Annotated in this window: 81 protein-coding genes and 1 tRNA gene; 33 read left to right on the plus strand and 49 right to left on the minus strand. The window is 60.0% G+C overall.

Going from position 1 to position 84,245, the window contains the following annotated elements; translation table 11 throughout:
- Positions 1-288: 288 nt before the first annotated feature.
- Entirely contained in the window at positions 289-663 is a 375-nt protein-coding gene (locus tag KSP9073_RS16735; RefSeq protein WP_207771512.1) for a hypothetical protein, read from the plus strand.
- Positions 664-749: 86 nt separating this feature from the next.
- Here KSP9073_RS16735 and KSP9073_RS16740 read toward each other — a convergent pair whose 3' ends face one another.
- From KSP9073_RS16740 to KSP9073_RS16750, 3 genes are all read right to left on the minus strand, one after another.
- Positions 750-962: a YMGG-like glycine zipper-containing protein gene (locus KSP9073_RS16740; RefSeq protein ID WP_108844125.1), complete on the minus strand. Its 213-nt coding sequence runs from the start codon at positions 960-962 to the stop codon at positions 750-752.
- Positions 963-1,162: 200 nt separating this feature from the next.
- On the minus strand, positions 1,163-2,269 hold the full coding sequence (locus KSP9073_RS16745; protein WP_108844126.1) for a ribonucleotide-diphosphate reductase subunit beta: 1,107 nt from the start codon (positions 2,267-2,269) through the stop codon (positions 1,163-1,165).
- A 99-nt stretch (positions 2,270-2,368) separates the two neighbouring features.
- On the minus strand, positions 2,369-5,269 hold the full coding sequence (locus KSP9073_RS16750) for a ribonucleoside-diphosphate reductase subunit alpha (RefSeq protein WP_108844127.1): 2,901 nt from the start codon (positions 5,267-5,269) through the stop codon (positions 2,369-2,371).
- A 583-nt stretch (positions 5,270-5,852) separates the two neighbouring features.
- Between KSP9073_RS16750 and KSP9073_RS16755 the strand changes: the two genes are divergently transcribed.
- Together KSP9073_RS16755 and KSP9073_RS16760 are read left to right on the plus strand one after the other, a co-directional pair.
- Positions 5,853-6,566 (plus strand): winged helix-turn-helix domain-containing protein, encoded by a 714-nt coding sequence (locus KSP9073_RS16755; protein WP_108844128.1) that lies wholly within the window; start codon positions 5,853-5,855, stop codon positions 6,564-6,566.
- Positions 6,567-6,640: 74 nt separating this feature from the next.
- Complete coding sequence (locus KSP9073_RS16760; protein WP_108844129.1) at positions 6,641-8,347, plus strand: ATP-binding protein; 1,707 nt, start codon at positions 6,641-6,643, stop codon at positions 8,345-8,347.
- A gap of 6 nt (positions 8,348-8,353) precedes the next feature.
- On the opposite strand, the gene KSP9073_RS16765 is transcribed toward KSP9073_RS16760, so the two are convergent.
- Together KSP9073_RS16765 and KSP9073_RS16770 are read right to left on the minus strand one after the other, a co-directional pair.
- A complete protein-coding gene (locus tag KSP9073_RS16765) occupies positions 8,354-9,271 on the minus strand; it encodes a LysR family transcriptional regulator (RefSeq protein ID WP_108844130.1) in 918 nt (305 codons plus the stop codon).
- Between the two features lie 68 nt (positions 9,272-9,339).
- A complete protein-coding gene (locus tag KSP9073_RS16770; protein ID WP_108844131.1) occupies positions 9,340-10,398 on the minus strand; it encodes a metal-dependent hydrolase in 1,059 nt (352 codons plus the stop codon).
- Between the two features lie 133 nt (positions 10,399-10,531).
- Between KSP9073_RS16770 and KSP9073_RS16775 the strand changes: the two genes are divergently transcribed.
- Positions 10,532-11,224 (plus strand): uracil-DNA glycosylase family protein, encoded by a 693-nt coding sequence (locus KSP9073_RS16775; protein WP_108844132.1) that lies wholly within the window; start codon positions 10,532-10,534, stop codon positions 11,222-11,224.
- An 18-nt stretch (positions 11,225-11,242) separates the two neighbouring features.
- On the opposite strand, the gene KSP9073_RS16780 is transcribed toward KSP9073_RS16775, so the two are convergent.
- Positions 11,243-11,644 carry a DoxX family protein gene (locus KSP9073_RS16780; protein WP_108844133.1) on the minus strand — a complete coding sequence of 134 codons (402 nt, stop codon included), beginning with the start codon at positions 11,642-11,644 and terminating at the stop codon, positions 11,243-11,245.
- A 164-nt stretch (positions 11,645-11,808) separates the two neighbouring features.
- Between KSP9073_RS16780 and gloA the strand changes: the two genes are divergently transcribed.
- Positions 11,809-12,252 (plus strand): lactoylglutathione lyase, encoded by a 444-nt coding sequence (gene gloA, locus KSP9073_RS16785; RefSeq protein WP_108844134.1) that lies wholly within the window; start codon positions 11,809-11,811, stop codon positions 12,250-12,252.
- A 79-nt stretch (positions 12,253-12,331) separates the two neighbouring features.
- Here the strand turns inward: gloA and KSP9073_RS16790 are convergent, their stop codons facing one another.
- The 3 genes from KSP9073_RS16790 to KSP9073_RS16800 all read right to left on the minus strand — a co-directional run bounded on the left by KSP9073_RS16790 (position 12,332) and on the right by KSP9073_RS16800 (position 16,871).
- Positions 12,332-13,039 (minus strand): phosphatase PAP2 family protein, encoded by a 708-nt coding sequence (locus KSP9073_RS16790; RefSeq protein ID WP_108844135.1) that lies wholly within the window; start codon positions 13,037-13,039, stop codon positions 12,332-12,334.
- Between the two features lie 34 nt (positions 13,040-13,073).
- On the minus strand, positions 13,074-13,802 hold the full coding sequence (locus KSP9073_RS16795; protein WP_108844136.1) for a phosphatase PAP2 family protein: 729 nt from the start codon (positions 13,800-13,802) through the stop codon (positions 13,074-13,076).
- Positions 13,803-14,027: 225 nt separating this feature from the next.
- Complete coding sequence (locus KSP9073_RS16800; protein WP_108844137.1) at positions 14,028-16,871, minus strand: valine--tRNA ligase; 2,844 nt, start codon at positions 16,869-16,871, stop codon at positions 14,028-14,030.
- A 248-nt stretch (positions 16,872-17,119) separates the two neighbouring features.
- Between KSP9073_RS16800 and KSP9073_RS16805 the strand changes: the two genes are divergently transcribed.
- Entirely contained in the window at positions 17,120-18,772 is a 1,653-nt protein-coding gene (locus KSP9073_RS16805; protein WP_243409277.1) for a methyl-accepting chemotaxis protein, read from the plus strand.
- 197 nt (positions 18,773-18,969) lie between these two features.
- On the opposite strand, the gene KSP9073_RS16810 is transcribed toward KSP9073_RS16805, so the two are convergent.
- The 4 genes from KSP9073_RS16810 to KSP9073_RS16825 all read right to left on the minus strand — a co-directional run bounded on the left by KSP9073_RS16810 (position 18,970) and on the right by KSP9073_RS16825 (position 23,021).
- On the minus strand, positions 18,970-19,401 hold the full coding sequence (locus tag KSP9073_RS16810) for a DNA polymerase III subunit chi (RefSeq protein WP_108844138.1): 432 nt from the start codon (positions 19,399-19,401) through the stop codon (positions 18,970-18,972).
- Positions 19,402-19,403: 2 nt separating this feature from the next.
- Complete coding sequence (locus KSP9073_RS16815; RefSeq protein ID WP_108844139.1) at positions 19,404-20,150, minus strand: glucose 1-dehydrogenase; 747 nt, start codon at positions 20,148-20,150, stop codon at positions 19,404-19,406.
- 71 nt (positions 20,151-20,221) lie between these two features.
- On the minus strand, positions 20,222-21,325 hold the full coding sequence (locus tag KSP9073_RS16820; protein ID WP_243409278.1) for a branched-chain amino acid aminotransferase: 1,104 nt from the start codon (positions 21,323-21,325) through the stop codon (positions 20,222-20,224).
- 211 nt (positions 21,326-21,536) lie between these two features.
- Entirely contained in the window at positions 21,537-23,021 is a 1,485-nt protein-coding gene (locus KSP9073_RS16825) for a leucyl aminopeptidase (RefSeq protein ID WP_108844140.1), read from the minus strand.
- 220 nt (positions 23,022-23,241) lie between these two features.
- Between KSP9073_RS16825 and lptF the strand changes: the two genes are divergently transcribed.
- From lptF to bfr, 5 genes are all read left to right on the plus strand, one after another.
- Positions 23,242-24,321: an LPS export ABC transporter permease LptF gene (lptF, locus tag KSP9073_RS16830; protein WP_108844141.1), complete on the plus strand. Its 1,080-nt coding sequence runs from the start codon at positions 23,242-23,244 to the stop codon at positions 24,319-24,321.
- A complete protein-coding gene (lptG, locus tag KSP9073_RS16835) occupies positions 24,318-25,376 on the plus strand; it encodes an LPS export ABC transporter permease LptG (RefSeq protein WP_439330970.1) in 1,059 nt (352 codons plus the stop codon). The genes lptF and lptG overlap by 4 nt, the downstream gene beginning before the upstream one ends.
- Before the next feature lie 209 nt (positions 25,377-25,585).
- Entirely contained in the window at positions 25,586-27,106 is a 1,521-nt protein-coding gene (gene exaC / locus KSP9073_RS16840; RefSeq protein ID WP_108844143.1) for an acetaldehyde dehydrogenase ExaC, read from the plus strand.
- 152 nt (positions 27,107-27,258) lie between these two features.
- Complete coding sequence (locus tag KSP9073_RS16845; protein WP_108844144.1) at positions 27,259-27,486, plus strand: (2Fe-2S)-binding protein; 228 nt, start codon at positions 27,259-27,261, stop codon at positions 27,484-27,486.
- Between the two features lie 188 nt (positions 27,487-27,674).
- Positions 27,675-28,178, plus strand: coding sequence for a bacterioferritin (gene bfr, locus KSP9073_RS16850; protein WP_108844194.1), 504 nt, complete (start codon positions 27,675-27,677; stop codon positions 28,176-28,178).
- A gap of 83 nt (positions 28,179-28,261) precedes the next feature.
- Here bfr and KSP9073_RS16855 read toward each other — a convergent pair whose 3' ends face one another.
- Genes KSP9073_RS16855 through KSP9073_RS16865 form a run of 3 tightly spaced genes read right to left on the minus strand, consistent with a single transcriptional unit; the run spans position 28,262 to position 30,164 of the window.
- Positions 28,262-28,495, minus strand: coding sequence for a DUF1653 domain-containing protein (locus KSP9073_RS16855; RefSeq protein WP_086899717.1), 234 nt, complete (start codon positions 28,493-28,495; stop codon positions 28,262-28,264).
- Complete coding sequence (tcdA, locus tag KSP9073_RS16860; protein WP_108844145.1) at positions 28,492-29,370, minus strand: tRNA cyclic N6-threonylcarbamoyladenosine(37) synthase TcdA; 879 nt, start codon at positions 29,368-29,370, stop codon at positions 28,492-28,494. Before tcdA ends, KSP9073_RS16855 begins: the two co-directional genes overlap by 4 nt.
- Complete coding sequence (locus tag KSP9073_RS16865; protein WP_108844146.1) at positions 29,367-30,164, minus strand: pseudouridine synthase; 798 nt, start codon at positions 30,162-30,164, stop codon at positions 29,367-29,369. The genes tcdA and KSP9073_RS16865 overlap by 4 nt, the downstream gene beginning before the upstream one ends.
- Positions 30,165-30,338: 174 nt before the next feature.
- On the opposite strand from KSP9073_RS16865, the gene KSP9073_RS16870 reads away from it, so the two are divergent.
- The 4 genes from KSP9073_RS16870 (at position 30,339) to KSP9073_RS16885 (ending at position 33,141) form a co-directional block, all read left to right on the plus strand.
- Positions 30,339-31,067 carry an SIR2 family NAD-dependent protein deacylase gene (locus KSP9073_RS16870; protein WP_108844147.1) on the plus strand — a complete coding sequence of 243 codons (729 nt, stop codon included), beginning with the start codon at positions 30,339-30,341 and terminating at the stop codon, positions 31,065-31,067.
- 95 nt (positions 31,068-31,162) lie between these two features.
- The gene (locus KSP9073_RS16875; protein WP_108844148.1) at positions 31,163-32,101 is read left to right on the plus strand and encodes a bile acid:sodium symporter family protein; all 939 of its coding nucleotides are present in this window, start codon (positions 31,163-31,165) and stop codon (positions 32,099-32,101) included.
- Positions 32,098-32,811, plus strand: a complete 714-nt coding sequence (locus tag KSP9073_RS16880; RefSeq protein WP_108844149.1) for a tRNA-uridine aminocarboxypropyltransferase — start codon at positions 32,098-32,100, stop codon at positions 32,809-32,811. Before KSP9073_RS16875 ends, KSP9073_RS16880 begins: the two co-directional genes overlap by 4 nt.
- A 42-nt stretch (positions 32,812-32,853) precedes the next feature.
- Positions 32,854-33,141 carry a putative quinol monooxygenase gene (locus KSP9073_RS16885; RefSeq protein WP_108844150.1) on the plus strand — a complete coding sequence of 96 codons (288 nt, stop codon included), beginning with the start codon at positions 32,854-32,856 and terminating at the stop codon, positions 33,139-33,141.
- Positions 33,142-33,214: 73 nt separating this feature from the next.
- On the opposite strand, the gene KSP9073_RS16890 is transcribed toward KSP9073_RS16885, so the two are convergent.
- The gene (locus tag KSP9073_RS16890; RefSeq protein WP_108844151.1) at positions 33,215-34,429 is read right to left on the minus strand and encodes a TraB/GumN family protein; all 1,215 of its coding nucleotides are present in this window, start codon (positions 34,427-34,429) and stop codon (positions 33,215-33,217) included.
- A 163-nt stretch (positions 34,430-34,592) separates the two neighbouring features.
- On the opposite strand from KSP9073_RS16890, the gene KSP9073_RS16895 reads away from it, so the two are divergent.
- Complete coding sequence (locus KSP9073_RS16895) at positions 34,593-34,964, plus strand: DUF2784 domain-containing protein (protein WP_108844152.1); 372 nt, start codon at positions 34,593-34,595, stop codon at positions 34,962-34,964.
- Between the two features lie 14 nt (positions 34,965-34,978).
- Here KSP9073_RS16895 and trkA read toward each other — a convergent pair whose 3' ends face one another.
- The 6 genes from trkA to def all read right to left on the minus strand — a co-directional run bounded on the left by trkA (position 34,979) and on the right by def (position 40,430).
- Entirely contained in the window at positions 34,979-36,352 is a 1,374-nt protein-coding gene (gene trkA, locus KSP9073_RS16900) for a Trk system potassium transporter TrkA (protein WP_108844153.1), read from the minus strand.
- Between the two features lie 143 nt (positions 36,353-36,495).
- Entirely contained in the window at positions 36,496-36,702 is a 207-nt protein-coding gene (locus KSP9073_RS16905; RefSeq protein WP_108844154.1) for a dodecin, read from the minus strand.
- A gap of 33 nt (positions 36,703-36,735) precedes the next feature.
- The gene (locus KSP9073_RS16910; RefSeq protein ID WP_243409279.1) at positions 36,736-37,428 is read right to left on the minus strand and encodes a nicotinamidase; all 693 of its coding nucleotides are present in this window, start codon (positions 37,426-37,428) and stop codon (positions 36,736-36,738) included.
- A 111-nt stretch (positions 37,429-37,539) separates the two neighbouring features.
- Positions 37,540-38,877, minus strand: a complete 1,338-nt coding sequence (rsmB, locus tag KSP9073_RS16915) for a 16S rRNA (cytosine(967)-C(5))-methyltransferase RsmB (RefSeq protein ID WP_108844155.1) — start codon at positions 38,875-38,877, stop codon at positions 37,540-37,542.
- Positions 38,874-39,839 (minus strand): methionyl-tRNA formyltransferase, encoded by a 966-nt coding sequence (gene fmt, locus KSP9073_RS16920; protein ID WP_108844156.1) that lies wholly within the window; start codon positions 39,837-39,839, stop codon positions 38,874-38,876. The genes rsmB and fmt overlap by 4 nt, the downstream gene beginning before the upstream one ends.
- Before the next feature lie 84 nt (positions 39,840-39,923).
- Complete coding sequence (gene def / locus KSP9073_RS16925; protein WP_108844157.1) at positions 39,924-40,430, minus strand: peptide deformylase; 507 nt, start codon at positions 40,428-40,430, stop codon at positions 39,924-39,926.
- A gap of 159 nt (positions 40,431-40,589) precedes the next feature.
- On the opposite strand from def, the gene KSP9073_RS16930 reads away from it, so the two are divergent.
- The 5 genes from KSP9073_RS16930 (at position 40,590) to aroE (ending at position 45,042) form a co-directional block, all read left to right on the plus strand.
- Complete coding sequence (locus KSP9073_RS16930; protein WP_133241046.1) at positions 40,590-41,471, plus strand: hypothetical protein; 882 nt, start codon at positions 40,590-40,592, stop codon at positions 41,469-41,471.
- Entirely contained in the window at positions 41,464-42,615 is a 1,152-nt protein-coding gene (gene dprA, locus KSP9073_RS16935) for a DNA-processing protein DprA (RefSeq protein WP_243409280.1), read from the plus strand. Before KSP9073_RS16930 ends, dprA begins: the two co-directional genes overlap by 8 nt.
- Positions 42,616-42,656: 41 nt before the next feature.
- Entirely contained in the window at positions 42,657-43,232 is a 576-nt protein-coding gene (gene tsaC, locus KSP9073_RS16940; protein ID WP_108844159.1) for an L-threonylcarbamoyladenylate synthase type 1 TsaC, read from the plus strand.
- A gap of 65 nt (positions 43,233-43,297) precedes the next feature.
- Positions 43,298-44,224 carry an oxygen-dependent coproporphyrinogen oxidase gene (hemF, locus tag KSP9073_RS16945; RefSeq protein ID WP_108844160.1) on the plus strand — a complete coding sequence of 309 codons (927 nt, stop codon included), beginning with the start codon at positions 43,298-43,300 and terminating at the stop codon, positions 44,222-44,224.
- On the plus strand, positions 44,221-45,042 hold the full coding sequence (gene aroE, locus KSP9073_RS16950) for a shikimate dehydrogenase (RefSeq protein WP_108844161.1): 822 nt from the start codon (positions 44,221-44,223) through the stop codon (positions 45,040-45,042). Before hemF ends, aroE begins: the two co-directional genes overlap by 4 nt.
- Before the next feature lie 15 nt (positions 45,043-45,057).
- Here the strand turns inward: aroE and KSP9073_RS16955 are convergent, their stop codons facing one another.
- Complete coding sequence (locus KSP9073_RS16955) at positions 45,058-45,852, minus strand: M48 family metallopeptidase (protein WP_341476577.1); 795 nt, start codon at positions 45,850-45,852, stop codon at positions 45,058-45,060.
- 115 nt (positions 45,853-45,967) lie between these two features.
- Between KSP9073_RS16955 and KSP9073_RS16960 the strand changes: the two genes are divergently transcribed.
- Both KSP9073_RS16960 and KSP9073_RS16965 read left to right on the plus strand, forming a co-directional pair.
- A complete protein-coding gene (locus KSP9073_RS16960) occupies positions 45,968-46,840 on the plus strand; it encodes an ATP-binding protein (RefSeq protein WP_108844162.1) in 873 nt (290 codons plus the stop codon).
- An 86-nt stretch (positions 46,841-46,926) separates the two neighbouring features.
- A complete protein-coding gene (locus tag KSP9073_RS16965; protein WP_133241047.1) occupies positions 46,927-47,346 on the plus strand; it encodes a hypothetical protein in 420 nt (139 codons plus the stop codon).
- Positions 47,347-47,395: 49 nt separating this feature from the next.
- Here the strand turns inward: KSP9073_RS16965 and KSP9073_RS16970 are convergent, their stop codons facing one another.
- The 14 genes from KSP9073_RS16970 to KSP9073_RS17035 all read right to left on the minus strand — a co-directional run bounded on the left by KSP9073_RS16970 (position 47,396) and on the right by KSP9073_RS17035 (position 60,857).
- Positions 47,396-48,103, minus strand: a complete 708-nt coding sequence (locus tag KSP9073_RS16970) for a hypothetical protein (protein WP_108844164.1) — start codon at positions 48,101-48,103, stop codon at positions 47,396-47,398.
- Positions 48,104-48,210: 107 nt separating this feature from the next.
- Positions 48,211-49,614 carry a ribosome biogenesis GTPase Der gene (der, locus tag KSP9073_RS16975; protein WP_108844165.1) on the minus strand — a complete coding sequence of 468 codons (1,404 nt, stop codon included), beginning with the start codon at positions 49,612-49,614 and terminating at the stop codon, positions 48,211-48,213.
- A 203-nt stretch (positions 49,615-49,817) separates the two neighbouring features.
- On the minus strand, positions 49,818-51,038 hold the full coding sequence (bamB, locus tag KSP9073_RS16980; RefSeq protein ID WP_243409281.1) for an outer membrane protein assembly factor BamB: 1,221 nt from the start codon (positions 51,036-51,038) through the stop codon (positions 49,818-49,820).
- A complete protein-coding gene (locus KSP9073_RS16985; protein ID WP_165814289.1) occupies positions 51,035-51,703 on the minus strand; it encodes a YfgM family protein in 669 nt (222 codons plus the stop codon). Before KSP9073_RS16985 ends, bamB begins: the two co-directional genes overlap by 4 nt.
- Positions 51,704-51,763: 60 nt before the next feature.
- Positions 51,764-53,080, minus strand: coding sequence for a histidine--tRNA ligase (hisS, locus tag KSP9073_RS16990; RefSeq protein ID WP_108844167.1), 1,317 nt, complete (start codon positions 53,078-53,080; stop codon positions 51,764-51,766).
- Between the two features lie 39 nt (positions 53,081-53,119).
- Positions 53,120-54,232 carry a flavodoxin-dependent (E)-4-hydroxy-3-methylbut-2-enyl-diphosphate synthase gene (ispG, locus tag KSP9073_RS16995; protein ID WP_108844168.1) on the minus strand — a complete coding sequence of 371 codons (1,113 nt, stop codon included), beginning with the start codon at positions 54,230-54,232 and terminating at the stop codon, positions 53,120-53,122.
- Between the two features lie 6 nt (positions 54,233-54,238).
- Positions 54,239-55,210: a RodZ domain-containing protein gene (locus KSP9073_RS17000; protein ID WP_108844169.1), complete on the minus strand. Its 972-nt coding sequence runs from the start codon at positions 55,208-55,210 to the stop codon at positions 54,239-54,241.
- Between the two features lie 66 nt (positions 55,211-55,276).
- Positions 55,277-55,975 carry a type IV pilus biogenesis/stability protein PilW gene (gene pilW, locus KSP9073_RS17005; protein WP_108844170.1) on the minus strand — a complete coding sequence of 233 codons (699 nt, stop codon included), beginning with the start codon at positions 55,973-55,975 and terminating at the stop codon, positions 55,277-55,279.
- A gap of 118 nt (positions 55,976-56,093) precedes the next feature.
- Positions 56,094-57,227 (minus strand): dual-specificity RNA methyltransferase RlmN, encoded by a 1,134-nt coding sequence (gene rlmN, locus KSP9073_RS17010; RefSeq protein WP_108844171.1) that lies wholly within the window; start codon positions 57,225-57,227, stop codon positions 56,094-56,096.
- An 84-nt stretch (positions 57,228-57,311) separates the two neighbouring features.
- Entirely contained in the window at positions 57,312-57,740 is a 429-nt protein-coding gene (ndk, locus tag KSP9073_RS17015) for a nucleoside-diphosphate kinase (protein WP_108844199.1), read from the minus strand.
- A 156-nt stretch (positions 57,741-57,896) separates the two neighbouring features.
- Positions 57,897-58,223, minus strand: a complete 327-nt coding sequence (locus tag KSP9073_RS17020) for a HesB/IscA family protein (RefSeq protein WP_108844172.1) — start codon at positions 58,221-58,223, stop codon at positions 57,897-57,899.
- A gap of 52 nt (positions 58,224-58,275) precedes the next feature.
- Positions 58,276-59,433, minus strand: a complete 1,158-nt coding sequence (locus KSP9073_RS17025) for an aminotransferase class V-fold PLP-dependent enzyme (protein ID WP_108844173.1) — start codon at positions 59,431-59,433, stop codon at positions 58,276-58,278.
- Positions 59,434-59,484: 51 nt separating this feature from the next.
- Positions 59,485-59,961, minus strand: a complete 477-nt coding sequence (iscR, locus tag KSP9073_RS17030; RefSeq protein ID WP_108844174.1) for a Fe-S cluster assembly transcriptional regulator IscR — start codon at positions 59,959-59,961, stop codon at positions 59,485-59,487.
- Positions 59,962-60,056: 95 nt separating this feature from the next.
- Positions 60,057-60,857, minus strand: a complete 801-nt coding sequence (locus KSP9073_RS17035; protein WP_108844175.1) for an RNA methyltransferase — start codon at positions 60,855-60,857, stop codon at positions 60,057-60,059.
- A gap of 280 nt (positions 60,858-61,137) precedes the next feature.
- Here KSP9073_RS17035 and KSP9073_RS17040 point away from each other — a divergent pair, with 280 nt between their 5' ends.
- Positions 61,138-61,944, plus strand: a complete 807-nt coding sequence (locus KSP9073_RS17040) for an inositol monophosphatase family protein (protein ID WP_108844176.1) — start codon at positions 61,138-61,140, stop codon at positions 61,942-61,944.
- Between the two features lie 123 nt (positions 61,945-62,067).
- On the opposite strand, the gene secF is transcribed toward KSP9073_RS17040, so the two are convergent.
- The 5 genes from secF to queA form a co-directional block, all read right to left on the minus strand.
- Positions 62,068-62,976: a protein translocase subunit SecF gene (secF, locus tag KSP9073_RS17045; protein ID WP_108844177.1), complete on the minus strand. Its 909-nt coding sequence runs from the start codon at positions 62,974-62,976 to the stop codon at positions 62,068-62,070.
- 12 nt (positions 62,977-62,988) lie between these two features.
- Positions 62,989-64,833, minus strand: a complete 1,845-nt coding sequence (secD, locus tag KSP9073_RS17050; protein ID WP_108844178.1) for a protein translocase subunit SecD — start codon at positions 64,831-64,833, stop codon at positions 62,989-62,991.
- 193 nt (positions 64,834-65,026) lie between these two features.
- The gene (yajC, locus tag KSP9073_RS17055; protein ID WP_108844179.1) at positions 65,027-65,365 is read right to left on the minus strand and encodes a preprotein translocase subunit YajC; all 339 of its coding nucleotides are present in this window, start codon (positions 65,363-65,365) and stop codon (positions 65,027-65,029) included.
- Positions 65,366-65,416: 51 nt separating this feature from the next.
- Positions 65,417-66,535 carry a tRNA guanosine(34) transglycosylase Tgt gene (gene tgt / locus KSP9073_RS17060; protein WP_207771513.1) on the minus strand — a complete coding sequence of 373 codons (1,119 nt, stop codon included), beginning with the start codon at positions 66,533-66,535 and terminating at the stop codon, positions 65,417-65,419.
- 75 nt (positions 66,536-66,610) lie between these two features.
- Positions 66,611-67,651, minus strand: coding sequence for a tRNA preQ1(34) S-adenosylmethionine ribosyltransferase-isomerase QueA (gene queA / locus KSP9073_RS17065; protein WP_108844181.1), 1,041 nt, complete (start codon positions 67,649-67,651; stop codon positions 66,611-66,613).
- A 109-nt stretch (positions 67,652-67,760) separates the two neighbouring features.
- Here queA and KSP9073_RS17070 point away from each other — a divergent pair.
- The 4 genes from KSP9073_RS17070 to KSP9073_RS17905 all read left to right on the plus strand — a co-directional run bounded on the left by KSP9073_RS17070 (position 67,761) and on the right by KSP9073_RS17905 (position 70,405).
- A tRNA-Leu gene (locus KSP9073_RS17070) sits at positions 67,761-67,848 on the plus strand.
- A 134-nt stretch (positions 67,849-67,982) separates the two neighbouring features.
- Positions 67,983-68,714 carry a Crp/Fnr family transcriptional regulator gene (locus KSP9073_RS17075; RefSeq protein WP_243409282.1) on the plus strand — a complete coding sequence of 244 codons (732 nt, stop codon included), beginning with the start codon at positions 67,983-67,985 and terminating at the stop codon, positions 68,712-68,714.
- Between the two features lie 365 nt (positions 68,715-69,079).
- Positions 69,080-70,087 carry an acyltransferase family protein gene (locus KSP9073_RS17080; RefSeq protein WP_165814290.1) on the plus strand — a complete coding sequence of 336 codons (1,008 nt, stop codon included), beginning with the start codon at positions 69,080-69,082 and terminating at the stop codon, positions 70,085-70,087.
- 183 nt (positions 70,088-70,270) lie between these two features.
- Positions 70,271-70,405 carry a hypothetical protein gene (locus KSP9073_RS17905; protein WP_257789417.1) on the plus strand — a complete coding sequence of 45 codons (135 nt, stop codon included), beginning with the start codon at positions 70,271-70,273 and terminating at the stop codon, positions 70,403-70,405.
- Positions 70,406-70,466: 61 nt separating this feature from the next.
- On the opposite strand, the gene KSP9073_RS17085 is transcribed toward KSP9073_RS17905, so the two are convergent.
- Both KSP9073_RS17085 and KSP9073_RS17090 read right to left on the minus strand, forming a co-directional pair.
- Positions 70,467-70,877, minus strand: a complete 411-nt coding sequence (locus KSP9073_RS17085; protein ID WP_165814291.1) for a universal stress protein — start codon at positions 70,875-70,877, stop codon at positions 70,467-70,469.
- A 189-nt stretch (positions 70,878-71,066) separates the two neighbouring features.
- Positions 71,067-71,411, minus strand: coding sequence for an ElaB/YgaM/YqjD family protein (locus KSP9073_RS17090; RefSeq protein WP_108844185.1), 345 nt, complete (start codon positions 71,409-71,411; stop codon positions 71,067-71,069).
- Between the two features lie 680 nt (positions 71,412-72,091).
- Here KSP9073_RS17090 and KSP9073_RS17100 point away from each other — a divergent pair.
- On the plus strand, positions 72,092-72,589 hold the full coding sequence (locus tag KSP9073_RS17100) for an NUDIX hydrolase (RefSeq protein WP_108844200.1): 498 nt from the start codon (positions 72,092-72,094) through the stop codon (positions 72,587-72,589).
- Between the two features lie 31 nt (positions 72,590-72,620).
- Here the strand turns inward: KSP9073_RS17100 and dgcA are convergent, their stop codons facing one another.
- The 3 genes from dgcA to KSP9073_RS17115 all read right to left on the minus strand — a co-directional run bounded on the left by dgcA (position 72,621) and on the right by KSP9073_RS17115 (position 75,632).
- Positions 72,621-73,598: an N-acetyl-D-Glu racemase DgcA gene (dgcA, locus tag KSP9073_RS17105; RefSeq protein ID WP_108844187.1), complete on the minus strand. Its 978-nt coding sequence runs from the start codon at positions 73,596-73,598 to the stop codon at positions 72,621-72,623.
- Positions 73,598-74,632, minus strand: coding sequence for an N-acetyltransferase DgcN (gene dgcN, locus KSP9073_RS17110; protein WP_108844188.1), 1,035 nt, complete (start codon positions 74,630-74,632; stop codon positions 73,598-73,600). Before dgcN ends, dgcA begins: the two co-directional genes overlap by 1 nt.
- Positions 74,633-74,735: 103 nt before the next feature.
- Positions 74,736-75,632, minus strand: coding sequence for a LysR family transcriptional regulator (locus tag KSP9073_RS17115; RefSeq protein WP_108844189.1), 897 nt, complete (start codon positions 75,630-75,632; stop codon positions 74,736-74,738).
- Between the two features lie 361 nt (positions 75,633-75,993).
- On the opposite strand from KSP9073_RS17115, the gene KSP9073_RS17120 reads away from it, so the two are divergent.
- Positions 75,994-78,384 (plus strand): mechanosensitive ion channel domain-containing protein, encoded by a 2,391-nt coding sequence (locus KSP9073_RS17120; protein WP_243409283.1) that lies wholly within the window; start codon positions 75,994-75,996, stop codon positions 78,382-78,384.
- Between the two features lie 73 nt (positions 78,385-78,457).
- Here KSP9073_RS17120 and KSP9073_RS17125 read toward each other — a convergent pair whose 3' ends face one another.
- Positions 78,458-78,871, minus strand: coding sequence for a DUF7079 family protein (locus tag KSP9073_RS17125; RefSeq protein WP_108844190.1), 414 nt, complete (start codon positions 78,869-78,871; stop codon positions 78,458-78,460).
- Positions 78,872-79,110: 239 nt separating this feature from the next.
- Here KSP9073_RS17125 and fabV point away from each other — a divergent pair, with 239 nt between their 5' ends.
- The 3 genes from fabV to KSP9073_RS17140 form a co-directional block, all read left to right on the plus strand.
- Positions 79,111-80,310, plus strand: coding sequence for an enoyl-ACP reductase FabV (fabV, locus tag KSP9073_RS17130; protein ID WP_108844202.1), 1,200 nt, complete (start codon positions 79,111-79,113; stop codon positions 80,308-80,310).
- A gap of 56 nt (positions 80,311-80,366) precedes the next feature.
- On the plus strand, positions 80,367-80,993 hold the full coding sequence (locus KSP9073_RS17135) for a DUF2959 domain-containing protein (RefSeq protein WP_243409284.1): 627 nt from the start codon (positions 80,367-80,369) through the stop codon (positions 80,991-80,993).
- Positions 80,994-81,270: 277 nt separating this feature from the next.
- Positions 81,271-84,245: retention module-containing protein (locus tag KSP9073_RS17140; RefSeq protein WP_133241048.1), on the plus strand; the 2,975-nt coding region annotated here is incomplete at its 3' end.

An 84,245-nucleotide genomic window follows, 5' to 3' on the forward strand; every position in this document is an offset into this window, starting at 1 on the left:
ACGGCTCCGCGCCGATGGTAGTGTGGGGTCTCCCCATGTGAGAGTAGGTCATCGTCAGGCACCCCTTCCGAACCCCGGTCCTTAACAGGACCGGGGTTCTTTTATGCGCGCCATCCGGCCGCCACGGTCCGTGGTGCGGCCCCGCCCGCGGTCACTGACGTGACCGGCGGGCGAGGGCACCCCGCCTCAGGGCGTCTGGTTCATGGCGGCCAGTGCCGCGGTCAGGGCCGCCATTTCTACCTCAATGCCAATCGGTAAACCCAAAAAAGGTTTATATGGGAAAATCAAATGCTTCCCATGCAAAGAGACTTGGTATTACATCGATTTTTGCACCACAATGAACAGGCAAGTGCCCGGGGTTTCGGGTATATCGTTGATGTAATGAATACAGTAGGCAAGGGAGAGCTGACGATGAAAAAGACACTGGGTATTTTGCTGGCCGCAATGCTGGTATTTGCTGTAGCCGGTTGCGATAACGATGACGGTCCTGCTGAAGAGACCGGTGCAAAGATCGATAACGCCGCCGATAATGCCGGAGATGCGACCAGCGACGCGGCTGATTCTGTTGGTGATGCTGCCAGCGATGCAGCTGACTCCACTGGCCAGGCCATGGAAGATGCTGGTGACTCCATCAGCGACAGCGCTGAAGAGCACAGCAACTGATCTATCCCGATAGGGTAGAGAAGTGAAAAAGCCTCCTGGCCATCGTCAGGAGGCTTTTTTAATCTAGCATGACTGCCTCTGGGCAATTACTGGGCGCTGGCCGCGCCCACCGCTGCACCTGCTGCGCCGCCGATCAGGGCGCCCGTACCCGCGCTGCCTCCCGTGATGGCGCCGGCAGCAGCACCTGTGAGGCCGCCAATGCCTGCTCCCTGAGCCGCACTGCGCCCGGTAGGGCTGCTACAGGCTGTCAGAAGCGCCAGCGCTGCCACGGTTGTCATTACCACAATGCTTTTATGCATGATGTTTCTCCTCGCAAGCGTTCAATAAAGGATAGCTGTATCCCATGATTATCGGCTATTCAGCTAAATACTGGATCCGAAATCCTGAGCAATCGGAAAAACGCCCATAAAAACGCCCATAAAAAAGCCCTGCAATAAGCAGGGCCATATATTTCTGAGCCGAGGACTGTCGCAGGACAGCCCTGCGAATCCTGTACTGCTCAGTCCCAGGTCAGCGCGCCGCCGGTCTGATACTCGGTCACCCGCGTCTCAAAGAAGTTCTTCTCCTTGGGCAGATCGATCAGTTCCGACATCCACGGGAACGGGTTTTCTACATCATCAAAGAGCAGACCCAGACCGATCTGTTCGCTGCGGCGGTTGGCAATGAACTGCATGTACTGCTCTGTAAGCTCGGCATTCAGGCCCAGGATGCCGCGCGGCATGGTTTCACGGCCATAGGCCGCTTCCAGCTCGTAGGCTTCCAGAAGCATGCCGCGCACTTCTTGCTGGAAGGCGTCGTCCCACAGGTGCGGGTTTTCGATCTTGATCTGGTTGATGCAGTCGATGCCAAAGTTCAGGTGGATGGACTCATCGCGCAGAATGTACTGATACTGCTCGGCAATCCCTACCATCTTGTTACGGCGACCCAGCGCCAGAATCTGGGCAAAACCGGTGTAGAACCACATGCCTTCAAACACGACATAGAAGGCCACCAGCGCGCGCAAAAACGCCTTGTCACGCTCGATGGTACCGGTTGTGAAGCTGGGGTCTTCCAGTGCCTGTGTGTATTTGAGCGCCCAGGCATCCTTGTCGGTGATCGAGGGAATCTCTCGATACATGTTGAAAAGCTCACCCTCGTCCAGACCCAGCGACGTGCAGATGTACTGGAAGGTATGGGTGTGGATGGCTTCTTCAAAGGCCTGGCGCAGCAGGTACTGGCGACATTCCGGATTGGTGATGTTGCGATAGACGGCCAGCACGATGTTGTTGGCCACCAGCGACTCGGCCGTCGCGAAAAAGCCGAGGTTGCGCTTGAGCATCAGCACTTCGTCTTCGGTCAGCCCCTGCGGGCTATTGACCGGCGCACGCCATGTGGCGATATCACCCTGCATGGAGACTTCTGTCGGCATCCAGTGGTTGTTACAGCCGGCCAGATACTTTTCCCATGCCCAGCTGTACTTCAGCGGCAACAACTGGTTGACGTCGCTCTGGGCATTGATCATGGCCTTCTGGCTGGCATCAATACGCTGAGCGCCGGCCTGAATTTCACCCAGCCCGGTGTTGTCGACCTGGTCATTGTCATCAGCAAACAGGTTTGTCTCTTGCATGATTCTCTCCCTTGCCATCACCCGAGCATGTTCAACGGCGAGTGTGGTCTTGAATGCAGTAGACGGTGGCCCTGCAGGGCCACCGTCGTATTAATCAAATTACTGGCAGGCTTCGCAGTCCGGATCATCGAGTGAGCAGGCCAGCGGCGGTGCCGAACCCAGCGGCTGCTGAGCGTCCTGCGGTGCTTCCGATGACGGCGCAGGTGCTGTCTGCGGCGTCGGTGCGTTGGGCTTGACACCGGTCAGCTTGCCATCGGTCCCCTTGAGCGTTGACTTCTCAAGGCGAGTAGAGGCCTGTGCACGGAGGTAATAGGTGGTCTTCAGACCCAGCTGCCACGCCATGCGGTAAGTGGTATCCAGCTTGCGACCGGAAACACCGCTGATGTAGAGGTTCAAAGACTGTGCCTGGTCGATCCACTTCTGACGGCGCGAGGCGGCCTCAACGATCCAGCGCGGCTCGATTTCAAACGCCGTGGCATAGCGCTGCTTCAGATCGTCCGGAATGCGGTCGATCGGCTGAAGCGAGCCATCGTAGTACTTGAGATCATTGATCATCACCTCATCCCACAGGCCACGCTCCTTGAGCGCATGCACCATGTGCGAGTTGACCACCGTGAACTCGCCCGACAGGTTCGACTTCACGTACAGGTTCTGATAGGTCGGCTCGATCGACTGCGTGACGCCACAGATATTGGAAATGGTGGCCGTCGGCGCGATCGCCATGACGTTGGAGTTACGCATGCCCTGACGACGTACCTTGTTGCGGATATGGTCCCAGTCCTGTGTGGTGGACGTGTCCATCTGCAGGTACTGTTCGCCACGTTCGCGTTGCAGGTCATTAATGGAGTCGATGGGCAGAATGCCCTGGCTCCAGAGTGAACCTTCATAAGACTCATAGCGGCCACGCTCGGCTGCCAGATCGCTGGAAGCTTCGATGGCGTGATAGCTGATCAGCTCCATGGAACGATCGGCAAAGGTCACGGCGTCATCGGAGGCATAGGCGATACCGTGCTTGTACAGCGCATCCTGAAAGCCCATCAGACCCAGACCGACCGGGCGGTGACGGAAGTTGGAGCGCCTGGCCTGCGGTACGGCGTAATAGTTGATGTCGATGACGTTATCGAGCATGCGCACGGCTGTCTTGACCGACCGCTTGAGCTTCTCGCCGTCCAGCTGACCATTGACCACGTGAGCGGCCAGGTTGATTGAGCCCAGGTTACAGACGGCAATTTCGTCAACGCTGGTGTTGAGCGTAATCTCGGTGCACAGGTTGGAGGAGTGCACGACGCCGGCATGACGCTGCGGGCTGCGCAGGTTGCACGGATCCTTGAAGGTGATCCAAGGGTGGCCTGTTTCAAACAGCATCGACAGCATCTTGCGCCACAGATCCTTGGCCTGCACACGCTTGAACAGCGTGATCTCACCGGTCTGCGTCATGGCTTCGTATTCTTCATAACGCTTTTCAAACGCCGCGCCATAAAGGTCATGCAGATCCGGGCAGGTGGCTGGCGAGAAGAGCGTCCACTCCTTTTCTTCACTGACGCGCTTCATGAACAGATCCGGCACCCAGTTGGCCGTGTTCATGTCATGCGTGCGGCGACGGTCATCACCGGTGTTCTTGCGAAGCTCGAGGAACTCCTCGACGTCCATGTGCCAGGTTTCCAGGTACGAACAGACCGCGCCCTTGCGCTTGCCACCCTGGTTGACCGCCACGGCCGTGTCGTTGACGACCTTGAGGAAGGGCACAACACCCTGGGACTTGCCATTGGTGCCCTTGATGTAGGAGCCCAGTGCACGTACCGGTGTCCAGTCATTGCCCAGACCGCCGGCCCACTTGGAGAGCATGGCATTGTCGCGAATGGCGCCGTAGATGCCTTCAAGGTTATCCGGCACGGTGGTCAGATAGCACGAGGACAGCTGGCTGCGAATGGTGCCGGCATTGAACAGCGTGGGCGTCGAGGTCATGTAATCGAAGCTCGACAGCAGCTCGTAGAACTCGATGGCACGCGCTTCACGATCCTGCTCGTTCAGCGACAGACCCATGGCCACACGCATGAACATGACCTGCGGCAGTTCGTAGCGAACGCCATCACGGTGCAGGAAATAACGGTCGTAAAGTGTCTGCAGGCCCAGATAGGTGAACTGGTTGTCACGCTCGTGGCTCAGGGCATCGCCCAGACGCTCAAGGTCAAACTCGGCCAGAACCGGGTCAAGCTGCTCGAATTCGATGCCGCGCTTGATGTAGTTCTGAAAAGCTGGCTTGTAGAGTGTCGCCATGTCGCCAAAGGTGGCTTCCTCGGCAACCTCGAGAAAGGACAGCGCTTCACGACGCAGGTTGTCCTGCAAAAGACGCGCGGTCACGAAGGTGTAGTTGGGCTCCTTCTCGACCAGCATGCGTGCGGTCATCATCAATGCCGTGGCAACACCATCGGGCGTCACACCGTCATAGAGGTTGCGCAGCGACTCATCCATGATGCGACGCACTTCAACGTTATCAAGACCTGCACAGGCCTCAGTGATCAGCGTCTCGATACGCGCTAGATCCAGCGGGCGACGGCTACCATCGGGCTGGGTCACGTTGATGGTGGGGTGAGGCTTTTCAATGCCCTGATGCTGTGCTGCACGAGCACGAGCGTGCTCTTCGCGGTACAGCACATAGGCGCGGGCCACCTTGTGTTCACCCGAGCGCATCAGGGCCAGTTCCACCTGATCCTGAATATCTTCGATATGCAGGGTGCCGCCTTCCGGCATGCGACGCGCGAACGTTTCCATGATGGATTGCGTCAGCTGCTCGACCTGCTCGCGAATGCGAGAGGAACCGGCGGCGTTGTCACCTTCCACGGCGAGAAAGGCCTTGCTCATCGCCACGGAGACCTTGCTCGCATCAAAGGTGGCGGTGTCACCGGTACGCTTGATGACGCGCAGCTGCTGATCGGTCTGGCGCGTATGAGCATCATCAAGGATTGATGAGGTATCACGCTCTGTATGCGAGGTTTCCATAACGTTACCTTTCTGTCTTAAGGTCAAAACCGTACCCTGCCTGCCGTTTTAAAACGCACGGCAGATCATCACGGAATCGAAAAAAGTTGGGTCACAAGATATTGACAGCTGTCGGAAGAATCTGCTGCAAAAACACTACATGGTGTGTCTGTCGACCAAGTGGACACAATATAGTGTGTCTGGCGAATACCCTCAATAGGGAAAAATGACTCGAATCCGGCGCACAATCTGTGGATAAAGTGTGCTTACCTCGCCACAGGCCTTGCCACCACTGGTATGCCGCCGGTTACATGAAAATTCTGGTGGGGATGCGTTTTTTTGTCGCGAATATTTCAGCTCGATCGTTGGCGCACAGAATGAAATTCATGCCGATCAGAGCCTGGTGATGAGAATCGTATGCAAATACGGTTCTTCTGTATGGGCACTTTCGTGTAACAGTGGCACAATGTTGCCAAAGTTGAACGACCGTTGGGTTTGAAGGTCACATTTATCGCTGTCTGCCTGCCGTATGTTCGGGCGCTGCCCGCGCAGCATGCCGGTGACGGCACGGAAGCTTCTTTATCAATGATCGGACGGACGAGCCTTGGATAACATTACAACCGCCAACGAACACATTCTTATCATCGAAGATGATGAACGACTGGCCGCGTTGACGCGTGAGTATCTTGAAGGCAACGGTTTCAGGGTCAGCGTCGAACACGACGGCGCCAATGGCGTCGAACGTATTCTGTCCCTGCGACCGGACCTGGTCATTCTTGACCTGATGCTGCCAGGTGAAGATGGTCTGTCCATCTGCCGCCGCGTGCGCCACCAGTACCCCGGCCCCATTTTGATGCTGACGGCTCGTACCGATGACATGGATCAGGTGCTGGGCCTTGAAATGGGCGCTGATGATTACGTCCCCAAGCCGGTGCCGCCGCGTGTCCTGCTGGCCCGCATGCGCGCGCTGCTGCGTCGTGCCGACGGGTCGGACACTACCGAGCACGAAGAGACCCGTCTCGAGTTTCGCGATCTGGTCGTGGATTCCTCGACCAGGGAGGCATGGCTCAACGGCGAGCGTATCGATCTGACCAGTGCCGAATTTGATCTGCTGTGGCTACTGGCCTCTCATGCCGGCCGAGTGCTGACGCGTGAAGAGATCTTCTCGGCACTGCGCGGCATTCGTTATGATGGTCAGGATCGTTCGATAGACGTGCGTGTCTCTCGCATTCGACCCAAGATTGGTGATGACCCGCATCAGCCGCAGCGTATCAAGACCGTGCGCAGCAAGGGATACCTGTTCGTTCGAGAGATCTGAGTCCGCAACGGCCCGATCTCATATCGTGAAGGGCGGCTTCGTCTACTTTAAAACACCTGTGTAAAGGATAGACGATGCCGTCAAAGTTCTCTTCTCTCGCTTCATGGCACTCCCGCTCGGGCGGGGCGGATGGTCTGGCACCGCCGCCTCATCGGCCGCTGTCGGCGCACGGTGGTTTTCGTCGGCTTTATTTGACCCTGTTCATCTCGCTTATGGCCATCTTCTGGGTGGGCGTGGTGGCGTCATGGTTGATCGACGACTGGCGGGAAGATCACTATCGCCAGCGTCTGGCCAGTGGGCCGATGGCGCTTTTGACCTCCCTGGTGGCCAGTCAGCCGGAAAGCTCGCGTGATGCCTGGCTGAGTGCCTACGAGGATGAGCTGGGCATTCGCCTGGCGCTATCGGATTCCGAAACCCTGATGCTCGGATTCATGGACCGACGTCGTCTGGCAGCAGGCGATGTGCTGGCGCGCCAGGCCCAGGGCGAAATTGGCTGGCAGCTTTATCAGCGCCTGCCCGGCGATTCTGATTCCATTTTAGTGGCGCACTTTACCGGTCTTTCCGAGCAGCAGCCCCTGCAGCTGGTTTCTCTGCTGCGCCAGTGGCTGGAGCTTTCGCCGGATGAAGAGCGCGAGGCCCGCTTTCAGGAGCTCCGCAGCCGTATCTCCCTGCCCATGGGTATGGGCAGCGGCACGCCGCCGGGCCTTTCCAACAGTCAGCTGGCACAGCTCAATGCCGGGCATGTTGTCATCAACGTCGTGGCCGAGCGCTCAAGCCTTGGCTTTTACGCCCAGTTCTCCGGCGGCCGCTGGATCATGGTCGGGCCGCTGTCGCCCTTTGAGTCACTGCCTGTTTTGACCATCGCCATGGTCATGGCCCTGATGCTGACCCTGCTGGGAACAGCCATCTATTTGATCATGCGCAGCGTGGAAAAACGTCTGACCCGACTTGAGCAGACCACGGCAAACTTCACGGCCGGGGACTACAACGCGCGTGTGACCATTCAGGAAGGGGAGTACCTGACCCAGCTGGGTCTGGCGTTCAATACCATGGCTGATCAGGTACAGGCCGTGCTTTCTTCCCAGCAAGATCTGATGCGGGCGGTATCGCACGAGTTTCGAACGCCTGTGGCCCGGGTACGCTTTGCGCTGCAAATGGTCGATGACATGAGCGAATCGCCTGGCATCAGGCGTTTGCTGAAAGGCGTGGATGACGACATCGAATCCATCGATCGGCTCATCGACGAAATCCTGACCTATGCACGTCTGGACAGCGCCACCGATGGGCTTCTGCCGCTGGAGCCGGTCAGTCTTGAAGTGCGTGACATTGCCGACCGCGTTGTTGAAACGCTCACGCCCCTGCACCCGCAGCTGACGCTTGAGGTCACCGGCGGTCAGGAACTCAACGTGCATGCCGATTCACGCTATTTGCAGCGCGCACTGCAGAATCTTGTGTCCAATGCCTGTACCCATGCCCGCAGCCGAGTGCATGTGCGCCTGCTGGGCGATGAGCGCATGGTGTATCTCAGCGTCGAGGATGATGGCGCGGGAGTACCGGCTGAGGATCAGGAGCGTATCTTCAAGCCCTTTGCGCGTCTTGATGACAGCCGCACCAGGCATCAGCCAGGCGTGGGTGGCTACGGTCTGGGGCTGGCGATCGTCGCCCGTATCGTGCAATGGCACCACGGGCGCATTACGGTCGATACGGCCCCCGAGCTGGGCGGTGCCCAGTTCATTCTTTCCCTGCCGCGTCACTACGAAGCGATCGAAGAATACGCCTGAGGCCTGTCAGCCGGCCGGGCGTATGCCATTGAGCACGGAAAAGGACGTCTCGCGCGCCGTGCGCAAGAAGTCACTCATCCAGACCTGACTCATCTGATCGACCCGGACGGCGGCGTACAGTGTTCCCCACACGCCGTCCCGACCCAGTGAGCATGCCCTCACATAATCCTTTTCAAGATATTCGGTCAGCGCCCAGTTTGGCAGGGCGCACACCCCACGCTCACTCGCCACCAGCTGCATCATCATCATGGTCAGTTCGGCCGTGCGGGTTTCGCGTGGATGAATGCCGGCAGGTTCCAGAAAGCGCGTAAAGACATCGAGCTTTGAATGCTCTACCGGATAGGTGATCAGGATCTGGTCGATCAGATCTTCCGGCACGACATGCCGCTTGTCGGCCAGAGGGTGTTGTCGGGCCACGGCCAAGAGGCTTTCGTAGCGAAAAAGCGGCTCGTAGTGAATGCGCGGCAGCGGCTGCGGGTCGGCCGTAATGACCAGATCAAGCTGCTCGCGTGCCAGTGCCGGCAGCGGGTCAAAATGCTGACCGGCTGGAATGTCCACCTCGACCTCGGGCCAGTGGTCGCGAAAATGGTCGATGGTCGGCATGAGCCATTGAAAGCAGCTGTGGCATTCGATGGCCATATGCAGCCGACCCTGTTCGCCGCCGGCCATGCGCGCAATATCGCGCTCGGCGTTACGAATCTGGGGCAGTACCTGCTCGGCCAGTCCCAGCAGTCTTTGACCGGCGCGGGTGAACTGCACCGGTCGCGTCTTGCGCAAAAACAGCGGACAGTCCAGCCGCTCTTCCAGATCCTTGAGCTGATGAGATAGTGCCGACTGGGTCAAATGCACGCGCTCGGCGGCTTCGACCAGTGACCCGGTATCGCGCAGTGCCAGCAGGGTACGCAGGTGCCGGAACTCGATCATTAAAGCGTCTCTCTCATGGCTGGTCTGAAGGACAAATCATCTGAATATGGGTCCTGTGCCGACAACGTCTACCCCGGATGCCGACATTCAGCGTCAGGCAGGAGCAGATCACGGTCGCCAAAGTCTGACGGACACAGGGCCTCGGGATGCGTAATACGCTGAAACAGTGCCGACAGCAGGCGGGTATCGGGCCTTGTCGTTTCGGCCGAGCGCGATGTTACGGGATGCCACTGGCCGCTATCATCGCGCTCGCCCAGAACAAAGGCAAAGGAATAGGTGCCCGGCTGGCCCATGCGCAAATCGGTCACGACCAGAGTGCCATCGTGCTCCTCGCTGCGCCAGAAGGGAGCTGCAAACCAGCCCAGACGCTGGCCTGACGCGCTGTCGACAAGCATGTCATGGGCCACCATCGGTCGGCGAAAACTGTCAAAGGCCAGAGTGTGGCGGTCATCGAACAGGCTGACCAGCGCTTCCAGTTGCCGGTCGTCATCGATCACGGTGACGCGCCATACCAGCGTGTTCAGCGGCGTGGGCTGCACCATGACCGGCCGATCCTCCAGCCCGCGCTGGACCAGCGCCGGCGATACCTGCGCCAGTACCATGGATTTGGCCGCGATGGAAAAACCCAGATACACCGTCGAGAGGGCCAGGCCAATGAGGATGGCGCGTCCCTGGGTGCCCCTGATCAGCGCCACGAGGATGGCCACCAGCATGGGCAGGGTATACAGCGGGTCGATGATGAAAATGGTTTTCCAGGCCACCGGGGGCGAGGCGATGGGCCAGAGCAGCTGGGTACCATAGGTGGTAAAGGCATCCAGAATTGGGTGAGTGACCAGACACAGCCACCAGAACCAGAACCATGACCGGGTGGGCACCTTTCGGGTTGCCGGCAGGCGCGCGCAGACAAGGGTGAAGACCCCGGCCAGCAGCGACAGGACAAACACCGAGTGCGTGACACTTCGATGGTAGGTGTAGTCGGCCACGGCGTTGCCGTAACCGATGAAACTGTCCAGATCCGGCAGGGTTGCCGCCACGGCGCCCAGCAAAATCGACTTGCGGCCGAGTCGTCGTCCCAGTACGGCGCCGCCCAGCGCGCCGCCGAGGCAGGCCTGTGTCAGGGAATCCATCGCTTTTGTGTTACTCCCGTATTATTGATGGACATCTCATCAGGTCATGGCAGCTATGCTTGTTCTGCCAGAGCCGGTATTGGTGCGGCCAGAAGTGAGCCGGGTGATCAAAGAGTAACAAGGAGTTGCGAATATGTCCCTGACCCCGAGTCAGCAGGAAGCCTTTAGAGCACTGGCGGCTGACACCGACGGCATCGATCTTGAGGTCTACCAGCGCTTCGAGCGTGATCCGCTTGATCCCATTATCGGGCTGGGCCGGCGCAATCTGCGCATTGGATTTTTTGGGCGCGATCCAGGGCGCGATGAGGTGCGCTACGGTGAGCCTTTCATCGGGGCCGGCGGGCAGCTGGTCAGAAAGGCGCTTTATGAGCATCTCTACGGCGAGAAAATGCCGGATTTCGAGGCCTCACGTGCCGTGGGCGAGCATTTTTTCTGGATCAACACCGTGCCCTACAAGCCAGTGGGGAACAAGGCGTGGTCGATGAAGGTCAAGCGTCACTTTCATGGCTTGATGAACGAGCTTTTGATCTCGCGCTGGGAAGGGCGCACGCTCATCACGCTGGGGCGCGAGGCCTTTTTGTGGTTCGGCATTAATCGACCCAGGGCCGAGCGTGATCGCCTCGAGGCGTTCTGGAAGCGTGAGGATCGCTTTGAAAGCAGTATCGAGGTCACGCTGGAAGATGACCGGGGTCAGGCGCAGACATTCACGCTTTATCCGTTGCCTCATCCCTCGCCGCTGAACCAGACCTGGTATGGTCGTTTCCCGGGATTGCTGGCGCAGCGCCTTGATCAGCTGGAGGTCAGGCCTGATCACCTGTTGCTGTGATCATCAGGTGAGCGTCGATTAATCCGGTCGGATGGCCATGCGGCCGCTGCCACAAAACATCAGTGCCAGGGCTGCGCCCAGCATCAGAACTTCGGTTTCGATGTTCCAGCCACCGGTATCACTCAATGACCAGACGGCGCCCAGGCGCATCAACACAATGGCAAACAGCATGTTGATGGCCGCCAGACCACCCCCGATGCGACAGCGCCAGCCGGCCAGAATCATCAGCGGCGCCATCAGCTCGCCGATAAACACGCCAAAGGCCAGCGGTGTGGGCAGGCTCCAGTGCTCGAGATGATGGCCAATCACCTCGAGGACGTTTGGAGCGCCAATCTTGGCAATGCCGTGCAGCAGCAGCGTCACGCCCAGCGCGAGCCGAAGAATCAGCTTGCCCAGATGTTCATTGTTAAAAAACGACATGATCTTCCCCGTGTGCCAGTCCTGACTTGAAAAACGACCTGTTCGCCAGCATTACAGTGCCATCGTTTCAAGGCATTCACCAGATTGCACACGTTGGCCGAACGTGGCAGCCAATGTGTCATGCGCGTTCAAAACGCGTGTCATACGACCCTGAGGAGTACATCGTGCAATATCTACATACCATGGTACGTATCACTGATATTGATCAGTCCCTGCAGTTTTACTGTGATCTGCTGGGCATGAAGGAAGTGCGCCGCAAGGAGAGTGAGAAAGGGCGTTTTACCCTGATCTTTCTGGCCGCCAATGATGATGAGGCGACCTCCAGCGAGCAGCAGGCCCCCGAGCTTGAGCTGACCTGGAACTGGGACCCGGAAGAATTGACCACGGGGGCGCGTAACTTCGGTCACCTGGCCTATCGTGTCGATGATATCTACGCCACCTGTCAGCATCTGATGGACAACGGCGTGACCATCAACCGCCCGCCGCGTGACGGTCATATGGCGTTTGTGAAATCGCCCGATGGCATCTCCATCGAGCTGTTGCAAAAGGGCGACCCGAAGCCTTCGCAGGAGCCCTGGTCATCGATGGAAAACACTGGCAGCTGGTAAAGGTTTACTTTCGTGTCAATGTGAAAGGGGCACCCGACAGGGTGCCCCTTTTTATATATCCGGCATCGCCATGAGCCGCTCAGATCATGCTGCGCGTACCGGGCAGATGAAAGCGTTCGGCCATGCGCTCGATGGCATCCACGCAGCGCGGGGCAATGGGCGTGCACAGCACCCAGGGCAGCACCAGCAACGCTATGGAAAGCGAGCCCATGTAGACATCCTGCAGCCAGTGGGCGCCGGCCATGACCCGCGGTGCGCTGAGCACAGCGATCATGAGCGCACTCAGGATGGCCTGACGACGATCGCCAAAGCGCAACATGAAGCCCGTGAACACCATCAGCATCAGGCCGTGATCCCCGGGGAAGCTGTTTTTGTCAGCGTCCTTGGTGTCAAACGAGACCACGTCGGTCAAAAAATTGACGTGATTGAAGCTGAGCGTCGGGCTTGGATGGCCATAGGGCAGCTTGTTGGTCGCCACGGCCAAAAGTCCTGCCACCAACAGCATGGTTAACCCCACACCCAGCCAGCGCCAGAAACGCCCCGGGCGAGTGTCCAGCGAGATCGCCCAGCCAAAAATGGCCAGCAGCATGCCAAGGGAGGCAGCATCGAAATAGCGGGTATTGACCGCGGCCAGAAAGTTGACCCAGATCGGGTGCTCACTGGTGATGAACTGATTGAAAAAAAAGAAGATATTGTCGTCAAGCACCAGCCACACAGAGAACAATAACCAGCTTGCAAACAGGGCAAGCCCTGCCAGATTGCAGTAGATGATACGTTTTAAATTCATGACATCCCCTCCAGAGGCAGTCCGAAATACCGGCTCAATCGCAGTGCGCGTTCCGGTGACGACGACTCGCACGGTTGGCAAGCCCTTTTGAAAAACGTACGACAACGTTAACGGCGCCGGAGACCAGTGGTGTACACAGGATCCAGGGCAGAGTGATCAGGGCAATCGAGAGTGCCCCCACGGACACGTCGCTGACCCAGTGTGCCCCCACCATGATGCGCGGGGCGCAAACGAGCACGACCAGTGCCGTGGCATTCCAGGCCACCAGGCGGTCGGCAAAGCGCCACATGAAAGCGGCAAAGATCATGGCCATGAGCCCGTGGTCACTGGGGAAACTGCTCGACGCTGTATCCTTGGCCGGCAGGCTGGTCAGCTCGGACAAAAGATTGACGTGATCGAGCATCGCGGTCGGGCTGGCGTGCCTGTAGGTCATGACATTGTGAATGACGTCCTGAAGGATCAGTGCGGTGGCCGTCATGACCAGGCCAATGGCGCCCCACTTGAGCCAGCTGCCCTGAGCATCGCGCTTCATGGCGATGTAAAGCATCACCACCAGCAACACGAACATCGCCCTGTCAAAGGCGCGGGTATTGAGCGCAGCAAGAAGGCTGGTCCAGGTCGGGTAATCTGGCGTAATGAACTGATTGAAAAAACAGAAGATAGCGTCATCAACGGAGGACCAGACCAGAAATTGCGGCAGCCACCAGGTCGTGACCAGTGCCACGCCCAGCAGGTTATAGAAAAGGATTCGGCGAAAATTCATGGCAAACACAGCGCAGTTATAAAACAGTGTTCATCATAATTTAATATTGCTTTAATAAAAAGTGGCAAGCCGTAATGGCACCGCAAGACAGAGGCTATCGAAGTCATTCAGAGGCGGTCGGCGTCATTCAGAGGCGGGTAGAGAAAAAAGCAGCAGGCCCGAGGGCCTGCTGTAGAGAACGGTCACTGTCAAAAGTAACCTGCCGGGAGAGAGGTCAGTAAAGGACTACAGGGTTTCGATGGTCCGACGCTGTGCCAGCAGCGTATCGCGATTGGCGCATGCCTCCTCAAGCTTGGCGCGTTCCTTGTCGACCACGGCGGCCGGTGCCTTGCTCATGAAGCTTTCGTTGCCGAGCTTTTTCTCGACACCATCCATCAGCTTCTGTTGCTTTTCGATGTCGCGATCGATGCGCGCAAGTTCAGCGTCACGATCAATATGCCCGGCCATCGGGACATGGACTTCCATGGCGCCGACACGCTGAACGCTGGAAGCAGGCACATCCTCAAAAGCAACAAAGTGCACGCTTTCCAGTCGTGCCAGCTTGCTCAAAAACAGTGCATTGTCCTTGAGGCGCTGGCGGTCGCTATCGTCGCCATGGGTCAAAAGGACTTCCAGCGGTTTGCCCGGCGCGATATTGAGTTCGGCGCGAATATTGCGGATGGCGACGATGACGGCCTTGACCCATTCAATATCGGCAATGGCGGCTTCATCGATACGGGATTCATCAGCTAACGGCCAGGGCTGAACCATGATCGAGCTGCCCAGACGGTTGATATCCACGCCGGCCAGCAGCGATACCTTCTGCCAGATTTCTTCGGTGATAAACGGCATCATCGGATGGGCCAGGCGCAAAATGGTTTCAAGTACGCGTACCAGCGTGCGACGCGTACCGCGCTGCGCCTCGGGTGTGGCTTCGGTGTCCCACAGCACCGGCTTGGAAAGTTCCAGATACCAGTCGCAGTACTCGTTCCAGACAAAGTCGTAAAGGGCCTGGGAGGCGTGGTCGAACCGGTATTCATCCAGTGCTTTCGTGACCTGGGTCTCGACCTGCTGAAGACGGGAAACGATCCAGCGGTCTGCCAGCGACAGCGCGACCTCGCCGTCAGGGCCGCAATCCTGACCCTCGGTATTCATCAGCACATAGCGTGCGGCGTTCCATAGCTTGTTGCAGAAGTTGCGATACCCTTCCAGACGACCACCATCGAACTTGACGTCACGCCCGGTGCTGGCCAGAGACAAGAAGGTGTAGCGCAGGGCGTCGGTGCCGTTGGACTCAATACCCTCGGGAAACTCGGCTTTTGTGGCTTTAGCGATCGCCTTCGCCTTTTGCGGCTGCATCATGGCGCCGGTTCGCTTTTCCAGCAGCGTGTCCAGGTCGATGCCGTCGATCAGGTCGATCGGGTCGAGCACGTTGCCCTTGGACTTGGACATTTTCTGGCCCTGACTGTCACGTACCAGTCCGTGCACATAGACCGTCTTGAACGGGACTTGACCTGTGAACTTGAGCGTCATCATGATCATCCGGGCGACCCAGAAGAAGATGATGTCAAAACCGGTCACCAGCGTGCTGGTCGGGTGGAAGGTCTCGAGTTCCGGAGTTTTTTCGGGCCAGCCCAGCGTGCCGAAGGTCCAGAGACCGGAGCTGAACCAGGTGTCCAGTACGTCATTGTCCTGAATCAGGATCGTCTCGGGGGAGAGGGCATATTTTTCACGCGCCTCTTCTTCACTGCGGGCGACATAGAACTTCCCGGTCTCGTCATACCAGGCTGGAATGCGATGGCCCCACCAGAGCTGGCGGGAAATACACCAGTCCTGCAGATCGCGCATCCACGAGAAGTACATGTTTTCGTAGCTTTTGGGCACGAAACGGATATCGCCGTTTTCCACTGCCTCGATGGCAGGCTTTGCCAGCGTTTCAACCGCCACGAACCACTGGTCGGTCAGCAGCGGCTCGATGACATCACCTGAGCGGTCGCCATAGGGCAGGGTGTTGGTGATGGTCTCGACCTTCTCCAGCAGTCCTTGCGCGTCCATGTCGGCAACGATTTTCTCGCGCGCCTCAAAGCGGCTCAGGCCCTGATAGGCCTTGGGCAGGGTCGTGTCGATGTCATCACGCGCGCTGCCGTCCATATTGAAGACTTCGGCGGCGTCACGAATGCAGGCCTCCTGAGTGAAGACGTTGATCAGCGCGCTGTCATGACGCCGGCCCACGCCGTAGTCATTGAAGTCATGGGCGGGCGTGATCTTCACACAGCCCGAGCCCTTGTCCATGTCGGCGTGTTCATCGGCAATCACCGGAATCCGCCGGCCCACCAGTGGCAGGGTAATGAACTTGCCGATCAGCGAGGCGTAGCGCTCGTCATCAGGGTTGACCGCCACGCAGGTATCACCCAGAAGCGTCTCGGGACGGGTGGTGGCGACCACCAGATGGTCCAGTCCGGCTTCGGTGGTGACACCATCGGCCAGCGGATAGCGGAAATGCCAGAACTGGCCCTGCTGGTCGCGGTTTTCCACTTCCAGATCCGAGATGGCCGTACCCAGCGTCGGGTCCCAGTTGACCAGCCGCTTGCCACGATAGATCAGGCCTTCGTCATGCAAGCGCACAAAGGCTTCGCGCACCGCGTTGGAAAAGCCCTCATCCATGGTGAAACGCTCGCGGCTCCAGTCAACGCTGGTGCCCATGCGTCTGAGCTGGCGGGTGATGTGGCCGCCGGATTCGTTTTTCCACTCCCACACCTTGTCGATGAACGCCTCACGACCCAGATCGTGGCGCGACTGACCGGTCTCGTGCTGCAGCTTGCGTTCGACCAGCATCTGGGTCGCGATGCCGGCGTGGTCGGTGCCGATCTGCCACAGGGTATTGTGACCCTTCATGCGCTGATAGCGGATCAGGGTGTCCATCAGCGTGTCCTGGAAGGCATGCCCCATGTGCAGACTGCCGGTCACATTGGGCGGCGGAATCATGATGGTATAGGGCGAGCCCTGACCTGTGGGAGCAAAATAGCCCTTGGATTCCCAGTGCTGATACCAGGCGCGTTCGATCGATTCAGGCTGATAGGTTTTTTCCATGGACCGGCTCGGTTTGAAGCTGTGAAGTACTCGCAAAATGCACGTGTGTGCTCGAGTCTGCGAAAAATGGCGCCAATTATAGCGCTGTCGAGGGGGACACGTCATGGCATGACGTGGTTAAAGAATTGTTGAACAAGGCCGATAGAGCGCCGACGGTTAATACCAAAGTCTAAGTTCATGTGAAGCGTTGGAAGCGCCCGGTGAGATAGCCCTCCTTTTTTGGCAGATATTCAAGCGAGTATGTAGACATGCAGGTAACAGGGACATCAGGTTCAGGTCTTTTCTCGGGGCTTCGAAAGCCCGCGGGCGTCTCGCGCGCCGATCACGGCCTTGAAGGACAGGCAGCGGGCAGCGAGGGCATGACCCTGCGTCGTCAGATGATGGCAGGCATCGCCATCATGTGGCTGATTCTGGTGGGCATGCTCATGGTCAATGCCTGGCAAAGCCGGGGCGTCATGTACGCTGAACGTGAGGCACGACTGACCAGTGCCGTGGACATGGCGGAGAACCTCGTAAAGCACTATCAGGGCCGGGTCGAACGCGGCGAGCTGTCAGAAAGTGCCGCACGTCAGCAGGCGTTCAGTGAACTCCGCGACCTGCGCTTTGATGGGGGCGACAACTATGTCTACGTGGTCAACGGCAACCTGCAGATCATGGCCCATCCCAAAAGGCCTTATGGGCAGGATGTCTCGGCGGTAACCGACCCGACCGGTCGTCTGCTGTTTCAGGACCTGGTCAGTGAAGGTCGTGCTCATGGTCAGGGCTTTACCGAATACCGCTCCAACTTTGCGCGTGGCTCTGAGTCCAAACCCCGCGTCAAAGCCTTTGTTTCAAGATATGAGCCCTGGGATATCTATCTGGCCAGCGGCGTGTTCATGGGCGACGTCAACGCCACCGTGCTGGATAACCTCATGGCGTCGGGGCTGGTCGTGCTGGCGGCCGGCGCCCTGCTGACTGCCATGTTCTGGTGGGGCATGCAGCGTGTGCTGCGCCGGCTGGGCGGAGAGCCTGCCTATGCGGCCGGTGTGGTCAGACAGATTGCCGACGGCGATCTGACCGCGCCCGTGACGCTGCGCCAGGGTGACCGGACCAGTCTGCTGGCCAACATCAAGAGCATGCGTGATGCGCTGGCGGACTCGGTTCGCGTCATTCAGACCACCAGTCTGTCGGTGGATCAGGGGGCCGGCGAGATCGCCTCGGGCAATCAGGAGCTTTCCTCGCGCACCGAGCAGCAGGCCGCTGCGCTTGAAGAGACCTCCTCAAGCATGGAGCAGATGACCGCCAGCGTGCGACAGAGTGCCGACAGTGCCGATCAGGCCCGACATCTCGCCCAGCAGGCACGTGATACCTCGCGGGAAGGCCAGCAGGCCATTGATGAGGCCGTAAAGTCCATGGCCGCCATTACCGAGGGCTCCACGAAAATTGCCGATATTGTCTCGCTGATCGACAGTATCGCCTTCCAGACCAACCTGCTGGCGCTGAATGCCTCGGTCGAGGCCGCCCGTGCCGGAGAAGAAGGGCGCGGCTTTGCAGTGGTCGCCGGTGAAGTGCGCCAGCTGGCCAATCGCTCGGCCTCGGCGGCTCAGGACATCAAGACCCTGATCGATTCGTCCGGGCGGCAGGTGGGTGATGGGGCTCAGCGCGTGCAGGCGGCGAGCGAGCGCATGGGCGATGTTGATGCGCGCATTCAACGCATGAATGATCTGCTGGGTGAAATTGCCGCCGGTGCCCGTGAACAGAGCAGCGGTATCGAACAGATCAGCCAGGCGGTCAGCCAGATGGATCAATCCACTCAGCACAACGCTGCTTTGGTGGAGCAGACCGCGGCGGCGGCCGGGGAGCTTGAAGGGCGCGCACAGGAGCTTCGCGAGGTGACGCGTCGTTTCAGGGTGGCGCCGTAGCACTGAGCCTGCGTGATCGACGCATCCGGCATCCGGCATCCCGCACACGAGCCCGCGCTTTCAAAAAAGAAATTGAAAGAAAGCGGTCATTAAAAGGCCGTCATTGAAAGGAGGGTTTTTTAAAAACAGCGCTTAACAAAAAGGGGGGCCGGCAGTTGCCGGTCCCCCTTTTTAATTCAGACGTTACCCGCCGTGCCTCAGCTGTTGATGTGGTGCGCCTTCACTTCATAACCGCGGCTTTTGTAGGTCTGCCAGCATTCGCGCTTGGCGCTGAGCACTTCCTGATGCTGGTTGATGATTTCGGCCACGCGCTCAAAGCGGGAAAACCACGACGGAATCGCAGCGTTCAGGTTCAATAGCGCCTCGATGCCAGGCTCCGGAGGGGCTTCCCAGCCCAGCGTCACCGGGGCCGGCGGCAGGCTCTGCTCGCCCATGAGCACGTGCGGGACAAAGGCGTCCTGGCGAAAGACCCACAGCCGCTCATCAAATTCACGTGCCATGGCGTCATCTTCCAGGTGCACGTGCAGCCGATAGCCCTTGCGATAGATGGTCTCGGCCAGCCGACAGGCGAAGTCGAATCTGGCCTCCAGCGTCGTGGCCGAGAGCACATAGAAATCGATGCGGGTCATGCTCAGACGCCGCCGTCGATGTCCAGGCGTGCACCGGTGGTAAATGACGCCTCGTCACTGGCCAGCCACAGGATGCCGCTGGCGATCTCAATGGCATTGCCGGCACGGCCCATGGGGATGCTCTTGCTCGACTGTTCCGGCTTGTCGGGTCTGCCGCCGCTGGCATGGATCTCGGTATTGATCACGCCCGGACGCACGCCGTTGACCCGGATACCCTCACCGGCCAGCTCCTTGGCAAGGCCTTCGGTAAAGGTGTCGATGGCGCCCTTGGAGGCGGCGTAGTCGACATATTCACTTGAGCCACCGCGATGGGCTGCTGCCGAGGAAATATTGACGATGGCGCCGCCCTTGCCGCCATGGCGGGTCGACATGCGCTTGATGGCCTCGCGTGCGCACATGAACGGACCGGTCACGTTGACCCGCATCATGCGGTCCACGCGCTCAAAACTCATCTCGTCCACACGCGCAACCTGATCGACGATGCCGGCATTGTTGACCAGCACGTCCACCGGGCCGAGTTCACGGTCGACGGTTTCAAAAAGCGCCACGATATCGGCTTCCACGGCCATGTCGGCCTGTACGGCCAGCGCTCGACCACCGGCTGCCGTAATCTCGTTGACGACCTGGTCGGCGGCCTCACGATTGCTGACGTAGTTGACAGCGACCTGATAGCCGCGAGTGGCGGCCAGGCGGGCGGTGGCGGCACCGATGCCGCGGCTGCCGCCGGTCACGATCATGACTTTGCTCATTGAATTTCTCCTGTAGGCGTAGGGCAGGCATTCACGTAATAACGCCGCCCTCAGGCGGCGTTATTTCAGGCTCAGGCCAGACGTGTCAGCCAGCCATGACGGTCCTCGACGCGACCGTACTGAATATCTAGTAGCTGCTTGCGGATCGATTTGCCGACCTCGCCACCGCTGCCATCGCTGCAGCTCAGACGGTCATTGTCGCTGACCAGCTCGCCGATGGGCGTGATGACCGCGGCGGTGCCGCAGGCGAACACTTCGGTGATCTCACCGGAGTGCACGCCCTCGCGCCATTCCTCGATACTGATGCCACGCTCTTCGGGCTTGAGCCCGGCATCGGCGGCCAGCTGCAGGACCGAGTCACGCGTGACACCTTCAAGGATCGTGCCGGTCAGGGCCGGGGTTACGATGCGCCCGTCCTTGAACACGAAAAACAGGTTCATGCCGCCCAGCTCTTCGACCCACTTGCTCTCGACAGCGTCCAGAAACGCCACCTGGTCACAGCCGTGGGTTTCTGCTTCCTTTTGCGCCGCCAGCGAGGCGGCGTAGTTACCGCCGCACTTGGCAAAACCGGTACCGCCGGGCGCGGCGCGGTTGTAATTGGAAGACAGCCAGATCGAGACCGGCTTGACGCCACCCTTGAAGTAGGCCGCCGCCGGTGAGGCGATAACGTAGTAGTCGACCTCTTTTGAGGGACGCACGCCAAGAAACTTCTCGCTGGCGATCATGAACGGGCGCAGGTAAAGACTGGATTCCTCGGCCTCGCTGGCAGGCGTGGGCACCCAGTCAACGTCCTGGCTGACGAGCGCCTTCAGCGAGCCGATAAAGGTCTCGGCGTCCAGCTCCGGCAGGGCCAGTCGGCGCGCCGAGGCCTGAAAGCGTGCCGCGTTTTTCTCCGGCCGGAAGGTCCAGACGGACCCATCAGCGTGGCGGTAGGCCTTGACCCCTTCAAAGATTTCCTGGGCGTAGTGCAGCACCGAGGCGGCGGGGTCCAGCGACAGCGGCCCGTAAGGGCGCACTTCACCGGCATTCCAGCCTTCGGCATGGGTCCAGCGCACATGGGCCATGTGATCGGTAAAGTAGCGACCAAACCCCGGGTTGCTCAGGATCTCGTCACGCTGACCGGCGTCGGTGGGCGTGGTGGTGGGGCGAAGCTCAAAGCCTTGAGAGGAAGACACGATTCGGATTCTCCGTGAGTACGGTAGCCAGGCGAGAAGTACACATCGCTGTCGATCATCGGCAACGGCGTATCCGATAACGCTGGTCCGACAGATGATTAAAGGGCACGTCAGAAACAGATTGCCAAGAATGACACAGGCGCCCTGCGCCAATAAAGCCCGCCGCATGGCGACGGGCGCAGGGCACCTGGGTCAGGCGCTGCGATCACGATCAGTGAGGCGCGCGCGACAGCAGGTATTCACTTAAAAGGCCGACCGGTCGGCCGGTGCCGCCTTTCTTGCCATCCCAGGCCGTACCGGCCACGTCCAGATGTGCCCAGGGATAGCTTTTGGCAAAGCGGGACAAAAAGCAGGCCGCCGTGATGGTGCCGGCCGGCCGACCACCGATATTGGCCATGTCGGCGTATTCGGAGTCGAGCTGGCTCTGGTACTCCTCCCACAGCGGTAGCTGCCAGGCGCGGTCCCATGCGATGTTGCCCGCCTCCAGAAGCTGCTGCGCCAGAGCGTCGTTATTGGACAGCAGTGCCGAGGTCTGGTGACCCAGCGCGACAATGCAGGCGCCGGTCAGGGTGGCGATATCCACTACCGAGGCAGGCTGATAGCGTTCGGCATAGGTCAGCGCGTCGCACAGTACCAGTCGGCCTTCGGCGTCGGTGTTGAGCACCTCGACGGTCAGACCCTTGAGGGTGGTAATGATGTCGCCGGGTTTCAACGCGCTGGCGTCCGGCATGTTCTCGGCCGAGGCAATGATGGCAACCACGTTGATGTTCGGCTTTAAAGCGGTGATGGCCTTCATGGTACCCATGACGCTGGCGGCGCCACCCATGTCGAACTTCATCTCGTCCATGTTGGCCCCGCCCTTGAGCGAGATACCGCCGCTGTCAAAGGTGATGCCCTTGCCGACCAGTACGTGGGGGGCTTCCTCGGGGTCGTCGGCGCCCTTGTATTCCATGACGATCAAACGCGAGGGCTCGGTGCTGCCCTGGCCCACGGCCAGAATGGCGCCGGCGCCCATGGCTTCCAGTGCCTTCTCGTCATGAATGGTGACCTTGAGACCTCCCTCCGCACCAAGCTTTTCGGCCTCGTCGGCCAGATAGCGCGGGGTGCAGACATTGCCCGGCAGGTTGCCCAGTTCCCGGGCCAGATTGATCCCGGCGCCAATGCCGGCACCGATCCGGGCGCCGGCCTCGGCACCAGCGGCCTCGTTGGCATCACTGACCATCAGCGACAGGCGAGTCAGGGCGATCGGCGGGCGCTTTTTCGATTTAAAGCGGTCAAAGCGATAAGTGGCACGCAGGGTGGCCTCGGCAATCATGCGCGCTTTCCAGACCACATCATGCGGCCCGTTTTCCCGATCCAGCATGGCAATGGCGGCATTTTCGACCGGCAGGGCCAGCAGCACGCCGAAGGCGGCATCGAGTACCTTTCGAAAGGCGCCTTCGTTGAATTCACCGGTTTCCCCGCAGCCCACCAGCAGCAGACGGGCAGTGTTCAGGCCGGGCGCGAAGGGCACCAGCTGGGTGTTGGCAGTGGCAGGGTCAAAATCGCCCCGTTCCATCAGCTGTGTGATCAGGCGCTCGCTGGCGTCATCCAGACGCTCGCTGGCCGGGGGCAAATCACCGTCCTTGAACACCGGCACAATAATGCAGTCGGTTTCGGAGCGGGCCGGGTTGGCGGTGAGCACGGGAAATTCCATGGTGTCTCCCCAAGACAATGCGGTGGGTATTGGTGATAATGACTGTTTTGAACAGACACGTTGTCGAGTACGGTAAACGTATGGTCGACGCGTTGAACAGGTGGGTCCGAACAGGCCTTCAGTGTACGCAAACCCCTGCACCATTGCATGGTCGGGAGTTACCTTGCGATAGGTGCATCGGAAACGATCGCTCGATATTGATGTATGAGGGAGTCTGCGCTTGATCGTTTTTCGCTACTTGATTCGTGAAATATTGACCACGATGAGTGCCGTGACCGGCATTTTGCTGCTGGTCATCATGGGCAATCGCTTTATTCGCTACTTCAGTGATGTTGCGGAGGGCGACTTTCCGGCCAGCCTTCTGGGCAGCCTGATGCTGTTTCATCTGCCCAGTTTCCTTCAGCTGATTCTGCCGCTGGCCTTCTTTCTGGGCATCCTGCTCGCCTACGGGCAGCTCTATCTCAACAGTGAAATGACGGTTCTGGCAGCCTGTGGCGTCAGCCCCGCACGCATTCTGGGCGCGTCATGCTGGCCGGCACTGTTGATGGCCTGTGTGGTGGGCGCCTGTAGTCTGTGGCTGACGCCGGCCGGACTGACCCAGAATGAAAAAACGCTGACCGAGCAGCGGGAGAAGGCCGATTTCAGTGCGCTGACGCCCGGGCGCTTTCAAAAGCTCGGGGATCGCACCATTTATGCCGAGCGTGTCGAGCAGGGCAGCAGCCGGATGGAAAACGTCTTTATTGCCGAGCAGACCCGCAACGAGCAGGGCCAGCGGGTGGATGTGCTGACCCAGGGCAAGAGTGGTTATCAGACCACCGACCCGGACAACGACAGCCGTTTTCTGGTGCTTTCCGACGGTACCCGAGAGAGTGTCAGGCCGGGCAGCCGGGTGGCCGAGCAGCTGGTGTTCGACACCTATGCTGCCCGGCTTGAAAACGGCACCGCCCAGATGGACGTGGATGATGTCGAGCTTCAGCCCACCTGGCGCCTTCTCGGGGATGACAGCAACAAGGCGCGCGCCGCCCTTCAATGGCGGATTTCGCTGGCTCTGATGGTGCCGATTCTGACCATGATTGCCCTGCCACTGTCGCGTGCCAATCCACGCCAGGGGCGCTTTGCCAAGATGATGCCGGCCATCATCCTGTATGTGGCCTACATGAGTCTGCTGCTGGCGGCGCAGGACGCCGTGGGCAGCGGCAGTCTCCCGACCAGCATTGGGCTCTGGCCCATTCACGCCGTCTTTGCCCTGATCGGGGCCTGGCTTTTGTATCGAAGCAGCCAGTATGGAGGGGCGCGCTGATGTTCAACCGGCTTGATCGCTACATCGCGCGCAATGTCCTCATGGGCATGCTGATCGTGCACCTCATTATTCTCGGTCTCGACTTCACCATCAGCTTTATCAACGACCTGGGGGATACCGAAGGCAACTACGGCACCCTGCAGGTATTGATGTATGGCGTGATTCGTCTGCCCTGGCGCTTTTACCAGTATGCGCCCGTAAGCGTTCTGATCGGCTCGCTGGTGGGGCTTGGCGCCATGGCCTCCAGCAATGAGCTGACCGTCATGCGTTCGGCCGGCTTTTCCCTTTGGCGTATTCTGATCGGGGTCATGAAGCCTCTGCTGATCGTGGTGCTGCTGGTCATGGCGGTGGGCGAATTTGCCGCCCCGCGTACCGAGATGTTTGGTCAGGCATGGCGTACCGAACTTCAGGAAGGCAGTGCGGTGTCACGCAGTGGCGGGTGGCAGCGCGAGGGGGACAGCTTTTACCGCTTTGGCTCCATTCGTGCAGACAATACGCTGCTGGATGTCAATCGCTTCCGCTATGACGATGGTCGGCTGGTGGAGGCCACTCATGCCTCGCGAGCCGTGCTTGATGGAGAGGACTGGACGCTGGAAGATGTGGACCGGACCCTGATCCAACAGGACAGCACAAGCTCGGAGCATCTTGACCGGCTGGCATGGGATACCTCGCTTGACCCCGAGCTGCTGCGACTGATCATCACCGACCGCGACAGCCAGTCGATCGGGGATCTCTGGCGTTACGGAAGCTATCTCAACGAGCAGGGCATCAGTGCCAATGATACGTGGCTCTATTTCTGGCAGAAGGTGCTGCTGCCGCTGACGCTGGCCTCGCTGGTCATCATTGCAGCCTCGTTCATCTTTGGCCCGCTGAGAAGCGTCGCGGCAGGGTCGCGGGTGTTCTACGGCACGGTGGTCGGGCTGGTGTTCAAGTATGTGCAGGACCTGCTTGGCCCGGCTGCAACCATCTTCGGGTTCTCGCCGATCTGGGCCATTGTGGTACCCATGGGCGCATGTTTCGCTCTCGGGTTCTGGCTGTTGCGCCGCGCCGGCTGACCCACCTGATGCATTCCCGCCTTTGACCTGCGCCCTGAAGTGATGACTTCGGGGCGTTTTTACAGGTCACTTTCGTTGGCGCTGAAGACGCTTTCGGCCCCTGCCTGTTGGACCAATATCCGTTTGTTGTGCTGTCCCGGCAGTGCCAGAGTAGAAGGTGCCGAGAGGTTCTTTCATCGACCGCTACCCTGATTCTCTGGAGGTGGACAATGCAGTACGCCAGACCCGGCAGTTCGGATGCCCTCGTACGTTTTCGCGAGCAGTACGACAACTTCATTGGCGGTGAGTGGTGCGCGCCGGCCGATGGCCGCTATATGGATAACGTGACGCCGGTCACCGGTGACGTGTTCTGCCGGGTGCCGCGCTCCGGCCCGGAAGACATCGATCGCGCCGTGAAGGCCGCTCAGAAGGCCGCGCCCGGCTGGGCGGCCACGGCGCCTGCAGAGCGCGCCGGCATCCTGCTCAAAATCGCCGACCGCATCGAGGACAACCTCGAGATGCTGGCCGTGGCGGAAACCTGGGACAACGGCAAGCCAATCCGGGAGTGTCTGGCGGCCGATATTCCGCTGCTGGCGGATCACTTTCGCTACTTTGCCGGCTGTATCCGGGCGCAGGAGGGCGGCATCAGTGAGATCGACAGCCAGACGGTGGCCTATCACTATCACGAACCCTATGGCGTCGTCGGTCAGATCATTCCCTGGAACTTTCCCCTGCTGATGGCCGGCTGGAAACTGGCGCCGGCGCTGGTGGCCGGCAACTGCTGCGTACTCAAGCCTGCCGAGCAGACCCCGGCCTCCATCTGCGTACTGCTGGAGCTGATCCAGGATCTGCTGCCGCCGGGCATTTTGAACGTGGTGCAGGGTATCGGGGAAGAGGCCGGCGAGGCGCTGGCCACCCATCCGGGGATCCAGAAGATTGCCTTTACCGGCTCCACGCCCGTGGGCAGCCACATCATGTCGCGGGCTGCCGAGCGCATTATTCCGGCCACGCTGGAACTCGGTGGCAAGTCGCCCAACATCTACTTCGAGGATGTGCTCGATCACGGCGACGCCTATATCGACAAGTGCGTCGAAGGTCTGATGATGACCTTTCTCAACCAAGGCGAGGTCTGCACCTGTCCGTCCCGCGCGCTGATTCATGAGTCGGTGTACGACACGCTGATGGCGCGAGCCGTAGAGCGGGCCAAACGATTGAAGTCGGGCAATCCGCTGGATACCGAGACCGAAATGGGGGCTCAGGTCTCCAAAGAGCAGTTTGACAAGATTCTCTCCTATATGCAGATCGGCCGTGATGAAGGCGCCGAGCTGTTGCTGGGCGGTGAGCGGGCCTCGGTCGATCAGGACTATGCCAACGGTTTCTATGTGCAGCCCACGATCTTCAAGGGCCGCAATGACATGCGCATCTTTCAGGAGGAAATTTTTGGACCGACGCTGTCCGTGACCACCTTCAGGACCGAGGAAGAGGCGCTGGCCATCGCCAATGACACCGAGTTCGGGCTGGGTGCAGGGCTCTGGACGCGAGACATGAACCGTGCCTATCGCATGGGCCGTGCCATTCAGGCCGGCCGGGTGTGGACCAACTGCTATCACCAGTATCCGGCACATGCCGCGTTCGGGGGCTACAAGAAATCCGGTATCGGCCGTGAAACCCATCTGGCCATGCTGGGGAGCTATCAGCAGCTCAAGTGTCAGCTGATCTCCTACAGCGATGGCCCGGTCGGATTCTACTGAAGTCGACCTTCGGGTATCAGAGAGCGACTTCGGTCGCTCTTTTTTTATGCCGCCATCACCTTTGAGGTTGACGCGAATGAAAATGTTTCGCATATTGCGCCAATGCAATCTCTTATGAGAATCATTTGTATTCTCTTGTGGCGGGGGTCTCCATGTTTGTATGCATGTGCAAGAAGGTCACGGACGGACAGTTGAAGCAGGCAGTGGCGCTGGGTGCCTCGAGCTGGGAAGACGTTTCCCGCATGACCCGGTGTTCCACCCAGTGCGGCAAATGCACCTGTCTGGCACAGGAAATCGTCGATGAAGCCCTTCTCGAGCGACATGTCTCACAGCACATCCCGGCTCGCTACTTTGAAGAGCTTGCCTACGCTGCACGCTAAGGGCAGTGCCTGCCTGAAAGGGATTGGTTTTTAACTGCTAACCGTTTGAATTGTCTTATGATAATGGCTCGCATTGAGCCTTTTTTTACGTCTTTGTGGTCGAAATTCACGTGCGTTTGGAGGATACTGCCACCACAGGCGGACGCAGGATTCGGCGACCGCCATGACCACTGATGGCGGAGAAGCACATGAAAGGCGATCCTCAGGTTATCGAGCACCTCAATAAAATCCTTGGCAACGAGCTCATTGCCATCAACCAGTACTTCCTGCATGCCCGCATGTATCGCAACTGGGGCCTGCACGGTCTGGGCGATTGGGAATACAAGGAATCCATTGAAGAGATGCAGCACGCCGATATTCTGATCGAGCGCATTCTGTTTCTCGACGGCCTGCCCAATCTGCAGGATCTGGGCAAGCTGCACATTGGCGAGCACGTTCAGGAAATGCTGGAATGCGATCTGCGCATCGAGCACGACGGTCGTGATGACCTGATCAAGGCCATTCGCCACTGCGAATCCGTCGCCGATTATCCGAGCAGCGAAATGCTCAAGAAGATCCTGGCCGAAGAAGAAGAGCACATCGATATTATCGAAACCGAGCTTCACCTGCTTGAGCAGGTCGGTCTGGAAAATTACAAGCAGCGCCAGATGCGTCCGGCCAACGAGCGTGAAGAGGGCGAAACGGCGACCTGATCCGGTCGCTGCCTCGCATGCTCATGACAGCGGGCCGCCCTTTGGGGCGGCCCGCGGTCATTTGGGGCTTGAGCTGACAGCCGTTAGAAGTGTCGGATCAGCGAAAAGCGGGCCACCGGTTCCCCGTCGATCTCGACGTTTTCACGAAACATCGCCAGCGGTCTAACCCAGAGGCCGAACTCGCCGTAAAGCGCGCGATAGACCACCAGCGGCTCTTCGGTCTCGCTGTGATGCGCCACACCCAGCACCTCATAATCGCTGCCCTTGTAGTGTCGATAGACGCCGGGGGGCACGGCGTGTTCGTTTTCTCGTTTCATGCAGGCTCCTGAGCGGTAGATTCAGCATCATCATCGGCGCTGTCGGACTCGAGACCGGTCCGGATCAGACGCTCAATGGCGTGGCTTACGGCGGCAAAGCCAAAGGCGCCAGTCACGAAGGTGGCAGAGCCATAGCCGGCGCTGCACCCGAGTTTCAGGGTCTCCCCATCGTTTGGTCGGGTATTGCACACCTCACCGGCGCCATCCGGATAGCGGCGCTGTTCGGGAGAGTAGACGCAGGCCACCGAAAATCGGCGTTTGGGATTGCGGCTGAAACCGTATTCCCGTCGCAGCCGACTGCGTACCTTCGAGAGCAGCGGGTCGTGCTCGGTACGAGTGAGATCGGCGGTCGTGATGCGGGTCGGGTCGGTCAGGCCGCCGGCGCCACCGGTGACGGTCAGGCCAATTTTGCGGCGTTTGCAGTGGTTGATCAGGGCACACTTGGCACCCACGTGATCAATGGCATCGATCACGTGATCGGTATCTTCCGGCAGCATGCGCTCGATGTTGTCCGGCGTGATAAAGCCCGAGATGGCCTCGACCTGCACCCACGGGTTGATCAAACGACAGCGTTCGGCCATCACCTCGACCTTCGGGCGGCCAATCGTGCCATCAAGGGCATGCAGCTGGCGGTTAATATTGGTCGTGCAGACATCGTCCAGGTCGATCAGGCTGATGCGCTCAAACCCTGAGCGCGCCAGCGCCTCGACGCTCCAGCTGCCCACACCGCCGATGCCGATGACCACCACATGGGCACGGCGCAGACGCTCGATGCCCGTGTGACCATACAAACGGCGCATGCCGTCAAAGCGTGCGGCGAAATCTGCCTCGTGACGGGCAGCGTCCAGTCGCTCGGCGCTGGCTGAATCGCTCATGATGCGGCGTCTCTCCTGTCGGACGTGTCGGGCGCGTTGCTCTGAGTATTGTCCTGCCACTGAACCTGATTGACCGGACAGTGACCGGCCCAGCCGAATCGATGCATCAGCGCGGCCATGTCTTCTTCAACGGCGGCGCTCACACTGAGCGTCTGCTCATGGGCGGGATGATAAAACTTGAGCATGACGGCGGCCAGCAGCAGCCGGCCGGCGTCGAAGTTGTCGCGAAAAAAGCGGTTATGAATGCCCTTGCCGTGTCGGGCGTCACCAATGATGGGATAGCCGCCGCGACTCAGGTGGCGACGAATCTGGTGGCGCCGCCCGGTGGTTGGCGTGACCGACATCAGTGAATAGCGACTGGTCGGGTAGCGGTCGATGGCGACCGGCAGCTCGACGCTATCAAGGCGTCGGACATGAGTTTCAGCGGCCATGGCCGGCATTTCGGCCTTGGGGCGCTTGCCGTCTTCCTCGCGCAGGGCCCAGTCATAGGTCGCCTGTTCGGGGCCGATGCCACGCACGATGGCCAGATAGCGTTTTTGTACCTTTTGATCCTGAAACTGATGGCCCAGCGCCGTGGCCATCTCGGGCGTCAGGGCAAAGATCATCGCGCCCGAGGTCGGGCGGTCCAGTCGATGCGCCGGATAGACATGCTGGCCCAGCTGGTTGCGCAGTGCCTGCAGCATGATGATCGGTGCGTGCCGGTCCAGCGCGCTGCGGTGTACCAGCGCGCCGGAAGGCTTGTGGACGATCACCAGGTGATCATCACGATAAATAACGGGGATGGGCGTGGTCATGGAAACGTCGTGGTCGGGCATCAGGCGCTATTGTCGGCAATTGGGTGTCCCGATGTACAGGGGCAGGATGGCGCAGGGAAAGGACTCTGCTAAAATCCCTGCGCCATCGACGTTGCCCCGTCGGCGCTCTTTGGGATGACATTGCCCGGGCGGCATCTTCATGAGGAAAGACACATGGCTCACCTGGTCGTTCTCACTGGCGCCGGCATCAGCGCTGAAAGCGGTATCAAAACCTTCCGCGATGGCGACGGCCTCTGGGAGAATCATCACGTCGAGGATGTGGCCACGCCCGAGGGCTGGGCGCGCGACCCTCACACCGTGCTGCGCTTTTACAACGAGCGCCGCGCTCAGGTGCGGGCGGCATCTCCCAATGCCGCTCATCTGGCGCTGGCCGAGCTCGAAAAACACTTTCGGGTCAGCATCATCACCCAGAACATTGATGATCTGCACGAGCGTGCTGGCTCGCGCGATGTGCTGCACCTGCACGGCGAGCTTTTAAAGGCGCGCTCCAGCCGCGATTCAAGGCTGGTCTATCGACTCGATGGCGACGAGACGATCGAAATGGGGGACTGTTGCGACAACGGCGATCAGCTGCGCCCGCATGTGGTCTGGTTTGGTGAAAACGTGCCGCTATATGCCACCGCCTGCGATCTCGTGGCGGATGCCGATCTTTTGCTGGTTGTGGGCACTTCGCTTGCCGTGACGCCGGCCTCGATGCTGATGGACGAAGCGCCTCTGGCGGCTCCGCGTGTACTGGTCGATCCCGGTGCCCGTGAGCTGGCAGGCCAGGGTGTTGTGGCGCTGGCCACCAGTGCTACCGATGGGGTCTGTCGTCTGCGCGACTTCTGGTCACAACATGGCCGTCTGCTCAAGCCCGACCCTGACATGCTGCTGACTTCTTAAGGCTCTGATCGAGCCATGGGAGACAGCGGTTTATCACGAGCGCTTTCCATGATTGGACAAGTGCATCCTGTCATCGCTACCAGATAGATACCTTCATGTTTGAGCAGATCAATCGATTTTTCCCTTTATGGGCTCTGGGCGCGGCCCTGCTGGCCGCGCTTTTCCCCGATACGCTGGTCTCCTTCAAGGCCTGGGTGCCGCCGCTTCTGGCCCTGATCATGTTCACGATGGGGCTGACACTGTCGCGTCACGATTTTGCTCGCGTGGCGCGCTCGCCGCGTGCGGTCATGATCGGGATTGGCCTTCAATACGCCCTGATGCCTGCCGCCGCCTTTGCCATCTCGCATCTGCTGGGGCTGGCCCCCGAACTGGCTGTCGGCATGATGCTGGTCGGGGCCACCTCGGGCGGTACGGCTTCCAACGTCATGACCTGGCTTGCCGGCGGCAATGTGGCGCTCTCCATCAGCATGACGCTGATCTCGACGCTGTTATCAATTGTCATGACGCCTCTGCTGGTCTGGCTCTGGATGGGCGCCAGCATTGATGTGCCCGTGGGTGGCATGCTCTGGAGCATCGCCAAACTCGTGATCGTGCCGATTGTGCTTGGGACGGTGGTGAATCACTTCATGGCCACGACCATCCGGCGCATTGAGCCGGCACTGGCGACCATTGCCATGGCCGCGATCGTGACGATCATTGCCATTGTGGTGGCACTTAACGCCGGACGTCTGGCTACTCTTGGCCCCGTCATTGCGCTGGCGGTGGTGCTGCATAACGGCTGTGGATTGATCGGTGGTTTCTGGCTGTCGCGGCTGGCAGGGCTCAACGAGCGCGACTGTCGCGCCGTGGCGATCGAGGTCGGCATGCAGAACTCGGGGCTGGCCGTATCGCTGGCCACCAAGTTCTTCCCGGCCGCGGCGGCCCTTCCCGGGGCGCTCTTTTCGGTCTGGCACAACATCTCCGGCTCGATTCTGGCCGCCTACTGGAAAAAACGCCCCGCAGCGCCGGTCAATGATGAGTCCGTCACCTCATGAGCCACGGTCATGATCCTCAGGCGCCGCGCAAGCCGTTCAACGCGCGCGGCAGCCTGGTCAAGCGCTGCGAAAGTTGCCGCATGCCAGGACTGCACTGCATCTGTGACTATCGTCTGCAGGTGACCACCCGGGCGCAGTTCTGGCTGATCACGCATCGAATCGAGCATTACAAGCCGACCAATACCGGGCGTTTGATCGGTGACTGCATCGCCAACACCCGGGTATTTGAGTGGTCGAGAACCGAACCGGACCCGACGCTGCTGGCCGCACTTGCGGACCCGCGCTTTGCGCCCTGTCTGGTCTTTCCCGACGATCAGGAAGACTATCGCCACCGGGTGGTGGACATGACACACGCCTGTGACACGTCGCGCATTCCGGTCTTTATCCTGCTCGATGGGACCTGGCGACAGGCGCGGCGGATGTTTCGCAAGAGCGACTATCTTGACGAGCTGCCCATCGTGGCCCTGCATACCGATCGTCTGACCCGCTATCGGCTGAGAAAGCCGGCCAGTCCCGAGCATCTGTGTACGGCCGAGGTGGCGGCCGAACTGCTGCGCCATTCGGGCGACGAGCGGGGCGCGCAGGTGCTCGATGACTACTTTACGGTGTTCAACGAACAGTACGCCGCGGCCCGCCGCGATGCCGGCACGCCTCATCAGTCCGAGGCTGCGCGGCGGCTTCTGGACAAGCGGCGCGCGCAGTCGGCCTGAGCCGTCTATTCTTGGAGCGCACGTTCACGACAGGAGAGGGATATGACGCTTGGAATTCTGGCCACCATTGAGGCCAAATCGGGTGAGGAAGCACGCGTCGAGGCCGAACTGACCAAAATCGTGGCACCTTCCAGAAAAGATGACGGCTGTCTGCTGTATACCCTGACGCGCGACGCTCAGCAGCCGTCTCGCTTTATCATGGTCGAGCAGTGGCGTGACCGCGAAGCCCTTGATGCCCATATTGCCACCGAGCACTACAAGCAGATGGCGCAGACGCTTGAAAACGCCATCGAGCAGATGGAAGTACGCGAGTACGACGTCCTGACCTGATGTTCCAGGATTGATCGGACCCTTGAGCGCCGTGACCCTGTCACGGCGCTTTTTTATCAGTACACTTTCCTGATCAGCCAAACAGCTGCCCGGCAATGCGCAGCCCGGCAATCCATGTCGCCGCCGCGGAACCCACGGTGGACAGTAAAAAGACCAGCAGCGTACGGGCCACTCGATTGCGCCACCAGCCACGCCAGTGACTGACGTCGGCTCTGAGGGTGGAGAAATCGCCCACCGTGGGTTTTTTCATATAGAGCTCAACGCCTGCGGTCACAAAGCCCACGCCGATGGTCGGGTTCAGCGAGGTCAGGGGCGCTGCCACAAAGCCGGCCAGTATGGTCAGTGGATGACCCAGCGCAATGAGTGCGCCCAGCGCGGACAGCGTTGAGTTGATCAGCACCCACTCGCCGACCAGTGACCAGCCAAGCCCCGTGTCGCGGCTAAAGCCCACGGCAAAGCCTGCTACCACCAGCGCCACGATCAGCCAGGGCAGGAGCTTCAATAAACGTCCCGACGGCGCGACGGTATCGAGTGTCTGCCGCTCGTCGGTGACGGCCGCCGGAGCGGGGGGCTCGGCATCGAGCGCGCGTAGATGAGTGCCCATGCCCTTGAGATGGCCGGCACCGATCACCACCAGCACGCGACTGGGCCGGTCAGCAGGCAGGGACTCGACCAGCTTCAGTGCCATATAGCGGTCGCGTTCCTCGACCAGCGGGGTATAGAGCTGCCGGGATTGCTGTGCGAACTCGGCGAAGGTGGCTTCCAGCACGTCGCCTTCCTTGAGCCGCTCGATCTCCTTGCTGGACACTTTCTGGCGTGACAGCACGCTGCCGACTAGCCCCGACACCAGCGTCATGCGCTTGTACCACGGCACGTTGCGGTAAACGCGCTTGAGCGTCACCCCGATATCGCGGTCTACCAGATAAAGCGGCAGGCCCCGGTGTTGTGCCTCTTCGACGGCGGCCTTCATGTCGGCACCCGGTTCGATGCCGGACTGCTCGGCCACGCGCTGCTGAAAGGCGCCCAGCGCCAGGCTTGCAGCGACCATGCCGGCCTTGCCCTGGCGCAGCACCTCAAAGAGATTCAGTCGGGCAATGGCGTTGGGGTCGATCAGGCTTTGATGGCGTGACGCGCAAAGCTCGATGGCCACGGCGTCAAAATCGCCTGACTGAATCAGGTCGCGGACTTCTTCGGCGCTTTCAGGGGAGACGTGGGCGGTGCCCACAAGGGTCAAATGATGATCACCGACATCGAGGGTATCGCGCGGACCCTGTCCTTGGTTGGGCATGGTGGCTCACAGGCTGGTGTCAATGAATGGCGGTACCAGATGCCGCCAATGGGAGATGGCGTATTATCGCTGAAGCCCGGGCGATGAACAAAAAGCGGCCCTGAATGGCCGGAACGATCAGGACTCACTAGAGTGACAAAAAGGTCTCGACGGGAGCCGGGGCATGGCATATCGACTGGCGGCCGATGGGGTGTTAATCCTGCATCTGGCCTTTATCGCCTGGGTAGTGTTCGGGGCGCTGGCGGTATTGCGGTGCCCACGCCTGGCCGCGCTGCATGTGCCGGCGCTGGCCTGGGCCGTGGCGCTGGAGCTCAACGGCTGGCGCTGCCCGCTGACGCCGCTGGAAAACCTGCTGCGATCGCGGGCCGGCCAGGCGGGGTTCGAGGGCGGCTTCATCGAGCACTATCTGCTCGGTATGATCTACCCGGCCGGCCTGACACCGACAATACAGCTATGGCTGGGCCTTGGCGTGCTTTTGATCAATCTGCCGGCGTATATGTGGCTGATACGCCGGCGGCGGCGCCAATGTCGGTAACGGCCGATCATCTGCTAGAAAAAGCTCAGCCCCACCTGGAAGAGGCGCTCAACTTCCTTGAGTCGGCGCTTGTCGACCACAAAGAGGATGACGTGGTCATCGGTCTGAATGGTGATGTCGCGATGGGCGATCATGACGTCGCGTCCGCGCACGATGGCGCCGATGCTGACGCCCTCTGGCAGCTTGACCTCGCCGATGGTGCGCCCGACCACGCGAGAGGAGCGCGAATCCCCATGGGCAATCGCCTCGATCGCCTCGGCAGCGCCGCGGCGCAGGGAGTGCACGTTGACGATGTCGCCGCGACGGACGTGAGTCAAAAGCCCGCCGATGGTGGCCTGCTGCGGTGAAATGGCGATATCGATTTCGCCGCCCTGAACCAGATCCACATAGGCCGGATTATTGATCAGGGTCAGCACTTTCTTGGCACCGAGACGCTTGGCCAGCATTGATGACATCACGTTGACCTCGTCATCGTTGGTTAGCGCACAGAAAATGTCGCACTCCTCGATGTTCTCCTCGAGCAGCAGTCGCTTGCTGGTGGCGCTGCCGTGCAGCACCACGGTGCGCTTCAAGTGCTCCGAGAGCTGGGTGCAGCGCTCCAGACTCTGCTCGATAATCTTGACCTGATAGTCCTGCTCCAGGGTCTCGGCCAGTCGTTCGCCGATGTTGCCGCCGCCGCCGATCATGACCCGTCGAAAGCCCCGATCCACGCGCCTGAGCTCGCCCATGACGGTGCGAATGTCCTTGCGCGCGGCGATGAAAAACACCTCGTCATCGGCTTCGATGACGGTATTGCCGCGCGGCATGATCGGCCGATTGCGGCGATAGATCGCGGCCACCCGGGTGTCGACATTGGGCATGTGGCGGCGCAGAAACGCCAGCTCCTGGCCCACCAGCGGGCCGCCATAGTAGGCCTTGACTGCCACCAGCTGCGCCAGCCCATTGGCGAAGTCCAGCACCTGCAGGGCACCGGGATATTCGATCAGGCGACGGATGTGGTTGGTCACCACCTGCTCGGGGCTGATCAGGACATCGATCGGAATGGCGTCCTGGGAAAACAGCCCCTTGCTGGTCAGATACTGGGTCGCGCGCACCCGGGCAATCTTGGTGGGCGTGCTGAACAGTGTGTGCGCCACCTGACAGGCCATCATGTTGACCTCGTCGGAATTGGTCACGGCAATCAGCATGTCGGCGTCTTCGGCCCCGGCCTCCTTCAGGGTGACGGGGTAGGAACACACGCCCTGCACGGTTCTCAGGTCAAGACGTGTGCTCAGGTCGCGCAGGCGAACGCCGTCGACATCCACCACGGTAATGTCGTTGTCTTCATGCGCCAGATGCTCGGCCAGCGTTCCGCCTACCTGGCCGGCGCCCAGAATGATGATTTTCATGACTGTGATCCGAAGGATGGAGAAGCAAGATCAATGGCGGGGATGTTGGCACCAATCGGTGACAAGGGAAAGGGCGGGGAGGGATTGCAATAAATGGCGAAAGAAATAAAAACGGCAGCCAGGGGCTGGCTGCCGTGAGGGCATCACTCGAGGGTGAAGCCGACCTTGATGCTGACCTGCCAGTGGCCCACACGATCGTTTTCGATGTGACCGCGGGTTTCGGTAACCTGGAACCACTGCATGTTCTTGACGGACTCGCTGGCCTTGGTCAGGGCATTTTGTACGGCTTCCTCGATGCTGGTCTCGGAAGAGCCGGTCAGCTCGATGGACTTGTAGACATGATCGCTCATGGTGTCTTTCCTTTAACGTGGCCCCTGCTGTCTTCAGGCTTCAGGGGGGTCCATTGAAGCGGTATCGACGATCGCAATACCGCAGTGTTCCAGCCGTCGATACGTGGCGGTGTCAGAATCAAACGACACCGGACGCGTCAGCGGCCAGAGAAATCGGGTGGTAAAACCGGCCCGGAGCGCATCCTCGGCCGTCCAGAGCACACAGACCTCGCGGGCTAGGCCGCATACGGAAACCTCGGTGACACCGCGCTCCCTGAGCCAGCCGGCAAGCCCGGTGGAGGGACGCATGCCTTTCGGCCCCAGGTTGTCACGAAAGGCGCTGTAGCTGTCCACGCGTGGGTCGCTGCCCTTGCGAATAATGATGTCTGCCAGTGACCAGTCCAGCCGCGTATCCAGCACGGCGCCGCTGGTGGCGCGCACGCAGTGCTCCGGCCAGAGCGTTTGAGATTCGCCGTAAAGCTCGATCGTATCGAAGGGTTGATGGCCCGCATGGCTGCTGGCAAAGGAGATATGGCCGGCCGGATGCCAGTCCTGAGTGGCCACGACATGGCCGTACTCATCGCTGGACATGGCCGTCTGAATGCCATCGATGATTTCATTGCCCCGGGTGCAGGCAAGCGCACCGCCCGGCATGAAATCGCCCTGCAGGTCGACCACGATCAGCGCGCACTGCTCAGGCGCTGGTCTTGTCCCGGGCATGTCGGTGTCACGATGTGAGTAGGCCATGGGATGTGATGTATCCGGCAATCAGAATGGCTTTCAGTATCGAAGGCGCTTGCCCATCTGACAAGCACCGGCATGTGAAAGGTTGTTGCCGGCACTTGTCCGAAGGGTTCGTCAGTCGGCGTGCTTTTCCAGCAGCGCGTAGAAAAAGCCGTCATGGCCATCCGGCGTTGGCATCATCTGGCGGCCTTCGCCCTCTGGCTGGCCCCAGTCGGCCGTGATGGCAACCGCTCGGGCATCCGCGGTGCGTGCCAGAAAGGCCGTGATCTGCCCGGCATTTTCTTCCGGCAGCACCGAGCAGGTGGCATAGAGCAGGCTACCGCCGGGAGCCAGACGCTGCCACTGGGCATCCAGAAGATCGCTTTGCAGCGCGACCAGCTCGTCGATGTCTTCTTCTCGACGCAGCGCCTTGATGTCGGGATGGCGACGAATGACGCCGGTGCCCGAACAGGGCGCATCCAGCAAGATGCCATCAAAGGGTGTCCCGTCCCACCAGTCAGCCGTGGTGGCATCAGCGGCCACAAGCGTGCCCGAGAGCTTCAGGCGCGCCAGCGTCTCGCGCACACGCTCAAGGCGGGTGGCATCACTGTCCAGCGCGGTCAGCAGGCTGGCGGGTGCGCACTCCAGCAGATGGGCGCTCTTGCCGCCTGGCGCGCTGCAGGCATCGAGCAGGCGCAGCGGCGCTGGCCGCGTGTCAAGGCCATCCAGCAGCAGGTGAGCGGCCAGCTGTGCAGCCTCATCCTGAACGCTGACGTCGCCGTCCTGAAAGCCCGGCAGCTGTTCGACATCGCAGGGTGTCTCCAGCGTCAGGCCATCGTCACTGAACGGGCACGGTCTGGCCGCAAGGCCGGCACCTTCGAGACGCTCGAGCCAGTCTGCCCGGGAGTGATGACGCTGATTGACGCGCAGCGTCATGGGACCGGGCACGTTGTTGGCGGCCGTGATGTCATGCCACTGGTCGGGCCAGGCCTGTTCAAGCCGGGTCAGAAGCCACTGAGGATGCCAGTGCGCCGCCGACGGTGTTTCTTCAACGGCTGCCAGCAGCGCATCACGCTCGCGGTCGGCGCGACGCAGGCAGCCGTTGATGACTCGGGTGGCCCATTCCTTGTTCAACTCGCGCGCACCGCCAGCGGTTTCCCCCACGGCGGCGTGGGTCGGAATGCGCATGTGATAGAGCTGATACAGCCCGATCAGCAACAGGGCGTGAACGTCCTGATCGCGCTGCTTGAAGGCCGATTTCAGAAGTTTTTCGGCGATGGCTTCAAGCTGCGGCAGGGCGCGACAGACACCAAAGCACAGCGCCCGGTAAAGCCCCTGGTCTCGCGGTGCGACGCCTTCAGGGACATCGCTTGTGAGCGCGCCGCGCTGGTTCAGCACCGGTGCCAGCGCCAGGGCGGCATGCGCACGCACACTCATGGTGCGTTTGGGCTTTTGAGCGCGTTGACGGGTCATTGATCTGCTCCCAGCAGCGTGCCGGCAACGAAGTGATCGCGCCGACTATTGAGAAGTTCATGGGCCGACAGCATTTTGCCGCCCGGCAATTGGGCGTGGGTAATGCGCAGTACGCCATCGCCACAGGCCACGCACAGGGCATCCGAGGGACCGTCGAGCAGCTGTCCCGGCGCGGCGTCGAGTTCACTGCCCTGAGCCACACGCGCTTCGGCCTGCCAGAGTCGCAACGTATCGCCTCCCAGCGTGGTCCAGGCCACCGGGAAGGGATTAAACGCTCGAACACGCTGTGCCAGCACCGTAGCGCTCTGGTGGAAGTCGAGCCGGGCTTCGGCCTTGCTCAGCTTGGCGGCGTAGGTGACGCCTTCGGCAGGCTGAGGCGTTGCCGTCAGCTGATGATCACTCAGGCGATCAAGCGCCTCGATCAGCGCGCTGGCACCCATCTCGGCCAGTTGATCATGCAGCATGGCAGCGGTGGTCGTGCTCTCGATGGACGTGCGGGCCGTGAGCAGCATATCGCCGGTATCAAGGCCTTCATCCATGGCCATGATGGTCACACCGCTTTCGCGATCGCCGGCCTCGATGGCGCGCTGAATCGGCGCCGCGCCGCGCCAGCGCGGCAGCAGGGAAGCATGAACGTTGATGGCGCCCAGACGCGGAATGTCGAGCACGGCGCGCGGCAGAATCAATCCGTAGGCCACCACCACGAGCAGATCGATATCGGCATCGATCAGCGGGGCATGGGTGTCAGGGGTTTTCAGCTTCTCGGGCTGATGCACGGCAAGGCCGTGTTCCAGCGCCAGCGCCTTGACCGGTGACGGGGTCAGGCGCCGCCCGCGGCCGGCAGGCCGATCCGGCTGGGTATAGACACAGATGACCTCATGGCGGCTGGCCAGCAGGGCACGAAGATGTTCGGCGGCAAAGTCCGGAGTGCCTGCAAAGGCGATGCGAAGAGGGCTGGGCATGGCGTGGTCCTGAAAGACGTCAGCGCCCCTGGCCGGGGCGCTGATAAAAAGGAAGGGCGGTCAGTGCTGATTCGGGGGGCGGCGTCAGGACGCCGCCTTCTGGCGCTTGATCATCTTCTTTTTCACGCGATCCCGCTTGAGCGGCGAGAGGTAATCCACGAACAGCACCCCTTCCAGATGATCCACTTCGTGCTGGATGCAGTGGGCAAGCAGTCCATCGGCTTCAAGCTCATAGGATTTGCCGTTGCGATCCTGGGCCTTGAGATGCACCCGCAGGGCGCGAGGCACTTCGGCGTAGTACTCCGGGATCGACAGGCAGCCTTCCTGTAGCGGCTCACGTTCCTCGCCAAGCAGGGTCACTTCCGGGTTGACCAGCGCCAGCGGCTGATTTTTCTCTTCGCTGACATCCATCACGATCACGCGGCGATGCACGTCCACCTGCGTGGCGGCAAGGCCGATCCCTGGGGCGTCGTACATGGTTTCAAACATGTCATCGATCAGGTGGCGTACCTCATCGTCGACCTGGTCCACGGGCTGGGCAACGGTGCGCAGGCGTTCATCGGGGTATTCGAGAATCGTCAGTAGAGCCATGTTCGTATCTGTTCTGGGGTCGCCAGCCGCCGGCTTCGATCATGTCAGGTCAAGAAAGCCGGGGTGACGGCCGTAAATGCATGAATGGATTCACTCCGTATGGTGCCTATTGTAGTGCGCAGGCGTTGGCAACGGAACCGACAGCAGAGCGAAGATGACATGAAACGCCAGGAGATGAACGCCGGACGACGCCGCACCGGACCGGGATGGCGGCCCATGATGATGATGGCAGCCACGGTGGGCGCCCTGATGAGCCTGCCGTGTGGTGCAGGTGCCGCTTCGATGAGTGATCAGGACAGCACCGTGACCCTGTCGCCGCGGCTGCGCTTTTTGCCGCTGGACGAGCAGCGTAAGCCCGTGGACATTTCGGCCCGGGCGCAGGCGCTGATGAACTATCGCATTGTCGAAAGCGGCATGACGGCGTCGCGGGCCTATGTCGTCAGCGGCAGTGAAGGGCGCTTGATCAGCGGCGCCGGTGATCAGATTCTGGCGCGCCATGCTCAGGGTCAGCCGGGTCAGCGTTTTGGGCTCTACACGCCGGGAATCGTGCTGCACGATGAGCAGGGCAACACGCTGGGTCAGGTCATGATCCGTCAGGGCGTGGCACGTCTTGAGCGTTCAGGCACACCGCTATCGACGCTGACCATCGAGCAGAGCCCGCGTGAAGTGAGTGCCGGAGCAATGCTCATGGCACTTGATGGCTGGACACCGCCGAGGCAGCTGATACCGCAGGTCGCGCCGGACGGCATTCAGGGGCGGATCGTCGACCGCCCCGGCGCCGGACGCATCGTGGGGCTTCGCGACATTGTGGTGATCGACCTGGGGCGTCATCAGGTCACGCCCGGCATGCGCCTTCGTGTACAGGGCGAATCCGAGGGCGTTACCGATCCGGTGACCGGGGAGACGTTGACGCTTGAAGGCGGCGTGCTGGGAGAGCTGATGGTCGTGCGCACGTTCGAACAGACCAGTCTTGCACTGGTAACCCGGGCCGGACTGCCCATGGCCACGGGAGATCGGCTGGGAGCGCCTCTTGATGACTGAGCTTATGAAGCCCTCGATGCCTCGTCATTGGCTGGCGCTGTCGATGCTGCCTCGCGTGGGCGCCAAACGCCTCATGGCACTCAGACAGATAGCGCCTGGCTGGCCCGAGGGCTGGTTGGCTCGCCTGCCCGCCGAGGCGGCGCAGATGATGCGTCACTATCTTCAAATGCCCGGCCAGGGTCCCCTTCATGCGCGGGTAGAAGCCGCCATGGCGTGGCTGGAACAAAGCCCACAGCATCACCTGCTGACGCCGGACCATCCCGCTTGGCCGGCCATGCTCGATGAGTTGCCGGACCCGCCGCCGGTGCTGTGGGCATGGGGCGCGCTTGAAGCGCTGTCGCTGCCGGCGCTGGCTGTGGTGGGCACGCGGCGGCCCACGCGTGAGGGACAGGACAATGCCTGGCGATTTGCCCGTGACATGGCAGGTGCCGGCTACGGTGTTGTCAGCGGGCTGGCGCTCGGTGTAGACGGCTGCGCCCATCACGGTGCACTGGAAGCCCGTGGCGCCACTGTTGCGGTGCTGGGCTGCGGAGTCGATGTGCTTTATCCGCGGACTCATGCCCGCCTGCGCCAGCAGCTGCTGGACCAGGGCGGCCTGCTGCTGTCCGAACATCCGCCCGGCACGCGGGCGCATCCGCAGCACTTCCCAAGGCGTAACCGCATCATTACCGGGCTGTCGCTGGGGGTACTGGTGGTCGAGGCGGCCATGGCCAGTGGTTCCCTGGTCAGTGCCCGGCTTGCCATGGAGCAGAACCGGGAGGTGTTTGCGCTGCCGGGCTCTTTGCATAACCCGCAGGCGCGCGGCTGCCTGTGGCTGATTCGTGAAGGCGCCCGGCTGGTGACGAGTCTTGAAGAGATCCTGCAGGAGCTGCCCGAACGGCAGTGGGGAATTGCCCCACTGGCGTCCGCAGTGGCGACATGTCAAGGCGGCCAGCAGGCTCCTCGTACGCCTGACACTGCAGTGCAGGATAAACGACCCGAGGATCCGCTCTGGCAATCGCTTTACGACACGCCCGTGCCGGTCGATGCCCTGGTGGAACGTACCGGTGAGTCGATTGCTGCGCTGCAGTCTCGCCTTCTCATGCTGGAGCTCGACGGCTGGGCGGCGCAGGTCGCCGGTGGCTGGGTCCGCAGGCTGGCATGAGATACACTGCCCCCTGATTGGGGCAATGGTATTCACGCAGCATGTCTTCATATTTTGACTCTTCTCTCGCCCAGCAGGCGCTAAAGGACGCCGCCGTCTCTCTGATGGATGGTGGCGTTGTGGCGTACCCGACGGAAGCCGTCTGGGGGCTGGGCTGTGATCCCGATAACACGGAAGCGCTCGAGCGTCTTCTGACCCTCAAGATGCGCGACCCGGCCAAGGGGTTGATTCTGATTGCCGCCAGCATCGAGCAGTTCGAGCCCTGGCTTGCCGGGCTTGATGCCACGCAGCGTGCGCGGCTTCAGGCCAGCTGGCCCGGACCCGTGAGCTGGCTGGTGCCGGACAACGGCCGCGCGCATCCGCTGGTGCGCGGCGAGCACGCAAGCGTGGCCCTGCGGGTCAGTCATCATCCGCTGGTGCAGGCGCTGTGTCAGGCTTTCGGCGGCCCGCTGGTGTCGAGTTCGGCCAATCGGGCAAGCGAAGCGCCCTGTCTGGCTGCTGAGGAGATCCGGCAGGTGTTCAGGGACCAGGTGCTGATTGTCGACGGGCCGCTGGGCGGGCGAACGCGCCCCAGCGAGGTTCGTGATCTGCTCACCAATGACGTGCTGCGCGACTAGCGCTGCCCCGCACTACAATGCCCGTCATGGCCAGGGCGTGGCCATGACCCTGCTGGAGAGCAACCGTGTCACATGCCTATCTCGAAAGGGTAAAACACTATCTGCTGGACTTTCAGGATCGGCTCTGTCAGGCGCTGGCCCGTACCGATGGCCATGCTGATTTCGTAGAAGATGCCTGGACGCGTGAGGATGGCGGGGGCGGTCGCTCCCGCGTCATCACCGAGGGCGCCGTGTTTGAAAAGGGCGGCGTCAACTTTTCGCATGTCTTCGGCAAGAACCTGCCGCCTTCTGCTTCTGCTGCCCGTCCGGAGCTGGCCGGGCGCAGCTTTCATGCCGTCGGTGTCTCCTGGGTCATGCACCCGCGAAACCCGCATTTGCCGACGACGCATGGCAACGTTCGCTTTTTTATTGCCGAAAAGGAAGGGGAAGCACCGGTCTGGTGGTTTGGCGGCGGTATCGATCTGACGCCGTATTATCCGGTGCTTGAGGACGTCATCCACTGGCACCGCACCGCCCATGATGCCTGTGCGCCCTTCGGTGACGATGTCTATGCCCGCTACAAGCGCTGGTGCGATGAGTATTTTTATCTCAAGCACCGCGATGAGACCCGCGGCGTCGGCGGACTTTTCTTCGATGACGTCAACGAGGAAGGGTTCGAGCAGAGCTTTGCCTTTCAGCAGGCGGTGGCCGAAGCCTTCGTGCCGGCCTATGTGCCGATTGTCGAAAAGCGCCGTGATACGCCCTATGGCGAGCGGGAGCGTGATTTCCAGAACTATCGGCGCGGGCGCTATGTCGAGTTCAACCTGGTCTATGACCGCGGCACGCTGTTCGGACTGCAAAGCGGCGGACGCACCGAATCGATTCTGATGTCGATGCCGCCGGTGGCGCACTGGGCCTATCAGTATCAGCCCGAAGCAGGCTCTCCCGAGGCCGAACTGTACACGGACTATCTGCATCCGCGTGACTGGCTTGAGGAGGCCGCCACGGCATGAATGACACGCCGCTTTACGCCGTGTTCGGCAATCCCGTCGCGCATTCGAAATCACCGCAGATTCATGCCGGTTTCGCCGAGCAGTTGAGAGACCCGGTACGTTATGACGCGCGCCTGGTACCGGTGGATGATTTTCACGGTCACTGGCGCGCCTTTCTAAACGAGGGCGGACGGGGGGCCAACGTCACCGTTCCCTTCAAGCAGCAGGCCGCAACGCTGGCGGATCAATTGAGTGAGCGGGCGCGACAGGCCGGCGCCGTCAATACGCTGGTGGTGACCGAGAATGGCGAGGTCATCGGTGACAACACCGATGGCGCCGGACTGCTGCTGGATCTCAAGCGTCTTGAGGCGCCTCTGACAGGGGCGCGCATTCTGGTGCTGGGGGCCGGTGGTGCTGTACGCGGCGTGCTTGAGCCCCTGCTTGAGACCGGACCGTCAGAGATTGTCGTCGCCAATCGAACGGTGGAAAAGGCCACGGCGCTGGCAGCGCTCTTTGACGCGCAGGGTCGTCTACGGGGCTGTAGCCTTGACGCGATCAAAGGCACCTTTGACCTGGTCATTAATGCCACCAGCGCAAGCCTTGCCGGGGCGCTGCCGCCGCTGCCCGAGATGCTTTTCAATGAGGGGGCACTGGCCTACGACATGATGTATGGCGCCGTGCCCACCGTCTTTTTGCAGTGGGCACAACGCCATGACGTGCGCTGTGTGGATGGGCTGGGCATGCTGGTCGGCCAGGCGGCCGAATCCTGGTATCAGTGGCGCGGCACGCGTCCCGAGACCACACCGATTCTGGAGGCGCTGCGGGCCGATCTTTGTTGATCGGCCCGACTGTCGTCAGGAGTTGATACTGCCGCAGCTCGGGGTATGACCCGCGGCATGCGCCTGCTCCGAGAGCTTGACCGCACTTTGCATGCGGCCTTCAAGGGCCTTGCTGCGCTCGCCATCGTTGGGGTGGGTCGAGGCCCACTCCGGAGGCTTGCCACCGCCGGCAGCACTGGCCATGTTCTGCCACAGGGCGATACTGGCTTTGGGGTCAAAGCCGGCGCGTGCCATCAGATCCAGCCCCAACAGGTCGGCTTCGCTTTCCTGACGGCGTGAGTAGGGCAGCAGAACCCCATACTGGGCGCCGGCGCCCAACAGCTGTGCCAGCATGTTGTTACCTGTCACGGACTGCACGACCCCCAGACCGGTACTGGTCAGTGACTGGGTCGAGGTGCGCTCGTTGGCGTGGTTGGCCAGCACGTGGGCCATCTCGTGGCCGACGACCGTGGCAATCTGGTCCTGATTTTTCGCCACGCTCATCAGCCCTGTATTGATCACGACGTAGCCGCCGGGCAGGGCAAAGGCATTGGGTTCGTCATCCTGATAGACCCCGACGGTCCATTTCGACGGGCCCTGTCCTTCAGGCAGCGTGTCGATAATGGCGTTGGCAATACAGCTGACGTACTGCCCGTCACGGCCGGTGGCCTGTTTGTGGCTCTGACGATACTCCTCGAAGGCCTTCTGGCCCTGCTGGTCGATCTCGCTGCTGTCAAACAGCGACAGCTGGGAACGCCCGAGCGGCGAGGTGGTGCAGGCACTCAGGCCAAGGCTTAACGTCAGTGCACTCAGCACGGTCTTGCGCATCATGAACGGCAAAACTCCTGTAGGGATTCGATGGGTCCGACTGGACGCGTGCCAAAGGGGCACGCCAGGATAGCGGGGTCATGCTCACATGACAGCATAACCTGATGCGGAGCAATACATGAATGAGCAGTTGAGCACACGTCTTTTGAACCTGCTGGACCGGCTGGCGCCATTATTGCCCCCCGAGCAGGCCCCCATCGACTGGTCACGCGACGTGGCCGCGCTCTGGCAGCGCCATGCGCTGGGCGGACGACTGACCCCGGTTCAGCCGCGTGACAGCGTCAGCGTGTCGGAGTTGATTGGTATCGAGGCCCAGAAAAGGGCGCTGGTGGACAATACACGTACCTTTCTAAGCGGGCGCCCGGCCAATCATGCACTGCTCTGGGGGGCGCGTGGCACTGGCAAGTCGTCACTGATCCGTGCGCTGATCAACGATCTGGCCGGCGAAGGGCTGCGCCTGATTCAGGTCGACCGTCATGATCTGGTGGGTCTGCCGACGCTGGTGCAAACGCTCAAGGGCAGCGATTATCGCTTTGTCGTCTACTGTGACGATCTCTCCTTTGAAGGCAGCGATGATGCCTACAAGGCGCTCAAGAGTGTGCTGGATGGCACCCTGACCGGCCCGCCGGACAATGTGTTGCTCTATGCCACCTCCAATCGGCGCCACCTGTTGCCGGAAAGCATGGCCGACAACAACGACACGCAGGTCGTGGGGGGCGAGATCCATCATGGCGACGCCGTCGAAGAGAAGATTTCGCTGTCGGACCGATTTGGACTGTGGCTATCGTTCTATCCGTTCGATCAGGACACGTATCTGCAAACCTGCGCGCACTGGGTGGCTCATCTGGGCGGGCAGTTTGATGACGCCGCCGAGGCCGAGGCACGCCGCTTTGCGCTGGCACGTGGCGTGCGCAGCGGCCGCGCGGCCTGGCAGTTCGCCATCGCCTGGACCGGGCGACCTGGTACGGCCGACAACACCGCCGTCGACTAAAGTAGGGCTGAAAGCGCCTTGCCCCGAGCCAGCATGTCCGGGAATTGATGCCACACTGAATGCTTTGGTCGACGGAGAGTGAAGCGATGACAACAATGATAAAAATGGTCATGGGTGGGCTGCTGCTGACCGGCATGGTCACGACGCCGGTGATGGCCGACTCTGGTGATGATCACGGCAGCCAGGCATCCCAAACCAGCGATCAGAGCGCTTCGAAACACGGCGAGCGCCTCTCGGGCAGCGCCATTCGTGACAATGTGCTGGGCCATCGGGTAACCGGTGCCATGGCCGATGGCAGCCAATACAGTGAAGTCTACCGCGTCGATGGCACCATCGAGGGGGAAGACTATACCGGCCAGTCCACGATCAAGGACGATCGCATGTGCCTTGATTATGGCAGCGGTGATACCACCTGCTATCAGGTTCGCATGATCGGCGACAACCATATCGAGTGGCTGCTTGATGGTGAGGTGGTGGGCGAAGGGACGCTCAGCGCGATGGAATAAAGCGGGTCGAGAACATCCACACCAGAACCGGCGCCTGCGCGCCGGTTTTTTACATCTCGGAAGGTTGGGGTCTGTTGGTTGGCGGGGCAGGCGGTGAGGTCGTGTCTTCGATCGGCGCTACTGCCTTGTTCGGCAATGTCGGCAGTCCGGGGGCGCTGGTCTGCTCGGCAGGGCCTGAAATGTCCAGCGTAATGGTTGGTGCCGGTATCAGGCGGGCCATGTCGCTGTCCAGGCGCGGCGTCAGTGACAGGGTGCTCCCCGCCGGCAGCTGCTGCTGATTGGCCAGCCGCTGTGCCAGTGCCAGCAGCTTCTGGTTATAGGGCGCCCCTTCTCGAATGGACGTTTCCGGGAAAAGGTCCACCGGCAGGCGCAGGGTCGCCGGCTCGCCACCACGAAGGGCGATCGGTTCATCCACGTCGCCACTGACCGGCTCGGCGCCGGGCACTACGAGCTGCCAGGCATAGCCGGTCAGATTGATATCGGGCGCGGCATCCGGGGGTGTCAGGGACAGCGGCAGCTCCAGGCTGACCGGCATGCCGGCCATATCAAGTCCCGCTCTGGCCAGTGCCGTGGGCTCAAGCGTCAGGGCATCGATGGGCACCGCCCAGCGGCCGATACGAACGTTTTCCACCCCCATCGACTGCAGCGCCAGTCGCCCCAGCATGAAGCTGGCCTGTGGCAATGCCAGACAGCCGGCCAGTGATAGCGTTGCAGCCATCAGCAGGGCCGGGCGATATCGAAACTTCCCCTGTGTCATGACAGACTCCTGTCAGAGAGGCGTTGGATCAACGCTTTCTGATGCAAGTCTGACCTGGATCGACCGGAATGTCATACCAGGTCACCAGGAAAGGAGTCTGACAGCCTTTAGCGTCGGCTTTTGCGCGCTTCCTTGGTACGCGCCAGTTCACGGGACTTGGCCTTTTCCCGATCGCTGTCGCCACTGTTCTTGTCGTAGGGGTTATCGCCGGAGCGAAACTCGAAGCGGATGGGCGTGCCCTTGACCTTGAGCACCTTGCGAAAGGTGTTGATCAAAAAGCGCTTGTAGGCTTCAGGCAGGGCATTGGTCTGATTGCCGTGCACCACGATCAGTGGCGGATTGGCGCCGCCCTGATGCGCCATGCGCAGTTTGATACGACGACCGTGGACAAGCGGCGGCTGGTGCTCGCTGACGGCGTCCTGCAACAGCGTGGTCAGACGATTGGTCGACCAGCGCGCCGTCGCCGAGGCGAAGGCGCGCTCGATGGACGGGTAAAGGTCGCCCACGGCCGTGCCGTGAAGCGCCGAAATGAAATGCAGGTCGGCGTAATCGGCAAACCCCAGACGCCTTTTGATGTCGGCGCGCATCTTCTCGCGGGCTTCCTGCTCAAGGCCATCCCACTTGTTGACGGCCAGCACCAGCGCTCGCCCGGTAGTCAGCACGTAATCCAGCAGGTGCAGATCCTGCTCGACCAGACCGGTGCGGGCATCGAGCACCACGATGGCGACGTTGCACTCCTTGATGGCGTCCAGCGTCTTGATGATCGAGAACTTTTCGGCCGCCAGACTGATGTTCTTGCGGCGACGCACGCCGGCCGTGTCGATCAGCACATAGGGCTGGCCGCGGCGCTCGAAGGGGATTTCAATGGCATCGCGCGTGGTGCCGGCTTCATCAAAGACCACCACACGCTCTTCGCCCAGCAGCCGGTTGACCAGGGTGGACTTGCCCACGTTGGGGCGCCCGACCACACCGATGCGAATACCGTTGGCAATCAGGTCCGGGTGGGTCTCTTCATTGACCTCGGGGAAGGGCTCCAGAACATGCTCGATCAGAGTGGTGACATTGCGCCCGTGTGCAGCAGCAATGGCGTGGGGGTCGCCCAGCCCCAGCGCCCAGAAATCGGCGGTGGCAATCTCTTCCTGCAGACCGTCACTCTTGTTGACCACAAGCCAGGTCTTTTTCTGATTGATGCGCAGATGGTTGGCGATGGCCTCATCGGCCGGCATGACGCCGGCGCGTGCATCCACCATGAAAAAGACAATGTCGGCTTCATCGATGGCCAGCAGCGACTGCTCGGCCATGGCCGCATCGATGCCCATCTCGTCGCCGCTGATACCGCCGGTGTCGATGACGGTATAGGGCTTGTCGCCCAGCTGACCGTTGCCGTAGTGGCGATCACGGGTCAGCCCCGGAAAGTCTGCAACGATGGCATCACGCGTGCGCGTCAGCCGGTTGAATAGCGTGGATTTGCCGACATTGGGTCGGCCGACAAGTGCGATAACGGGATTCATGAGGGTCCTGCACGATAGAGGGAGCGGGCTGTCGGCTTAATGGGGGACAGCGCTGATACCGTCCGTCCTGATCGGGGCATTCTAACCCGAAAGGCGTCGGTATTCGAAATGTGTGAAACGCCCGATCAGGCGTGGATGATAAACGAACGGGTCTTCCGGTCGAATACCGGAAGACCCGTCATGACCTTATGGTCGAGAACGGCTTACTGAGGGCTGCCCATGTCCTTGAGAGAATAGGCGATCAACTCACCGTCGTTGGTCAGCGCAAAGACATGCTCGCCATCGGTCAGCGGGGTGATGCTGATGCCGTCACCGCCCGGATGCGTGCGGCCTTCCTGCTCACCGGTTTTGGCATCGATGACGTGCAGATAGCCCTGATAGTCTCCAACCACCAGCTTGTTGTCGACAAATACCGGAGCACTCAGAGAGCGGCCTTCCAGCGCGTCCTGATTCCAGATGACACGACCATTGTTGGCATCAAGCGCCATGATGTGGCTGTCGGCGGTGACGGTGAAGAGATAGTCACCGACCAGCACCGGCGTGTGATAGCTGGACTGTTCCCGCTCCCAGAGCGGCTGGCCGTTGCGGGCATCGAGTGCCATGACGCGGCCGTTGTAGCTGGTCACGAACAGACGGCCGTCCTGGGTCAGCACCGGCTGACCATCAAGGTCCACCAGCTGCTCGACTTCGGTGCGCCCCTGGGGTACCGCAACGCGCAGGTCCCACAGTTGCTGACCGCTGCGGTTGTCAAAGGCCGCCAGACGACCGTTGGCAAAGCCTGCAAAGGAAACCGGGTCGATGGTGCGCGGTGCGCCGGTGCCACGCAGGGTCAGTGCCGGCTGGGAGGAGGCGTACAGCCACTGCTCGTCACCGGTAAAGCGATCCAGTGCCGTCAGCGTACCATCCACGCTTTGCACAACCACCTGTCCACTGTTGAGCTGCGGCGGGGCGATGACCTCACTGGAAACGCTGGTGCGCCAGACGATATCACCGTTGTCTTCACTAAAGACAATGACTTCACCGTTGCGCGTGCCGGCAAAGAGCTGTCCGCTGTCCGCCGTCAGACCGCTGGAGATCGGTGTTTCCAGACGCTTTTCCCACTTGACCTGACCATTGTTGCGGTTGATGGCCTTGATGTTGCCTTCGGCATCGCTGGCATAGATCGTGTCGCCTGAAATGGCCGGTGTGATCGGATAGCGTGCCCGGGTCAGCGAACCGATACCATCCGACCACATGCCCTCGACCTTGACGGTCTGATCGATACTGGTCAGCTCGCGTGGCTGCGTGCCGGTCTGAACATTGCCGGAGCAGCCGGCGAGCACCACCAGTGAGGTGGCACACAGCAGGGCACCCAGCGGTTTTGCCATCAGCGCGACGCGCTTGAGGCCCGAATGTGAAGGAGAGCCGTTTTCAAGCGTGCTCATGAAGCCTCCTGAGGCGCCAGATCATCGAGTTTGAGTTGTATCCCGGAGAGCTGCTGATTGTGCTCACGAGCCAGATTGACGGCATTTTGCCAGGCACTGCGTGCCTCATCGACATTGCCCATCGCCAGCTGGATGTCGCCGCGGATATCTGCCCCGCGAGCGCTCATGGCCTCGGGCAGCTGCAGGCTCTCAAGCGTGCCGAGGGCTTCTTCGGCCTTGTCCTGACCCAGCTGCACACGGGCCAGTTCCAGACCGGCCAGCGCGCGGATCTCGTCGCGATCACTGCGTTTGCGTACCTCTCCCAGCGCTCGCTCGGCAGCCGGCAGGTCGTTGCCGTCCACGGCCAGGCGCGCCTGAATCATGCCGGCCAGGTCGGCATACAGGGTGTCACCGTGCTGGTCACGAATGGCGTCAATGATGCTCTGGGCCGCCTGACGGCCACTGTCATCAAGACTGTCCTGTGAGGTCAGCTGAATCAGCTGCTGGTACTGAAGTGAGGCAGCTTCGGACTGTGACTGCTGATGATCCTGCCACCAGTGCCAGGCAAAAAGACCGACGGCGGCAATGATGATGCCGCCCAGAATCGGCTTGGCGTAGTTGTGCCAGATTCGTTTGGCAGCCGCCAGCTGATCGTCTTCTTCGTGAATGTTCAACTGATCCGCCACGTGCGGCACTCCTGTAGGTTTGGTCTCATGACAGTCTCTGCCCGGGTGGTTGAAAGGCCGCTAGGCCTGGGTCACATGGCCACTGTCTGCCGGACGCTCATCCATCCAGCGCGAGAGCCGCTCGACCAGCGCATCCATATCCAGCTGCTGCTGGGGCTCTTCACCGCGCAGGTCCTTGAGCGCGACCGTACCGGCAGCAAGCTCATCTTCGCCCAGTATGACCACAAAACGGGCGCGACTCTTGTCGGCCTTTTTCATTTGGCTTTTGAAACTGCCGCCGCCGCAGTGTACCTGCACACGAAGGGAGGGCAAGCGGCTGCGAAGCGTCTCACCCAGTACCAGCAGCTGCGTATCCACGCCTTCGCCCTGACCCATGAGGTAGACATCCAGGATATCCTCGGCAGCCGTGGGGACCAGCTCCAGTGTCTCCAGCAGCAAAATCAGACGTTCAACGCCCATGGCAAAACCGACTGCCGGGGTGGCCTTGCCGCCCAGCTGCTCGACCAGGCCATCATAGCGCCCGCCGGCACAAACGGTGCCCTGACTGCCCAGTGCCGTGGTGGTCCATTCAAAGACCGTCCGGCTGTAGTAGTCCATCCCTCGCACCAGACGCGTATTGATGACGTACTTGATGCCCAGAGCGTCGAGCTTGTGCTTGAGCGCGTCAAAGTGAGCGATGGAAGCATCATCAAGATGGTCGATGAGCTTCGGCGCAGCCTCGATCAGAGCCTGCATGTCGGGATTTTTGCTGTCGAGAATGCGCAGCGGGTTGCTGCCCAGACGACGATGAGAATCTTCGTCAAGCTGATCGAGATGCGCATTGAAGTAATCGACCAGCATGGCGCGATAGACATGACGCGCCTCGAGCGAGCCCAGCGAGTTGATCTCGAGCTGCACATGATCGATCAGGCCCAGTGCCTGCCAGAGGCGGGCGGACAGGGCGATCACCTCAACATCAATGTCCGGGCCTTCCAGGCCAAAGACTTCCACGCCTACCTGGTGGAACTGACGGTAACGACCCTTCTGGGGGCGTTCATGGCGAAACATGGGGCCGGCATACCAGAGCCTTTGGATCTGATTGTGCAACAGCCCGTTTTCGATGGCGGCACGCACCACGGGGGCCGTGCCTTCCGGACGCAGGGAGAGGCTGTCACCGTTGCGATCGTCAAAGGTATACATCTCCTTTTCGACGATATCGGTCACCTCGCCGATGGAGCGTTTGAACAGGGCGGTCTGTTCAAGCACCGGCGTGCGCATTTCCAGGTAGCCGTACTGTGCCATGAGCTGGCGTACGTGCTGCTCGAAATACTGCCAGAGCGGGGAGCGCTCGGGCAGCAGGTCATTCATGCCTCGGATGGCCTGTACTTTACTGGACATTGATTGTTTATCGCCGCATTTCAAAAAGGGGCCCGGGCCTCAGGCGCGGGTGATGACATCTTTCTCTTCGGCTTCCTTGCGCGCCACGCGATCCCGAATCAGTTTTTCAAGATCATCCACGAGATGGTCGTTGCGCAGCTTCTGTGCAGGCTTGCCGTCGATATAAATCAGGTTGGCCGGACTGCCTCCGGTCAGACCGATATCGGTTTCTTTTGCCTCGCCGGGGCCGTTGACCACACAGCCGATGACCGACACGTTCAGCGGGGTCATGATGTCTTCAAGGCGCTCTTCGAGCTGATTCATGGTACCGATGACATCGAAGTTCTGGCGTGAGCAGCTCGGACAGGCAATAAAGTTGATCCCGCGTGAGCGCAGTTTCAGGCTCTTGAGGATGTCATAACCGACCTTGATTTCCTCGACCGGGTCAGCGGCCAGCGAGATACGCAGGGTGTCACCGATGCCATCCATCAAAAGCGCCCCCAGGCCGATCGAGGACTTGACCGTACCACCGCGCAGGCCGCCGGCCTCGGTAATGCCCAGGTGCAGGGGCTGATCGATCTGGCCGGCAATCTGGCGATAGGCATCAACGGCCATGAAGATATCGCTGGCCTTGAGCGAAATCTTGTACTCCTGAAAGTCCAGACGGTCGAGATAGTCAATGTGGCGCATGGCGGATTCGACCAGCGCGGCCGGCGTCGGTTCGCCATATTTTTTCTGCAGGTCCTTTTCAAGCGAGCCTGCATTGACGCCGATGCGAATCGGGATGCCGTTGTCACGCGCGGCCTGAACCACGGCGCGAACGCGATCTTCGCGACCAATGTTGCCGGGGTTGATGCGCAGGCAGTCAGCGCCCAGTTCAGCCACGCGCAGGGCGATGCGGTAGTCGAAATGGATGTCGGTCACCAGCGGCACCGAGGTGCGCTGCTTGATCTTGCCGAAGGCTTCGGCACAGTCCATATCCGGCACGGAGACGCGCACGATATCGCCACCGGCTGCGGCAATACGCTCGATCTGATCGACGGTGGCGTCGACGTCCAGCGTATTGGTGTTGGTCATGCTCTGTACTGAAATGGGCGCATCGCCACCCACGGGCACATTGCCGACGTGAATCTGGCGCGACTTGCGCCGCACAATCGGGGACTGGCTAATCATGATAAATCATTCCCCCAGGGTAAAGCGGGCAACGTTGCTGCTGCCGGCGTGTTGGGACATGTCAACGCGTTCGCCCTTATAGTCAATGGTGACCTGATTGGCATTGCCTACCGTCAGGCGGAAGGGCGGCACGCCCTCGATCGTGGCGGTTGTGCCACTTTGCTGCAGGCCGCGCAGGACGGTGGTGCCATTGGCATCACGAACATCCACCCACGACTCACTGCCAAAATTCATTTTCATGCTTCGACCGCTGGTGATCGGATCGGCCGCTGCCTTTTCGTCGCCGGCGGTGTCTACCAGCCCGCCGGTTGCACCGTTGCGACCTTCGGGCGTATCGACCTGAAGGCTGCCGGGTTCCGGAATGGCACCATCACTGCCGCCGGCAACCCGGGTGGCAATGGCGGTATCGACCGGTGCACTGTCGGTCATGTTACCCGAGCCATCGCTCGATGTGTTATCCACAGCGGGTTGTGCTTCAGGCGTTGGCGGCAAAGCGGGATTGTCTGCGCTGTTTTGCTGCGTGACATTCTGCTCCGGCATGGCGCTGTCGTCGCCATAGCCCGGTGCGCTTTCGCGCCCTTCCCACCACAGCAGGGTCATGACTGCCAGAATGACCACGACGGCCACCGTGACGACTCGAAAGGCGATGGCGCCCATGCGTGACGGGGGCTTGATGCTGCTGATGGGCGCCACGCGACGCTCATCCAGATCGTTTCGGCCATGAACACGATCATAGGCCGCCACGATCATCCGGTCATCGATGCCTAAAAGACGTGCGTAGGCACGCAGGTAACCGCGACGATAGGTCGGTATCGGAATCTGTTCATAGTTATCGCGCTCCATGTCAGCGACCAGGGACGGGCGCAGATTCAGCTGCTCGGCGGCATCTTCCAGATGCAGACGCTGACGCTCGCGTTCGTCGCGCAGCATTTCACCGGCGCCCGGTTCTCCGGCGGGAGAGGCATGCTGTTCGCTCATGAAGAAGCTTCCTTGTTCGGTCGTGGCACGAAATGATCCTTTTTCGGCGTTTGACGCCGCCCGGTCTTACCCATCACGCGACGCCCCGCCGCGAAGCTTTTGAGAAAGCTGCAGGCTCTCGTTACTTTGACCGGCAAGTCGAACGTAGTGTTCAAGGGATGCGCGGGCGGCATCAAGGTGTTGCTGTTGGTATTGTACTTCGGCAAGTCCCAGCCATGCGCGCGGCAGGCGCTCCTCCAGCTGCAGGGCTCGCTGATAGGCGGCCAGCGCAGCGGCGCTGTCGCCCTGGCGCTGACGACACTGTCCCAGGTTGTCGAACAGCTGGGCGCGGCGTTCATAACGCAGGTCCGTGGTGGCCTGTTCAAGCTGCTCGCAGGCCTGGGGAATCCGGTCTTGACTGAACAGGAACGCTGCGTAGTTATTGCGCGCCTGGGTAAACGGCGAGCGGGCGCTTAAAGCGCGCTGGAAATACTGATCGGCACTGGCGGTTTCGCCCTGGCGCTGATAAATCAGGGCAAGTCCCTGAAGGGCGTCGGGATCATTGGCAGAAAGGTCAATGGCGCGAATAAAGGCCTGCTGGGCGCGCTCCAGGTCATCGCGTTGCAGATAGGCCATGCCAAGCTGGGTATAGGCCGTGGTGGGTGACTCTTCGGAGGGCCCCTGAGGACTGCTGCCATGGCTGACACAGCCTGAAAGCGTCATGGCGGCCAGCAACAGGGCCGTCATGAACAGCAGTGTCTTGAAGGTGCAACGCAAGTGAATCATCGACTTCCTGACGTGATGAACATGCCCGAATCTGTCAAATATTAGCAATGGCGTTGACCATCAAAGCGCCGGCACCCCGTCAAGTCAAGTCGATGACGGACAGGGCAGGGCAGACAGATCATGACGCGTCGAGCTGAACCGCCTTGATATAGCGCTCGGCGCGTTTGGTGCGGTCCTTGACGCGACCGACCAGCTGTCCGCAGGCCGCATCGATGTCATCGCCGCGCGTCGCGCGAACCGGTGCGTTATGCCCGAGTTCATACAGCCATGTCTGAAACCGCATCACCTGATTGCGTGACGGCTTTTCGTAGCCGGCGTTCGGGAAGGGATTGAACGGAATCAGGTTGATCTTGCAGGGCAGATCTCCCAGTACCTCGACCAGCTGCTCGGCATGTTCACGCTGATCGTTGATGTCCTTGATCAGGGTGTACTCGATGGTGATATGCCGCGTGCCCTCGCTTTTGGACAGATAGCGCCGGCAGGTGTCCAGAAGCGTTGCAATGTTGTATTTGCGATTGAGCGGTACCAGCGTGTTGCGAAGCTCATCGTTGGCGGCGTGCAGGGAAATGGCCAGCGCGACATCGATCTCATCGCCGAGCTTTTCGATCATGGGCACCACGCCTGACGTCGACAGGGTCACGCGGCGCTTGGAAAGCCCGTAGCCGTTGTCATCGAGCATCAGGTGCATGGCGGGCACGACATTGTCGTAGTTCAAAAGCGGCTCGCCCATGCCCATCATGACCACGTTGGTGACGGCGCGGCGGCCGTCATCATGGCCCATGCGTCCACCGGCGCTGGCCTGGGCCACCCACAGCTGGCCGATGACTTCGGCGGCGGTCAGGTTGCGCTGAAAGCCCTGCTTGCCGGTCGAGCAGAAGCTGCAGTCCAGCGAGCAGCCGACCTGAGAGGAGACGCACAGCGTGCGTCGACTGCCGTTTTCGGACGGGATCAGAACGGTTTCAACAAAACTGCCATCTTCCACTTCCAGCACCCATTTCTGCGTGCCATCGCTGGACTGGCCTTCGTAGACCACTTTGGGGCCACGAATTTCGGCCACACGTGCAAGCTTGTCACGCAGGGCCCTTGAAATATTGGTCATCTGCGAGAAATCATCGACACCCTCATGATGGATCCATTTCATGACCTGTGCGGCGCGAAATTTTTTCTCGCCCTGGTCGATGAAAAATTGCTCCATCTGGCTGCGTGAAAGACCCAGAAGATTGACAGGCGTTGTCGAGGCAGTCTGTGTCATGGCAGTGAGCTCGCTGGTGTCATGGTAGAAAGAAGGCCGTCATCTGCCCTCGGGGGCAGATGACGGCCGGGCACGGCAGGATAATCAGCCGCGCGGGCAGATTTCTTCATCAGAGAAGAAATAGGCCACTTCGCGCTGGGCGGATTCCGGCGCGTCGGAGCCGTGAACGGCGTTGGCATCGATGGAGGTGGCGAAATCGGCGCGAATGGTGCCGGCTTCGGCCTTCTTCGGGTCGGTAGCACCCATCAGCTCGCGGTTTTTGGCGATGGCGTTGTCACCTTCCAGTACCTGAACAACGACCGGGCCGGACGTCATGAAGGAAACCAGATCCTTGAAGAAAGGACGCTCGCTGTGCTCGGCGTAAAAGCCCTCGGCCTTTTCCTGTGACAGGCTGACCATCTTGCAGGCGACAACCTGCAGGCCGGCCTTCTCAAAACGAGAAATGATGTCGCCTACGGCATTTTTGGCAACGGCGTCCGGCTTGATGATGGAGAGAGTACGTTCCTGGGCCATGTTAAAGGGCTCCTGACAGGGTGATGAATTCAAGATGAGTCGTGATTCAGGATAGCGCAGAGCCGGCAGCTGCATTGACAGCTGCCGGCTCCGGCAAAAATCGCGCCATTATAGCCATAGCCAGCGCAACATGCATCCGCAGTGGCATGGGTCGGGTCAGACGCTGAAACTTTCTCCGCAGCCGCATTCATCGCGGACATTGGGATTGTTGAAGCGAAAGAAGCGGTTAAGACCTTCGCTGACGTAATCCACCTCGGTACCGTCCAGGACGGACAGGGCGTCGTTATCAACGATGACTCTGACCCCGTGATCTTCAAACACCTGATCATCGGCATCAACGCTGTCGGCAAAGTCGAGCACGTAGCTATAGCCCGAGCAGCCGCTTGGCTTGACCGCAACACGCAATCCTTCGCCGCTGCCGCGCTCTTCAAGCACGTGGCGAATCTGGTGGGCGGCGGCTTCGGAAATCGAGATCCGGGCCATGATGTTGTCCTCCCCGGTGATGCGCGCCTGGCGCGCGAAAGATAAAGGATGCTCAGGCGCTCTGACGCGTACGCAGGCTTTCAAGAGCGTTCGAAAGTGATTCAAGTGCCTGATCGATCTCTTCGATTCGGCTAAAACGACCAAAACTGAAGCGAATCGAGGCCAGTGCCCGTTCGCGTGGCATGCCAATACCGGTCAATACGTAGGAAGGGTCCACGCTGGCGGAATTACAGGCCGAGCCGGTCGATACCGCAAGACCCCGCAGCGCCATGATCAGGCCCTCGCCATCCACGCCTTCAAAACCGGCATTGATGATATTGGGCACATGTGCACCGCCTTCGGCATTGATCCAGGTGCCTTCAAGCCGGGAAAGGCCGTCGCGAAAACGCTGACCGAGCATCTCGAGATGCGCGTTGTCGCTTGCCTGTTCTTCATGGGCCAGCGAAAAGGCCTGTCCCATACCGGCAATCTGGTGGGTGGGCAGGGTACCTGAACGCATGCCGCGCTCATGACCGCCACCGTGAATCAGCGCCTCGATTCTGGTGCCACGACGGACATACAGGGCGCCGATGCCCTTGGGGCCGTAGGCCTTGTGGGCCGACAGTGACAGCATGTCGATCGGCATTCGGCTCATGTCCAGCTCGATTCGGCCGGCGGCCTGAGCAGCATCCACGTGAAAGGCCGCACCATGTTCGGCTGCGATGGTGCCCAGTGCCTGCAGGTCATTGATGCTGCCCAGCTCGTTATTGACCGCCATCAGAGACACTAGAATCGTCTCGGGGCGCATCGCTTCCCGAAGCGTCTCGGGCGATACGGTGCCGTTGGCACAGGGGGCGAGGTAGGTCACCTCAAAGCCTTCCTGCTCGAGCGCCGCGGCGCTGTCGAGCACAGCCTTGTGCTCGATGCTCGAGGTGATCAGGTGTCGACCGCGAGCGCGATGGGCGCGCATATAACCGATGAGCGCCAGGTTGTCGGCCTCGGTGGCCCCCGAGGTCCAGACAATTTCGCGCGGGTCGGCGCCGATCAGGTCGCTGACCTGACGTCGGCCGGTCTCGACGACCTGTTCGGCCAGCCAGCCCGACATGTGGCTGCGTGAGGCCGGATTGGCAAAGGTGCCTTCCAGCGTCAGATGACGGGCCATGACCTCGGCTACACGCGGGTCGACCGGGGTCGTGGCCGCGTAATCAAGATAAAGAGGCATGGTGCTCATGATGTTTTCCTTTCTCCAACGTCATGACCCGCTGCACGACGCACAATGACATTATGGCGTATGGACAATCGGCAGCACGGCAATCTGGTCGGCGCTGTCCTGTTGCCGACACGCGATGCGCTGAACATCTTGACGATGAATCAGCTCTTCAAGCGTAATACGGTCGAGAAAATCGTGTATGACATTGGATAGATCACTCCATAGATGATGCGTCAGACAGGTGGTTCCCTGCTGACAATCCCCCGTGCCCTGACAGCGCGTGGCATCAATGGATTCGTTGACCGCGTCGATGACGCTGGCCACGGAAATCTCGCCGGGTGCCCGGGCCAGCAGGTAGCCGCCGCCCGGTCCGCGAACACTGGTGACAAGCCCTTCACGACGCAGCCTGGCAAAAAGCTGCTCGAGATAGGAAAGCGAAATATCCTGACGCGTCGAGATATCGGCCAGGCTAATGGGCGAACCGCTACCGTGCAGGGCCAGATCCAGAATGGCGGTAACGGCGTAGCGGCCCTTGGTCGTCAGACGCATGATCCAGATTCCGCTGCATGACAGTAGTGACTGATTATGATAATCCCGAGGGATTTGGTCAACAATTGCAGGCAGCGTCAGAGAGTATCAAGGCCTCAGCGAGAGGCATCATCCTGATCCGCGGGCTTGCCGTTGCCGTCCTGGAGGCGCTCCACCCGCGTCAGAATCCCACGCAGCATGTTGAGCTCCATCACATCCATACGGCTTCTCATGTAGAGACGTCGAAGGCGCGCCATCAGCTGGCGGGGATTGGCCGGGTCGTGAAAGCCGATATCGATCAGAGTGCGCTCGAGATGCTCGAAAAAGCGCTCGGTATCGGCGTGATTGGCCAGCGGGTTGTCCCATTCAACGCCAAAGGGATAGGCCGAGCCGGGCAGGGCATCCGCCGTGCTGGCCTGAGTGGTGAGCCATGCCTGACGGCATTCGTAGGCCAGTACCTGAACGGCAGCCGCCAGATTCAGCGAGCTGTAATCGGCAGACGTCGGGATATGCACATGGGTATGGCAGCGCTGGAGCTCTTCGTTGGTCAGCCCCTTGTCCTCTCGACCGAAGACCAGTGCCACCGTACTGTCCTGACCCTGCATCTCGCCGGGCAGGCGGGCGGAGAACTCACGCGGTGAACACAGCGGCCAGGGCAAATGGCGTGAACGGGCGCTTGCTCCGACCACCCACTGACAGTCGGTCAGCGCCGGTTCCAGCGTGTCATGCAGCGTGGCCCGCTCAAGGATGTCATCGGCACCCGAGGCGCGGGCAATGGCTTCCGGGTTGATCCCTTCGCCGCGCGGCGCGACCAGCGCGAGCTGCTCAAGCCCCATGGTTTTCATGGCGCGCGCGGCGGCGCCGATATTACCAGGGTGGCTGGTGCCAATCAGAACAATACGAATACGCTCTAGCATGAAAATCGCCGTAATACAGAAAACGTGGGCCGTTGGGCAGTAGAGGAGGCGATTCTAGCATGGGGAGTAACTGGACTCTGCCCTGATTGAGCGCTGGCGAGTTAAAGGCGTCTCTGCTAGCATCGTCGGCCACTTTTCCGGACAGTCCGCTTTTCAGACATCTCATTTTATCGCATCGCTGGTGTGGCAGGCCGTTGGGCCTGTCGCACGGGTGGTGTTTGACTCTGTCAGCTACTGATCTGCTCCCGCTCTTTAACAGCACTCGGTTCGAGGATTGATCATGCATCCAATGGTCCAGTTTGCCCTGCGCGCGCTTCGTGGCGCCCAGGAACAGTTCGTTCGCGTTCGCGACCGACTTGATATTGCCCGTGAAGACAACACACTTGATACGTTGCTCAGCGATACGGCGCATCGTGCAGAAACCCTGATTGCCGCCCAGTTTGGCAAGGGATACCCGGAGCATGGCATGTCCGGGCGCTATATCGGCTGGAGTGAAGGCCGTGGCGAAGGACGTGATTATCACTGGAAGATCGAAATCTTCCACGGCTACGCCAACCTGGCGTCCGGCACCTCGGGCTGTGCGCTGTCAATGGTGTGTCTCTACAAGGGTCGCCCTGAACACGCCGTCATCATTTCTCCCTTCACCGATGAAGAGTACCTGGTCAGCCGCGGCCGCGGTGGCCATTACAATGGTCGCCGCATGCGTGTGCCGGTGCGTACCAGCATCGATGGCAGCCGTATCGCTCTGGGCCTTCCCGAAAACTGGATGCGCGAACGCTACTTCTCGACCTGGCAGATCCTGACGACCCAGCTGGGTGCGCGCGTGGACATGCTGCGTGCCTCGGGCTGTCCGCTGCTGGACATGCTGTCGCTGTGTGCCGGCCATGTCGATGCCGCCTTCATTCTGGGGCTGGACGAGCAGGACATGCACATTGTCAGTCTGGTGCTCAAGGAGTGTGGTGCACTGTCCGGCACGCCGCAGGGCAGTCCGCAGATCAAGATCGAAGGGGCGCTCATGGCGGCCTCGCCGCGTCTTTTCAAGCAGCTGGTACAGACGATGGGTAACGCGAACCTGCCGATCCTGTAGCCGTCTGTCGAGACCAGAGAAACGGGTCCTGAAAGAACGGATGTCGATACCAAAAAGGGCCCGCCTCCATGAGGCGGGCCCTTTTGCTTGTCACCTGCACTGATCTGCAGGGTCATCCGTCGGTTATGGCAACTCGTCGTCGGCAGCGTTTTCGCGTTTGGCCGGGATCAGATCTTCTCGCTCCAGCTTGACCAGCAGCAGCATGGCAGCTGCTACATAGATGGAGGAGAACGTTCCCAGCACCACGCCCACGATCAGCGCCAGTGAGAAGTTGTGGATCATGTCGCCGCCCAGGAAAAACAGCGCCAGCAGCACCAGCAGGGTTGTTCCCGAGGTCGACAGTGTTCGCGACAGTGTCTGATTGACGGCGTCGTTGAAGATTTTGACCAGATCATTGGACTGGGAGCGCCGGATGTTTTCGCGGATACGGTCGTAGACGATGATGGTGTCGTTGAGCGAGTAACCGATGACTGCCAGCACCGCCGCCAGTACCGTCAGGTCGAAGTCGAAACCGAACAGGGCAAAAAAGCCCAGCAGAATGATCACGTCGTGGCCCAGCGAAATCAGCGCGCCGAGTGCAAACTTGTACTGGAAGCGAAAGGCCACATACAGCGCGACCACACCCAGGGCGATCAGCATGCCCAGACCGCTTTGATCACGGAGCTGGTCGCCGACCTGCGCGCCCACGTATTCGGCGCGGACCAGATTGACCTGTTCGCCCTCGGCGCGCAGGGCGCTGATCACCTGATCACCGATACCTTCATCAAAGGTCTGCTGAAGGCGGACCAGCACATCGGTGTCGGCACCAAAGGTCTGAACCGAGTAATTGCCAAAACCCGCTTCGCCCAGTTCATTGCGAACTTCATCAAGCGAGGGCGCTTTTGCATAGCTCACCTCGACCTGGGTGCCGCCGGTGAAGTCCAGACCCAGACTCAGGCCCTTGACGGCCAGCGCCCCAAGGGCGATGACGGTCAACAGGATGGAGATGATGTAGGCAGCCTTGCGCTTGCCCATGAAATCAAATTGCGTCATTTGCCGGCCTCCTCAGATCCACAGCTTCTTGAGCGACTTGCCGCCTACGACAAGGTTGGTAAGGGCACGGCTCACCATGACGCCGGTAAAGACCGAGGTCAGAATGCCCAGTGAGAGCGTGACCGCAAAGCCCTTCACGGGACCGGTACCGATCGAGAACAGGATGACGGCCACCAGCAGGGTGGTGATGTTGGCATCCAGGATGGCCGTAAAGGCGCGCTCATAGCCGGTATGGATGGCCTGCTGTATCGACCGGCTTCGCATCTCCTCTCGTATGCGCTCAAACACCAGCACGTTGGCATCGACCGCCATGCCCAGTGTCAACACGATACCGGCAATGCCGGGCAGGGTGAGGGTGGCGCCCAGGATCGACATGGCCGCGATCAGCAGCGTCAGGTTGACGGTCAGGGCCAGATTGGCGATCAAGCCGAAGCCCTTGTAGCGCACGATCATGAACGCCAGGACCAGAACCAGCCCGACAATGACCGACATGACGCCGCGGTCGATGTTCTGCTGACCCAGGCTTGGCCCGATGGTGCGCTCCTGTGCGAAGTAGATGGGCGCAGCCAGCGAGCCCGAACGCAGCAGCAGCGACAGCTCGCGTGCCTCGGTCGGAGAATCAAGGCCGGTGATGCGGAACTGATTGCCCAGCGCGCTCTGAATGGTGGCAAGGCTGATGATGCCGCGCTCGGTGTACGGTACGCGCTCTTCGACCTGCTCACCGTCGCGGGTGACGGTGCGGGTGCGGGTCTTGTGCTCGATGTAGAGCACGGCCATGTTGCGACCGATATTGGCGCGCGTGGCGCGGTTCATGCGGCTGCCGCCGGGACCATCAAGATTGATGTTGACCTGGGGTCGGCCACTGTCATCAAACGAGGTGCTGGCGCTGGAGACGCGATCACCGGTAATGATGACGTCTCGCTCCAGTGCTGCCTTGCGGCCGGCATCGTTACGGAAATCGAATGCCTGCTGCTGATCGGCACTGGTGCTGTCGGAGGCCTCAAGACGGAACTCGAGGTTGGCCGTGGCCCCCACGATCCGCTTGGCCTCGGCCGTATCCTGTACGCCCGGCAGCTCCACCACAATGCGGTTGGGTCCCTGTCGCTGAACGATCGGCTCGGATACGCCCAGCTCGTTGACACGATTGCGAAGCGTGGTGAGGTTTTGATTGATGGCGTAGTCCTGAATGTCGGTGACGGCCTGATCGGTCAGCGTCATGACAAGCGTAGGTCCTGCATCATCCTCGTTGGCGAAGGAGAATTCGTTGTACTGGCGGTTAAGCAGCGCTCGTGCCTGACTGCGGTCATCTGCATTGGCAAAGGTAAATCGGATGGCGTTATCACCGGTGGTGTTGTTGCGATAACGAATGCCGTCGCCGCGCAGTGCCTCGCGCATGGCGCTGGCGTTGACATCCAGACGCTGGTCGAGGGCCGCATCCATGTCGACTTCCAGCAGGAAGTGCACACCGCCGCGCAGATCAAGCCCCAGATTCATGGGCTTGGCGCCGATGGCCTGCAGCCATTGCGGCGTCGAGTCGGCCAGATTGAGCGCAACGGTATAGCCCTGTCCCAGTGCCTTACTGACCATATCCCGGGCGGCAGACTGCTGTGAGCCGTTTTCCAGCCGTATCAGGCTGGTGCCGTTGGCGGACTCGCTTGATTTAACGGCGATGCCTGCCTGCTCGAGTGTCTGATCGACACGTGCCATTTCGCTGTCGCCAACGCTTGCGCCGCTATTGGCCGCGCTGATCTGGATGGCCGGATCCTTTGGGTAGAGATTGGGCAGTGCATAGAGAACGCCCACAATAAACACGAGGAGTATCAGCAGATACTTCCAGAGGGGATAACGATTGAGCATCGTGGCCCTGTCCTGATTGGCTGGTGGCTCAAAGAGCGCTTTTGAGGTCGTATCAATGACCACAGGGCCCGACCAATGGTTCAATCACCACTGAGCGAGCCCCGGGCAGAATACGACGTGCTGTGCGTCAACACGCCGCGAGCAGGTATGACCACACCGATATGCCAGAGGTGGTCGCCTGCCTTCACTGGGTTCAGATCGATTTCAGTGTGCCCTTGGGCAGTACGCTGATAACCGAGCTTTTCTGAACGTTGACTTCAGTACCTTCGGCGATTTCCAGAGTGATGAACTCGTCACCGACCTTGGTCAGACGCCCCATAAGGCCACCGCTGATGGTAACTTCGTCGCCTTTGGAGAGCTCTGTCATCAACTTCTTGTGTGCCTTGGCGCGCTTGGACTGCGGACGCCAGAGCAGGAAATAGAAAATCAGGACAAAGCCGACCAGCATGACGATCTGACCGATGGCACCCGCGCCACCGGCACTACCGGAGCCTCCTTCTGCCATGGCTGCCGGAATCAGGTACTCGAGCATGAGGTTTCCTCTAGGAATGATCTTGTTCAGTGGTGCTCTGTTATAAGCCGTTTACGCCTCAAGTGGCGGGACCTCAAGGCCCCGGCGCGCATAGAACGCTGCCACGAAGTCCGCCAATGTACCCGCTTCGATAGCCCCGCGCAAACCACTCATCAGCTGCTGATAATGTCGCAGATTGTGGATGGTATTGAGCTGTGCGCCCAGCATTTCGCCGCAGCGGTCGAGGTGATGCAGGTAGGCGCGTGAAAAGTTCTGACAGGTATAGCAGTCGCAGCCTTCTTCCAGAGCACGCGTGTCATGGCGATGCGCGGCGTTGCGAATGCGAATGACGCCATCAAAGGTGAAGAGATGGCCGTTGCGGGCGTTACGGGTCGGCATGACGCAGTCAAACATGTCGACGCCGCGCCGCACGCCTTCGACCAGATCCTCTGGTCGGCCCACCCCCATCAGATAGCGCGGCTTGTCGTCCGGCATCAGCCCCGGCAGATAATCCAGCACCTTGATCATCTCTTCCTTGGGCTCGCCGACCGACAGGCCACCAATGGCCAGACCGTCAAAGCCGATCTGCTCAAGGCCTTCCAGCGAGCGCTCGCGCAGCTCCCGATACATGCCGCCCTGAATGATGCCAAACAGTGCAGAAGGGGAGTCGCCATGGGCGTCCAGCGAACGCTGCGCCCAGCGAAGGGACAGCTCCATCGAGGTCTTTGCTTCCTCGAATGTGGCCGGATAGGGGGTGCATTCATCAAAGATCATGACGATGTCAGAGCCCAGCGAACGCTGAACCGCCATCGACTCTTCAGGACCCATGAAGACCTTGGCGCCATTGACCGGGGAGCGAAAGTGAACCCCCTGCTCGGTGATCTTGCGCATGTCGCCCAGCGAGAACACCTGAAAGCCGCCCGAGTCGGTCAGAATCGGCTTGTGCCACTGGGCAAAGTCATGCAGGTCGCCATGGGCTTCGATGACCTCGGTACCCGGACGCAGCCAGAGGTGAAAGGTATTGCCCAGAATGATTTCGGCGCCAATGGCTTCGACATCCTTCGGCGTCATGCCCTTGACGGTGCCATACGTGCCTACCGGCATGAAGGCGGGCGTTTCAATGCTGCCACGCGGAAAGGTCAGACGCCCTCGGCGGGCGCGGCCATCGGTTGCCATGCGCTCAAAACGCATGAAACAGTCCTGTCTCATGAAAGATCCTGTCGGTACTTGAAAATCATCAATACAAGGTCGCGGCGCGACGGCGGTTCAGTCGCGCTGACGCGTGAGATACATGGCGTCGCCATAGCTGAAAAAGGCGTAGCGCTCGTCTACTGCTGCCTGGTAGGCCTGCATGACATGGTCATATCCTGCAAAGGAGGCCACTAGCATCAAAAGCGTTGATTCCGGCAGATGAAAATTGGTAATCAGGGCATCCACGCACTGCCATTGATAACCCGGATAGATAAAAATATCCGTGTCGCCGCTGAAGGCCTCGATCCGATCATTGCTGCTGTGCCGGCAGGCACTTTCCAGGCAGCGCACACTGGTGGTGCCTACCGCAATCACCCGGTTGCCACGGTCCTGGGCGGCACGGACCTGCTCGGCCGTCGCCTCGCTGACCTCGATCCATTCGCTGTGCATGTGATGCTCGAGAATGTTGTCGACTCGAACAGGCTGAAAGGTGCCGGCCCCCACATGCAATGTGACGAACGCCTTTTCGATGCCTCGTTGTTCCATCGCCTCAAGCATTGGCTCATCGAAGTGAAGGCCGGCGGTGGGGGCTGCCACTGCGCCGTCATGGCGGGCATACACGGTCTGATAGCGCTCCCGGTCGGTATGCTCGTCTTCGCGCTCGATATAGGGCGGCAGGGGCATGTGGCCATGTGCCTCCAGCAGCGCGACCAGCGGCGTCTCCCCTTCAAACTTCAGCTCGAAAAGCGCATCACGCCGGCCTTCTACCACCGCATGGACTTCCCCTTCGAACACGATGCGGGTGCCGATCTTCGGGGCCTTGCTGGCGCGCAGATGCGCCAGACCCCGGTGGGCATCCAGAGGCCGCTCCAGAAGCATCTCGACGCGTCCGCCACTGTCCTTGTGACCGAAAAGGCGTGCGGGAATAACGCGAGTGTCGTTGAACACCACCAGGTCGCCCGGCGCCAGATGCTCTAAAAGTTCTGGAAAGCGTGTGTGTTCAAGATGGCCGCTGTCACCATCGACGCACAGCAGACGGCAGTCACTGCGCTGGTCGCTGGGATAGCGGGCAATCAGTTCGTTGGGCAGATCAAAGTGAAAGTCGGCGCGCTGCATGGCTTATCAAGAGTCTGTGGCGTCAAGGGGCGGGCATGATAGCGGATGCCAATGGTCTGCGTCATTGACGTGTTGGACAGGGTTCGTATAATACGCCTCGCGCAACACTGCCGGTGTGGCGAAATTGGTAGACGCAGCGGATTCAAAATCCGCCGGACTAATCCTCCGTGTCGGTTCGAGTCCGACCACCGGCACCATCTCTATTTATTTGTTGTTGTTTCTTCCAGAATCATTTCCCCTTCCTGTTTCTTTGCTTGCCATTTTCCCCGGCAAGGCGTGTATTCTTGTCTGTTGTATCCGTTTTAAACGCTCATGACAGAGGAGATTGCGAGTGTCACATCAAAGCTGCATGGTTCGGCATTTTCAATATTTTGCTGATCTCTCCGAATCGGAAATCGAGCTTTTGAGTACGCTTGAGAAATCTCCAGAGCAGCTCAAAAGCGGCGATGCGCTGTGGCGTGAGGGCGGGCGCGCCGAAGAGATGGCGGTATTGAGCAAGGGTTGGGCTTACAGCAGCTATGTGCTGGAAGACGGCAGCAGAATGATTCTGGACATTTTTATGCCCGGAGACGTCATTGGCCTTCGTGAATACGCTCTCGATGCGCATCAATCGACCATTGAAGCCATTACCGATTGCACGTTCTGTCGCTTTCCACACTGTCATCTCGATGACGTTTTCGATAAATCCGGTCGGCTGACCAGTATCTTTTTTGCCATTTCGGGCATCCAGCAATCCATGTTGGTCGAGCGCATGGTCAACCTGGGTCGTAGAAACGCGCAAAGCAAGCTGGCCCATTTTCTTTGCGAAACCCGCAGCCGTCTGTCCAAGACCAATGATGGTGCGCTCAACGAGTTCAGGCTGCCGCTGTCACAGCAGATGCTGGCGGATCTGATGGGATTAACCCCGGTCCATGTCAGCCGGGTGTTTTCTTCATTGCGTGAGCAGTCGCTGGTTTACCGGGATCGGCATCAGGTCAACATTCCGGATATTGATCGTTTGATGGCGTTTTCCGATTTCAGAGAAGGCTACCTTCGGATGCAGCCAAAAGGCCCTGATGCCTGAAATCTCGGGATTCGGGCTGTCACATGGCAGCCTTGGATACTTGAGGACGCTGGCCGCATAGCAAGATTTACGCCGTAAACTTCCAAAGTGTTAAAAAATTAATTCATGGGACGTGTTATAGACTGGTTTTCCATCATGAAATTGAAGGTTTAAATCGGGTCGAGTCAGTATTTAATTGTAATGCCGATTGTCACTATTGTTTTATTTTTAATACTCCGGCGTTAATTCCTGCTGAAACTGGCGAATCAGCATATTTTATTTTCCTTTCTTACATTAGTTTCCTCTGCCAGTGTCGTCTGACAGAGGGTCCGGTAATGGCCAGAGCAAATGTTTCATCAACTCCGGGAAGGGGTCGTATAACGTGGATGGATGCCCTGAGAGGGCTTGCCATTACCATGGTGGTTTATTTACACAGTGCCGATTCGATGGCGCTCAAGTTTGATGATCTTGATCCAGTATTTACCCAGATCAACGGTTATTTTTCACCGTTCAGAATGCCGGCACTGATGCTGCTCTCGGGTCTGCTGGTGGCAGGCTCCATGCGCAAGGGCGCCGATCGCTACTTCAAGGGCAAGATGTCGGGGATTCTTTATCCCTATGTGATCTGGTCAATCATTTCCTACGGCCTTTTTATATATAGAGCGCATTTTAACGGCAAACCTGTTGTCGAGTTCTGGCATTCGCTGTTTTTTGAGCCCATGGCCTATCTGTGGTTTATTTATTACATCTTCTTTTATTACGTTATCGCCTATTTTGTTCTCAGGTTACATTGGAGTGTTTCCATTCTGGGATCGCTGGCGCTCTATCTGGTCTTGAAGGATACCGAGTTCGACCGCTTTATATTTCACCTGCCGTTTTTCATTCTCGGCGGCGTGCTGGGCTATCATCTGGAGGCTTTCAAGCATTTTATCGAGCGTACCAGCTGGTTCGCTGTTCTGGCGCTGGCGGGTCTGGTGACCTGGTATGTCATGGCATATCACGGCCTTGTGGCCACCGGTGGCGCCTATCAGCCCATTTCCATGGTGCTGGCACTGGCGATGACCCTGGTACTGCTGCGTCTCGTTACGTTTAAATGGGTGGCTCCGGTACTGCGTCCCTTTGAATGGTTCGGTCGTAACTCTCTGGTGCTTTTTCTCGTGCATTTCCCGGTGACCTGGGTGGCGCCCGTGGTGCTCGCTCGAGTGGTACACGGCAATCCGGATATGGTTTTTCCGATCTACTTCCTTGGCGTACTGGCCGTCAGTTCATTGGCCGCGGTCATGAATAATCGCAGCAAGCTGGTATCGTTACTGTTTACTGCCAATGTATTGATCAACCGCAAAAAAGCCGGCCGATCCGATGCGCGCATCGGCAATGCGAGCGTCGCTCGTTAACAGGGCGCTGAAGGGAATTCAACTGATTGCATGACCGGCTTCGAGCCGGTCATGTGCTTTTTAGGCAAAAGGCCAGCCTACGCCGACAAGTGCAACCAACCCTGAAAGCCCCTAGAATGTCGGCATTCATGTGGCCGGCAAGATATTCCGACCATGTCTTTCAGGGCCTGAATGGGAGTGGTCATGAGCGAGGGCGTACTGCACTTTTTCTTTATTACGACAGGCGCGATCCTGACGCTTTTATTCTTCCCGCTGCTGGTCATGGTGCTTTTCAAAATACTGCGGCGCTGGCGCGAGGAAAAACGCTCTCGGCACTGAAGGAAGCGCCGCAGTACTCAAAGCTCGGCATGTCGCAATGACATGTGCGAGCTATGGCACTTTATCTGACCGTGACGACACGACAGGCAGCGCGATGATTGACTGCTGCGGAAACGCTGCCGCCCTTTTCGTTTGATGTCCTGCCCAGCCCCTTGTAGCCCATGATGATGGCATCGGCGTCTAACCGGTGCGCTTCACGCTCAATGACCTCGGCAGGGGTGCCCTTGCGAACAAGAATGCTGGTATCAAGGTCTGAAACGTCAATGGTCTCAAGCGCTGTTTGAATCAGCTGCATGGCAGCATCGTTTTGCGAAGGGCTCGTTACCAGAGAGTCGTCATTCTTTTCAGTAATGACCGGCACGTGTAGCAGATAAAGTCTGGCATGGTTGGCACGCGCCAGATGCGCGGCGATGTCCAGTGCCTTGTTGGCATTCCCGGATCCATCCAGTGGTACGAGAATTGTGCGATACATCAATTGGCCTCCTGTTGTCCGTGTCATGTCACTGTCATCACGTGCTTCACAAATATAAAACTGAAGCCGTGTCTGTCATGGGGATCTGCCGTCATGCTCATGGAATCGGCATGGATAAGCCGTAATGAGAAGGGCAGATACTAAAACGCCCGCACCTGAAGGGGCGGGCGTACAGGGGGGCGTCACCAATCAGAATCGACGACCCAGCAAAAGACCTGCCACCACGCCAATGGCAGCGCCTGCGCCAATATAGCTCCAGGCATTTTCATGCACGTGGCGGTCCAGGTCTCGCGCGCCTTCTTCGGTCAGTTCCCAGGCGCGATGCCCTTCATCTTCTACCCGGTCACGAGCCTGATGCCAGCGTTGACCCAGTTGATCACCGGCCCCCTTGAGACGACTGCGTACCTTTTGACCTGCTGAATCAAGCTCATCTTCATAACGCGCCAGTGCGCGCGCGCCTCGCTTGTTCAGCTCCTTTTCGTAATCCTTGAGTCGACGAGTAGCTCGGTTATCGCTGGATGAAAAAATGCCCATCTGATGTCCTCCGTTGACGTGCTCAGGCTTGTTTCAGGTCACTACCGGACGTGCTCTGGTCAGTATAGGTCACTGAAAACGTGGGTGTCTTTCTGGTTTTTGCAGCGCCAGCCGCAGTTGTCGTGACCTGCGCTACCTGATTGGACACTGTACCCAAGCGTAGTTCAGATCAAAACACTTAACCTGGTCTTCATGATGCTGACAACAGGCTGTCATACCTTGTATAACTGCTGCACAGGAAAACGGTTTTTTTTAACTTCTCATGAGTTTTGAAAATTAAAAAACCGATTTTGTTTGAAAAATATGGACAACAGTTCTACCAGTGTTACCATCCTTACACCGCAGGGATGCAGACAGAAGGCAGGACGCTTTCGCCTCATCAGGAGCAGGATTTTCCAGGGAAGGAAAAGTGGTTGAAGACGCCATGGATGGCGCCTGATGCTGTCACTGATGACACCTGCAGATGACGTCCTGTCATCGTGCCTCTCGTTTTATCCTGATATCGCTTTAATATCATGGCTTCTGGCTGGCTTCGTTAATCGAGGCCTTTTTTATGCCCGCGTTTTGGATCGCAGGCGCTCCGAGTCTCATATCGTAGGGGCATATAGTGATAGGGACGGTCTTCGAATCAGCGATGGTCAGGCGTAACATTGTTCGCTTTATTCTCGGAGAGCGCTGTCATGGGATCATTGCGTGTACGTGTCCAGATTGTGGATGCCCTGAATCGGCCCGTAGGCAGCGCACGTCGATGTGATATGCGCCGATTACAGATGTGGCATCGCGCGGTCTACATTTTTGTCGTCGATCAGCATGACAGGCTTTGCGTGCAGCGCCGCACACCCTGGAAGGACATTTTTCCGGGCTATCGCGACCTTTGTGCCGGTGGGGTAGTCGATGCCGGCGAATCCATGGCATTTGCCGCGCGTCGGGAGCTTCAGGAGGAGCTGGGACTGTCACTGGCGCTGAATTATTGCCTGAAACTTCATTTTGAAGAAGGCATGAATGCCTTTGGCAGTGTTTTTCTGGCGCGTTATTACAATCAACCCATGACGCTTCAGCCCAGTGAAGTGTCAGGTATCGAGTGGCTGACGCTTGGTGAGGCGCTGGCGGTCGAGGATGCCACGCCTGATTCGCGCCGGGCCCTGAAAGTCCTTGTCGATCAGGGATTTTGGCTATAGATGCCTGCCCGAGGGCAGGCATCATGCGCCATCAGGCTTCGTGTGTTTCTCTCACCCAGCCATTGCGATAGTCGAGCGCCGGAATATCATCACCTGATAGCCAGATTGGGCCATCCAGATCAACGATGGCGGCGTGGGCGGCGACCGGCAGGGCTGCGCGCATGGCCATGGAAGTGCCCAGCATGCAGCCCACCATGATGGCCATATCATGCTGGCGAGCTTCATTGATCATGGCCAGGGCTTCGGTCAGGCCGCCGCTCTTGTCGAGCTTGATGTTGATCATCTCGTAGCGGTCACTCAGCAGGGCGATATCCTCCCGGGTGTGGCAGCTTTCATCGGCGCACAGTGCCACCGGGTGGGCAAAGTCGGCCAGTACACCATCCTCTCCGGCAGGCAAGGGCTGCTCGATCATTTCGACATCGAGTTGTGCCAGTGCCTGACAGTAGTTCTCCACGCTTTCCGGTGACCATGATTCGTTGGCATCAATAATGATGCGCGCGTTCGGAGCCGCGTCCCGCACGGCACGCACCCGCTCGACGACCAGTTCATCGTTGAGCTTGATCTTCAAAAGCTGCGCGCCCTGTGCCAGTTCCTGACAAGCCGCCTCGGCCATCTCTTCCGGTGTGGCGATAGAGATGGTGTGGGCCGTGACGATTTCCCGTCCGATTGGCGGGCCAAGACGCGCCGTCGGTGTCGTGCCTTCCATGGCGCACTCCAGTGACCACAGGGCGCAGTCCAGCGCATTGCGCGCAGGGCCCGCCGGCAGGCGCTCAAGCAGTGCCTTGCGATCAATACCCTGTTCGATGGCCAGCGATACTTCATCGATATCTGCCATGACCGACTCCGCGCTGTGGCCATAGCGTGGGGTCGGCTTGCTTTCTCCTGTACCGACATACCCGTCCTGGTGGATCTCGACGCGGATCACCTCGATCGAGGTACTGGCACCACGAGCAATCACGAACGGCCGATCCAGCTGCCATGTCTGGGTGTAGCGCTTGAGCGTACGCATTACACGGCTCCTGTCGTAAAGGCGGCAACCAGTGGTTCGATGCCAAAGCGAATGGGGTCGGTGGCCGGGACGCCAAACTGCTGGCTCAATGACGAAAGCTCACGCCTGGCGGTCTCTTCATCCACCTGAGAAGTGTTGACGGAAAAGCCGGCGAGCTTCACATCACGATTGGTCACTCGAGCCGCACTCAGGTTGGCATCGATACATTCGGCCATATCAGGCATGGGGCGATTGGGCAGGTGGCGCATATGGGGTCGGCCCAGTTCATGGCACATCACGATGTAGTCGGGCTGTGCCCCGTGTAGCAGGCCGAGACTGACGCCGGCATAGGCCGGATGAAACAGTGAACCTTGACCCTCGATGATATCCCACTGAGCGTTGTCACCGGCCGGACTGAGCCACTCCACGGCACCAGAAATGAAATCGGCAATGACGGCATCGATGGCCACGCCTTCACCGGCCACCAGCACGCCGCACTGCCCGGTGGCACGAAAGCGTGCCTTGAGTCCGGCGTTTTCGAGCCCACGCTGCAGAGCCAGTGAGCTGAACATCTTGCCCAGCGAACAGTCGGTACCGATGGTCAGTATGCGCTTGCCGCTACGGGGTTCGCCGGTGCCCACCTCCAGCGGCGGGTGGCTGTGACGGATGTCATGAAGTGTGACCCCATGCTCACGTGCCAGCTGTGCCACCCCTTCAATGGCATCAAGGCGCTGATGCATGCCGCTGGCCACGTCCATGCCGTGTTCGATGGCCTGACAGATGACATCACGCCAGTGTGCCGGCAGCTTGCCGCCCGAGTTTGCCACGCCAATGACCAGTGTGCGTGCGCCACGAGCAACCGCTTCCTCGATGCTCAGATCCTCTATGCCAACGCTGGCGGTCTGCTCGGTCATGCGCAGTTGACCGACTGCCTTTTCAGGACGCCAGATCACTACGGCGCGAGCCATCTTGGCCGACACGCTGTCTTCGATGTCGCCCAGAAACAGCAGGTAGGGTGAAACAATATCGGCAGGGCGGTAGGGCTGGCTTGTCATCACTGGCTCCGAAAAATGGGAATCGTGTCAGTGTCGACGATAATCGCCATAGCTTCGAATGCTGTTTTGTCGCTTCGGTATAACCATTGCGTATACCTGACGGCTAACTTGTCTGCCAACGCCGGGCATGAAGCGAGAGCTGTTCGATTAAAAGCGTTCGTAGTTGATGGGCAGCGTGAGGCTGAGGCACATGAAGTGCCCTTAACAGGGCCACATTCATGTCCAGCGCTGGGGCCAGCGGCAATACCTGAAGCCGGTCGCGGTAACGCTCGGCCGTGAAAGGGTCAACGATGCCCGTGCCGCCGCCGGCAATGACCAGCTCGGCAATCACGCTATAGGTCTTGACCCGCAGTCGCGCTGTCGGAGACAGACCCTCCGCCCTGAGGGCCTGGCCCAGCAGGGCGCCCAGGGGGTCATCTTCCGGCATCAGAATCAGGCCGTGGACATTGAGCCATTCAAGCGTTAAACGGGCCGGCGCACTCATCTCCGGTGGCAGAAGCGCCTTCATGGGTGCGCGCATCAGATGCTCGCACTCGATGCCTTCCGGTGCCGGTTGCTCAAATGCCAGTGCCATGTCCAGCCGATGCGCCAGCAGCTCATCGCACAGGGTGGAAAAGTGTGAGGTGACCAGCTCAATGCTTAGCGCCGGCAGCTGGCGTTGAAGGGCGATCAGGGCACTCGGCATGACCAGGTGACCTGGTGCATGGGAGGCTCCCAGGCGCAAGTGCTGGTCCACGCCATGGGAAAGCTGACGCCCCAGCTGATCCACCACATCCAGCTGTTTGACCGCCGCCTCGATGGCCGGCCACAGCCGGAGCGCTTCCGGGGTTGGGGTCAGCCCACGCGGATGGCGCTCGAACAAACGAACGCCCAGCGTGGTTTCGGCGTGCGCCAGCGTGCGCGTCACGTTGGGCTGGGAGACATTGAGCCGCCGGGCGGCAGCGCTGACGCTGCCACAGCTGATCAGGGCATGAAAGACTTCGATATGACGCAGTTTCATGTTGAGGCCAGGGTGGTAACGGATTTGGCCATGATGACCGCTGTCGGCTGCTCATGCATCCTCCTCCCGAGGCGGACGAGCCAGAGGTTCACCTCAGGGCTTGGCGCGCGGGCGCTTGCAGAGGGCTGTCTCTCACATACTGGTGACAAACAGGACAGAACGATAGACTCTTGTCAGCGTTTTGAAAGCACTGGCCTTTTGTACCAGGTTATGAAAACTTGTGCGCCGCAAAGGGGTTTTCGAGCCCAACGGTACCTACCCGATTCGACCATGGAGAATACATGTGGCTTTAAAGAGGCTGTTTTACTGGCTTCGGCTGCCCCTGATGGTGCTTTTGCTGTGCACTGTCCCGGTTGCCGCAATGGCAGAGCCCCAAACGCAGGAAGCCGCTTCGCAGGCATCCGGTCAACCTTCTTATGCGGCGCTGGCGGATCTGCTTGAAAACGAGCAGACGCGTAACGAAATGATCTCGCAGCTGCGCAGTATCGCGCAGGGTGAGTCGCCGTCTTCCGAAGCCGCTCAGGCCTCCGGCGCCGCCGGTGTACCGGTTCAGGAGCAGTCTCTGGGCGGGCGCATTGCCGAGATGACGCAGGGCTTTGCCCAGGGCGTCGCCGAGGATGTGACCAATGCCATCGCCTCCTTCCGCACTGCCGGGGATGGTGAAGGGGCCGGCCTTCCATGGTCGCTCTGGGGCAGTATTCTGCTCGCCTTCGGGATTGCGGTGGTCTCGACGGTAGCCGCCTTTTATGTTTTCCGAATGCTGGTATCACGCATCTATCGTCGTATCAATGATTGGGTGGCCAGCAAGCCGGCACCGTCTTCGGCGCCGCCGATCGAAGCAGGTGAAGACGACGACGTTCAGCAAACACTCGATGAAAGGGAGCAGAAACAGGCTGCCGGTGCTCTTTTGCGGCGCTGGGGTGCTGTCGTCGGCGCGCTTTTGATCGATGTCGTTGTGATCTTGCTGGCGGGTGCCGTGGGCTATGTGATCAGTCTGTTTTTTGCCGGCGAGGCTGGAGAAATCGGTCGGGCTGAATCGCTCTTTATCAACGCATTCGTTATTGTCGAAATCGTCAAGGCCTTGATCAGAATGGTGTTTTCCACGCGCTATGACTCGCTGCGCCTTTTTGCGATGTCGAGCGAGACCGCGTCGTACTGGAACCGCTGGCTGGCGCGCGTGGTGGGTATTACCGGCTACGGCCTGATGGTAGCTGTCCCCATGGTCAACGCCATGCTGTCACCGGCAGCCGGGCAGATCGTCAGTCTGCTTGTCATGATTGGCGTCTACATCTATGCCGTGCGGGTGATTCTGAAAAACCGCAAGACGCTGCGCGACAATCTCAATGCCCGGGCAGACGAGACCAGCTTTGCCTTTTTCAGCACCCTGCTGCGTATTCTCGGTCGCACCTGGTATCTGTTTGCGCTGGCCTATTTCACCGTCTTGCTGGTGGTCAGCCAGTTACAGCCGGCACAGGCCCTGCCCTTTATGGCACATGCCACCGTGCAGACCCTGTTGGCGGTCGGGATCGGCATTCTGATTTCCTCGATTCTCACCATCGCACTGGCGCGCCGCATTCACCTGTCCGATAGTCTGCGTGAGCGCCTTCCGATGCTGGAGGTACGCGTCAACTCCTACGTACCCAAGGCGCTTAGAGGTCTGCGTATCCTGCTGAGCATTTTCGTGGTACTGGTTGTGCTGGATGCCTGGCATGCCTTTGACCTGCCGGGTTGGCTTGCCTCGGACAGCGGTACAGAAACGATCGGCATGATCGTGCATGTTGCCATTATTCTGTTCATTGCCACGCTGATCTGGACAGTGGTGGCAAGCTTCATTGAACACCGTCTGAGTGCGGCTTCTGCGCCAAGTGCCCGTGAGCAGACGCTGCTGTCTCTGTTTCGCAATGCGATCCTCATTCTGATCGTGACCATGACGCTTCTGATCGTGCTCTCGCAGATTGGCATCAATATTGGACCGTTGATTGCCGGTGCCGGTGTGATCGGTCTGGCTATCGGATTTGGGGCTCAAAAACTGGTGCAGGACATCATTACCGGGGTGTTCATTCAGCTTGAAAACGCCATGAATACCGGTGATGTCGTTGGTGTGGCAGGCCTGACCGGCACGGCCGAGAAGATCACCATCCGTTCGGTGGGGCTCAGGACACTGGATGGTACCTTCCATGTGATCCCTTTCTCCTCGGTCGATACGGTGTCCAACTACATGCGTGACTTTGCCTACCATGTGGGGGAGTACGGTATTGCCTATCGCGAGAATGTAGATGACGCCATTCATCACCTGCGCGAGGCCTTTGCCGAGCTGATGGATACCCCCGATCAGGCCGTCAATGTCATCGATGACATGGCTGTACCGGGCGTCATCTCACTGGCAGACAGCTCGGTCAATATCCGCATCATGATCAAGACCAAGCCCGGTACGCAGTGGGGGGTTGGCCGTGCGTTCAATCGTCTGGTCAAAAAGCACTTCGATGCCGCCGGTATCGAGATCCCGTATCCGCATACGACACTCTATTTCGGGCAGGACAAGAACGGTGGCGCACCGCCGGCCAACGTTCACGTGCTCGACGATTATGTGGTGGAGGAAGGCCAGGCCGGCGCGGCTGGTCAGACCCCCTCGCGCAAGGGCGCCAAAACCGTTTCCTCCGGACAGGCAGAGCGCAGCCGTCTGACAGAAAGCGAAAAGCTGCCGGATGAAGATAACGATGAAAGCGAGGCTGACAACGACGTGGATCGTTAAATCGACGTGATCGTCAGCAACAAAAAGGGCATCCAATGGATGCCCTTTTTTATGTGCGCGTCATGTCAGTGATTCAATCATCAGAGGTGACCTCCTGCTCGGCGGCCATCCTGCGCCGGGTGAGTACAACCTCCATGAGCATATTGTAGCGATGGCGCGTCATCATGGTGGTCAACCCGGAAAAGAGTAGCCAGAAACCCCGGCGCCACCGGGTCAATTTCCACACATGAAAGGTCAGCTGGCGAAGCAGCTGGTCCTCATCGAAGGATCGCCATTCTCCGGCCAGTGACACCTGATGGCGAACCAGTACCGGCGACATCTCGACGCGATAGATGCGCTCAAGCTCGTCCGTGGTGAAGTCATATTGCTCGATGACATCCGCCATATGGGCGTAATCGCGCTCACCCGGCTCACGGTCGAGCCACAGCGGTGCCAGTGCCATCCAGAGGTCACGACGATGATCGAGCAGACGCTGGGGGTCATTCATGTTGTCATGAGAAGATGACACCGTTTTCACCCTGCAATATTGAAGCGGTTCAGGGACATTGGTCCCGGCTTGTGCGGACACCTGCGCCCGTACCCGGTAAAATACGCGCCAGGCCGCCATGACTCAATTTTGAGTATTGCAGGGCATTCGATTGTCCGGCCGTTATTGGCGCAGCATTTCTGGAGGGCATTTCGTCGGTTGAAATGCCGTTCGTTTCCATTCTGGCAAGAGAGGTGAGTGTGGTTATCCATCCCAAGGTTCGCGGTTTTATCTGTACGACAACCCATCCGGTCGGCTGCGAGCAAAACGTGCGCGAGCAGATCGAGATCACGCGCGCGCGCGGCACCATTGAAGGTGGCCCCAAAAAGGTACTGGTGATCGGGGCGTCTACCGGTTACGGCCTGTCGGCGCGGATTACGGCTGCCTTCGGATGTGGTGCCGATACGCTGGGTGTGTTCTTTGAAAAGCCGGGCACCGAGACCCGTCCGGGGTCGGCCGGCTGGTACAACTCTGCCGCCTTTGATCGGCTGGCAAGCGCTGAGGGCCTTTATAGCCGCTCGATCAACGGGGATGCCTTCGCCCACGAAACGCGCGCCCAGGCCATCGAGATGATCAAAAACGAGATGGGCGGCCAGATCGATCTGGTGGTCTACTCGCTGGCATCACCGGTGCGCAAGCTGCCCGACAGCGGCGAAGTGGTTAAATCGGCTCTCAAGCCGATCGGTGAGACCTATCGGGCCACGGCGCTGGACACCAACAAGGACCAGATCATCGAGGCCTCGGTCGAACCTGCCTCGCAGGAAGAGATCGACAATACCATCCGCGTCATGGGCGGCGAGGACTGGGAGCTCTGGATCGACGCCCTTGATCAGGCCGGCGTGCTGGCCGAAGGCGCCAGCACGGTCGCCTTCAGTTATATCGGTACTGAAATCACCTGGCCGATCTACTGGCATGGCTCCCTGGGAAAGGCCAAGGAAGATCTGGACCGCGCCGCGCAGGCACTCGATACACGCCTGAGCCAGAAGGGCGGTCACGCCAATGTCGCCGTGCTCAAGTCCGTGGTCACCCAGGCCAGTGCCGCCATTCCGGTCATGCCACTCTACATTTCCATGGTCTATCGCATCATGAAGGAGAAAAACCTGCATGAAGGCACGATCGACCAGCTCAATCGCCTGTTCCATGAGCATCTGACTGCTCAGCAACTGCCGGCACTGGACGACGCCGGGCGCCTGCGTCTGGACGACCGCGAGCTTCGCGATGACGTGCAGGATGAATGCAAGGCGCTATGGCCGCAGGTGACCAGTGACAACGTCTTTGAGATGACCGACTACGCCGGTTACAAGCATGAGTTCCTCAAGCTGTTCGGCTTTGACCGTGACGATGTCGACTATGATGCCGACGTCAACCCGAAAGTCGATTTCGACGTGGTACAGCTCTGAGGTCCAATATGGCGTTATTGCGACACGCGTGTTTAACGACATGGGCGCCCGCGGGGGTGCTGCTGGCCTCCCTGCTGCTGTCCGGTTGCCAGAGCGCCTACTACGACGTCATGGAGCAGGCCGGCGTCCACAAGCGCGATATCCTGTCAGATCGGGTCGTTGCTGCCCGTGATGCCCAGCAGGACGCCGACGAGCAGTTTTCTTCGGCACTTGAACGCTATCAAAGCGTGGTGACGGTGCCCGAAAGCAAGCTATCCCGTGCCTATGGCGATCTTGAGTCCGATTATGAGCGCAGTCAGGCGGCGGCCGAGCGGGTGAGTCAGCGTATCGATGCCATCGAAAGCGTGGCGCAGGCGCTTTTCAGTGAATGGGAAGGTGAGCTGGATCAATATCAGAACCAGACCTACCGGCGGCAAAGCGAGCAGGAACTTGAGCAGACACGTCAGCGCTACAGTGAGATGCTTGATGCCATGCACCGCGCGGAAGACACCATGCCGCCGGTGTTGACGGTTATGCATGACAATGTCCTGTTTCTCAAGCACAACCTCAATGCTCGCGCCATCGGTGCGCTCAAGGGGGAGGTCAGCCAGCTTGAAACCCAGATCGCCACGCTAAGACGTGAGATGCAGGCCTCGATCGAACGTTCCAATCGCTTTATCGATGGTATGGAACCTACAAGCTAGCGATACCCCGTTGTCATTCTGAAAGGGCAGCTCTTTTGAGCTGCCCTTTTTTTATGCTGAATAAACCGACCATTCAGGCCCGGGACATTATCGATTGTTCAGAAAAGTTTTATAAATACTCGTGCTAACTGATACTTTCGATCTCATAGTATTAATTAAATAGTGAAATTGAAGCCTAAAAAGCTCGTTAATTGGTAATTAGAACAAGACGGCGGGCGCTATATATTCACCGGTGCTGAAATGTGTCAGCAATACGGCGGAACAAGGGACGGACGTTATGGCTGCTTATACGGTTGTACGGGTTGATGGCGTAGTGTGGTTGCTGGATCCGCGTACACCGGTGATCCAGGGAATGGCGTTGCCTGAAAATGCAGTATTGATGGCCGCCGACGGGGGACGGATCATTCTGGCCGATGGCACTGTTCTAAGCCTGCGCGCCGGCCAGTCCGCCACGCTGGTCAGCACCGAAGGCATCCCGGAACTTGTTGTACAGCAGCCGACAGATGTTGATCCTGAAATTGCCGCGCTGCAGGCCGCCATTGCCGCCGGGCAGGATCCCACGCAGGTGCAGCAGGCACCGGCAGCCGGTGCCTCACCGGACGCCGGCGGTGGCGGCAGCCCCTCAGAAGGCGGTGGTTTCTCTCAGGCCTTTGACGTGGACCGCAGCGGTCGAGAGCAACAGACTGAATATCGCTATAGCGCCAGCTTCAATGATACCGGCACAACACCTTCTGGTTTTTCCGGCTTCGCAGGTAACAGTGATGCCGAAGATACTTCGACGTCGCCGACAGCCCCTACTGATCCGAATACCGGCGGCGGGGCGACTACGCCGACCGGTCCGAACACCGGCGGTGGCACGACCACGCCTGCCAATCCGACCGACGGTGGCACGACCACGCCTGCCAATCCGACTGATGGCGGTGGCACGACCACGCCGACGGATCCGACCGACGGTGGCACGACCACGCCGACCAATCCGGACACCGGCGGCGGCACGACCACGCCAACCAATCCGAACACAGGCGGTGGCACGACCACGCCAGCCAATCCGAACACAGGTGGTGGCACGACCACGCCAGCCAATCCGAACACAGGTGGTGGCACGACCACGCCAACCAATCCGACCGATCCGACTGACGGCGGCGATACGACCCCGCCGACCGATCCGACCGACGGTGGCGATACGACCCCGCCGACTGACCCGAACACCGGCGGCGGCACGGCCACGCCGACCGATCCGACCGACGGTGGCGATACGACCACGCCGACTGACCCGAACACCGGCGGCGGCACGGCCACGCCGACCGATCCGACCGACGGTGGCGACACGACCACGCCGACCGATCCGACCGACGGTGGCGATGCGACCACGCCGACCGATCCGACCGACGATGGCGATGCGACCACGCCGACCGATCCGACCGACGGTGGCGACACGACCACGCCGACGGATCCGACCGACGGTGGCGATACGACCCCGCCGACCGATCCGACCGACGGTGGCGATACGACCCCGCCGACGGATCCGACCGACGGTGGCGATACGACCCCGCCGACCGATCCGACCGACGGTGGTGATACGACTACGCCTGCCAATCCGACCGACGGTGGTGATACGACTACGCCTGCCAATCCGACTGATGGCGGTGGTACGACCACGCCGACTGATCCGGCCGACGGTAGCGATACGACCCCTTCCAGAACGCCTGTTGTCACGGTGGCACTTGATACCATCGCGGTTGACGACATCATCAACCGCGCAGAATCGCAGGAAGATATAGTGCTCGGGGGGCGAGGTGGCGGAGATGCAGCGGTTGGTGACGCCGTGACCATCAACATTGGTGATACCACTTACTCAACCGTTCTCGATGACAGTCTGTCGTTTTCCATCCCGGTTCCCGGATTGCTTCTGACCGGCAATCCGTCAGTCACCGTGACGCTAATGCACACGGAGGATGACGTCAGTGTGACTGCCAGTTCGACCCGTCCCTACAGTGTCGATCTTGATGCCCCATCACCAACGATTCAGCTCGATCCGATCGCCGATGACGACAGCGTCAGCGCTGCCGAATCCAGCCAGACGATCGTACTCTCCGGTGTTGCGGGGGGAGATGCCGCCGTTGGCGATCAGGTCACGCTTCTGGTTGGCGAGGTGCAATACACCACAACAGTGGGAAACGACTTCCGCTTTAGCGTTTCCGTACCCGGCAGTGAGCTGGCGAACGCGCAGGATAGCGCTGTCATCGCTGTCATCAGTCATACCGATGCGGCAGGTAACGTGGGAAGTGCCACGACCGCCCGCGGTTATGATGTCGATACGGCAATGCCGGTGTTGTCGATTGCTTTGGACACCATCGCCGGCGATGACGTGATCAATGCGGCGGAAGCCGGACAGGACGTTGCCATCACCGGCCGTGCCGGTGGTGATGCCGTGGCCGGTGATACCGTCACCGTCAATGTCGGTAGCCAGAACTATTCAACGGTTGTGGGCCAGAACGGTGCATTTAGTGTCGCGGTACCGGGTTCGGTACTGGCGTCTGCCGTCGCCAACAGTGTCTCGGCCTCCGTGTCGCATACTGACGCCGCTGGCAATACTGGCAGCGCCGAGACCACTCGTCCTTATAGCGTCGACACCACGCCGCCGGCACTATCGATCACGCTCGACACCATTGCCGGTGACAACATCGTCAATGCTGACGAGTCCGGTCGCGATATTCCGGTGACCGGCTCGGTCAGCGGTGAATACGCTGCCGGCGACACCGTGACCCTGACGGTGGGTCAGCAGAACTACACCGGTGCGGTGAACGGTGACGGCACCTTCTCGATCAACGTGCCTGGCAGTCAGCTGGCACAAAACGATGCGATTCGTGCTGACGTCAGCCATACCGACGCGGCGGGTAACGTGGGCTCTGCCAATACGGCGGCCAATTATTCGACCAGCACGGAACTGCCGACCGTTTCGGTCTCACTGGACACCATCGCCGACGATGACGTGATCAATGCCGCCGAAGCGGCAGCAGATGCCAGCATCACCGGCCGTGCCGGTGGGGATGCCGCGCCCGGCGATGCGGTGACGATCAGCGTGGGCAATCAGAGCTATACGTCAACGGTCGCTCAAAACGGCACGTTCAGCGTGGCGGTACCGGGTTCGGTACTGGCAGCTGCAGGCACCAACACTATCAGTGCGTCTGTCTCGCATACGGATGCGGCAGGCAATACTGGCAGCGCCGAGACCACGCGCCCTTATAGCGT

Origin of the sequence: Kushneria phyllosphaerae (assembly GCF_900312995.1) — a bacterium.
GTDB classification, from domain to species: Bacteria; Pseudomonadota; Gammaproteobacteria; order Pseudomonadales; family Halomonadaceae; genus Kushneria; species Kushneria phyllosphaerae.

What these genes read in the sequence shown, in the direction of transcription:
- KSP9073_RS17000 (WP_108844169.1), bottom strand. Translation starts at nt 55,210, where the DNA reads ATGAGCGAACAGCATGCCTCTCCCGCCGGAGAACCGGGCGCCGGTGAA.
- KSP9073_RS16735 (WP_207771512.1), top strand. Translation starts at nt 289, where the DNA reads ATGCTTCCCATGCAAAGAGACTTGGTATTACATCGATTTTTGCACCAC.
- KSP9073_RS17100 (WP_108844200.1), top strand. Translation starts at nt 72,092, where the DNA reads ATGGGATCATTGCGTGTACGTGTCCAGATTGTGGATGCCCTGAATCGG.
- KSP9073_RS16965 (WP_133241047.1), top strand. Translation starts at nt 46,927, where the DNA reads ATGACAACAATGATAAAAATGGTCATGGGTGGGCTGCTGCTGACCGGC.
- KSP9073_RS17120 (WP_243409283.1), top strand. Translation starts at nt 75,994, where the DNA reads ATGGCAGAGCCCCAAACGCAGGAAGCCGCTTCGCAGGCATCCGGTCAA.
- rlmN (WP_108844171.1), bottom strand. Translation starts at nt 57,227, where the DNA reads ATGACACAGACTGCCTCGACAACGCCTGTCAATCTTCTGGGTCTTTCA.
- KSP9073_RS16890 (WP_108844151.1), bottom strand. Translation starts at nt 34,429, where the DNA reads ATGCCCAACCAAGGACAGGGTCCGCGCGATACCCTCGATGTCGGTGAT.
- pilW (WP_108844170.1), bottom strand. Translation starts at nt 55,975, where the DNA reads ATGATTCACTTGCGTTGCACCTTCAAGACACTGCTGTTCATGACGGCC.
- rsmB (WP_108844155.1), bottom strand. Translation starts at nt 38,877, where the DNA reads ATGACCCGTCAACGCGCTCAAAAGCCCAAACGCACCATGAGTGTGCGT.
- KSP9073_RS16825 (WP_108844140.1), bottom strand. Translation starts at nt 23,021, where the DNA reads ATGGAATTTCCCGTGCTCACCGCCAACCCGGCCCGCTCCGAAACCGAC.
- der (WP_108844165.1), bottom strand. Translation starts at nt 49,614, where the DNA reads ATGAATCCCGTTATCGCACTTGTCGGCCGACCCAATGTCGGCAAATCC.
- trkA (WP_108844153.1), bottom strand. Translation starts at nt 36,352, where the DNA reads ATGAAAATCATCATTCTGGGCGCCGGCCAGGTAGGCGGAACGCTGGCC.
- KSP9073_RS16930 (WP_133241046.1), top strand. Translation starts at nt 40,590, where the DNA reads ATGAAACGCCAGGAGATGAACGCCGGACGACGCCGCACCGGACCGGGA.
- KSP9073_RS16745 (WP_108844126.1), bottom strand. Translation starts at nt 2,269, where the DNA reads ATGCAAGAGACAAACCTGTTTGCTGATGACAATGACCAGGTCGACAAC.
- KSP9073_RS16970 (WP_108844164.1), bottom strand. Translation starts at nt 48,103, where the DNA reads ATGACACAGGGGAAGTTTCGATATCGCCCGGCCCTGCTGATGGCTGCA.
- KSP9073_RS17035 (WP_108844175.1), bottom strand. Translation starts at nt 60,857, where the DNA reads ATGCTAGAGCGTATTCGTATTGTTCTGATTGGCACCAGCCACCCTGGT.
- KSP9073_RS16760 (WP_108844129.1), top strand. Translation starts at nt 6,641, where the DNA reads ATGCCGTCAAAGTTCTCTTCTCTCGCTTCATGGCACTCCCGCTCGGGC.
- KSP9073_RS16855 (WP_086899717.1), bottom strand. Translation starts at nt 28,495, where the DNA reads ATGAAACGAGAAAACGAACACGCCGTGCCCCCCGGCGTCTATCGACAC.
- KSP9073_RS16780 (WP_108844133.1), bottom strand. Translation starts at nt 11,644, where the DNA reads ATGTCGTTTTTTAACAATGAACATCTGGGCAAGCTGATTCTTCGGCTC.
- dprA (WP_243409280.1), top strand. Translation starts at nt 41,464, where the DNA reads ATGACTGAGCTTATGAAGCCCTCGATGCCTCGTCATTGGCTGGCGCTG.
- KSP9073_RS16805 (WP_243409277.1), top strand. Translation starts at nt 17,120, where the DNA reads ATGCAGGTAACAGGGACATCAGGTTCAGGTCTTTTCTCGGGGCTTCGA.
- bamB (WP_243409281.1), bottom strand. Translation starts at nt 51,038, where the DNA reads ATGAGCACGCTTGAAAACGGCTCTCCTTCACATTCGGGCCTCAAGCGC.
- hisS (WP_108844167.1), bottom strand. Translation starts at nt 53,080, where the DNA reads ATGTCCAGTAAAGTACAGGCCATCCGAGGCATGAATGACCTGCTGCCC.
- tgt (WP_207771513.1), bottom strand. Translation starts at nt 66,535, where the DNA reads ATGCGTTTTGAGCGCATGGCAACCGATGGCCGCGCCCGCCGAGGGCGT.
- KSP9073_RS16770 (WP_108844131.1), bottom strand. Translation starts at nt 10,398, where the DNA reads ATGGATTCCCTGACACAGGCCTGCCTCGGCGGCGCGCTGGGCGGCGCC.
- KSP9073_RS16750 (WP_108844127.1), bottom strand. Translation starts at nt 5,269, where the DNA reads ATGGAAACCTCGCATACAGAGCGTGATACCTCATCAATCCTTGATGAT.
- bfr (WP_108844194.1), top strand. Translation starts at nt 27,675, where the DNA reads ATGAAAGGCGATCCTCAGGTTATCGAGCACCTCAATAAAATCCTTGGC.
- KSP9073_RS17125 (WP_108844190.1), bottom strand. Translation starts at nt 78,871, where the DNA reads ATGAATGACCCCCAGCGTCTGCTCGATCATCGTCGTGACCTCTGGATG.
- KSP9073_RS16955 (WP_341476577.1), bottom strand. Translation starts at nt 45,852, where the DNA reads ATGATGCGCAAGACCGTGCTGAGTGCACTGACGTTAAGCCTTGGCCTG.
- dgcA (WP_108844187.1), bottom strand. Translation starts at nt 73,598, where the DNA reads ATGCGTACGCTCAAGCGCTACACCCAGACATGGCAGCTGGATCGGCCG.
- KSP9073_RS17115 (WP_108844189.1), bottom strand. Translation starts at nt 75,632, where the DNA reads ATGAAACTGCGTCATATCGAAGTCTTTCATGCCCTGATCAGCTGTGGC.
- KSP9073_RS16815 (WP_108844139.1), bottom strand. Translation starts at nt 20,150, where the DNA reads ATGAGCAAAGTCATGATCGTGACCGGCGGCAGCCGCGGCATCGGTGCC.
- def (WP_108844157.1), bottom strand. Translation starts at nt 40,430, where the DNA reads ATGGCTCTACTGACGATTCTCGAATACCCCGATGAACGCCTGCGCACC.
- KSP9073_RS17025 (WP_108844173.1), bottom strand. Translation starts at nt 59,433, where the DNA reads ATGAGCACCATGCCTCTTTATCTTGATTACGCGGCCACGACCCCGGTC.
- KSP9073_RS16905 (WP_108844154.1), bottom strand. Translation starts at nt 36,702, where the DNA reads ATGAGCGATCATGTCTACAAGTCCATCGAGCTGACCGGCTCTTCCGAG.
- ispG (WP_108844168.1), bottom strand. Translation starts at nt 54,232, where the DNA reads ATGATTAGCCAGTCCCCGATTGTGCGGCGCAAGTCGCGCCAGATTCAC.
- KSP9073_RS16910 (WP_243409279.1), bottom strand. Translation starts at nt 37,428, where the DNA reads ATGGCCTACTCACATCGTGACACCGACATGCCCGGGACAAGACCAGCG.
- secD (WP_108844178.1), bottom strand. Translation starts at nt 64,833, where the DNA reads ATGCTCAATCGTTATCCCCTCTGGAAGTATCTGCTGATACTCCTCGTG.
- KSP9073_RS16960 (WP_108844162.1), top strand. Translation starts at nt 45,968, where the DNA reads ATGAATGAGCAGTTGAGCACACGTCTTTTGAACCTGCTGGACCGGCTG.
- KSP9073_RS16765 (WP_108844130.1), bottom strand. Translation starts at nt 9,271, where the DNA reads ATGATCGAGTTCCGGCACCTGCGTACCCTGCTGGCACTGCGCGATACC.
- KSP9073_RS16775 (WP_108844132.1), top strand. Translation starts at nt 10,532, where the DNA reads ATGTCCCTGACCCCGAGTCAGCAGGAAGCCTTTAGAGCACTGGCGGCT.
- fmt (WP_108844156.1), bottom strand. Translation starts at nt 39,839, where the DNA reads ATGCCCAGCCCTCTTCGCATCGCCTTTGCAGGCACTCCGGACTTTGCC.
- KSP9073_RS16870 (WP_108844147.1), top strand. Translation starts at nt 30,339, where the DNA reads ATGGCTCACCTGGTCGTTCTCACTGGCGCCGGCATCAGCGCTGAAAGC.
- dgcN (WP_108844188.1), bottom strand. Translation starts at nt 74,632, where the DNA reads ATGACAAGCCAGCCCTACCGCCCTGCCGATATTGTTTCACCCTACCTG.
- KSP9073_RS16885 (WP_108844150.1), top strand. Translation starts at nt 32,854, where the DNA reads ATGACGCTTGGAATTCTGGCCACCATTGAGGCCAAATCGGGTGAGGAA.
- KSP9073_RS17040 (WP_108844176.1), top strand. Translation starts at nt 61,138, where the DNA reads ATGCATCCAATGGTCCAGTTTGCCCTGCGCGCGCTTCGTGGCGCCCAG.
- tsaC (WP_108844159.1), top strand. Translation starts at nt 42,657, where the DNA reads ATGTCTTCATATTTTGACTCTTCTCTCGCCCAGCAGGCGCTAAAGGAC.
- exaC (WP_108844143.1), top strand. Translation starts at nt 25,586, where the DNA reads ATGCAGTACGCCAGACCCGGCAGTTCGGATGCCCTCGTACGTTTTCGC.
- KSP9073_RS17020 (WP_108844172.1), bottom strand. Translation starts at nt 58,223, where the DNA reads ATGGCCCGGATCTCGATTTCCGAAGCCGCCGCCCACCAGATTCGCCAC.
- KSP9073_RS17085 (WP_165814291.1), bottom strand. Translation starts at nt 70,877, where the DNA reads ATGTATCGCACAATTCTCGTACCACTGGATGGATCCGGGAATGCCAAC.
- iscR (WP_108844174.1), bottom strand. Translation starts at nt 59,961, where the DNA reads ATGCGTCTGACGACCAAGGGCCGCTACGCCGTTACCGCCATTCTGGAT.
- KSP9073_RS16795 (WP_108844136.1), bottom strand. Translation starts at nt 13,802, where the DNA reads ATGAATTTTCGCCGAATCCTTTTCTATAACCTGCTGGGCGTGGCACTG.
- KSP9073_RS16845 (WP_108844144.1), top strand. Translation starts at nt 27,259, where the DNA reads ATGTTTGTATGCATGTGCAAGAAGGTCACGGACGGACAGTTGAAGCAG.
- KSP9073_RS17905 (WP_257789417.1), top strand. Translation starts at nt 70,271, where the DNA reads ATGAGCGAGGGCGTACTGCACTTTTTCTTTATTACGACAGGCGCGATC.
- secF (WP_108844177.1), bottom strand. Translation starts at nt 62,976, where the DNA reads ATGACGCAATTTGATTTCATGGGCAAGCGCAAGGCTGCCTACATCATC.
- KSP9073_RS17090 (WP_108844185.1), bottom strand. Translation starts at nt 71,411, where the DNA reads ATGGGCATTTTTTCATCCAGCGATAACCGAGCTACTCGTCGACTCAAG.
- KSP9073_RS16875 (WP_108844148.1), top strand. Translation starts at nt 31,163, where the DNA reads ATGTTTGAGCAGATCAATCGATTTTTCCCTTTATGGGCTCTGGGCGCG.
- KSP9073_RS16740 (WP_108844125.1), bottom strand. Translation starts at nt 962, where the DNA reads ATGCATAAAAGCATTGTGGTAATGACAACCGTGGCAGCGCTGGCGCTT.
- KSP9073_RS16895 (WP_108844152.1), top strand. Translation starts at nt 34,593, where the DNA reads ATGGCATATCGACTGGCGGCCGATGGGGTGTTAATCCTGCATCTGGCC.
- queA (WP_108844181.1), bottom strand. Translation starts at nt 67,651, where the DNA reads ATGCAGCGCGCCGACTTTCACTTTGATCTGCCCAACGAACTGATTGCC.
- KSP9073_RS17080 (WP_165814290.1), top strand. Translation starts at nt 69,080, where the DNA reads ATGGATGCCCTGAGAGGGCTTGCCATTACCATGGTGGTTTATTTACAC.
- aroE (WP_108844161.1), top strand. Translation starts at nt 44,221, where the DNA reads ATGAATGACACGCCGCTTTACGCCGTGTTCGGCAATCCCGTCGCGCAT.
- KSP9073_RS16880 (WP_108844149.1), top strand. Translation starts at nt 32,098, where the DNA reads ATGAGCCACGGTCATGATCCTCAGGCGCCGCGCAAGCCGTTCAACGCG.
- KSP9073_RS16865 (WP_108844146.1), bottom strand. Translation starts at nt 30,164, where the DNA reads ATGACCACGCCCATCCCCGTTATTTATCGTGATGATCACCTGGTGATC.
- tcdA (WP_108844145.1), bottom strand. Translation starts at nt 29,370, where the DNA reads ATGAGCGATTCAGCCAGCGCCGAGCGACTGGACGCTGCCCGTCACGAG.
- KSP9073_RS16810 (WP_108844138.1), bottom strand. Translation starts at nt 19,401, where the DNA reads ATGACCCGCATCGATTTCTATGTGCTCTCGGCCACGACGCTGGAGGCC.
- ndk (WP_108844199.1), bottom strand. Translation starts at nt 57,740, where the DNA reads ATGGCCCAGGAACGTACTCTCTCCATCATCAAGCCGGACGCCGTTGCC.
- KSP9073_RS16800 (WP_108844137.1), bottom strand. Translation starts at nt 16,871, where the DNA reads ATGGAAAAAACCTATCAGCCTGAATCGATCGAACGCGCCTGGTATCAG.
- yajC (WP_108844179.1), bottom strand. Translation starts at nt 65,365, where the DNA reads ATGCTCGAGTACCTGATTCCGGCAGCCATGGCAGAAGGAGGCTCCGGT.
- KSP9073_RS16790 (WP_108844135.1), bottom strand. Translation starts at nt 13,039, where the DNA reads ATGAATTTAAAACGTATCATCTACTGCAATCTGGCAGGGCTTGCCCTG.